Genomic DNA, 115,343 nt, shown 5'->3' with positions numbered 1-115,343 from the left:
CGCCGCCCCCATGTCGCCGCCCGACAGACCGACCCGCGTGAAGAGGAAGGAGAACCGCGCCGAGGGGTCCGCCACGCGGAAGTCCGAGGCGAGGGCGAGCACGGCGCCCGCGCCCGCGGCCACCCCGTGCACGGCGGTGATCACCGGGAAGGGGCACTCGCGGATGGCTCGCACGACCTGTCCCGTCATGCGGTTGAAGTCGAGCAGCTGAGCGGTGTCCATGCCGAGGGTCGCGCCGATGATCTCGTCGACGTCACCGCCCGAGCAGAAGCCGCGCCCCTCTCCGCCGAGCACCAGGGCGCGTACCGACTTGTCGCGGGACAGCTCGGCGAGGAGATCGCGGAGGTCGGCGTAGGCGCCGAAGGTGAGCGCGTTCAGTTTGTCGGGGCGGGCGAGGGTGACCGTGGCGACCCCGTCGTCCACCTCGAAGCGGAGGTGCTGCCAGTCGGGGGTGCGGGGGGCGGAGCCGGTGAAGGGACTCATGACGACGTGCGGCCTCCTCGGTGGGGCGGCGGCGGTCTGCCTCTTGCTACGTCTTGCTGCCTCGTGAAGTTCTCTCTGCCTTTCGAAGCTATCACTCATCCGTGACCGTCGTCACGAGCGCGCGATAGCACCGCTCCACAGACCCACTCCCCCAAGGGCCGGACGTCCCGGAAATGCCCGACCGTCGACCCTGTCGACATAGCGCTTAAGATTCGTACGGTTGAAAGCAGGATCGCCTGCTGCCCTGAACGGACCCGCCTTGCACGAACCTCCCGCTCCTGCCTCGTGGCGCATCGCGCTGCCGCACACCACAGCGGCTGTACCGATCGCCCGCGCACTGGTGCGTACAGCGCTCATGGATATCGAGTCGGCCGCCGACACCGATACCGCCGAGCTGCTCACGGCCGAGCTGGTGGCCAACGCGGTGGAGCACACCTCGGGGCAGGACCCGATAGAGCTCGTCATCGAGCTCCTGCCGACCGGCTGCCAGGTCGAGGTCCACGACTCGAACCCGATGCCGCCCGGCGATCTCACCGACCCGGCGCCGATGAGCGAGCCGGACCCCTGGCAGGAGCACGGGCGCGGCCTGCTCCTGATCCGCACCCTCAGCTCGTCCTGCGGTCACCGCCCCACCGACTCCGGCAAGGCGGTCTGGTTCACACTCCCTGCGGCGTAGGCGAATCGGCCTCGGCGGCCTTGCCGAGCCGGGAGTGACGGCGCCCGTACAGCGCGTACACCAGGGAACCCACGGCCAGGAACACCGCGAACTGCACCCACGTCGTCCAGCCCGTGCCCCAGATCAGGTAGAGGCAGAAGCCCACGCCCAGGATCGGGCTCACCGGGTACAGCGGCACCCGGAAGGTGCGCCTCAGCTCCGGCGCCGAGCGGCGCAGCGCGAGCACCGCGACATTCACCACGACCATGATCGCCAGCGTGCCGATCGTCGTCAGGTTGACCACCACGTCGAGCGACGAGAAGGCGGCGGGGACGGCGAAGACCGCGGCGACGATCCAGGTGTTGGCGACCGGCGTCGACGTCTTCGGCGAGATGCGCTCGAAGACGCGCGGAATGAGCCCGTCGCGGGACATCGACATCAGGATGCGGGTCTGCCCGTACATCACGGCGAGCACGACGGACGCGATGGCCACGACCGCGCCGAAGGCGATGATGCCGCCACCCACGGAGGAGTCGGTGACCTGGTTGACGACCAGCGAGAGCGCGGCGGGCTTGTCGGCGACCGCGTCCGCGCCCAGCGCGCCGATCGCTCCGAGGGCGACAGCGACGTACAGCAGCGTGGCGACGCCGATGCAGATCAGGATGGCGATGGGGATGTTGCGCCGGGGGTTCTTGACCTCTTCGCCCGCCGTGGTGATCGCGTCGAAGCCGATGAAGGAGAAGAAGGCGAGCGAGGCGCCCGCGGTGATGCCGGAGGCTCCGGCGCCCGCGAAGGGGCTGAGGTTGCCGGCCTTGAACGCGGTGAACGCGATCGCGAGGAAGAGCAGCAGGATGCCGATCTTGAGCATGGCCATGGCGGCCGTCGCCCGCGCGCTCTCGCGGATGCCGCGCACGAGCAGCACGGCGGCCATGAGGATCACGACGACGGCGGGCAGGTTCACGACACCGCCCTCGCCGGGCCCGGCGGAGAGCGCGTCGGGCAGGTGCCAGCCGGTGAGGCTTTCGAGCAGCTCGTTCAGGTACTGGCTCCAGCCGACCGCCACGGCGGAGACGGAGACGCCGTACTCCAGGAGCAGGCACCACCCGACGAGGAACGCGGTGCGCTCGCCGAGCGAGGCGTACGCGAAGGAGTACGAGCTGCCGGAGACCGGGATCGCACCACCGAGCTCGGCGAACGAGAACGCGGTGAAGATGCAGGTGACGGCGGCCAGGAAGTACGAGACGGCGACCGCGGGGCCCGCCTCGGCGACGCTGTCGGAGAGGCCGACGAAGATGCCGGTGCCGACGATCGCGCCGACGCCGAAGCACACGAGCTGGAACAGGCCCATGGTGCGCTTCAGGCCGTGGCCTTCGAGGTCGGCGCCCGATTCGGCGACGAGGAGTTCGGGGGACTTGATGCGGAGTCCTGCCGGACCGGTCGAGCGCATGCGGTGGTTCTCATTTCCGGTGGTGCTGTGCGAGCGGGGGGGTGGGCCGCAAAGAAGCGGGGCCGGGGGATGGTGTTCCCCGGCCCCGCCCGTGTGAGCTTCCAGGTTTCAGGCGAGCGTGGCGACGAGGATCGCCTTGATGGTGTGCAGGCGGTTCTCGGCCTCGTCGAAGACGACGGAGTGCGCCGACTCGAAGACCTCGTCGGTGACCTCGAGAGAGCTTAGACCGTGCCGGGCGTGGATCTCGCGGCCGACCTGCGTGCCCAGGTCGTGGAAGGCCGGGAGACAGTGCAGGAACTTCACGTCGGCGTTGCCCGTGGCGCGCAGGACGTCCATGGTCACGGCGTACGGCGCGAGCGCCTCTATGCGCTCGTCCCAGACCTCCTTGGGCTCACCCATGGAGACCCAGACGTCGGTCACGACGAAGTCGACGCCCGCGACGGCCTCGGTGATGTCCTCGCTGAGCGTGATCCGGGCGCCGCTGCTCTCGGCGAGCTCGCGCGCCCGGGCGACGATCTCGTCGGCGGGCCAGTAGGCCTTGGGCGCGACCATGCGTACGTCCATGCCGAGGAGCGCGGCGGTGATCAGGTACGAGTTGCCCATGTTGTAGCGGGCGTCACCGAGGTAGGCGAAGGCGATCTCGGTGAGGGGCTTCGCGCTGTGCTCCGTCATCGTGAGCACGTCGGCGAGCATCTGGGTGGGGTGCCAGTCGTCGGTCAGGCCGTTGTAGACGGGCACGCCCGCGTGGGCGGCGAGCTCCTCGATCCCGGGCTGACTGTCCCCGCGGTACTCGATGCCGTCGAACATCCGGCCGAGCACGCGCGCGGTGTCCTTCACCGACTCCTTGTGCCCTATCTGCGAACCCGAGGGGTCGAGATACGTGGTGGAGGCGCCCTGGTCGGCGGCGGCGACCTCGAAAGCGCAGCGCGTCCGGGTCGAGGTCTTCTCGAAGATCAGCGCGATGTTCTTGCCGCGCAGCCGCTGCGTCTCCGTCCCCGCCTTCTTCGCCGCCTTCAGCTCGGCGGCGAGATCGATCAGGCCGCGGAACTCCTCGGCGGTGAAGTCCAGCTCCTTGAGGAAGTGGCGGCCGGTGAGGTCGATGGCCATGATGGCGCTCCAGAGGCGAGTGCGGGGACACGTAATTCTGGAAGTCTATACGATGCCTCACATTTCTATTCAGTGATCGGATCCCGCTGCACCGGACAGCTCATGCACCGCGGACCGCCCCGGCCGCGCCCCAGCTCGCTGCCCCTGATCTCGATCACCTCGATGCCCTCCTTGCGCAGATGTGTGTTCGTGGTCGAGTTCCGTTCGTACGCCACCACGACGCCCGGCTCGACCGCGAGCACGTTGCAGCCGTCGTCCCACTGCTCGCGCTCGGCCGCGTGCACGTCCTGGGTGGCCGTGAGGACCCGGATCCCGGGCAGCCCGAGGGCCGCCGCGATCGCCCGGTGCATGTGCTCGGGCGGATGGTCGGTGACCTTCAACTCCCGTCCGTCGTCGCCGGGTTCGATGGTGTACGAGCGCAACATGCCCAGGCCCGCGTACTGCGTGAAGGTGTCGCTGTCGATCATCGTCATCACCGTGTCGAGATGCATGAACGCGCGTCTCTTCGGCATGTCAAGGGCCACGATCGTCTGCGCGGAGCCCGCGGCGAAGAGCTTGTGCGCGAGCATCTCGACGGCCTGCGGCGTGGTGCGCTCGCTCATGCCGATCAGGACCGCGCCCCGGCCGATCACCAGGACGTCGCCGCCCTCGATGGTGGAGGGGTAGTCCGACTGCCCCTGGGACCACATGTGGAATTCCTCGGCCCGGAAAAGGGGGTGGTGCTGGTAGATCGCCTCGAAGTGCACGGTCTCGCGCTGCCGCGCCGGCCAGCGCATCGCGTTGATGGAGACGCCGTCGTAGATCCACGCGGAGGTGTCGCGGGTGAAGAGGTGGTTGGGCAGCGGGCCGAGCAGGAAGTCGTCCAGGTCCATGCAGTGGAAGCGCACGGACGTCGGCTCGGGGTGGCGTTCCAGGTACTCCCGCTTGGTCATCCCGCCGATCAGCGCGTCGGCGAGCTCGGCCGACGGCATGGTCTCGAACGCGGCCCGCAGGTGGTCCGTCGCCAGCGGACCGTACTCCTTCTCGTCGAAGACCCGGTCGAGGACGAGAAGGCGCGCGCCGGGGACGTCCATGGCCTCGGTCAGCAGGTCGCCGAAGAGGTGGACGACCACCCCGCGGTCGCGCAGTACGTCGGCGAATCCGTCATGTTCCTGGCGCGCCCTGCGGACCCACAGGACGTCGTCGAAGAGCAACGCGTCCTTGTTGGACGGGGTGAGCCGCTTGAGCTCCAGATCGGGGCGGTGCAGTATCACGCGGCGCAGCCGCCCGGCCTCGGAGTCGACATGGAATCCCATGGAGTCCATCTTTCCCCTGCCGGACGGCCGACGCCCGCTGTTGCCCAAAGCCGTCGTTCTCGGCCTACAGCCTGGGGTCCACCGGCTCCGACTCCAGGGCCAGGACCGCGAAGACCGCCTCGTGCACCCGCCACAGCGGCTCGCCCGCCGCGAGACGGTCAAGGGCTTCGAGCCCGAGCGCGTACTCACGGATCGCGAGCGAGCGCTTGTGGCCGAGGAAGCGGCCGCGCAGCTTGTCGAGGTGGTCGGGGCGGGTGTACTCCGGGCCGTAGATGATCCGGAGGTACTCGCGTCCGCGGCACTTGATGCCGGGCTGCACGATCCGGCCCTTGCCGTCCCTGACCAGCGCCTCGACCGGCTTGACGACCATGCCCTCGCCGCCGCGGCTCGTCATCTCCAGCCACCAGTCGACGCCCGCCTGGACCGACGCCTCGTCGCCCGTGTCGACATAGAGCCGCCGGGTGGTCTGAAGCAGGCCGGTGCCGTCGTGCTCCACCATGCGGTCGATCAGGGCGAGCTGTCCGTCGTGCGGGAGCGCGGCGAGGCTGCGGCCCTGGACGACCAGGATCTGGAACGGCGCGAGACGCACGCCCTCCAGGCCATCGGTCGGCCAGCAGTAACGGCGGTAGGCGTCCGTGAACGCGGCGGCGTCCACGGCGCGTTCACGCTGCTTGGCCAGGAGCCCCCCGGTGTCCACACCGCGCGCCGTCGCCGCTTCCAGGGCGGCGATCGCGCCGGGGAAGACGGCACCGGACGCGGCGCCCACGGCCGCGTACTGCGAGCGGAGCAGGCCGGATGCCTTCAGCGACCAGGGCATCAACTCCGCGTCGAGCAGCAGCCAGTCCGTGTCGAGCTCCTGCCACAGGCCCGCCTCGGTGACGGCGGTGCGCACGCGGCCGAGTATCTCCTCGGTGACCTCCGGGTCATCGAAGAAGGGGCGGCCTGTACGGGTGCAGAGCGAGCCGGTCGGCCCGTCCACACCGAAGCGCTCGCGGGCCACGTCCGCGTCACGGCACACCAGGGCCACGGCGCGCGAGCCCATGTGCTTCTCCTCGCACACGACCCGGGCGACCCCGTCCTGGGCGTACGAGGCGAAGGCCTCGGCCGGGTGCTCCAAGTAGCCCTCGCGCTGCGATGTCGCGGTGGGCGCCATCGTCGGCGGGAGGTACGGAAGCAGCCGCGGGTCGACCGCGAAGCGGCTCATGACCTCAAGGGCCGCCGCCGCGTTCTCCTCGCGCACCGCGACGCGGCCGGCGTGGCCGGTCTCCACGGCCCGGCGGCCGTGCACGTCGTTCAGGTCGAGCGGGCGCCCGTCGTGACCGCCGGGTGCCTCCGTGCGCAGCGGCTTGGCCGGCTCGTACCAGACCTGCTCCGCCGGTACGTCGACCAGTTCGCGCTCCGGCCAGCGCAGCGCGGTGAGCCTGCCGCCGAACACGGCGCCGGTGTCCAGGCAGATGGTGTTGTTGAGCCAGGTCGCGGTCGGCACGGGGGTGTGGCCGTAGACCACGGCGGCGCTGCCGCGGTAGTCCTCCGCCCACGGGTAGCGCACGGGCAGGCCGAACTCGTCGGTCTCGCCGGTGGTGTCGCCGTACAGCGCGTGCGAGCGCACCCGGCCCGACGTCCGCCCGTGGTACTTCTCGGGCAGACCCGCGTGGCAGACGACGAGCTTGCCCTCGTCGAGGACGTAGTGCGAGACGAGGCCGTCCACGAACTCCCGCACGCTCGCGCGGAATTCCTCGCTCTCCGCATCCAACTGCTCGATCGTCTCGGCGAGTCCGTGGGTGTGCTGGACCTTGCGGCCCTTGAGGTAACGGCCGAGCTTGTTCTCGTGGTTGCCCGGTACGCAGAGGGCTGTGCCGTCACCGACCATCGACATCACGCGGCGCAGGACGCCCGGGGAGTCGGGGCCGCGGTCGACGAGGTCGCCCACGAACACGGCCGTACGCCCTTCGGGGTGCGTGCCGTCGACGTAACCGAGCTTGCCGAGCAGTGTCTCCAGCTCGGCGGCGCAGCCGTGGATGTCGCCGATGATGTCGAAGGGGCCCGTGAGGTGCGAGAGGTCGTTGTAGCGCTTCTCGGTGACGATGGTGGCGTTGTCGACCTCCTCCACTCCCTTGAGGACGTGGACCTTCCTGAAGCCCTCGCGCTCCAAGTGCTTGAGCGAGCGCCGCAGTTCACGCTGGTGGCGCTGGATGACGCGGCGCGGCATGCCGGCCCGGTCGGCGCGCTGGGCGTTGCGCGCGGCGCAGACTTCCTCGGGCACGTCCAGGACGATGGCGATGGGCAGCACGTCGTACTGTCTTGCAAGATCGATCAGCTGCTTGCGGCTCTCGCTCTGCACGTTGGTCGCGTCGACGACGGTGCGGCGCCCGGCGGCGAGGCGCTTGCCCGCGATGTAGTGCAGCACGTCGAAGGCGTCGCGGCTCGCGCCCTGGTCGTTCTCGTCATCGGCGACGAGGCCGCGGCAGAAGTCGCTGGAGAGCACTTCGGTGGGCTTGAAGTGCTTGCGGCCGAAGGTGGACTTGCCGGAGCCTGTGGCGCCGATGAGGACGACGAGGGAGAGGTCGGTGACGGGCAGCACGCGGCCCGCGCGTATGGCTTCGGTGCTGGTGCCGGTTTCCTGCGTCATGCTGCCTGCACCTCCTTCGTGGTCTTGAGGTTCTTCGTGGTCTTGAGGTTCGCGTCGTTCTTGTCGCTCTTGTCGTTCTTGTCGGCCTGCGTGAACACGGCCATCTGGGTCGGCGGCCCCACCTCGGGGTCGTCGTCCCCCACAGGCACGAACTCCACGCCGTACCCGTGCCGTTCGGCCACCTGCCGGGCCCAGCCGCGGAACTCCTCGCGCGTCCACTCGAACCGGTGGTCGCCGTGCCGGACGTGCCCGGCGGGGAGCGTCTCCCAGCGGACGTTGTACTCGACGTTCGGCGTCGTCACGAGCACGGTGCGCGGCCGCGCTGAGCCGAACACCGCGTACTCCAGGGCGGGCAGCCGCTCCACGTCGAGGTGCTCGATGACCTCGCTGAGCACCGCGGCGTCGTACCCCTTGAGCCGCTTGTCCGTGTACGCGAGCGAGCCCTGGAAGAGCTTGACGCGCTCGGCCTGCCGCTCGCCCATGCGGTCGAGCTTCAGCCGCCGCGATGCGATGGTCAGCGCCCGCATCGACACGTCGACACCGGCGATCTCGGTGAACCGCGTGTCCTTGAGCAGCGCCTGCACCAACTGGCCCTGCCCGCACCCGAGGTCGAGCACGCGCCCGGCGCCGGCGCCGGTCAGCGCCGCAAGGATCGCCTCTCGCCGTAGCACGGCGAGCGGCACGGGCTTTTCCTCTGTGTCGCTCTCCTCGTCGACCGCGTTGTCGAGGTCGTCGACGTCCGTGTCGTCCGCGTCGGCGAGCCGCACCAGCTCAAGGCGCTGCATGGCCTCCCTGGTCAGCGACCAGCGCCGCGCCAGATAGCGGCTGGTGATGACCTTCTGCTCCGGGTGGTCCGCGAGCCAGCCCTCACCGGCACGCAGCAGCTTGTCGACCTCGTCCGGCGAGACCCAGTAGTGCTTGGCGTCGTCGAGCACGGGGAGGAGGACATAGAGGTGCCGAAGCGCCTCGCCCAGCGTCAACTTCCCGTCCGGGACTTCGAGTACGAGGTGGACGTACCGCGATTCGCCCCACTCCGGGAACTGTTCGTCCAGCGGAATCCGCGTCACCGTGACCGTCCAGCCCAGCGGCTCGAACAGGTTACGCACCAGCTCCGCACCGCCACGCGCGGGCAGCGCCGGCACCTCGATACGCAGCGGCAGCGGCTGCCCCGCCCGCTCGGGCCGCGCGTTGCACACCCCGCGCATCGCGCTGGAGAACACCGCGCTCAGCGCCACGGCGAGCAGCGACGAAGCGGCGTAGGGCCGGTCGTTCACATACTGCGCGAGCGCCGCGTCGGGCGCCCCGCCCCGGCCCTTTCCCTTCCCCCGCCGCACCAGCGCCACGGGGTCCACCTCGAGCAGCAGCGCGGCGGTGCAACGCTCCACGGACGCCTCGGGGTAGAGGACGTGCGCGGTGCCGTAGGAAGTGGAGAACTCCTGCGCCTTGTCGGGGTGCTTGTGCAGCAGGAACCCGAGGTCGGTCGCGGGGCTGTCAGGGGTACCGGAGGTACTGATCGTCAGGAACACGGGTATGCCTCGAAACACCATCTGAACTGCGGAAACTTACGGTTGCGGCTCCAGCGCGCCTCTAGACCGTACAGCGAACACCACTGACTCACTCAGGGGTTTTTCGCTCCCCCCTGGGCCCCCTGGATCTCCCTCTGGGCCCCCCGGATCCGGCTCAGCCCTCAACCCAGCCGTGGCTCTTGCCGTGTTGCACCAGTTGTTCGCGGAGCTGCTTGATCTGCTCACCGGTCATCCACGGAGCCGCACCGAGCAGCAGCTCAGTCACCTCGAACGAGTACTCCGCGACGCTGAGCACGTCGCAGGTGGGCTCCTCACCGTCGTCGAACCCCGCGGCGGACGCCTGGATCGACGGAGGCACCTGGGCCCTGCCGGCCGCGAACGGCGGTGCCGTGGGCGCCTGCGCGCCCTTGGGAAGGCGGACGGACGACGCCTTGGGTCCGCGCTCGCCTTCCTCGATCTCGAACTCGACCCGCGCCCCCGTATACACCAGAGGCTCCGGAATCAGCAGGTCGTTGGCGTGCAGGAACACGTCTTCCCCACCATGCTCCGGGGCGATGAATCCGTACCCCCGCGCGCCGTCGAACCGGACAACCCTGCCAGCGACCATCTCGACCCCTACCCCTACACCATCTCCGGGCCCCTCGCCCGGACAGCCAGTGCCGAAGCCTAACCTCCGGACACCGGTACCGCACGGCCGAGCGGCCCCTCGCGTCCCGACCGCGAGCGGCGGCAACACGGCCTGCGCGGGACTGAAACTGGATCCGGCATCCGGGCAAGATAGCTGCATGGACCTTCGAATCTTCACCGAACCGCAGCAGGGTGCGACCTACGAGACGCTCCTCCGCGTCGCCAAGGCCACCGAGGACCTCGGCTACAGCGCCTTCTTCCGCTCCGACCACTATCTCGTGATGGGCTCCTCCGACGGTCTTCCCGGCCCCACGGACGCCTGGATCACCCTCGCCGGCCTCGCCCGTGAGACCCGGCGGATCCGGCTGGGCACCCTGATGACCGCGGGCACCTTCCGGCTGCCGGGCGTCCTCGCGATCCAGGTCGCGCAGGTCGACCAGATGTCGGGCGGCCGCATCGAGCTCGGCCTCGGCTCGGGGTGGTACGAGGCGGAGCACTCCGCGTACGGAATTCCCTTCCCGAAGGAGAAGTTCGGCCGCCTGGAGGAGCAACTCGCCATTGTCACCGGCCTGTGGGAGACCCCGGTCGGTGAACGCTTCACCTTTGACGGCACCTACTACCAACTCTCCGATTCCCCCGCCCTTCCCAAGCCCGCGCAGCCCAAGGTTCCCGTCCTCATCGGTGGGCACGGCGCCAAGCGGACGCCCGCCCTCGCGGCCCGCTACGCGAGCGAGTTCAACATTCCCTTTGCCTCTCTTTCCGATACCGAGCAGCAGTTCAAGCGCGTGCGCGCCGCCGCGGAGGAGGTCGGCCGCAAGGGCGACGGCCTCACCTACTCCAACGCCCTGGTGGCCTGCGTCGGCAAGACGGACGCGGAGGTGAAGCGCCGTGCCGACGCGATCGGGCGCGAGGTGGAGGACCTGAAGGCGAACGGGCTCGCCGGCTCCCCTGCGGAGGTCGTCGAGAGGATCGCCGCTTACCAGGCCGTCGGCTCGCAGCGCATGTACCTCCAGATCCTCGACCTGGACGACCTCGACCACCTGGAGCTGATCTCCTCGCAGGTCGTGTCGCAGCTGAGCTGACCGCAGTCGGGCTGACCGCAGTCGGGCTGACCGCGGCGGCCCCGGTCGCACTCCCGTCCACTCCGCCGGTGCGGCCGGTCCCGCGCGGCCCCGGCCGGGTGAAATTCCGTCAACCCGGCATCCGGTGCGTCTCCGCCCCAGTGACCCGCCGCCGCAGGTGATCGTTGGCTCGGGCGGAGCCGGACCGCCCGGCACCCGCGCCGGCGGCCGCTGCTGGTGCGTCGCTTGCATCAGCTGCCCTCCAGCACCGGGAGGGCGAGGGCCGAGGAGGCCGCCATGTCCCAGGAAGCCGTACCCGAGCAGGCGCGCGAACCGTCCGTGCCCGAGCAGCAGGGCCCACCCAAGGGCCTGCTCCAGCAGATGGAGGAGCTGATGGCCGCGCTCAACGCGGATCTGACTCAGCTCGACGCGGATCTGCAGCAGTCCACGACGGCCGACGACACCGCCACCCCCGCCCCTCGTCCCCCCGCCGGCGACGAGCCCACCCGCTTCTGACGGCGCCGGCACTCCCCCGGCGCCTGTGCCACCCGGCCGTCCACGGCCCCCGACACAGCGCCCGATCATGGTGACCCCGCCGCCGAGTCGGGCTCGGGCAGGCTCTGTTCGCGCACCGCGAGTCTGCGCAGCATCTCGAGCACCCGGTCCCTCGACTCGTCGGCGGCGTCGATCGCTTCCATGCACTGCCAGTACACCCCCTCGTCGTCCGCGCCCATGGCCACGGCCACCAGCGCGATGCCGACCTCGCCGAGCAGTTCGTCGAGCCCCCGCAGCACCTCGTACACCTGGCCGATGCCGGTCAGTCGCGAGGCCCGTATCCCCTCCGTCCCGAGGCCCGGGGCGGTCAGAGCCCCGCAGCCTCTGCCGCCGACTTCGCTCAGGCCGAGCGCCTCGCCCCGTAACTCCGGAGGGCCCGCGATCGCGAACCGGCTGCCGATCGCCTGCGCGAGGGCCTGGGACTGCCACACCTCGGCAACGATGTCCGACGGCTCCTGGCTCCGCGCCAGGGCGTGCCTGCTCGCCTCGATGAGCCGCATCGCCTCCATGCGCACCCCCATCCATCCCGCGCGCAACCGCCGCACGTTCGCCCGAACTCCCTTGCCCACTACCTAGAGTGAGCGCCAGCGGGACGAAAAGCCAGAGCAACTCGGAAATCTGTGGACAAGCTATCGACTGTGGACAACGTGTCCACTCCGGAGAGTGACGAGTCTACGAACAAGAGGCGGCCCGAAGTCACTTCGCCGGAAAGCGCTGTTCGTTCCGGTCGATCTTCGCGGCGAGCGCCGCCAGCGCGTCGATGCCGAGCACCTCGCAGAACTGCAGCAGGTAGGCGAGCACGTCGGCGACCTCGTCCGTCACCCGATGCGCCGAGTCCGGGTCGTCCATCACCCGTGCCGACTCGTCGGGCGTCAACCACTGGAAGATCTCCACCAGTTCGGACGCCTCCACGCTCAGCGCGGCGGCCAGGTTCTTCGGCGTGTGGTACTGCTCCCAGTCCCGCTTGGCCGCGAAGTCGGCCAGCCTGCGCTGCAGTCCCGCTACATCAAGTTCAGTCACGACCCCAGGTCTACCATCGCGGCCCCGCCCACCTGAGCGGCCCACGACGCGTCGCTCACCGTCCCGACCAGGCGGATGTGGCCGCGTTCGCAGGTGCGCGCCGCCAGCTCGGCGAGTGCGCGCTTCTGCCGCGGGTCGAGGAAGTGGTCGAGGCCGTCGGCGAGCACGGTGAGGTTCTGGTAGGCCGAAGGCACCTCGGCCACCGGGTCCACCTCCAGCACTCCGGGTCCGGTGAGCAGCACCAGGGCGAGCGCCAGATACCTCAACTCGCCGTCCCCGAGCCGCCCGACAGGCGACTTGATCCCGCCTCCCCGGTCGATGACCGCGTGGACCGACCCGTCCTCGGCCACCTCCGCGAGCACGTCGGCGACCGGCCCCGCACACCCCGCCCGCACCGCGGCCACCAGCCGCGCATGACGGTGGCCGCACTCCTCCCTCGTACGGAGAAGGACCTCGGCGACGTTGTCGCAGCCACTCAACAGGCGCCCCGCGCCGATCAGTCCAGGGGGCACGGGCAGCCGCATGAGTCCGGGCCGGGGAGCGCACGGGAACACCGAGCGCAGCGCGACCACCACCTGCTCGGCCGCGGCGAGCACCAGGCGCTGTCCCGCGGTCTTGCCCGCGACCCGCAGCGGGAGCAGCGCCGTGCCGAGCCGGTCGTCCGGCAGGGGGCCGCGCGTCACCGGCGTCATGCCCGCCGTGTGCCAGGCGGCCTGCACCGTGCGCCGCCCCGGGTCGCGCAACGCCGTCTCGAACAGGATGAGCCCGCCCCGGGTCAGCCGCTCACCCACGACGCGCAGTTCGGGCTCGGCCTGTACGGCGACGTCGAGCCGCACCGCTCCGACGGGGCCGTCGACCGTGCAGCCGATGCGGAACCCGCGCCGCCGCTGCTCGTCACCCCGGGCACGATCGGGTACGCAGGCCACGGGATCGGTGAAGACGTCGACGAGTTCCTCGCCCGCCCCGAGCCTCGCCAGCGCCTCGTACGCGGCGAGCGCGGTGGACTTGCCGCTCCCGCTCGGCCCCGCGACGAGGGTCAGCGGACCGAGCGGGAACACGGCGCCCCGGTGCGAGGCGAAAGCCGAGAGCCGCAGTTCGGTGACGCGGCTCCGGTCCGGACCCGGCGGTGGCTCGGCGCCCGCCTCCGGGAGGTGCACAGTCATGTCCGGACGGTAGGCGGCGACGGATCTGGTGAACCGTTCCGCCCAAGTGACCTTCCTACGAATGAGGGATTACGACTGTGCGGCCGCGACGAGCCCCTGCACCTCGGTGCCGGGAGGCGCGAGCAGGAAGACGTTCTTGTCGACGCGGTGCATTCCGCAGCCGAGGCCGAGGACCACACCGCTGCTGAAGTCCAGGACGCGCTTGGCGACTTCCGTCTCCGCCCCGGTCAGGTCGAGGAGGACCGGAATCTGCGCCATCACGGTCTCGGCGACCTCGCGGGCGTCCGCGAAGATGTTCACCCGCATCACCACAAAACGCCGCCGCGCCTCGGTCTCCGCGTCGGGCATCGCGCGGTGGCCGGGCCAGGACGGCCATTCGTTGCGGCTGCGCAGCGGTACGACCTGGGCGAGCCCTTCCCACTGTTCATCGGTGACGTCGTGGCTGTTCAACGCTCCACCCCGTCCTGGCTCGCACTCGATATCTGCACTGGCTCATTCTTACGCGACCTCACCCGTTCGGCCCAACAGCGACACGGGGCGGGCCGACCAGTGTGCCAGGGCCGGCGGGTCAGTGTCCCAGGAGTCCCACAAGCCCTTCAGTGAGGCAGGCGGGCCAACAGGCCCAGTCATGACCGCCGTTGTACTCGTTCAGGGTCACCGGGCAGCCGCGCGAGCGCAGGATCTCGTACAGATCGCGATGGTGGCCGAGAATCGCCTCCTCCCGCAGTCCGACATCGAGGCGCACGGTGACGGGCCGGTAGTCGCCGGCTTCAAGGTGCGAGACGGGGACGGACTGGGCCAGGACGTTGCCGAACCGTTCGGGCCGCAGGAGACCCGCGTACAGGGAGGTCAGTCCGGCGAGGCCCTGGCCCGCGACGAGCGTGCGCGCGGGGTCGGTGGTGAGGGGCCAGCGGCCGGCCGCCCACGGCAGCAGTTCGTCGGCGAGGAAGCGCACATGGCTGTCGTGCGCGCCCAGCTCCCGGCTGCGCGTGGCCCTGTCGACGGCGTCCGGGGCGAGGACCGCGAGCGGCGGCACGGCTCCGTCGGCGATGAGGGCGTCCAGCGTGTCCTGGAAGGCCAGCCGCCCGAACCACATGTCGCCGTCGTTCAGCACGAGCACCGGCAGCTCCGCCGCCCGGCCACCGGGCGGGAGGTACGCCCACACGTCCCGCTCGGCACCGAGCACCCCCGCGGGCAGCCGGTGCCGCTCGACCCGCCCCCGGGGCGCTCCCGCGCGCCGCTCACCCCATGGCCGCGCGGGCGCCTGCGGAAGTTCGATGACGGAGGTGTCGTGGTCCGGCCAACGGCCGCGCATCCGGAGGTGGTTGAGCGGGTCGGGCGCGGCGTGCGCGGACAGGGAGAGCAGCCGCCGCTGGAGGAGTTCGGCGGAGTCGGGCGGTTCGCCCGGCGAGATGTCGGCGGCCATGCGGTACGAGCCGCGGTGGTCGGCGCGCAGCCGGTAGGTGAGGTGCCAGATGTCCGTGCCGGGCAGCGGGCTCAGCCGGGATGCGGCGAGGTCGGCGCGGTCCGCGATGCCCTCGGCGAGCAGGAGGACCTGCCGGGTCGCGCGGTGGCCGCGCCATAGGAACGTCACGGCGCGGTGGTCCGGATCGCCGTCGAGCGCCTCGATCTGGGGGGTGCCGCGGCGGGCGGCATCCGCCCAGAACTCCTCCAGGATGACGGCACGTTCGGCTTCGGTGGCGTCGGCGGCGCGGGCGGCTACGCGCTCGACGCGGGGCACGGCGCCCGCGATCCTGCGGGGCGCCGCGTCGGCCGCGAGCACCCCCGTGGTGACACTCATCCGCACACGAAGAGGACCCGCATCGTTCCCCGCCTTCCTGGTCCAGCACACGACAACATCAACTTAGCTAAGCCTAACCTAACTCGATGCGATCGCGGAAAAGTCCAGGCCCCCGATGGGCGAGGCGCAAGAATCTGCCCATGGATTTCGACCAGACAGAGGACTACCTGCGCCGCATCGGCGCCGAGCGTCCCGCCGCTCCCACCACGCGGGCCCTGCACGACCTGCACCTCTCCCACCTGCGCGCCGTCCCCTTCGAGAACCTCTCCATCCACCTCGGCGAGAACATCGAACTCACCGAGGACTCCTTGGTCGCCAAGGTCGTCGGCGCCCGCCGCGGCGGCTTCTGCTACGAACTCAACGGCGCCTTCGCCGCACTGCTCACCGCGCTCGGCTTCGAGGTCACCCTGCTGCAGGCCCGTGTGTACGACGCCGTAGGGCATCCCGGGATCCCGTACGACCACCTGGCCTTGCACGTGCGCACCTCCGACGGCGATGACTGGCTCGCGGACGTCGGCTTCGGCACCCACAGCCACTTTCCGCTGGCCTTCGGCGAACGCGGCGACCAGCCGGACCCCGGCGGCACCTTCCGCATCGGCGAGACCCCCGAGGGCGATCTGGACGTCAGCAGGGACGGCAAGGCGCAGTACGTGGTCGACCGGCGCCCGCGCGCCCTCGGCGACTTCACGTCCGGCGCCTGGTGGCACCGCACCTCGCCCCGGTCCCACTTCACGCGGTCACTGGTCTGCTCGATGGTCACCGGGACCGGGCGGATCACCCTCAGCGGCCGCACCCTCACCACGACGACGGGCGGCGAGCGCCACACCACCGAACTGGCCACGGACGCCGAGGTGCTCGACGCGTACGCCACGCACTTCGGCATCTCCCTGGAGGAGGTGCCGCAGGTGAAGGAGACCGTGTTCTCCGGGGCAGATGCCACCTCTTGACCTTTCCTCCTGGAGGCTCTTGACCTTTCCTCCAAGAGGGGTGGCATCTGCCATGGAGAAAGACCCAGAAGTGTTGTAAATGCCAGGTGAAGCGGCTTATCGTTTCGCGCATGCAGTCCTACACCATCGGACAGGCGGCACGCCTGCTCGGCGTCAGCCCCGACACCGCTCGTCGCTGGGCGGACGCCGGACGGGTCGCCACCCACCGCGACGAAGGCGGCCGTCGGCTCATCGACGGCCGCGATCTCGCCGCGTTCTCCGTCGAGGTCGCACAAGGGCAGGCACAGGGGGGCAACAGCGAGGACGACGTCCCCTACACCTCCGCCCGCAACGCCTTTCCCGGCATCGTCACCGCCGTGAAGCTCGGCGACGTCGCGGCCCAGGTCGAGATCCAGGCAGGTCCGCACCGGCTCGTCTCGCTCCTGACCCGGGAGGCCGTGGAAGAGCTGGGCCTGGAGGTCGGCATGCAGGCAACCGCCCGCGTGAAGTCCACCAGCGTCCACATCGACCGCACCTGACCAAGGAGTTCCACGCTCATGTCCCTCCCTCTCGCCCCGGCCCGACGCCGCACCGCCGCCGCCGTGCTCACCGCCGCCCTACTCGTCCCGCTCGCCGCCTGCGGCAACGACGACAGCAAGGACGACAGCGGCAAGCAGCCCGCGGGCGCCGCCGCCCCGAAGGCCGACCTGACGGTGCTCGCCGCCTCTTCCCTGACCGACGTCTTCGAGACCGCGGGCGCCGCGTACGAGGAGGAGAACCCGGGGACGAAGGTCCACTTCTCCTTCGCCGGTTCTCAGGAGCTGGCCGCCCAGGTCAAGCAGGGCGCCCCGGCCGACGCCCTGGTCACCGCCGACACCAAGACCATGGACGGACTCAGGGCCGACACCGGGAAGCCGTCCGTCATCGCCAAGAACCGCCTGGTCATCGCCGTCGGCGAGGGCAACCCGAAGAAGGTCGCCGAGCTGAAGGACCTCTCCGGCAGCAAGCTGAAGGTCGTCCTCGCCGCTTCCGAGGTACCGGTCGGCCGCTACAGCAAGCAGATCCTGGACGACCAGAAGATCGACGTGAAGCCGGTCTCGCAGGAGCCCAACGTCCGCGCGGTCCTGAGCAAGGTCGAACTGGGCGAGGCGGACGCCGGGCTCGTCTACAAGACCGACGCCGCCACCGCCCCCAGGAAGGTCGACGCGGTCAAGATCCCCGACGGCCAGAACGCGATCGCCGAGTACCCCGCGGCCACCCTGAAGACGTCGAAGAACGCGGAGTCCGCGACCGCGTTCGTGAAGTGGCTGTCCACGCCCGCCGCGCAGAAGCTCCTCAAGGACGCGGGCTTCGAAAAGCCGTAGCCCGCGCGCACCCCCAGGGACCACGATGAAACGCCTGCGCGGCCGCACCGTCGGCCCCCGCACCCCGATCGCCCTCGCGATCCCCGCGCTGCTCGCCATCGCGTTCCTGACGCTGCCGCTGCTCGGGATCCTCGCCCGTACGGAATGGGGCGAGCTCGGGGCCCATCTGACCACCGAAGGAACGACCGAGGCGCTGAAGCTCTCCCTGGTCGTCTCCTTCTGGGCGCTTGGGCTCTCCCTGCTGCTCGGGGTGCCGCTGGCCTGGCTGCTCGCCCGCGTCGACTTTCCCGGCAAGGCGGTCGTACGTTCCCTCGTGCTGCTCCCGATGGTGCTTCCGCCCACCGTGGGCGGCGTCGCCCTGCTGCTCGCCTTCGGGCGGCGCGGGCTGCTCGGCCCGTGGCTGGAGGACACGTTCGGGATCACCCTGCCGTTCCAGACGTCCGGCGCCGTGATCGCCGCGACCTTCGTCGCGATGCCGTTCCTCGTCATCAGCCTCGAAGGCGCGCTCGGCGGTCTCCGCCCCCGTTACGAGGAGACCGCGGCGTCCCTGGGGGCCTCGCCGGTACGGGTGTTCTGTACCGTCACGCTGCCCATGGTCGCCCCCGGGCTCATCGCCGGAGCCGCCCTGACCTGGGCGCGGGCCCTGGGTGAGTTCGGCGCGACCATCACCTTCGCGGGCAACCTCCCAGGCACCACACAGACCCTGCCCCTCCAGGTGTACCTGCTGCTCCAGGACTCCCCCGAGGCCGCGACGTCCGTGTCGCTGCTGCTGCTCGCCATCGCCATGGCGGTGCTCGTCGCGCTGCGCGGCCGCTGGATGAGCGCTCCGGGCGGCGGGCGGGGCCAGGGGCGGCCGGTGCGGCCCGAGCGGCTGCCGGACGAGGTGGTTTCGCCCGCGCTCTCCGAGTCCGCCGCGGGTGGGTACGGCGCCGCCGAGCCCGCGCCGCCCTCGGAGCGCTGGTCCCTGCAAGCCGACGTCACCGGCTTCAACCGCCTCACGCTGGACGCGGAGCCGGGCACTACGATCGCCGTCGTCGGGCCCAACGGGGCGGGCAAGACCACGCTGCTGCGTGCGCTCCTCGGCCTCACCCCGCGCGCCCACGCCGAGCTCCGGCTCGGCGACACGGACGTCACCGGTCTGCCTCCGCACCGCCGCCACGTCGCCTGGGTCCCGCAGGACGGCGCCCTGTTCCCGCACATGAGTGCCCTCGCCAACACGGCGTACGGGCCGCGTGCGCTGGGTGTTCCGCGGGCCGAGGCCCGGCGGCGCGCGCAGGAGTGGCTCGACCGGCTCGGCGTCGGCCACCTCGCGCACCGCAGACCGGCCCAGCTCTCCGGCGGTCAGGCCCAACGGGTCGCGCTTGCACGGGCGTTGGCGGCCCGCCCCCGGCTGCTCCTGCTCGACGAACCGCTCGCCGCGCTCGACCAGACGACCCGGGCGCACGTGCGCCACACCCTGCGTACGCACCTGGACACCTTCGGCGGCGTCTGCCTGATCGTCACGCACGACCCCGTCGAGGCGGTCTCCCTGGCCGACCGGGTTCTCGTACTCGACCAGGGGCTCGCCCTCCAGGACGAGGCGCCGGCCGAGGTGACCCGGCACCCCCGCTCTCCGTGGGTGGCCAGGATGCTGGGCCGCAACGCCTGGCCCGGCACCGCGGGACCCGAGGGACTCGCGCTGCCCGGCGGCGGGACCCTCGTGATCGCGGACCCGCTCCCGCCGGGCACCGAGGCGCTGGCGATCATCGCCCCGGAGGCGGTCTCCGTGCACCGCGACAGGCCCACCGGAAGCCCCCGCAACGTCTGGCCGGGCACCATCCGCGAGATCACCACCAGCGGCAGCCGGCTCCGCCTCCTGATCACCTCGCCGCAGGCCCCCGACCTGGTGGCCGAGATCACCCCGCAGGCTGCCGCCGAACTCGGCCTCGCCGACGGGACGTCGGTGTGGACCAGTGTGAAGGCGACGGAGGCGACGGTCGTGCCCACCTGAGACGTGCGGGCCTGAGACGTGCGCACCGCGCGCGCGACGTCAGCCGAAGAGCTCGTGGTCGTCCAGGACATCGGCGATCAGCCGCTGGTCGACGGCCGCCCGCGCCGGATCGGAGTCGATGTAACCGCTCAGGGTCAGCAGGCACTTCCACAGCAGCCAGCCGCGGGCCCGCGCCCAGGCGCCCTCGTCCTGGCCGACCGCACGCCGGAACACCTCCCGGCTCTCACCCGAGAACATCCCCCACGCGATCACCAGATCGCAGGCCGGGTCCCCGACGCCCGACGTGCCGAAGTCGATGACGGCGGTCAACTTGCCGTCGGCGACAAGGAGGTTGCCCGACGCGATGTCGCCGTGGAACCACACGGGCGCCCCGTGCCACTCCGCGGCGAGGGCGGCATCCCAGACGGCCGCCGCCCTGGCCGTGTCGACACGGCCGTCGAGTGCGGCGAGGCACCGCCGGGTCTCCTCGTCGTAGTACGCCGGGGGCGCCCCTCGGTACCAGCTGTGTCGTCGATGTGTCCGCGAGCGGCCGTCTCACCGTCGAGCCAGCCGCGGACGGACCACGGGAAGGGGTAGCCCTCGCCCGGTGCGCCCACCATGGGAGGGGTCGGAACCATGCGGGGATCTTCGCCTCCTGCGATCGCGCCGTGCAACGAATTATCGAGTTGTCGAGCGATTGGAACGACTTCAGTCAACAGTGATCACCGAGGCCGCGGCGCCCCGCACGGACCCTAGGCTCTGCCCCATGGATGCCAGTTCTGTGACCAGGACGGTCTCCGTCACCCGTATGAATTCCGGGGACCACGCCTGCCTCGGATTCGACGACGACGAAACCCGTTGGGAACTCCGTGCCGCGTACGCCGACATCGGTCTGTCGCGCGGCGAGCAGGTGGTGTTCTTCACCGACCGGGCCACCACCGCGGCCCTCGCGGCCGAGCAGCTGAGCGCCGGCGGCTTCCCGCTGGGGCCCGCACTCATGGACGGACGTCTTGTCGTGGTCAACGAAGTCCCCGGATACGACCCGGCCACCGGCTTCGATCCTGCCGAACGGGCCAGCACCTGGGTGGAGTTGACCGACAAGGCGCGCTACGACGGCTTCTCCGGCATCCGGGTGGTCGGCGACATGGGCTGGGCCGCCGAACCGGGCGTCGACCAGGATCTCCTGGTCGAGTACGAGACCGGGCTCTCGCCGCTCTTCGCCGAGATCGGGTTCACCGCCATCTGCGAGTACGACCGGCGGAAGTTCGGCGACGACCTCATGGGCCGGGTCCACCGCGCCCACCCCAAGCAGGCCCTGCGGCGCATCGGCGCCCTGGACATCACCCGGGCCGGAACCGAACTCCGGGTCGCCGGAGACGTCGACCTCGCCACGCGCGAGGAGTTCGACTCGGCGCTGGCGCAGGCCTTGTCCGGCCCGGACCGTCCCCGCGTGCTCGATCTGTCCGAGCTGTGCTTCATGGACGTACACGCCGCATCGACGCTGGTGCGGCTCGCGTACGGGCTGCCCTGCGACCACCTTCTCGCGGTCCGCTCCCGGCCCGAGCAGGACAAAGTGATACGGCTCTGCGGAGCCGTCGAAGTGCCTCAACTCGTCCTGGGCGAAGGGTGATCCGCGAAGTGATCCTCAACCGCGGCATCGGCAACGACGACAACGGCGGTGACCCGGCCCCGCACCGGGAGCCCATCGACGCCGCCCTCGCCCCCACACCGGGCGGGGCGGCTCTCCTCGAACTCCCCTTCACCATGGCCGACTTGGCGCGGCTGCGCCTCCAGGTCACCCGCCGCGCCGAGGACGCGGGGCTCTGCGACCCCCGGCTCAGTGACTTCGTGCTCGCCGTGCACGAGGTCGCGAGCAACGCCGTCGTGCACGGTGGCGGCAAGGGCCGCATCCATCTCACGCACACGACCGAGGGGTTGCGCTGCGTGATCGCGGACAACGGCACAGGCCGCCCCCCGGCGCATCCGTGCACGTCGGCCGCCCTCCCCGAGACCGACGAGGCCGAGAACGGCCGGGGCCTGTGGCTGGCCCAGGCCCTCACTGACCACTTCGACGTCAGGGCCTGCGAGTCCGGGACGACGGTGACACTGGTGGCACTGCTGTCTTGAGGCAGGCCGTCGTCCTCAACATCGGTTACGCGGTTAGCACCAACTCCGCACTTGTGTGCGGACGGTGAAGGAAAGGTGCAGTAACGTTGTAACTGTGCGATAGGAGCGGCTGGTTGACGGCGGCCGCCGCGCACTGGGTGGCGACGGCCGCCCGGGGCGCGAGGAACGAGGCTCCCCCTCGTCGCTTCCTCGCGCAGTGCCCTTCATGGGTGAGATGCGGGAATTCCCACCACGAAGGGCTCCGGCGGGAGCCGTGTCGTCGGCGACACGGCTCCCGCGACCTGTCGGCGCCGTCCCCAGCCAGGAAGCGCCTGAAAGCTGCCCCCGAGGTGCCGGTGGTTGTGCCCTCGGCAATTCCCCGTCGTCATTACGCTCACACACACCGAATCAATTCTGCCGAATGAAATCACCGACGCGGAAAGAGTGTGACGTGGCGAGTCCGTTTGACGACGAAGAGGGAATCTTTCTTGTCGTGGTGAACGACGAGAACCAGCACTCGCTGTGGCCCGACTGGCGCGAGGTTCCCGCCGGTTGGCGAACCGTCTCAGGACCGGACAGCAGACAGAACTGCCTGGCGTACATCGAGCGGAACTGGACGGATCTGCGTCCCGCCAGCCTTGTGACGGCCGAGCAGCCCGCCGCAGGTGCCCTCTGAAGCGTCAGCGCTCGGACAGTTCCCCTATTTCCCCCAGAAGTTCATGGTGCCCGAATCCGCGGAGCTCTTCGCGCCTCGACTCAACATTCACGCGCACCCTGTCCATGAGGAGTTGACGTCGTGTCTCAGTCAATGAGTCAACCCACGCCGGAGCTGCTATTTCAGCGCGCACGGCTAACAGTGCGAGATCAAAGGGTATTTCTGGGCAAACTGGCCATCGTTCTCGCAATGGGTGCCGCTGGGGTGTTCCTGGTCGTGACCGGAAACACGATATGCGTGATCGCCGGAATTCTGCTCCTCGGGTTCCTGTACACGCACATGGTGGAGCTCCAGCACCAGTGCCTGCACCATTCGGCTTTCCTGAAGGTCGGCCTGCACCGCACGGTCGGGGTCGCCCTCGGACTGCCCATGATGGTTTCGTACAGCCATTACCGCATCCGGCACCTGCAGCATCACCGGTTCCTGGGCACCGACCAGGACAGCGAGTTCTTCGGTTTCGACAAGCGGCAGCCGCTGACTCTGCGGGTGCTGCTCGGCAGCCTCTTCGACTACAAGCGGCTGGCCTCCGTCGCTGTGGCGTCCTGCCGGAGCTGGCGCGGTACTTGGCGGTATGAGAACGGCCAGGTATCCGAACGCATCCGGCGCGACAGCATTGCCGAGTACCGGCTGATGTCCGTGGTCGTCGTGGCCGCGGCCGCGGTCTCGGCGGCAGGCTACGGCACGCTCGTCGTCCAGCTGTGGCTCCTGCCGTGGCTCCTGGTGGCGACCCCGCTGCACTTCCTCGTCGAGCTGCCGGAGCACCTCTACTGCGACGACGACACCACCGACGTGCTGCGCAACACCCGGTCGATCAGCGGCGGTTGGTTCAGCACCTGGTACACGAACGGCAACAACCTGCACGTCGAGCACCATGCCGCGATGACCGTCCCCATCAACCGTCTGCCCGAACGGCACGGAGTGGCAAAGCAGTTCGCCGCCTACACCGACGACAGCTACTGGTCCTTCTACCGGACGGTGCTCCGCGAGGTGGTGGCCAACCGTTCGAAGGGCCGCCGGTCCGCACCCACCCGACCGATCAAGCCGTAACGGCCCGCACCCTGCGCCGTCGCCGTGTTCGACGCGCCCTATGCAAGAGATGAGTTCAAGGTGAACAGCATGAATGACACATGGTCTCTTCCGTTCGCCACCGGAGTGGCCGTACAGCGGTACCTGACCGCCGAGGAGGGGCTTGAGGCGGCGCGGGACGAGCGCTGCAGCCACTGGTACGTCGATGCGAGCCTCATGGAGGACATGCCGCACAACTGGTCGAAGGGGCGCAGCCAGAAGCTGGTCGAGGCCGCGGCGGTGCATGGCATCTCGCCGATTCTGCACGGCAACTTCCGTGCCCCTCTGGCCTCGGAGATTCCGGAGGTCCGAGCGGCTTCGCTCGACTACGTGCGGTCCGAGATCGACCTCGCGGCTCGGATCGAAGCCAGTGCGCTGGTCATTCACGGAGGCGCGTTCGTCGAGCCCCGGCCGACGAAAGCGCACCGCGACGCCGCACTGGAGAGGTTCACGTCCCTCCTCACCGTGATCGAGCGTGAAGCCGCCGACAAGGGTGTCGAGGTGTGGCTGGAGAACCTCTCCTACTACCCCAAGTTCCGTCCGTTCTCGTACGTCTTCACGCGGGAGGCCGACTTCGAGACGGTTCTGGACGCGATCCCCCAGGTGAAGTTCGTGCTGGACGTGGGCCATGCCAACGTGAACCAGTCGCTCGCACTGCCGGCCTTCGAAGCGTTCGCTCCGTCGATCGCCGCCCTCTCCCTGAGCAACAACGAAGGCACCCAGGACGCGCACCTCGCTCTCGGCGACGGCACGCTGTCGGTGCGGGAACTCACCGACGCCATTCGAGCCCAGAACTGGTCCGGAGTCATCGCGTTCGAGACCCGGAACGCCAGTGTCGAGGCGGGCATCGACTACCTGCGGGCGATGTGGGAAGCCGACGCCGACGCCGACGCGGGCCTCGCCGCCGCGGTCGGCGCGTAGCGGTACCGCCGGCCCCCGGGCAGCTCCCCTCACCAGACAAAGGACATGGTCGTGCCCCAGAAAACGCTTCATGGCTGGTTCGCCGCCAGCGTCGAGACGTTCCCCGATGAGCCCGCGTTGGTCGTGGACGGCGCCTGCCTGACCTACGCCGAGCTCGACGCCGCTTCCCGGGAAGCGGCGCGGCACCTGCGGGGCCCAGGGGGTCGCCCGCCCAGGGTGGGTCTGCTGGCTTCGCGAAGTGTGGCCGCGTACGCCGCCTATCTCGGAACGCTGCGGATCGGCGGGACCGTGGTCCCGCTCAACGCCACCAACCCGGTGGAGCGCAACCGGCTCATCGCCGAGACCGCGGGGCTCGACGTGGTGGTGACCGACGGCCTTCAGGACACGCGCTTCGCCGAGGAGAGCGGAGTGCCGGTGGTGCCTCTGGGGCACCAGCAGCTGCGGGTACCGGCGGCATCGGCCGGCACGCCCGCGGAGGACCCGGCGGTCGGCCTGGACGACGTGGCGTACGTGCTCTTCACCTCGGGGTCCACCGGCCGGCCCAAGGGCGTACCGATCCGGCACCACAACGTCGACGCGTTCCTGCGGTACAACATCGCGCGCTACGACGTGGGTCCCGGTTGCCGGCTCTCGCAGACCTTCGACCTGACCTTCGACCCTTCCGTCTTCGACATGTTCGTGGCCTGGGGGGCGGGTGCCACGCTCGTCGTCCCGTCCCTGGAAGAGCTCCTCGAACCGGTGCGGTTCGTCACCGGGCAGCGCATCACCCACTGGTACTCGGTGCCCGCGATCGCGGCGGTGGCGGGTCGGACCGGGAGTCTCGCGGCGGGCAGCATGCCGGGGCTGCGCTGGAGCCTGTTCGCCGGAGAACAGCTCACCCTGACGCAGGCGGCGGACTGGGCGCGAGCCGCTCCAGAGAGCACGGTGGAGAACCTCTACGGGCCAACCGAGCTGACCGTGACGGTGTCGGCGTTCCGGCTGCCGCGTGAGCGCGCCGGCTGGCCCGCCACCAGCAACGGCACGGTGCCGATCGGGCAGATCCACCCCCATCTCGAACACCGGATCTCGTCCGGCGACGAATTGCAGGTGCGTGGCCCGCAGCGGTTCACCGGCTATCTGGACCCGGCTGACGACCGGGGCCGGTTCGTGCACCCCGGCCCGGCGCAGGAACCCCCGAGCGAGGACGCCTGGTACCGCACCGGCGACCGGGTCGGCCTGGAAGACGGCAGCCTCGTCCACCTGGGCCGCCTCGACAACCAGGTCAAGGTGCTCGGCAAGCGGGTGGAGCTGGAGGAGATCGAGTCGGCACTGCTGGCGCACACCGACTTCGCCGAGGTGGTCGTGGTCGCGGTGCCCGGCCCGTCGGGCGACCTGGAGCTGGCGGCCGTCTACGTCGGTCCGCCGACGGACGGCGTCGAACTGCACTCCCGGTTGAGCGGCCGGCTGCCGGCCCACATGATCCCCAAGTACTCCGTGCGCCAAGGGCGGTTGCCGCTCACAGTGACCGGCAAGGTGGACCGGCAGGCGTGCATGGAACTGGCCGTGCGGCACCGTGCCCCCCAGGAGACGGGCGAGGCAGTCGCGCAGAGCACTGCCGAGATCGCTCCGGACGCCGCGCTGCTGGCCATCGTCAGGCAGTGCCTCTCGGTCCCGGACTTCGGGATGGACAGCAACTTCTACGCGTACGGCGGGGACTCGCTCATCGCCGTACGCGTCGTGAACCAGGCCCGGGCGCTGGGCATCGCGATGACTCTGCGGGACCTGCTGATCCACCAGACGGTCCGGGGCGTGATCAGCTCGCCCACCGTGACCGTGACGCCGACCGGCCCCGACGCGGGCGACCCCGCCGAAGCGGTCGGCAGCACGCCGTTCGCCCTGCTCGACGCAGCGGACCGGGCTCTCCTGCCGGAAGACCTTCAGGACGCCCTGCCCGCCTCGGCCCTCCAGGTGGGCATGGTCTACCTCTGCGAGCTCAGCCAGGACGCATTGCTCTACCACGTCATGGACGGCTGGGAGGTCTGCGCACGTTACGACGAAGCCGCCTTCCGGGCCGCGCTCGTGGAGCTCGTGCACCGCCACCCGGCCCTGCGCACCTCCTTCGCGTTCGACGGATTCTCCACTCCGGTACAGCTGGTCCAGGAGCGGGCCGAACTGCCCCTGAGCATCGATCGGTGCGCGAGCGCCGAAGAAGCCGACGCACTCGTCAAGGACTGGTGCGACAACCGGATCGACATGCCGATCGACTGGCGGTCCGCCTCGCTGGCCCGTTGCCACGTGGTGGTGCGGCCGGAGTCGTTCCGTGTCGTGCTGGCGGCGCACCACGCCATTCTCGACGGCTGGAGCTTCAGTCGCCTGGCCGTGGAACTGATGACGCTCTACTCCATCGGGCTCGGCATGCCGGACGCCGAGCCGTCACCGGTGCCGTCGGCGGTGCAGCACGACTTCATCGTGGCGGAGCAGAAGGCACTGCGCTCCGAGACGGCGGAGCGGCACTGGCTGGGGCAGGCCGACGTGGCGCCGCTGCTCTTCGACGGGCCCGTGCCCGGGTCCGGGCACCTGTCCGGCGCGCAGGAGCGCCATGACTTCGACGTCGACACCGCACTCGTGGCAGGGCTGTCCGGCGTGGCCCGGATGCTCGGCGTCTCCGTCAAGTCGCTGGCCGTCGCCGCGCACGCGCAGGCGCTCGGGGCGTGGACCGGACGCGAGCGCGACATCGTCACCGGCGTGGTGTACAACACCCGGCCGGAGAGCGTCGGTTCCGACGTGGCGACCGGGCTCTTCCTCAACACGCTGCCCATGCGCTTCGCCCGTCTGGACACGACCTGGGCGGGGCTGGCCAGGATCGCGGCGGACGCCGAACGGGAAGGCGCGCAGCACCGCGCGTACCCGCAGGCGAAGATCGTGGAGCGCCTTGGAAGGCCCGCGTTCGACGTCACCTTCAACTTCATGAACTTCCACGCCTACCAGGAGCTCGGCCGCCTCGCAGCGGTGCCGACGCGTGACTGGTGGCGACGGGGCAAGCCAAGCTCCTCCTTCCACGTCAACTTGGAGATCCGCGGCGACAGCGGTCAGGTACGCATCGGCTTCGACCCCGAGGCCGTGCCCCGGGGCTCGGTCGAGTCCTATGCCGGAGCCCTGCAAGAGGCGCTGGCAGCCCTGGTGGCCAATCCGTCGAGTCCAGCAACCGTGGCCGTTCCGGCCGGCAGAGGAATCTGATCATGAACACACGAACCCGACCGTTGTTCGCCGTGCTGTACGACGCCGGGGCGGTTCCCGCGGGCGAGATCGGCACCGGTCTCGCCCCGCTGGGCGACATCGTCTTCCTGCTGCCGCAGGGCTCCCCGCACGTGGAGCAGATGCGGCCGGTCATCGAGCAGTTGGGCCGGACCTTCACGCTCACGGGCGACTCGTCGGACGACGTGGAGCTGATCCGCGCGATCGGTCCCGACGCGGTGCTCACCTTCAGCGAGAGGCTGATCCGCCCCGCCGCCGAGCTGGCAGCAGCCATGGGCCTGCCCGGCCAATCGGTCAGCACCGCCCGCATCTTCACCGACAAGGGGCTGCAGCGACGCGTTCTCCGGGAGGCGGGCATCGACCGAACGCGCACCAGCGTCGTCGAGGTCCTCGACGACTGGTCGGCCGCGCTGGCCGAGGTCGGCCTGCCGGCCATCGTCAAGCCCGTCACGGGCTGGAGCAGCCAGGACACCCACGCGATCTCCTCGCAGGAGGAAGCCGCGGAAGTCCTGGAGCGCCTCACGGAGATACACGCGGCGGGGTCCTGGAGGCCCTTCGTGATCGAGGAGTTCCTGCGGGGGCGGCCGAGCGGTCCGTTCGGGGACTACGTGTCGGTCGAGAGCATCTGCACCCCCGCGGGCATCACCCACTTCGTCCTCACCGGCAAGACACCCGTGGTCCCCCCGTTCCGGGGCACCGGCAGGGTCTGGCCCAGCCATCTGCCGCTCGCGGAGGAGCAGGAGATCCTCGATCTGGTCACCCGCTCCCTGGAGGCGGTCGGATCCGACTGCGGCTTCACCCACACCGAGGTGAAACTCACCCCCGACGGGCCGGGCATCATCGAGATCAACGGACGGATCTCCGCCCACATCAACATGATGGCGCGCGAGGCGTGCGGTGTGGATCTCGTCCGCGTCGGCGGGCTCATGGCCCTGGGCGAGCAGCCGTACCTCCCGCCCTTCGACTTCGGCGGCAAGGTCCGCTACCAGTACAACAACATCGCCCCCGTGCGGCCCGGCCGGCTCGAAGCCGTGCACGGAGCCGACACCGTCCGCGAGATGCCGGGGGTCACCACGTACCGGAACTTCGTCCGCCCGGGCGACGAGCTTCCCGGCGGGTCCACGACGCTGACCCTGGACACCATCTCTGGGGTCGCCGAGAGCCACGAGGCGATGGTGCGGACCATCGAGGAGGCCCGCGCGGCCCTCACCTTCGAGTTCCGGTTCCCGGACGGCGTACGACGCATCGGTGGCCTGGAACTACCCGCGTACTGAGCCCGTTTCCGGCACGGCACATGAAGACGGCGGGCAACCCCGCACGTACGAAGGCGAGGCGGGAGACCGCCTCGCCTTCGTACGTGCGGGGTTCTCGCATGTGCCTCATACGGTCTCGGGGACCGCCCGGCTCTCGGGAAGGTCACGCATCCTGCGCAGCGGCGAGAAGACGACCCACAGGGAGGCACTCCACGTACCCAGGACGCAGATCCACAGCGCGGTCCGCAGGCCGAGCGCGCTGGCGAGGGCTCCGCCGGTCAGGGAGCCCAGCGGGATGGCTCCGTAGCAGATCCACAGGAAGGTGGCGTTGACCCTGCCGAGCATGTGGGACGGGGTGACGCGTTGCCGGTACGAGGTGGCGGCGACGTTGTACAGCACCACGTTGGCGGAGAACGCGGCGAGGCCGACGCCGTACAGCAGGACGCCCCAGCCGGGCTGGGCCAGCGGCATGCACAGATACAGCGGGCCAGGCGCGGCCATGGCCACCCAGATGACGCGGGCGGTGCCCACCCGCTCCGAGATGCGCTTGGTCAGGGCGCCGACCAGCAGGCCACCGATGGCGCTGATACTGAAAACGAGCCCGATGAGCGACGAGGGCGCGTCCAACTCGCGTACCAGGAAGGTGACTTCGATGGATCCGGAGGCCATGACGAAGAAGTTGGAGGTCGTGCTGCACAACAGCACGCTGCGCAGGATCGGTTGCCGGCGGACGAAGACGATCCCCTCCGTCAGCTGGGTGCGCAGCGGCCTCCGCTCCTCGGCGGTCTCGGCGGCCTCGGTCTTCCGGTCGTCGGGCTCGTCCCGGATCAGCCACAGCGTGACGGCGCTGATCAGGTAGGCGAGGGCGTTGCTGAAGAAGGTCTTGGCGGCGCCGAGGACCCCGATGAGCACACCGCCGATCGAGGGGCCCACCAACTCCCCGAGGTCCTGACTCAGGGTGAGTTTGGCGTTGCCGTCGACGAGCTGGTGTTCCTCCAGGAGGCGCGGCAGCTTCGACCGGTAGGCCACGTTGAACAGGACGGTCAGTACGCCGGAGATCCCTACGACGGCGTACAGGAACCCCAGACTCAGCGCCCCGGCGATCGCGACGAGAGGCAGCGAAAGCATCAGGGCCATCCGGCCCAGGTCGCAGGCGATCATCAGCTTGCGCTGGTCGACCCGGTCGGCGATCAGCCCGGCCGGCAGCGAGATGAACAGATACGGCAGCCAGGCCACGGTGGTCAGGAGCGAGATCTGGAAGACGCTCGCGTCGAGTGTCTGGGCGGCGAGCAGTGGGACCGCGACGCTCGATATGCGTGAGCCCAGCTCGGCGACAGTCTGCCCGCCCCACAGCAACAGGAAGTTCCTGCTGTGCCACACCGTGGGGCGATCGGCCCGCTCGGGCCGATCGTCAGTCACCGCTTCTTGTCCCACTGTTCCACCCATCTGTTCGTACGAGTTGTGATGTTCACGCTGTGCGGCAGTCGTCGTACCGGGTCAGCCCGGTCAGCCCGGTCAGCCCGCCATCATCTTCTGGATTTCCTTCATGAGTGCGGTCAGCGCCACCCGCTCCGCGCGCGTGGTCTCGGGGTGCCACAGGTCCGCGAGCAGACAGGTACGGGTCCGCTCGTCGTTGCCGTTCCACGCCTCGTGCTCGAAGGAGTAGTCGAAAAGGAGGCACTTGCCCTCGTCCCAGGTACGCGCCTCGTCGGCCACGCGGAGGCCCGCACCCTCGGGGATGTCGATGGCCAGGTGCAGATTGATGCTGAAGTTCCACAGGTCGCAGTGCGGCTTGATGGAGGCGCCCGGCAGCAACGTCGAGAAGTGCGACTCGAGCAGGGGGCAGATCACGTCCGTGTCGACGGCGTGTTCCTTCAGCACTCGGTAGGCGGTGGGCGCGACGCGCTGTGACTCCTCGGCCAGGGCGCCGTCACGGTAGAGGTAGAGGGCCTGCCAGTTCCGCTGGCTCACGAGGTAGTGCTCGTAGTCCGAGAAGCTGTCCCGCTGCTCCACCCAGGCGCGCTCCTGATCAGCCTTGATCTGCGCGTGATGGGACTCCAGCTCGGTGACGAGCGGCAGGAGTTCGGGATAGGCGTACGGGTCGTGCCACGGCGTCTGGGATATTCCTGGCAGCACCCATTTGGCGTCCTGCTGGAGGGGGTGGCGCGTCTCGCTGCGTCGCCGCGGTTCGAGCATTTCCTCGACGCGGTCGAGCGCGTCGCTGCCGTGTTCCGCCTTGATGGCGGCGAAGAGGTCGTCGATCTCGGGTGTCACCGTTGTCCCCTGGGTTCGGTGTGGGTGTGGAGGTGGCGTACGAGGGTGTCGGGGGCCCCGACGACGGTGTCCAGGAGCCGGATCAGACCGTCTCTCAGCCTCTCGGCCGTCCGCTGGTCGAACAGGTCGGTGCTGTAGGTGAGGTGGGCCGTGAGGCTTCCGCCGCCGGCACCTCCCCCGGCCTGCCCCGGCACCTCGACGAAGTCCCAGGCGAGGTCGTAGCGCAGGGCGGTCGTCGCGATGGATTCGTGAGCGCAGCTCAGCCCGGTGAGCCGGATCGGCAGCTGCGTCTCGTCTCCGTTGTGGAGCTTGACCACCGTCTGGAACAGGGGGTGGCGGGCACGGGTGCGGTCCGGGGCGAGGTGCTCGGCCAGCCGCTCGAAAGGCAGGTCCTGATGGTCGTACGCGGACAGGCACACGTCCCGGACACGCTCGACGAGGTCACGGAACGTCGGGTCACCGGAGACGTCGACGCGCAGGACGAGGGTGTTGACGAAGAATCCGACCAGTTCGTCGAGTGCCTCGTCGGTGCGGCCCGACATGTCGGTGCCGAGCGGGATGTCACTGCCCGCGCCCTGTCCGTTCAGCAGCGCGGCCACCGCGGCCTGGAGCACCATCGACAGGGTCGCCCGGCAGCGCCGTGCCAGGTCCAGGAGTGCGGCGTGGCAGTCCGGGGCGATGCCGAAGGTGATCCCGCGGGCCGCGTACGTGGCGACGGCGGGCCGGGGGCGGTCGTACGCCAGCGTGAGCTCGTCGGGCAGTCCCTTCAACCGCTCGCGCCAGTACGTGAGTTGACGGCCGGCTACGCTCTTCGGATCGTTCTCGTCGCCCAGCAGCTCGCGCTGCCACAGCGTGTAGTCCGCGTACTGCACCGGCAGCGGCTCCCACTCGGGGACACCACCCGCCACCCGCGCGTTGTACGCCACTTCCAGATCCCGCAGCAGCGGCCCCATCGACCACCCGTCGTGCACTGCGTGGTGCATGACCAGGACGAGGACGTGCTCATCGGCCGCGAGCCGGATCATCCAGGCACGCAGCAGCATCTCGCCGTCGAGGTCGAAGGGCCGGCCGAGCGCCTCCGCGAGGGCTGGGTCGAGGGCTGCGCCGTCCTTCAGCAGGTCCTCGAAGCGGCTCGTGCCGCACGGCAGTGGTCTGAGCACGGGGCCGGTCGTGCCCTCGGGCAGAATCTCCTGCCGCGGGCCTTCGACCGTGTCCCGCAGGACCGTCCGCAGGACCTCGTGCCGGCCGAGGACGTCGGTGAGCGCACGCTCCAGGGCCGTGGCGTCCAGCGCCCCGGTCAGGCGCAGGAGGACGTCGACGTTGTACGCGGCATGCGGGCCCTCCTGCTGGTGGAAGGCCCACAGGCGTCGCTGGGAGTGGGACAGCGGAAGCATGTCCTCACCCCTGCCTGTCGCGGCGTACGAGGCGCGGACGGGCGGCCGTGACGGGCTCCTGACGCTCGACAGCCTCGACGAGGGCGGCCACCGTGGGGGTGTCGAAGAGCTGGCGGAGGCTGAGATCGGCGCCGAGGGTGGTGCGGATGCGGTTGACCAGACGCGTCGCCAGCAGCGAATGACCCCCCAGCTCGAAGAAGTTGTCGTCCAACGACACCGACTCCACCCGCAAGACCTCCGCGAACAGCGCCGCAACCCCCCGCTCCCGCTCCGAACGCGGCTCACGCCCCGCCGACAACGCCCCATAATCCGGAACCGGCAACGCCCGACGATCCAACTTCCCATTCCGCGTCAACGGCAACGCACCCAACACCACCACCGCCGACGGCACCATGTAATCCGGCAACACCCGACCCATCTCACCCCGCAACACACCCACATCCACCGACACACCCACCGCCGGCACCACATACGCCACCAACCGCTTGTCCCCCACCACATCCTCACGCACCACCACCGCGGCGCCGCGGACCAGACCGGTCGCCTGGAACGCGTGCTCGATCTCGCCGAGTTCGATGCGCTGGCCGCGGATCTTGACCTGGTGGTCGCGGCGCCCGAGGAACTCCAACTGGCCGTCCTCACGGCGGCGGACGAGGTCACCGGTGCGATACATCCGGCGTCCTGGCTCGGGGCAGAACGGGTCGGCGACGAAGGTGCTCGCCGTGCGCGGGGGATCGCCGAAGTAGCCGCGGCCCACCACGATGCCGCCGATGTACAGCTCGCCCACGACGCCGGGCGGTGTCAGGCCGAGCGCGTCGTCAAGGACGTACAGGCGGCTGCCCCGCACGGCACGCCCGATGGGCGTGCGGTAGTCGGCGGGCAGGCCGGCCGGGTCGATCACGGCGTGCGTGACGTCGTCCGAACACTCGGTGGGGCCATAGCAGTTGACGAGTGGGATGTGTGGATAGCGGGCGCCCCAGCGGTGGCACAGTGCCGCCGGGAGTGCCTCGCCGGTCACGGCGAGACGGTCGAGGCGCAGCGCGGGCGGCCGCGCGCCGTCGTCCCACTCGTCGACCGCGGCCTGCAGCAGACTGGGCACGACCTGGAGGACGTCGATGCCCTCGTCCGCGGCGAGCGCGAACAGGCCGCTCGGGTCGCGCACGATCTCGTCGGGCAAGGCCCGCACCGTGCCGCCGAAGACAAGGGGCACGAACATCTGCCAGACGGAGATGTCGAAGGTGAGGGGCGCGGTGGAGGCCACGGTGCGGGGCCCGTCGATACCGACGGCCTCGGCCTCGCACAGGAGGTTGTTCATCATGCCGCGCCGGTGGACCATCGCCCCCTTGGGGCGTCCTGTGGAGCCCGAGGTGAAGATGACGTAGGCGAGGTCGTCGGGCCCGCCCTTGACCGGTACGAGACTGTCGAGCGGGTCGGCAGGGGCGTCCACCGGCAGGACGCGCAGGGCCTGGCCGGTGCCGGTGCCTTCGGCTGCCAGGTGCCGCGCCGCTGCCAGGTGCGTCGTGTCCGCCAGGAGCAGTGAACAGCCGGCGTCGCGCAGCAGGCCGAGGGTACGGGCAGGTGGCGCCTTGGGGTCGAGGGGAAGGTACACGCCGCCCGCGGTGGTGATCCCGAGGATCGCGGTGACGGCCTGTGCCCCGCGGTGGGCGAGGACAGCGACAACGGTCCCGACCTGTACGCCCGTCGAGGTCAGTGTCCGCGCGAGGCCGCTGGAACGTCCGACGAGTTGGCCGTAGCCCACCGGGCCGTGGTCGTCGATCACGGCCGTGGCGTCGGGGCGTTCGGCCGCGTGCCGCCGTACGCGCTCCACGACGCCGGTCTCGATGCCCTCGTGGGCGGGCCGTGCCTCGTCGAGCAGTTCCCGTTCCTCGGCCGCGGCGAGCAGGCCGATGCCGCGTACGGATGTCGCGGGTCGTGCGGCGACCGCGGCGAGCAGCCGCAGTGTCCACTCTCCGAGCCGATCGGCCATCGACCGCTCGAAGAGATCGGTGGCGTAGGTGAGACGGCCGGTCAGGCCGGGCGTGCCGCCCGCGCCGGGGGCGGTCTCGACGAAGTCCCACGAGAGGTCGAACTTGGCGGTCGGGGTGCTGACCACCTCCAGGGAGGTGTCGAGCCCGGTGAGCCGGAGCTGTGGCGTGCCGGCCTCGTGCAGTTCGACGTTGACCTGGAAGAGGGGGTGGCGCGAACGGGTGCGGGTCGGGTTCAGGTCCTCGACCACTCGCTCGAAGGGCAGGTCCTGGTGGGCGTAGGCGGCGAAGGAGAAGTCCCGTACCCGCTCGACGAGTTCGAGGAACGTGGGGTCGCCGGTCAGGTCGGTCCGCAGGACGAGGGTGTTGACGAAGAATCCGACCAGGTCGTCAAGCTCCTCGTCGGTGCGGCCGGCGACGGAGGTGCCGAGCGGGATGTCGGTACCCGCCCCAAGGCGGGACAGCAGGGCCGCGACGGCGGCCTGCACCACCATGAACAACGTCGCCTGCGACTGCCGGGCGATCTCGACGAGCCCCGCGTGCACCTCGGGAGGGACGGGGAACTCGACGACGCCGCCGCGGTTGCTGGCCACGGGAGGCCTGGCGTGGTCGTAGGGCAGGGCCAGTTCCTCCGGGAGCCCCTCCAGTGCCTCACGCCAATAGGCGAGCTGCCGGCTGACCACGCTCTGCGCATCACCCTCGTCACCCAGCAACTCACGCTGCCACAGCGCGTAGTCCGCGTACTGCACCGGCAACGGCTCCCACTCGGGAACACCACCCGCCACCCGCGCGTTGTACGCCACCTCCAGATCCCGCAACAACGGCCCCAACGACCAGCCATCACACACCGCGTGATGCATCACCAGCACCAGCACATGCTCCACCGCCGACACCCGCACCAACGAAGCCCGCACCAACACATCCACATCAAGATCGAACGGCAGCTCCGCCAACTCACGCACCACCGCCCCGACATCACCCGAAACGGCATCCACCACCTTCACCACCACACCCGCCTCAGCCAACGGCAACACCACTTGCCCAGGCTCACCCCCCACCTCACGGAACACCGTCCGCAACACCTGATGCCGCTCCACCACATCCACCCACGCCGACTCCACCACCGACGCCTCCAACACCCCACCCACACGCACCACCAACGGCACGTTGTAGGCGGGTCCCGGCTCGTCGAAGCGGTTGAGGAACCACATTCGCTGCTGGGCGTAGGACAACGGGAACATGCTCATCGGACTCATCCCTCCGTCCTGCGGACGAGGCGGGGACGGGCGGCGGCGGACCGCGGCTTGTCCTCCAGGCTCGCCACGACACCGGCCACGGTCGGGTCGGCGAAGAGCCGCATCAGGTTGACCTCGGCGTCGAGGGTGGTGCGGATGCGGTTGACCAGACGCGTCGCCAGCAGCGAATGACCCCCCAGCTCGAAGAAGTTGTCGTCCAACGACACCGACTCCACCCGCAAGACCTCCGCGAACAGCGCCGCAACCCCCCGCTCCCGCTCCGAACGCGGCTCACGCCCCGCCGACAACGCCCCATAATCCGGAACCGGCAACGCCCGACGATCCAACTTCCCATTCCGCGTCAACGGCAACGCACCCAACACCACCACCGCCGACGGCACCATGTAATCCGGCAACACCCGACCCACCTCACCCCGCAACACACCCACATCCACCGACACACCCACCGCCGGCACCACATACGCCACCAACCGCTTGTCCCCCACCACATCCTCACGCACCACCACCGCGGCATCGGCGACGGTCGGCTGGTCGGCGATCACCTTGTGGATCTCGCCGGGCTCGATGCGCAGGCCGCGCAGCTTCACCTGGTCGTCGGAGCGGCCGGCGTAGAGCAGGTAGCCGTCCGTGGTCCAGCGGCCCAGGTCTCCGCTGCGGTACATGCGGGTGCCGGGGGCGCCGAACGGGTCGGCGACGAAGCGTTCGGCGGTGAGGGCCGAGCGGCCGAGATAGCCGCGGCCGAGGTTGGCACCCGCCAGGTGGATCTCGCCGAGGACGCCCGGCGGGACGGGGTTGAGGTGCTCGTCGAGCACGTACACGCGGGTGTTGTGCACGGGTCGGCCGATGGTCGCCCGGGGGCTCTCGGTCAATGCGCAGCCCGATGCCTCGACGCAGAACTCGCTGGGCCCGTAGTAGTTGAAGACGCGGGTGTTTTCGGCGGCGCGCAGTTCGCTCCACAGCGCCTCGGGGACCGCCTCGCCGCCGAGCATCAGGGTGTGCGGCGCGGTGCCGGGGGCGAGCAGGCCCTCCGTGAGCAGCTGCTGGGCGACGCTCGGGGTGACGTCGAGCTGGTCGATGCCGTGCTCGGCGATGTACCGCACCATGTGGGCGGGGTCGCGGCGCGTCTCCTCGTCGAGGAGGTGCAGCTCGTGCCCGGCGATCATGGCCAGGACGCCCTCCCACGAGGTGTCGAAGGCGAGCGAGGCCGACAGGACCACGCGTCGCCGCTCCTCGGGGCGTCGCGGCGGCGGGAACGTGACCCCGCTGTGGAAGGTCAGCAGGTTCGTGAGGGCTCTGTGCAGCACGGTCACGCCCTTGGGCGTGCCGGTCGAGCCGGAGGTGTAGATGATGTAGGCGGCGTGGTCCGGGCGCAAGGGTGAGCTGCGGTCCGCGTCGGTCGGGTCGTGGTCCGGGGCGTCCGCGACGGTGTGCTCGGTGATGAGCGGCGGCAGGGCGGATGCGTGGCCGACGCGCTCGACGAGGGCGTCGGTGGTGACCAGTACGGCGGGTTCCGCGTCCTTCAGGACGGTCCGGATGCGCTCGGCCGGGAGTTGTGGGTCGATCGGGGTGTAGACGCCGCCCGCCTTGCAGGTGGCGAGCCAGGCGACGACGGCTTCGACGGTGCGCGGCAGGGCGACCGCCACCAGGGCGTCGGGGCCGGCCCCGATGCCGATGAGGTGGTGCGCGAGGCGGTTGACCCAGGTGTTCAACTGGGCGTAGGTGAGGCGTGTTTCACCACTGACCAGCGCGATCGCGTGCGGGGTCTGCCGGGCGCGCTGTTCGAAGACGGTGGTGACCGGCGCGTCGGGCAGTTCGTGCTCGGTGTCGGTCCACCGTGCGAGGAGTTCCCGCTCGCCGGGCGTGCGGACGTCGATGGCTGTCACGTCGCGGTCGGGGTCGGCGACCAGGTCACCGAGGAATCGGACGAGTCGGTCCGCGAAGGCGGCGGCCGTGGTCTCGTCGAAGAGATCGGTCGCGTACTCCAGCGTGCCGGTGATCCCCTGCCGGGTTCCTTCGGGGGTGGTCCGCTCGTGGAGGACGACCGACAGATCGAACTTGGCGACCGCCATCTTGCGCTGTTCGACCTCGGTGGTGAGTCCGTCGAGGCCGAGGGTGAGCCCGCCGCCGAATAGCTCCACGGCGACCTGGAAGAGGGGGTGACGGCCGCGGACGCGGACCGGGTTGATCTCCTCGACCACGCGCTCGAAGGGAACGTCCTGGTGGGCGTAGGCGGACAGATCGGAGTTCCGTACGCGGTGGACGAGATCGCGGAAGGTGGGGCGGCCGGAGACGTCGGTGCGCAGGACGAGGGTGTTGATGAAGCAGCCGACGAGGTCGTTGAGCTCTTTGTCGGTGCGGCCGGCGATGGGGGTGCCGAGCGGGATGTCGGTACCCGCCCCGAGGCGGGACAGCAGGGCCGCGACGGCGGCCTGCACCACCATGAACAACGTCGCCTGCGACTGCCGGGCGATCTCGACGAGCCCCGCGTGCACCTCGGGAGTGATGTCGAAGGTGCTCCGGGCGCCGTGGTAAGTGGTGGCCGCGGAGCGGGGTCGGTCGTAGGGCAGGGCCAGTTCTTCCGGAAGCCCCTCCAGCGCCTGACGCCAATAGGCGAGCTGCCGACTGACCACGCTCTGCGTATCACCCTCGTCACCCAGCAACTCACGCTGCCACAGCGCATAGTCCGCGTACTGCACCGGCAACGGCTCCCACCCGGGAACACCACCCACTACCCGCGCGTTGTACGCCACCTCCAGATCCCGCAACAACGGCCCCAACGACCAGCCATCACACACCGCGTGATGCATCACCAGCACCAGCACATGCTCCACCGCCGACACCCGCACCAACGAAGCCCGCACCAACACATCCACATCAAGATCGAACGGCAACTCCGCCAACTCACGCACCACCGCCCCGACATCACCCGAAACGGCATCCACCACCTTCACCACCACACCCGCCTCACCCACCGGCAACACCACCTGCCCAGGCTCACCCCCCACCTCACGGAACACCGTCCGCAACACCTGATGCCGCTCCACCACATCCACCCACGCCGACTCCACCACCGACGCCTCCAACACCCCACCCACACGCACCACCAACGGCACGTTGTAGGTCGGGGACGGTCCTTCGAGACGGTCGAAGAACCACATCCGCTGCTGTACGTGGGACAACGGGAACATGCTCACCCTCCAGGGAAGTTTCAAAGCGACAGCGCGACGTCCGGGAGGGCCGTCAGGACCGGCGCACCAGCTTGGGCCGGGCGGCGGCCGGTTGTGCGGCGCCGTCCAGAGCCGCGGCGAGACCGGCCGGCGTGGGGGTCTCGAAGATCTGCCGCAGTGCGAACTCCACCCCGAGGACGGCGCGCAGTTCGCCCCAGAGCCGCATCGCGCGCAGCGAATTCCCGCCGTGCTCGAAGAAGTTGTCCTCGGCGGCCACGGAGTCGAGCTCCAGCACTTGAGCCATCACGGCGGCGACCTTGGCCTCGGTCTCGGACCGGGACGGGCGAGGGTCTGCGGCATTCATGGTTGCGGTTCCCGTTCGATGTGGGTGGACAGAAGAAGGCGGCCCGGGGCCTACCAGCGGCTGGTCTCGCCGAAGAAGTCGGGGATCGTCCGCAGTAGCCCTTCGGCGGCGGCCTGGCCGTGAACGTAGTGACCGACGGCCAGATCGAGGACGCCCAGGCCGAACGGCGAGAAGACGGTGGCCCGCCGCGGGTTGGTCCGCACCTGTCCCGTAAGCACCTGAGCGAGTGTCCCGGTGACGAAGTCCCGGTTGCCGGTGAGCTGTTCGGCCAGGTGGGGAGAGGTGTCCGCCTTCATGCAGTGGTCGACGTCGTCCAGCACGTTGTCCGCCGTGAGCAGCAGTTCCGGGGCCAGGTCACGCAGCGAGACATTGAGGATCAGCTGCCCGGGCCGCAGAACGCGGTCGGCGGAGATGTGGGGGCGTAGCGCGGTGGTGGCGAGCACCACCAGATCGCAGTCGAGGGCCTCGTCGGCGGACGCCGTGCGGGAGGCGGCCTCGTACTCGGTCGAGAGGTGATCGGCCAGGGTCCGCGCCGATGGCTCGTCGATGTCGTGGCAGCGGACGTCGGTGAGCGGTATGCCCGCGTGGTGCAGATACCGGCAGATGGTCCGGGCGATGACACCGCCGCCGAGCACTCCGATGCTGGCGGGCACGCCATGGCTCAGGGTCGTGGCGGCGAGCGCGGCGGACGCTGCCGTGCGCGCGGCACTGATGCCGGCCGCTTCCAGCAGGGCGAACGGGTAGCCGGTCGTGTAGTCGTTGAGGACAAGCACCGCCGAGGCCCGCGGGAGCCCCGACTCCACATTGCGCGGAAAGCTCGCTATCCACTTGATTCCGGCGACATCGGTGGTTCCACCGAGATGGGCGGGCAGGGCGATGATGCGGGAATCGGGCTTCTCCGGGAACCGGAGGAAATAGCTGTCCGGATTCACGCTGTCGCCCGCCTCATGGGTGAGGTAGGCGTCGCGTACGCAGGCGATGACGTCTTTTTCCCTGCCTGCCATTATTGCCATGACGTCGCTGCCGCTGAGCACGGAAAATTCAAACACGTTCGTTCCTCTGAGTCTGGGTGCTTGTCAGCCCGGCAGGTATTCGGCTTCTCTTCGCTCCGGGGCGGCGGCGAGAGTTTCTGACCCGAATCGTTCGACGACCCAGTCGTCGTTGTAGACGGTGTCGAGGTAGCCCTCCCCCATGTCCGGGGAGATGGCAAGTACCCGGCTCCCGGGGGCGATCCGGCCGCTGAACGCGGCGACAGCCGCCAGCGTGCTGCCGGAGGACCCGCCAAGCAGCAGCCCGTGTTCGCGGGCGACCCTGCGGCAGGTGCGTATGGCGTCCCGCTCGTCGACGAGGACTTTGTGGAACGAGCCGTCGTCGATGAAGATCTCGGGGACGCGGCTGGTGCCGATCCCGGGGATCCAGCGCCGTCCGGGTCCCCCGCCGAACGTCACCGAGCCCACGGCGTCGACCGCGACGACGTTCGTCGACGCCCCCGCCTCACGCAGTCCCCGCACGCAGCCCATCAGGGTTCCCGACGTCCCGGTGCCCACGAACAGCCAGTCGGGTGCGCCGAAGCCCGCGAGGATCTCACCCACCGTGTGCGTACTGTGGGCTGTGGTGTTGACCGGGTTGGCGTACTGGTTCAGCCACACGAGCCGGGAGTCGGCCGCGGTGCGTCGGCGGATGTACTCGATGCGGGTGGCGAGATAGCCGCCCGCCCGGTCCCGCTCGTCCACGATCACCACCTCGGCGCCGAGCGCCTTGATGAAGCGCAGGGTGCGCGCGTTCACGTTGGGGTCGGTGACCAGGGTGATGCGGTAGCCCCGGGCCGCGCAGATGGAGGCGAGGGCCACTCCCAGGTTTCCCGATGTGGATTCGATGAGTTCGCACTCAGGTGTGATGCGTCCCCGCGCCTCGGCGTCGAGGATCATTTCCCGGGCCGTTTTCATTTTGATGGATCCGGCCGGGTTGAGACCCTCGATCTTTACGTTGGTCACGAATTCTGCCGTAAATCCCGGGAGTTCCATGAACCGGTCTCCCGATGAGACGTCGTAGATTCGTTCTGGTATCAATGCCCCTCCGCACATCACGGGTCGGACGAGCAACCCATCTCCCGAACGATATCCGCGCGTCCCCCGCGCCTTTCGGCATTCCCACCGGCAGTGCGGGGGCAGTTGTCAGCCTGTTGCCGATACCCGGAGGGCGCCGGCGATCTCGTCCGCCACGTCCTTCTGATTGGCCTCGTCCAACAGGTAGAAGTGGCCCCCGGAAAAGACCCGATTGCGTAGGCCCGCACCGGCGCGCCGGCTCCAGCGGGTGAGTTCGGCGGTCTCGGTCAGCGCGTCGTCGCGGCCGCCGAGGACGATGAGCGGGACCGGCAGGGTCCGGTGGGCGTGCCCGGTGGCCAGGCGGTGCCCGAGGGTGAGATCGCAGCGCAGCACGTTGAGCAGGTGTGCCTGGAGGTACTCGTCCTGCAGGACTTCGGCGGGTGTGCCGCCGCCCCGTTCGAGGATGTCCATCAGGTCCTCCTCGCTCCATTTCCCCGCGAGCGCGGTACGCGAGCCGCCGTTGGGGTGAGCGCTGAGGACCAGGGCCCGGCACAGGTCCGGGTCGGCCAGAGCGAGCGCCACGGCGAAGGCGGCGCCCATGCTGTGCCCGAAGAGGACGGTCGGCAGGGGGGACAGGGTGCGCAGTTCTCCGGCCACGGCCGCCACCGCGCCCTCGGGATCCTCCAGGATCCGGCTGGGGTCCTCCCCGAATCTGCGCTCCCTGCCGGGCAAGGTGACGCCGACGGCCTCGACGTCGTGGGGGAGCCACCGCACCGTCGGGAGCAGGGCGTTGGGGCCGGCTCCCGAGTGCGCGAGGACGACGACCCGGGCGACCGCCGTGCCGCGTACGGGTCGTACGACGCTGGTCCAGACGTGCTGGGGCATTCCTGCTTCTCCTGCGGTCGGCTTCGTGGGTGGCGGGGTCAGTCGTGTTGCGTGGTGGCGTCGCGCAGCCAGTACGCGCCGTTGGCGCGATCCAGGATCTGGAGCTCGATCAGGTACCGGCGGACGGCGACGTGGTCGGTCCCGGAGCCCTCGCACCAGGCGCGCAGCAGGGCGTTGACGGCGGGTTCGTCGTAGGTGCGGCCGGCCTCGAAGGCGCCCCGGGCCAGGTGACGCAGCACCGTCCGTCGGCGTTCCAACTGCGCCGGCAGGCTCCGCAGGCGGCCGTCCACGACGAAGGTGCGCAGCAGTGACGTCTCGGGTCCGCCGCCCGCTGCCGGTGTGGAGGTGGCCGTGGGACGTGCCGCCGCCCTCAAGCGGTCGGTGTCGGCCCGGAATTGGCCTTCGCTTTCGGTCACAAGGCCGCCCGCGACGAGCTTGCGCACCGCGGCGGCGGTCTCCTTGGGTGCCGTACCGGCCGCCCGGGCCACATCAGGCAGCGTGCCCGCGCCGAGAACGATCGCGGAGAACACCCGCAGCCGTACCGAATCGGCGAGTATCCCGACGATGGTCTGCGCCGTCATGGGGAGCTTCCTCCTGTCGCTGTGAAGGTTGAGAGGGCATAGAGGGGTGAGAGGGGGTAGCAGGGTGGGGCAGTACGGAGGGGCATGCCGCCCGTACGAGGTTCAGGACGCTGAACGCGATCCGCCTGTCCGTGTGTTCTCGGCGGACGAGCCCTTGGTGCAGCATCGCCTGCACCGCCACCGCGGCGGAGGCACGGCTCAGGCCGAGCCGCAGCGCCACCTGCTCCACCGTCCAGTGACCGTCCAGGTCGGCCAGCTGGGCCAGCAACGTACGCTGATCCGGCGTCAGTTCGGCGACGGCCTGCGCGAGCGCCCGGTCGATCCAGCTGCCGGCGGCGGTGTCGCAGGGGGGTGCGGCCAGGAGCAGGGGTTCGGAGCGGGCCATCGACACGAGTTCGTCGGGTGGGCACAGCACGAGCCAGGAGGCAACCGATTCAAGGGCCCGGGGCAGCCCGTCGAGCAGGGAGCAGATCTCCCCCAGCGCGGCGGCGTCACCGGCGTCCGGCCGGTAGCCCGGGCGCAGTACGGCGATCCGGTCGAGGAGGACGGCGAGCGCGGGCGAGGGCGGCGCCGGGTGCGGTCCGTCGAGCGCGTCGACGTCATGGGCGTGGAGCGGACCCAGCTGGACGGTCCGGTCCTGCTCCCTGTCGCGCGCGGTACGCGCGGTCTCCACGACGCGCAGCCGTGGGCACTCCGCGAGGAGGGCGTCCATGGTCGCGCGGGAGACGCGGTCGCCGTCCGGTGTGGTGTCGTTGCCGTCGATCACCAGCAGGACGTCCCTGTCACCCACCAGTCGCGCGGCCTCGGTGCCGGCACCGCGGGTGCGCGCGAGCAGTCCTTCCATCCAGACGGCGGCCGGGGCGACCTGGAGCCCGTCGTGGATCCCTGTGTCGGGTCCGGCAGCGCGGGACACGCTCATCCACAAGGTGGGTACGCCGGTTTCGGTGTGCAGGATGTGGGCTGCCGCCAGGGCGAGGCGGGTCTTGCCGCAGCCGCCGAGACCGGCGACGGTGACGACCCTCCCGGTGGGCCGGCGCAACATCCCGACGGTGCGTTCCAGTTCGGCGCCCCGGCCGTGCGGGCGTGTCGCCGCCACGGCGGGCAGCACCGACAGGACTTCGAAACTGGCGTCGTCGGCCCGGAGTCCGGCCGCGACGAAGAGCGCCGCCCGGCGGCCGCCACCGAGCCTGAGCGCGTCGGCGAGCAGCCGGATCGTCTCCTTGCGCGGGTTTCGCGCGAGCCCGAGTTCGAGGTTGCGGATGGCACGGACACTCACGGCGGAGAGCCCGGCGAGTTCGGTCTGTGTCAGCCGGGCACGGCCGCGGTAGTGCTGGAGCAGGTCGCCGAGGCTCATGGCGTTGATGGTGGCCGTCAAGTGCGTTCCCTCCCATGGGAGTTCCGTCGTGATGGGTGGAGCAAAGTGGTCAGTGCGCGGGGTCGGCCAGGAGGAACTCGGTGAGTGCGCGCGTGAGCAGTCTCGGGTCGTGGGAACCGCACAGTTCGCGTACCGAATTGAGCGACAGACCGGGCACGCCCACGTCGATGACGGGGATGCCGAGACGGGAGGCGAGCAGGCGCGCCACGGGCGAGCCATCGGGCAGGTCGCCCCCGCGGTCACAGGACTGCCAGGGCACCCCGGCCCGCTGGCAGGCACGCACGAAGTCCGCGACACGAGGGCGGTCGGCGGTCGCGGTGCTGTCCGCCACGACCGGCCCGCCGTTGGGCAGCGGGCCGCACGGTTCCGGGGAATCCGGGTGCAGCGCGTCCGTCATTCCGGCGGCGACCGCCAGCGTTCCCGCGACGGCCCGTTGCCAGTCCTCCCGGCCACCGCCCCGAGCCTCCACGGAGCGGCGCAGCACCCGGGCCAGCCGGAGGCACTGCGACCCTCCCGCCTCCCCCGGGTGCACGGCCATGCGGTCGAAGGCCACGAACGCGGTGACCGCTCGGGGCCCGCGCTCCGCCGCGCTCAGCAGCGCGGCGAGCCCCGAGTGCACGGAGACGAGATTGTTCAGACGCGCCGATGCGACGAATTCCCCGGCATCACCCAGGAAGGCCGGCGGCTGCACGTCGTGGAGCATTAGGTCCCAGCCGAGCACATCGTCGGCGTGGACTTCCGCCTCGCTCGCCAGCCGGTACAGGAGGCGGCCCGGATCCTCCCCGCCAAGCCCCCAGACGGGCGCGAGCTCCCGGCTGCCACGGCCCAGGCCGCCATCGGGCGCGTCCGGCAACGGCTGCGGGGCCCGCAGGAGAGGCGAGTCCAGGCAGACGAGCCGGGTGGTCCCGTCGTACAGGGCGAGCCGGCCGGACACGCCCAGGTCCCGGTCGAGCCAGCTGCCGAGACGGACGGGGCCGTAGGTGTCCACGGCGATCCGCTGCCACCCCCGGGCCCCCGCATCCGGCGTCGGCCCGATCCGCAGGTTCGGCGCGTCGGTGTTCGCGGCCACGAGCCGGATCGGGGTCGGACCGGCGGCACCGGGCGGGGCGTACCAGGCGATGAGCGTGCCCCCGCCGGCCACGAAACAGCCGCCTGTCGCGTCCGCCCAGTGACCCTCCTCGCTCAACTCCCGGAACCCGGCCGCCCGGAGCCGGACCGTGGCCTCCTCCACCGCGTGGTACGGCGATGTCCCGGCCTCGATGTACGTGAGCAGGTCGTCGCCGTGCCGCATCGGGCGCGGTGCGGTCACTGCCGGTGGTCGACGGGCGCGGAGCGGCCCCAGGCCGAGTCTGCGCTGACGTGCGTGTCCGCTTCTCCTGCGCCCGGCTGGGCCTGGCCCCCGAGCGCGATGAGCCCCAGGACGAAGGATGCGATCGTGGCGCGGATCAGGTAACGCATGGGTGGGTCCCCCTCAGGATCAAGTGATCGGGCGGCGTGCGGGCCGCCTGTCGCCATGCTTGCCGACGAGGTGACCTTCTCCATAGGTCCACCAGGGCGCACAAATGTAACCTTCACACTTGTGACCCTTAAACAAACTCGGTCGAACTTGTGCGAATGCGACACCCCGCAGCCAAGTTCACCCTGTGCTCCCGCACTTGATCTGTACAGCGCCTCGCTCATGGCTGGACCCCTGCCCCGCGTGGACGTACCGGATTGCCTGTGGAAACTGTCCCTTGTACGCGAATGCCACGACTCGCCCGGTTCGGTCGAGATCGTTCCGCCTGAGGCCGCGGCTTTCGCGGCACTCGGGCCGCTGGAGGACGAACTGGCGCGCCGACGCAAGGAATTGCTGACCGCCCGGGCCACCTTCGCCGCCCTGTCGCAGGCGTACGCGGACGCGTGCGGGGACCGGCAGGTGACGGTCACGCTGCTCACCGGGGGCAGCCAGATCAGCTCCGCGCTGGAAGCAGCCGTGGCGGGATGCCGCGAGGAGCTGCTGACGGCGCAGCCCGGCGGTGGGCGCGCCCCGGACCTCCTCGAAGAGGCCAGGGAGCGAGACATGCGCCTGCTGTCGCGCGGTGTCCGGCAGCGCACCATCTACCAGCACACGGTCCGCTCGCACCAGGCGACGTTGTCGTACATCGAGGAGGTCACGGAGTCGGGTGCCCAAGTCCGTACCCTGACCGAGGTCTTCGAGCGCATGATCATCTGCGATCGGGAGGTCGCCTTCATACCGGTGTCCGAGGAGCGTTCCGTCGCCGCGCTGCGGGTCACGCATCCGGGACTCGTCCGCTTTCTGGCGCAGTTCTTCGAGAACGCCTGGGACAGGGCGGTCCCCGTGACTCCGCGGGCCGCCCCCTTGCGCTCGCCCGAGATCACCTCGGACATCCAGCAGACCATCCTGCGGGCGATCGTGTCCGGAGAGACGGACGACTCCATCGCCCGGCGCCTTGGCATGAGCCGGCGCAGTGTGGCCGAGCACGTCCGCAAAGTGTCCCAACAGCTTGCCAGCGGCAGCCGGGCCCAGCTGGGCTATCTGCTGGCGACCTCCTCGCTTCTGCGCCCGCAGGACGGCGGCGCCGTCGCCCCCTCCCTGAAGCTTCTCGACGACGCCGGCGTCATGTGCGACTGCTCTCGAGCACCCGCGCAAGCCGTGTCACTGTCGGATGGAGATACAGCTCCCGCAGTTGCAGAGGTGGCATCCCCTGCTCGTGCATGACCGCTGTCAGCCGCACCGCGAGCAGCGAATTCCCGCCCAGCAGGAAGAAGTTGTCGTCCGGTCCGACGGGCACGCCGAGCAGCGTCTCCCAGGCCGAGGCGAGGGACGCCGCGAGGTCGCCGGGGTCACCGTCCGGTGATGCGGCCGTGTCCACGGGTGCGGGCGGCGCGGGGGCGACGGCGTGTTCCGCCAGCTTGCGCGTATCCAGCTTGCCGTTCGCGGTCAGGGGCAGGTCCGGGACGGCGATCACCGACGTCGGCACCATGTACGAGGGCAGCACGCTCTGCGCGTGCAGGCGCACCGGCTCCGTTTCGCCCCCGGTGTCCCGCATCACCACGTACGCGGTGATGCGGGCCTGAGCCGCGTCGCCGGTCTCGCCTCCCTCGACGACCACCGCGGCCGCCGTGACGTCCGGGGCCTCCAGCAGGACGGTGCGGATCTCGTCCAGCTCGATCCGGAAGCCCCGCACCTTCACCTGCGAGTCGAGACGCCCCAGGTGCTCAAGCCTGCCGTCCGGCAGGAGCCGGCCGAGATCGCCGCTGCGGTACATGCGCCCGCCGTTGAAGGGGTCCGGCACGAACCGCTCCCGGGTCAGGTCGGGACGTCCCAGGTACTCCAGGGCGAGGCCCTCGCCACCGACGTATATCTCGCCGGGAACACCGCACGGAACCGGGCGCCGCCGCTCGTCGAGGACGTACAGACACCAGCCGGGCAGGGCGGCGCCCACCGATCGCGATCCGGACAGCGCCTGCCGGCGTGTGACGGTCTGGGCCGTGACATGGACGGTGGTCTCCGTGATGCCGAACATGTTCACCACACGGCAGCGGTCCTCCGGGTAGCGGTCGAACCACGTCCGCAGCGGTCGCGCGTCGAGGGCCTCACCGCCGAACACGACGAGCCGGACGGCCAGTTGCTCCCCGCTGCGGCGGTCGGCTTCCATCAGCTGCGCGAAGGCCGACGGCGTCTGGTTGAGCACGGTGACCCGCTCGGTCAGCATCAGGGTGTGGAACTCCGCGGGTGACCGGGAGACCCAGAACGGCACGACGACGAGCCGTGCTCCCGTAAGGAGCGCTCCCCATACCTCCCACACGGAGAAGTCGAAGGCGCAGGAGTGGAAGAGGGTCCAGGTGTCGTCCGGGCCGATGCCGAAGTCGTCCCGCGTAGCGGCGAGGAGGGCCACTACGTTGCGGTGCGGTACGACCACGCCCTTGGGGCGGCCGGTGGAGCCCGAGGTGTAGATGACGTATGCCGCATCCTCGGGTGCCCGCGTGGGCTTCACTTCTTCCGGTGCCGCACCCGGGGCGGCCTCCCCCGCCTCCAGCTCCTCCGGGCGCACGCACCACATACCGGCGGTCCCGTGAAAGATGCCGAGGGTGGTCACGACGGCCCGCAGCCCCGCGTCCTCGGCGGTGTACGCGAGCCGGTCGGCCGGGTAGTCCGGGTCCATCGGCACATACACGCAGTCCGCCTTCAGCACGGCGAGCATGGCGACCACGAGATCGAGCGACCGCTCCAGACAGATCCCCACGCGCTCACCGGCACCGACCCCGCCGGCCCGCAGGGCGGCGGCCCAGCGCGCGGCCCGCCCTTCCAGTTCGGCGTACGTCAGCGTTCGTCCCTCGCAGGTGACCGCCACGGCATCGGGCCGTTCGGCGGCCCTGGCGGCGAAGACCGCGTCGATCCGCTCCGGCTCCCAGGTCAACGACGTTGCGGGAAGGCCGAGTTCGGCCGTACGACGCGCCTCCTCCTCGCCGAGCAGCCCGAGGTCGCCCGGCGCGAGCCGCTCTGTCGTACTGCTCAGCTGCTCGTAGACGAAGGCGACATGCCGCGCGAATCGCGCCGCCGCCTCCTCGCCCACCTCGCGGAGACGATGCTGGACGATCAGCTGTGGCGCCCCTGCGCAGGTGCGTCCAGGAATGACGGTGAGCGGGAAGGGAGCGGTCTGGCACGCCGTGTAGAGGCGGCCGTCGGCGTACGAGGGCTCATCGTCCGCTCCGTCCAGGACGCCCACCGCGATCCCGCTGCCCCCGGCGCGCATGAGATCCGCGTACTGGTCCGCTCCGCACCGGCCGGTGCGTCCCGTGAGTGCTTCCCCCGCGTGCGCCAGCAGGGCTCCCGTGTCGACGGCGCCGGAGAGGTCCAGAGCGAGCAAGGTGCCGGTGTCGAACGCGCCCAGCGTCCGGGCGGGCCGGTCCCACCAGTTCCGCAGCACGCCCAGAAGCGGCCTGTCCTGGTCCTCGAACCGGGCGATGACGATGGCGGCCGCGACCGCGAGCCGGGCTCCCATGCCGGGCGCCCCGGCACGCAGCTCCACGGTGACATGTCCCGTACGCTCACCCGCGCCCCCTTCCCCGGCCGCCCAGTCCAGTCCCGCCGCGCGGTCCGCGGCCCGCCACTCCTGGAGCGTCTCTTCCGGCGCCTCCCCCGGGTCGTGCGGCTCGACCGGGCGCGTCTCCTCGTGCCGCGAGCGGCCCGTCAGGACGTCGGCGACGAGGCGCAGGGACTCCGCGTCCAGGCGGTCGCGATGGGCCACGAGGACGAGATCGGCCTGCCCGTCGGCGAACTCGAGCAGAACGGCGCGGAAGGCCTCTCGCCGAGGGTGGAGAGCACGGGTCGTCTCGGCGCGCACCCGGTCGCTCCCGGCGGCCCGGTCGGCAGGGACCCTCTCGTGCCACAGCCTGGGCAGCTTGCACCCGGAGTCCTCACCCCACCAGGCTCCGACCGCCTCGTCCAGCGTCCGGCCCATCAACTGCGCGTCCACGCCTTGCGGAAGGCGGACGTGGAGGGCGTGGCAGCGTGCGGACGCGGCTGCGGCCGCGGGGGTGAGGCAGGACGTTTCGGTTCGGGGCACGGCTTGAACTCCAGTGGCATGGTCGTGGGGAGGGCGCGGCGCCCGGCAGGAGCGTGTCGGGGCGTCAGCGGGTGGTGAAGCCACCATCGACTGTGACGACGCTGCCCGTGACCTGGCGCGATTCGTCCGAGGCCAGCCACAGGGCAGCCGACGCGATGTCCTCCGGTTCGACGAGCGCGTTCATCGGCTGCGACTGCACGAAGGTGTCTTCATGTTCGTTGACCGGGACGTCCAGGGCGCGGGCGATCTCGGACAGCATGCGCCCTTCGACGTGGTCCGCGTCCCGGACCGATCCCGGGCAGAGCGCGTTCACGCGCACCTTGCGCGGTGCGTAGTCCAGCGCCACGGCCTTCGTCAGGCCGACGAGTCCGTGCTTGGCGGCCACGTAGGCGGCGAAGTGGCGGTAGCCGACCAGTCCGGCGGTGGAGGCGATGTTGACGATGCTGCCCGAACCACGCTCGACCATGCGGCCGCCCACGGCCCGGATGAGACGCCAGGCCCCGGACAGGTCGACGTCGAGCATGAGGTTCCACTCGTCCTCGTCGATGTCGTGCGCGGCCTTGCCGGAAGGAGCCGCGATGCCCGCGTTGTTGACCAGGACGTCGATCGCGCCGAACCGTGCGACGGCCGCGTCCACCGCGGCGTCGACCGCGTCCGCGTCCCGTACGTCGACCGACGAAGCGAGGACGGAGGCGCCGAGGTCTCGGCAGAGTTCCGCCGTGTGCGCGAGTTGACTGGCGGACCCGAGCGGATAGGGCACCTGGTCGAGGTTCCGGGCGATGTCGATCAGGACGAGGTCCGCGCCTTCCTTCGCGAAGGCGGTGGCGCAGGCACGGCCAAGCCCTCGGGCGGCGCCGGTGATGAGGGCGGTCTTACCGGACAGACGCACGGTCGGCTCCCTGGAGTGCCTGCACCTGCGCGTCGATCACCCGGAGGAGAGCCGACCCGTCGTCATCGGCCAGGTACATGTGGCCGCCGTCCAGCTCGACGACATTCAGCGTACTTTCGGTGGCGTCCGCCCATCGGGCGATCGTGTCCTCGCTCACCAACTCGTCGTGACGGCCCCGCAGAGCCGTGATGGGCACCGGCAGGGGCTTGTCCGAGAAGGGGCGGTAGTTCTCGTGCATCGCGACGTCCGCGCGCAGCGGGGGCAGCAGCAACTCCCGCATGGCCGGGTTCTCCAGAGCCGGATGCGCATATCCCGCAAAGCTCCGCACCTGAGCCAGGAAGGCCTCGTCGTCCAGCTCGCTGGCCCGGGTCTCCCTGCCGTTCCAGGGGCCGGGTGAGCCACTGACGAACAGCCTCTCAACCGTGATTCCTTCCAACTCGCCCAGCATGCGGGCCAGTTCGAAGGCGAGCACGGCGCCGAGACTGTGACCGAGGACCGCCACGCGGCCCGCACCGCCGGTGAAGCGCACGACCTGCTCGTACGCATCCGCCACGGCCTGGGCCGCATCCGTGTGGGGCGGCTCGACGAAGCGCTCCTCCCTCCCCGGGAGTTGCACCGCCACCATCCGCAGGGTCTGCGGTACCTGCTTCTCCCAGGCTCTGAAGAACGAGGCGCCCGCCCCTGCGAAGGGTAGGCAGACAAGAGCTATCGGTTCCATCGGATGGGTTCCCTCTCGGCCAGGTGGAGCTCAGACTCAGCAGCGTATGTACGGCTGCGGAGTCACACCGGCATGCGAGAAGGTAGCTGAGCGGCAGTTACGACGCGGCGCCCGGGCTCTTTGCCGAGGAGCCCTTGGCCGCAGGCTCCAGGATCGCCACGCACTCCACATGATGCGTCATCGGAAACAGATCGAACGCCCTCAACGACCGCACCCGGTACCCCCCGTCCCGGAAGTACCCCAGGTCCCGCGCCAGCGCCGCCGGGTCGCAGGCCACGTAGGCGATTCGGCGGGCGCCCAGCTTCGTCAGGTGGCGGACCGTCTGCTTGCCCGCGCCCGCGCGGGGCGGGTCCAGGACGATCAGGTCGACCTCTGTGATGCCGGTGCGCGGCAGGGCCGCTTCGACCTTGCCCTGTTCGATGCGGACGCGGTCGAAGGCGGCGAGGTTGTGGCGGGCGTCCTCGACCGCTCGCTTGCCGGACTCGATACCGAGGACCGCGCCCTGGTCGCCGACCCGGTCGGCGATCGCGCCGGCGAACAGGCCCACCCCGCAGTAGAGGTCGAGCGCCGTCTCGCCCTTGCGCGGGGTCAGGCCCTGCATCACGGCGAGCATGAGCGTCTCGGCCGCCTTCGGGTGGACCTGCCAGAAGCCGCCGTTGCCGACGCGGTAGGTGCGGCCGTCCGCGCGCTCGCGGACGAAGGGGCGGCCGTGGACGCGGTGGACCCCGCCGTCCTGTTCGGCGATGCGAAGGACCGAGACCGGCTTGTCCAGTTCGACCAGGGGGAGGCGCGCGCCCGGCTTCGGCTCCAGGATGACCTGGCGGTCCTGGGATCCCGTCGCCGCGATCACCTCGACCGACTCCATGCCGGACCAGTCGTGCTTCTCGATGCCCAGCTCGGAGACCCCGGGCGCCGCGATCATGCAGTGCTCGATGGGCTCGACCTCGTGCGAGCGGTGGCGGCGCAGGCCCGCGTTGCCGTCGGGGTCGACCGCGTACTGGACGCGGGTGCGCCAGGCCGGGACCTCGCCCGAGGGCAGCTTGTCACCCTCGGCCGGGACGACCGTGCCGTCCCAGCCGGCCTCCTCGGGGGTGAGACCCGCGAGGCGCTGGAGCTGCTCGGTGATGACTTCGCCCTTGAGGCGGCGCTGTGCGCCCGGCTTCGCGTGCTGCCAGTCGCAGCCTCCGCAGCGACCGGGGCCCGCGTACGGGCAGGGGGCCTCGACGCGGTCCTTGGAGGGGTCGAGGACCGTCACCGCGTCCGCGCGCAGGAAGCGGCTGTCCTCGTCGCCCTCCGTCACGCGCGCGATGACCTTCTCGCCGGGGAGCGTGTGGCGGACGAAGAGGACGCGGCCCTCCGCCGTACGCGCTACGCAGTGGCCGCCGTGGGCGACCGGGCCGACCTCGACCTCGTACTCCTGCCCGACGAGGGAGGCCGCCTGCGCGTCCTTCGAGCGCGAGTCCTCCTTCGAGTTCCCCGCCTGCGATTTCTTCGGTTCTGCCTGCATGGCGGGGTGACTCCACTACGTAAGGGGGCATCGGCCGAAAGGAAACGGCCGGACAACAGCCCACCAGTCTACGTGGGTGTTGTCCGGCCGCTCGCCAACCGTCGGGGGCTAGCCCTTGTTGCTCGGTTCCTTCGGGCGCTTTTCCACCGGGCCCCGCCGCACCGCACCCGGCGCGTTCCACTCCGAGCGCTTGCGTGCCCGCTTCTTCGCGGCCTCGGAGGAGTCGAGCTGGTAGGGGACGGACGTCACCATGACGCCCGGGGTGAAGAGCAAACGGCCCTTGAGGCGCAGCGCACTCTGGTTGTGGAGCAGGTGCTCGTACCAGTGGCCCACCACGTACTCCGGGATGATCACGCTGACCACGTCGCGCGGGCTCTCCCGGCGCAGGTTCTTCACGTACTCGATGATCGGCCGGGTGATCTCGCGGTAGGGCGAGTCGAGGATCTTCAGCGGGACGGTGAGGCCGCGCCGCTCCCACTCGGCCCTGAGGGCCTTGGTCTCCGCCGGGTCGACGTTGATGCTCAGCGCTTCGAGCGTGTCCGAGCGCATGAGCTTGGCGTAGGCAAGGGCGCGCAGCGTCGGCCGGTGGATCTTGGAGACCAGGACGATGGAGTGCACGCGCGAGGGGCGCACGCTGTCGTCGGAGGGGGTCTCCGGGGCGGCGATCTCCTCGGCCACGCGGTCGTAGTGACGGCGGATCGCCGACATCGTCGCGTAGAAGATCACCATGCCGAGCAGCGCGACCCACGCGCCGTGCGTGAACTTCGTGACGAGTACGACGATCAGGACCATGCCCGTGAAGAAGGCACCGAAGGCGTTGATCGCCCGCGAGCGGATCATGTGGCGGCGCTTGGCCTGGTCCTTCTCGGTGCGCAGATGGCGGTTCCAGTGCCGGACCATGCCGATCTGGCTGAGCGTGAAGGAGACGAAGACGCCGACGATGTAGAGCTGGATCAGCTTCGTCGAGTCCGCGCCGTAGATCCAGACGAGCAGGATCGCGGCGCCCGCGAGCAGCACGATGCCGTTGGAGAAGGCGAGCCGGTCGCCGCGGGTGTGCAGCTGGCGCGGCAGGTAGCGGTCCTGCGCGAGGATCGAGCCGAGCAGCGGGAAGCCGTTGTAGGCGGTGTTGGCCGCGAGGAAGAGGACCAGCGCGGTGGCGGCGGCCAGGACGATGAAGAGGAAGCTGCCGTTGCCGAAGACGGCCTCGGCGACCTGGGAGATCACCGGGTTCTGGACGTAGTCGCCGCCGACCGGGACACCGTTGTGGAACAGGTCCTTGGCCGGGTTCTCCGCCATGCGGACCTTGGTCATCATGGCCAGCGCGATGATGCCGCAGAACATGGTGACGGCGAGTGCGCCCATCAGGGCCAGGGTGCTCGCCGCGTTCTTGCTCTTGGGCTTGCGGAAGGCCGGGACGCCGTTGCTGATCGCCTCGACGCCGGTGAGCGCGGCACAGCCGGAGGAGAAGGCCCGCAGGAGCAGGAAGACCAACGCGAAGCCCGCGAGGCCCTGGTGCTCGGGCTTGATCTCGTAGTCCGCCGTGGGCGCCTTCATCGTCTCGTCCAGGACGATGCCCTGGAAGGCACCCCAGGCGATCATGATGAAGACGCCGACGACGAAGACGTACGTCGGGATGGCGAAGAGCTTCCCGGACTCCTTCACGCCACGCAGGTTCATCAGCGTCAGGAGCACGATGACGGCGACCGCACAGAGCACCTTGTGCTCGACGACGAACGGGATCGCCGAGCCGAGGTTCTCGATGCCCGAGGAGATCGACACCGCCACGGTCAGGACGTAGTCGACGAGCAGCGCGCTCGCGACGGTGAGCCCGGCCTTGGGGCCGAGGTTGGTGTTGGCGACCTCGTAGTCGCCACCGCCACTCGGGTAGGCGTGCACGTTCTGCCGGTACGACGCGACGACGGTGAACATCAGCACGACGACCGCGACGGCGATCCAGGGGCTGAAGTGGTACGCCGACACACCCGCGATCGAGAGGACTAGGAGCACTTCCCCCGGCGCATAGGCCACGGAGGAGAGCGGGTCGGACGCGAACACGGGTAGAGCGATGCGCTTCGGCAGGAGGGTTTCTCCGAGCCGGTCGCTGCGCAGTGCGCGCCCGATGAGGATCCGTTTGGGCACGTCGGTCAGTTTGGACACGCAGAGGATCGTAAGCGTTCGAATGGGTGCCCGCCCACCCACCACCCCCCTAACCGCGCCGGTTAGCCACGACGCGCCGCCCCGGGCTCCGCCCAATGCCCGGAAAGCGGACGCCCGTCGTCGGCCACCGGTGCTTCCGGTACCTCCCGGGTCCCGTACGTCCCATGCCGTTCGGCCACCCGCTGCTCGGCACGGCGGATCGCGCGGGACGGCCACCAGGTGGCGCGCCCGAGCAGCAGCAGCGCGGCCGGAAGGATCATGATGCGGATCACGAACGCGTCGAGCAGGACGGCCGCGGCGAGGACGAAGCCCATCTGCTTCATCTCCAGGATGTGCAGCATCACGAAGCTCGCGAAGACGGTGACCATGACGATCGCGGCGCTGGTGACGACCTTGGCCGACGAGCTGATGCCCTCGATGACGGCCTGCCGGGTGGGTACGCCGTTCAGCGCGGCCTCCCGGATCCTGCTGACCACGAACACCTGGTAGTCCATCGAGAGCCCGAAGAGGATCACGAAGAGGAAGAGCGGCACCCGCGACGAGATCCCGCCGAGCGAGATGAACGAGAGCAGTTCCTCGGCCCACTCCCCCTGGAAGACCAGGACGAGCAGTCCGAGCGCGGACGCGGCCGAGAGCAGGTTGAGCACGATGCCGAGCAGTCCGAGGACGATCGAACGGAACGCGAAGACCGTCATGGCGAAGGTCATCAGGAGCAGGAAGCCGAGGACGAGCGGCAGCTTCTGGTTCTGGTGCTCCACGTAGTCGGTGCCGCGCGGCACCTCGCCGGTGACGGCCGTCTCGACGCCGGGCACCTTGCCGACGGTCGCGGGGAGATGGTCGTGGCGGAGGTGGTCGAGCGAGGCTTCAGCCTTCTCGGAGTACGTCGGGTGCGGGGTGTTGAGCTCCAGGGTGGTGGTCCTGCGGTCCTCTGAGGAGCGGAGGACCGGCGCACCTGAGGGGTGCGAGAAGAGCGGGTCGGTCTGCGCCTCGCGGTCCAGCTCCCGCAGGGCATCGCGCACTTCGGCGGCCTGCGAGGCCTCGGCCCGTACGACGACCAGGTGCCGGACGCGCTGCTCCGGGAAGGCTTCGAGCAGCCTGTCGTACCCCTTCATCGCCTCGATCTCGCGCGAGAAGCTGTCACGCGCCGGGTTCTTGAGGTTCATGTCCAGTGCGGGCAGCGCGAGTCCCAGCATGACGAGGACCGAGAGGCACAGGGTGAGCGCGGGGCGCTTGCGGGCGGGCGCGAGCAGGGCGTTCCAGGCGCGGCCCGGCTCCTTCTCGCCGTACGTCCTGCGGACCGCCTTGCCCTGCGCGAGGCGCTTGGCGGCGCGGCGCTCACCGCGGCGGCCGAGCTTGACGAGGAGCGCGGGCAGTACGGTCACGGAGCTGACCACGGCCACGGCGACCACCAGGATGGTGCCGGTGGCGAGGGAGTCGAAGATCACGTCACGCGCCAGGAAGAGCGCGGTGGTGGAGACGATCACGGCGAGGCCGGAGACCACGATGGCGCGGCCGGCCGTCGCGGCGGCGGCCTCGACCAGGGCCTCGGAGGTGAGGCGGCCGCCCGCGCGGGCCCGCTCCTCACGTTCGCGCTTGAGGTAGAAAAGCGTGTAGTCGACGCCGACGGCCATGCCGATGAGCAGGATCATGCTCATCCCGACGCCGGTGTCGGGCAGCAGGTGCGAGGCCAGCATCGCGAGGCCCATCGTCGCCATGATCGAGGTGACCGCGAGCAGCAGCGGTACGCCGACCATGATCACCGAGCCGAAGACGACGGCGAGCGTGATCAGCGTGATGGGCAGCGTGATCGCCTCGGAGAACTGCAGGTCCTTGTTGCGCTGGTCGTCGACGCCCTTGCTCACGGAGGCGTCGCCGGTCTCCTCGATCACCAGGCCGGGGTGAGCCTTCGCGGCCTCCTCGGTCTGGGCCTGGAGCGGGGGAACCGTCTCCTGGTCCTCCTGCTCGGAGCCGTTGAGCTCCACCTGGACCCGCAGGACCCGCCCGTCGGCCGACGGCACCGGCGCCGCCACCGATGCGACCTCCGGCAGCGACTTCATCCGGGCGGTGATGTCCTTGACAGCGGCATCGGCGGCCTTCGCGTCGAGCGGCCCCGACTCGGCGCGGATCAGCACCTGTTCGGTGGGCCGCAGCTGGACACCGCCCTCGGTCGCCAGTGCCTCGGCGCGGCCCGCTTCACCGACGCGGAAGTCCTCCGACGTCGCGCTGTTCATGCCGGCGGCGATGCCGCCCCCCAGGCAGAGCACCACGAACACCAGCCAGCCGACGACCGCGCGCCCTGGATGCAGCGCGCTCCACCGGGCCACGCGCACCGTGACCGATCGCTTCCTCATGACCATCCCCGCCCCTTCACTGCTCTCCAGTCCTTCATGTGTAAGTGGAGACTGACAGGTGAAGGAATGAGCCGTCAACTGTCATTCGAGGCTGCAAGGAAGCGGATTGACAGTGGATCCCGTCATGCGTAAGTCTTGGCTGACAGGTTTCGGGACCAGTGAAGACCAGTGAAGAAGACCAGCGAGAAGGCGGGCCATGGACAGCGAAGAGCTGCTCGCCTTTCTCTCCGCCGTCGGCCACGCCCAGCGGATCCGGATCATCACCGAGCTCGCCCCGGGACAGCTGTACGTCAGCGAACTCGCGCGGCGGCTCGGCGTCTCCCGGCCCCTGCTCTACATGCACCTCGACCGTCTGGAGAAGGCCGGTCTCGTCGTCGGCCGCCTGGAACTCTCCGACGACGGCAAGGCACTCAAGTACTTCGAACTGACGCCGTTCGACGTGCGATTGAACGTGGACACGATCCTCGCGGCCGTCCGGCAGGACGCGTCCGACGAAGGCGGACAGCACTCACCAGAGGGGTCTTAATGGACGACGTGATCATCCCGGTCGCCTTCTTCCTGATACTCGCGGGCGCGGTCGTCGCCGTCGCCTACTTCCAGTCGCAGCGCAACCGCGAGCGCGACCGCCAGTGGGCCGAGGCGATGGAGCAGTACCGCGAGGTCGTCGAGCGCGCCAGGTCCGAGCAGGAGGCGGCGCGGCTGCAGCTAGTCGAGATCGACTACCGGCTCAAGTCCGTCGAGAGCCTGCTGCGCAGCGTGGACTGAGCCCGTGACGAGTCCGAGCACCGGTAGGTGCACGGGGGTGCCCTCCGCGGACCGTGCGTGTGTAGCTTGGGCGTCGGTCTGAGACGCTTTTACCGTTCAGCCTGAGCAAAAAGTATTGACACAGCCGGAAGGACGGGCGTGCACATCGTCATCATGGGCTGCGGGAGAGTCGGATCCGCTCTCGCGCAAACCCTGGAACAACAGGGGCACACGGTCGCCGTGATCGACCAGGACCCCACCGCCTTCCGCCGTCTGGGCTCCGGCTTCGGCGGCCGTCGCGTCACCGGCATCGGCTTCGACCAGGACACCCTGCGCGAGGCCGGCATCGAGGAAGCGGGCGCCTTCGCCGCGGTCAGCAGCGGCGACAACTCGAACATCATCGCCGCCCGGGTGGCCCGCGAGATGTTCGGCATCGAGAACGTCGCGGCCCGCATCTACGACCCGCGCCGCGCCGAGGTCTACCAGCGCCTCGGCATCCCCACCGTCGCCACGGTCCGCTGGACCGCCGACCAGATGCTGCGCAGGCTGCTGCCCTCCGGGGCCGAGCCGCTGTGGCGCGACCCCACCGGCGGCGTACAGCTCGCCGAGGTGCACGCGTCCGCGTCCTGGATCGGCCACAAGATCAGTGAGCTCCAGGAGGAGACCGGCGTGCGCGTGGCCTTCCTCACCCGGCTGGGCGAGGCGGTCCTGCCGACCTCCCAGACGGTGCTCCAGGAGGGCGACCTGGTGCACGTGATGATGCGCACCGACGAGGTCGAGAAGGTCGAAGCGGCGTTCGCCGAAGGCCCCGAGGAAGGCGGTCACTGATGAGGGTCGCCATTGCCGGAGCAGGCGCGGTGGGACGTTCCATCGCCGGTGAGCTCCTGGAGAACGGGCACGAGATTCTGCTCATCGACAAGGCGCCGACCGCCATCTCGGTCGAGCGCGTGCCGCAGGCCGAGTGGCTGCTCGCCGACGCCTGCGAGATCACTTCGCTCGACGAGGCGGCGCTCCAGCGCTGCAACGTGGTGATCGCGGCGACCGGTGACGACAAGGTCAACCTCGTCGTCTCGCTGCTCGCGAAGACCGAGTACGGCGTCCCGCGGGTCGTCGCCCGCGTGAACAACCCCAAGAACGAATGGCTCTTCAACGAGTCCTGGGGCGTCGACGTCGCGGTCTCCACCCCGCGTCTGATGTCCGCGCTCGTCGAGGAGGCCGTCAGCGTCGGCGATCTCGTACGTCTGCTGCGCTTCAGCCACGGCGACGCGAACCTCGTCGAGCTGACCCTGCCGCCCGAGTCGGCCCTCGCGGGCACGCAGGTCGGCGACGTCGAGTGGCCCGAGGACACCTCACTGGTGACGATCATCCGCGGCACGCGCGTCCTCGCGCCGACCGCGGATGATTCCCTGGAAGCGGGGGACGAGTTGCTGTTCGTGGCCGCGCAGGCTCGCGAGGAGCAGCTGGAGGACCTGCTGTCGGTGCGCCGGGAAGACGCGGCGAGCTAGCGCTGCTTGTACGCAGATGAGGGGGCGCCCGGAAGGTTCCGGGCGCCCCCTCATCTGCGGGTTCGTCGTGGCTGGTGGCGCAGTTCCCCGCGCCCCTATCGGGGCGCGGCCTTGCGCTCCTCTTCCGCCTTCTCGGCGGCCTCCATCTCGGCGAACACGTCGATGGGCGGCGGAGCCTTCGCGAGGAAGACCCAGGTCAGCCAGACGGCGAGCAGGAACGGCGGGATCTTCAGGGCGATCAGGACCCAGCCGAACTGGGTCGTGTCCGCCCACCAGTAGAGCGGGAAGAGGATCGCGCACTTGGCGAGCAGGATCAGGCCCCAGGCCCAACTGGCCTTTGTGTACGCCTTCTTGCGGCCCGGGTTGCGGGTCCGCCAGGAGAGGTTCTCCTTGAAGACCGGGCCGAGGATCAGGCCGATCAGCGGGACACCCGCGACGGCCGTGATGATGTAGGCGAGGGCGAGGCCCAGGGTGTAGAGCATGCCCGGCAGATAGAAGTCCTTGGCGTTGCCGGTCATCATCGCGAAGACCACACCGAAGGCGACACCGAAGACGCCGCTGAAGGCGTGCTTGACGGTGTCCTTCATGACCAGGCGGACCGCCACGAGCACCAGGGACACCGCGAGGGCCGCGATGGCCGACATGTGCAGGTCCTTGTTGATCGTGAAGATGGTCACGAAGAGGAGGCCGGGCAGAACGGTCTCCACCAGACCCCGCACGCCGCCGAAGGCCTCGAAGAGCGCGGCCTCGGTCACGGCCCTGGAATCGGGGTCCTGATCCGTGGTTCCTTCGTCCGTCGGCTTGTCGAGGGACGTCACCGGCTACTCCCGTCCGAGGGGTCTGAGTTCGTATTTCGGGTTGAAGAGCACCCGGCGGCCCCGGCTCATCGAGATCCGGCCGGACGCGATCAGTCTGCGCCCCGGCTCTATCCCCACGATGGAGCGCCGGCCGAGCCACACCACGTCCAGTGCCGCGGAGCCGTCGAACAGCTCCGCCTCCAGGGCGGGGACGCCGGCGCGTGGTCGCAGGGTGACCGTGCGCAAGGTACCAGTAACCGTGACTATCTGGCGGTCGTGGCAGTCTCCGATGCGGGTGCACCCTGCCGTCTCGGCGTCCTCGCGCAGCTCCTCCGACTCCAGATCCTCCTGGGAGGAGGACAGCCGGTCGAGCATGCGCCGGAAACGGCCTGCCGGCTTCTCGGAACCAGGAACAGCACTCATACAGGAAGCGTACCGGGGGTCGCCGACAGCGCCGCAATGGGTGCGCTCATCTGTGCTTATGCCCGCTCAGCCCGTCCCCGACCCTTGACTCATCGCTCGAACCTGTAACCCATTCCCGGCTCGGTGATGAAGTGCCGCGGATGCGCGGGGTCCGCCTCCAGCTTGCGGCGCAGCTGTGCCATGTAGACGCGCAGGTAGTTCGTCTCCGTACCGTACGAAGGGCCCCACACCTCCTGGAGCAGCTGCTTCTGGCTGACCAGACGCCCGGTGTTGCGCACCAGGACTTCGAGGAGATGCCACTCGGTGGGCGTCAGGCGTACGTCGCGCCCGTCGCGGTTGACCTTCTTGGCGGCCAGGTCGACCGTGAAGTGCTCCGTGTCCACCATCACGTCGTCCTCGCCCGCTCCGGTGGGCTCGGCCCTGCGGATGGAGGCCCGGAGCCGGGCCAGGAGCTCATCCATGCCGAAGGGCTTGGTGACGTAGTCGTCGGCGCCCGCGTCGAGCGCCTCGACCTTCTCGTCCGAGCTGTGCCGCGCGGAGAGCACCAGGATCGGGACGCGCGTCCAGCCGCGCAGGCCCCTGATGACCTCGACTCCGTCCATGTCGGGCAGGCCGAGGTCGAGCACGATCACGTCGGGGTGGCGAGCGGCGGCGAGCTGGAGCGCGGTGGCCCCGTCCGGGGCCGCGTCCACGTCGTACTTGCGCGCCTTCAGGTTGATCACGAGGGCGCGTACGATCTGCGGCTCGTCGTCGACCACGAGCACCCGGGTCATGCGTACCTGCCTTTCGGGCTTGTCAGTTGTAGCCGTCTCGGCGGTCATGAGGCGGCCTGGGCGGAGAGGTCCGGCAGGGCCTGCGGTCCGCCCGCCGCCGCCCGCAGGGTCAGGACCATGGTGAGGCCGCCGCCGGGGGTGTCCTCGGCCTCCAGCGTGCCGCCCATGGACTCGACGAAGCCGCGTGCGACCGCGAGGCCGAGGCCCACGCCCGCGCCGCGCGGAGCGTCACCGTAGCGCTGAAACGGTTCGAAGATGCGGTCCTTGGCTCCGTCGGGGACGCCGGGGCCGCGGTCCACGACGCGCAGTTCGACGCGGTCGCCGAGCGTGCTCGCGGAGACCAGGACCGGTTCGGCGTCGCGGCTGTACTTGACCGCGTTCTCGACGATGTTGGCGACCGCGCGCTCCAGGAGGCCCTTGTCGACGGAGACCATGGGCAGCGTCTCGGGGATGTCGAGGTCCGCGCTGCCGTCGGGGACGCCGCCGAGCGCCATCGGGACGACCTCGTCGAGGTCGATCGCGCGGATCAGCGGGGTGACGGTGCCGGTCTGCAGGCGGGACATGTCCAGGAGGTTGCCGACCAGGTGGTCAAGGCGGTCGGCGCCGTCCTCGATGCCTTCGAGGAGCTCGGCCTGGTCCTCGGCGGACCAGGCCACGTCGTCGGAGCGCAGGGACGAGACGGCGGCCTTGATGCCCGCGAGTGGCGTACGCAGGTCATGGCTGACGGCGGCGAGCAGCGCGGTACGGATGCGGTTGCCCTCGGCGAGGGTGCGGGCCTGGTCGGCCTCGGACTTCAGGCGCTGACGGTCCAGGACCACGGCGGCCTGCGCGGCGAACGCGGCGAGCACCCGGCGGTCCTCGGCGGGCAGCACCCGGCCGGACAGGGCGAGCGCCATGTGGTCGCCGACCGGCATGTCCACGTCCGCGTCCTCCGGGCGGTCGAGCATGCGGCCCTCGCCGACCCTGCCCGCGCAGGTCCAGGGGGCGACGTCGCTCGCCCGCTCCAGGAGGGCCACCGAGTCCATGCTGAAGGTCTCGCGCACCCGTTCCAGGAGCGCGTCGAGCGAGGTCTCGCCGCGCAGCACGCTGCCGGCGAGGAAGGAGAGTATCTCCGACTCCGCGCGCAGCCTGGCGGCCTGGTGGGTGCGGCGGGCGGCGAGGTCCACGACGGAGGCGACGGAGATGGCGACGCCCACGAAGACGATGATCGCGACGATGTTCTTGGAGTCGGAGATCGTCCACAGGTGCAGTGGCGGCGTGAAGTAGTAGTTCAGGAGCAGCGAGCCGAACGCGGCCGACGCCAGGGCCGGAAGGAGACCGCCGAGCAGAGCGGCGGCGACGGTGAGCGTCAGGAACAGCAGCATGTCGTTGGCGAGCCCCAGGTCCGCGTCCACATGGGTCAGGAGGAGCGTCAGGAGCGCCGGGCCGCCCACGCCCACCAGCCAGCCCCAGATGCTCCGGGACCGCCCGAGGCGGGCCCCGCGCGCCACGGGCAGGCCGCGGCCCTTGGCGACCTCGTCGTGCGTGACGATGTGGACGTCCAGGTCGGGGCCCGATTCGCGGGCCACCGTCGCGCCGACGCCGGGCCCGAAGATGTACTGCCAAGTCTTGCGGCGCGAGGAGCCGAGGACGATCTGGGTGGCGTTCACGCCGCGGGCGAAGTCGAGCAGCGCGGCGGGTATGTCGTCGCCGATGACGTGGTGGAAGGTGCCGCCCAGGTCCTCCACCAGGGTGCGCTGGACCGCGAGTTCCTTGGGCGAGGCGGCGGTCAGGCCGTCGCTGCGGGCGATGTAGACGGCGAGGATCTCGCTGCCGGAGCCCTTGGCGGCCATCCGCGAGGCGCGACGGATCAGCGTGCGGCCCTCGGGTCCGCCGGTGAGGCCGACGGCGATGCGCTCACGGGCCTGCCAGGTGGAGCGGATGTCGTGCTCGCCGCGGTACTGCTGGAGGTACTCGTCGACCCGGTCGGCGACCCAGAGCAGCGCGAGCTCGCGCAGGGCGGTGAGGTTGCCGGGCCGGAAGTAGTTGGAAAGGGCCGCGTCGACCCGGTCGGGCTTGTAGATGTTGCCGTGCGCCATGCGGCGGCGCAGCGCCTGTGGCGACATGTCGACGAGCTCGATCTGGTCCGCGCGCCGCACCACTTCGTCCGGCACCGTCTCGCGCTGGCGTACGCCGGTGATCGACTCGACGACGTCGCCGAGAGACTCCAGGTGCTGGATGTTCACGGTCGAGACGACGTCGATGCCCGCGGCGAGGAGCTCCTCGACGTCCTGCCAGCGTTTGGCGTTGCGGGAGCCGGGGACGTTCGTGTGCGCCAGTTCGTCCACGAGGGCGACAGCGGGGGCGCGCTCCAGGGCGGCGTCGACGTCCATCTCGGTGAAGAGGGTGCCGCGGTAGTCGAGCTCCTTGCGGGGCACCTGCTCCAGGCCGTGCAGCATCACCTCGGTGCGCGGCCTGTCGTGGTGCTCCACGAAGGCGACCACGCAGTCGGTGCCGCGCTCGATGCGGCGGTGCGCCTCGGACAGCATCGCGTACGTCTTGCCGACGCCCGGTGCCGAACCGAGGTATATCCGAAGCTTGCCGCGTGCCATGGCCCCATTGTCTTCCCGAAACTGCTGTGTACGCAGCGTCGACCTTACGGCCAACATTTCCCGCATATCGGGCGAGGGTGCGCCGGGGGGCGCTCTTTGACGCAACCCTGATGGGGCGGGCCGCGGTGCTCAGCGTTCGACGATCTCGCCGTCGCTCAGCTCCAGGACCCGGTCGGCGAGGTCCAGCAGCGCCGCGTCGTGCGTGGCGACCAGTGCGGTGACGCCCTCGCCGCGGACGACGGCACGCAGCAGCTCCATCACGGCGAGCCCGGTCTCGGCGTCCAGCTGTCCGGTGGGCTCGTCCGCGATGAGCAGGGAGGGCTTGTTGGCGAGCGCGCGGGCGATCGCCACGCGCTGCTGCTGTCCTCCGGAGAGCTCGCCCGGCCGCTGCTCGGCGTGGTCGGCGAGGCCGACGAGCGCGAGCAGCAGCGCGACGCGCTCCTCACGCGCGCGGGGATCGGTCTTCCGGAGCCGAAGGGGTACGCCGACGTTCTCGGCGGCGGTGAGGATCGGGATGAGTCCGAAGGACTGGAAGATGAAGCCGACGTGGTCGCGGCGCAGCTCCAGGAGGCCGTCCTCGCCGAGTCCCGCGAGTTCGAGCCCTTCGACGGTGATCTTCCCCGCGTCGGGGGTGTCGAGCCCGCCGACGAGGTTGAGCAGCGTGGTCTTGCCGGACCCCGAGCGCCCCTTCAGGGCGACCAGCTCACCGCGCGGGACGGTGAAGGAGACACCGCGCAAGGCGTGCACAGCGGACGCGCCACTGCCGTAGGTGCGGTGCAGATCCTCGACGACGACCGCGCTCTCGGTCATGCCCACTCCCCCGTACGGTCCTGCCCGGCCGGGCGCCAGTATGGTCACCGCACGCCCGGCCGAACAAGGTCCGTTTCAGCTGGGGTTGTCGGCGTGGGTCAGGGTCTCCCAGGCGACGAACAGGTTGTTGGAACCCGCCGGGCGCTTCTGCTCGGTGAGCTTCTGGGTGTTGGTCATGGCGTGGCCGAGGCGGTTGTGGAGCGCGTTGTAGCCGACCTCGGTGACCGGCCCGAGGGCCCGGTGGACCGAGCCGCCGCAGAGCGAGCTCGGGGGCGCCTCGCCCAGTTCGTACTTGGCCTGAAAACCGAGGCCCTGGCGCAGCCGCTCGCCCACGTCCGTCTTGTAGAGGTCCTCGCCCTGGATGCGGCTGGTCTCGGCGACATGGGAGATCGCGGAGAGTCCGTATCCGGTGTGGGTGAAGTCGCGGCACGTCTCCTGGGTGAGCCCGGTGGTGAAGGTGCCCTGTCCCTGCCAGTACTTGACGATCTTCGCGCGGGTGTCCAGGTTCTGGCTCGGCACGGTCTTCGGCAGCTCGCCGTCGGATGCGAGATAGACGTACGCGGCGGTACGCGTGCGGAACTTCGCCATCGCCTTGTCGTACGCCCCCTTGTCCTCGATGAAGACGGAGATGCCGATGGCGGCCTCCATCATCGACAGCTCCCAGTTGCCGTTGGAATTGGAGCCGTTGATGATCTCGGGCAGGTAGACGTTGCGCAGCATCGTCGCGAAGCGGCCCGAGTTGCCCCAACCGCCGGTGTACGTGTGCTTGATGATCTCGGCGGCCTTGGGCCAGGACGAGCCCGCCCAGCCGGCCTGCAGGGGGGCGTTGCTGTTGGTGTGGTCCTTGATGGTGCCGGACCAGGCGTCCATCAGCTGGATGGACTTCTTGGCGTAGCGGTCGTCGCGGGTGATGTACCAGGCGAGTGCCGTGGTGTACGCGGCTATCGCGTCCTCGCGCTCGTCGGTGCAGCCGTGGTTGGGGTCCGAGTAGGAGCCGCACTCGACGACCGCGCGGGGCTTGGGCGTGCGCGAGAGGGAGGCGTACTTGCTGCCCATCATCTGGTTGTAGGCGCCCTTCCAGGGCTGGGCGCCGGCGTTGACCTTCTCCCTGGTGAAGTCCAACTGGCCGCGGGAGACGGTGACTCCGGGGTGGCTGAAGGTGCTGGGCGCGGCGTCGGCGCGTTCGGCGCCGGGCCAGGCGAGGAGGGCGGCGACCAGGGCGGTCACCACGGAGGCGAGCGTGGCGAGGACTGCCGTGCGGGGTCTGCGGTGGTGGCGCACGGGTGTGGGGGTGTCAGCCATGCGAAGAGCCATCCATTCTCGTATGTGAACGTCAAGTACCTTTCTGAACACGCGTGTTGGGCCGTGACCATAGGTACGGACCTGACTTCCGTCAAGGTGTGAAGTCGTCCGGCCCCGCGCCCCAGACGCCGATGTGGTCCGGCTCCTCCGTGAGCCGTACGCGGTCGCGCAGCCCGTAGCGCTCCACGTAGTCGCGCGGCAGCTGCAACCGCCCCGCCCGGTCCAGAACCGTGAACTCCTCGCCCGCACCGCCCTGTTCACGCAGCGTCTCCGTGGCCGTACGGCCGTCCCGGATGCGCACCGTGCGGCGGACCTGACCGGAGACGAGCGGATCATGCGTGACCACCAGGACGGTCGCCCCGAGCTCCTCATTGGCACGGCGAAGGGCGGCGAACACCTCCTCGCCACTGGCCGTGTCCAGCTCCCCGGTGGGCTCGTCGGCGAGCAGCACCTTCGGGGCGTTGGCGGTGGCGACCGCCACGGCGACGCGCTGCTGCTCACCGCCGGACAGCTCGGCGGGCCGCCGGTCGCCGCAGTACGCGACACCGAGCACGCCGAGCAGTTCGGCGGCCCGCGCCGTGCGCTCGCGACGGGGCACGCGCGCGTACTTCATCGGCAGCGCCACGTTCTCGACAGCCGTGAGGTACGGGAGCAGATTGCGCCCCGTCTGCTGCCATACGAACCCGACGGTGTTCCTGCGGTAGCCCAGACGTTCGCGGCGCCCCATGGAGAGCAGGTCGTGCCCGGCGACCCGGGCCCGTCCCGCGGTCGGCAGATCGAGCCCCGAGAGGATCGACAGAAGGGTGGACTTGCCGGAGCCGGACGCGCCCACGAGGGCCACGCACTCCCCTTCCCCGACCACCAGGTCGAGCCCCTGGAGTGCCTGCACCTCCACCTTGTCGGTGCGATAGACGCGTACGAGGTTGTCGCAGACGACAAGGCCCTCGTCCCCCGCGGGACGGCGCGCGGCGTTCGCGCGGGCCTCCAGATCGGCGAGCTCAGTCATCGTTCCTCCCCAGTCGCAGCACAGCTCCAAGACCACGCCGCCGCCCCAGCCAGGTCTCCACACCCACCGCGACGGCCATCAGGGCGACGGTTCCGGTCGCCAGAACCACGGTGAACAGCGCGTCGGCCCGCAGGGCGGGCTCGGTGGGCCCGCCGGTGAACTCCCGCAGGTCGAGGGCGGGTCCGAGCAGACCGGGCAGCGTCAGACCGAGCGCGACGCCGCCGGCCACGGCCGCGAGCACCAGGGGCAGCAGCTGGAGCAGATGCAGCCCGGCGGTGGCGCGGCCTCCGAGTCCCAGCGTGCGCAGCCTGGCCGCGGTGCTGCCGCGTGCCGGGGCGGACAGCAGGAGTTCGAGCACGAGGGCGAGCAGCGCGAGGAACACGGCCAGGGCGGTGCAGGCGGTGTGCGCGGCGGTCAGGGCCGCGATCAGACCGTCCTCGTCGGCCTCGGCCTGCTCCTCGGCACGGGTCCGCAGCTCTCCGGCGGCGCCCCCGGGCGCGGCGCGCGGGACCACCGAGCGCAGCTCAGCGACGTCCAGGCGCGGGCCGTAGAGGAGCAGGGCCGACTCCTCGAACTCGCTCGCGCCGAAGCCCTTGAGGTCCCCGTTGTCGGCGAGCAGGAGGTGGTCCCTGGCCTCGGTGGCGGCGCCTACGGGGCCGAGTGCGGGGTCGCGTCGCACCGCTTCGGGGAGGGTGCCCACGACGCGCAGGCGCCGCTCCTTGCCGTGGACGGTGATGGTCAGCAGGTCCCCCGCGTCGGCGGCGTCGGCGAGTACGCGGATGTCACGGCCGCTGCCGCCACCGCCCTTGCTGCCACTGAGACCGGCGTCCCGCAGCGCGCGGGCGGCGGCCGAACTCCCCGCCGCCGAGCGCAGTTTCGCGCCGTCGACGCCCACCAGGCTCGCGATCCCGTACCGCCCGCCGTCCTTCGTGCTCACCGGATCGACCCGCAGCTGCCGCACCGCCACCTTCTCCCGCACTCCACGCGCGCGTGCCACGCGCTTCGCGGTGTCCGGGTCGCGCCCCGCTCCCAGGAAGGACGCGTCGGCGCCCACCCGCCAGGCGGCGGCATCCCGCCGCCCCTCCGTCAGCGTCCCCGCGACCAGACCGCCGAACACGGCACCGGCCAGCGTCACCACCAGGACGAGCAGCGCGAGCGCCCGAGCCGGAGCCTCCTTGGCGGCGCGGGAGAGCGCGATGAGGGTCACGGCTCCGCGTCCACGGGCGGCCCAGCGCGCGACGAGGCGTACCGGCCACGGGTAGAGGCGCACCAGCACCACGACCGTGGCGAGCCCGAGCAGCACGGGCACGGCGGCGAGCAGCGGATCGCTTCCCGCCCCGCCCGCGGTCCCACGGGCCCGCAGTGCGAGGACGCCCGCCGCTGCGACGACCACGACACTCACCTCGGCGACGACGCGGCGCCCACCGCCTCCCGCCTTGTCCCGAAGCAGGGCACGGTCCCGGACGGCCCACCAGGTCAGCAGGGGCAGCAACAGCCACGCGCCCACGGCGACGAGCAGCCCTCGCCCGTACGCGGGCGACGCCCCCGGCAGCGCCGAGGCGACCACGCACCCGCCCACGAAACCCAGCAGCACGGCCGGTGCGGTTGCCACGGCACGTCCCAGCGCGATCCCCAGGGCCGATGCCCCACGCGCGCGTTGCAGCCGATGGGCGTCGAGGCGACGGCGTACGGACAGGAGCGCGCCCACCACCACGGCGGCGAGCCCGACCGCCGTCACCGAGGCGAGCGCGAAGGAGATCACGACACTGGCCTGCCGCCACTGCCGCTGGAACTCCTCCAAGGCGTCCGGCAGTTCGGTGGCGGTCTCCGACTCGGTGGCCGGATGCGAACCGAAGGCGCAGGGCATGCCGCCGCTGATCATGCCGAGGTCGCACGTGACGCCCCGCACGGAGTCCGGGTAGCGGAGCATGAGGCGCTCGAAGTCGCGCTGCCCCTGATCGCCGACGAAGCGCGCGGCATCGTCGCCGAGGTCGAGGCGCATGCCCCAGATCACGGTGAGGTCGGCCTCCGCCTGACTCTGCAGCAGTTCGACGCCGCGCGGCGCGAGGAGGGCGCCTGCGTACCGCACCGCACCGCCCTGCGCGTCCCGCCCCGTGCGCGCGAGCAGGGGCTGCTCGCGCCAGAGCCGCCGCTCGCCATCCGCGGCGTAGAACCCGACCACCCGGGCCGGTGCGTCCACGATCTCCAACGCGCCCCGTCCGAGCCGGAGTTCCTGCCCGAGGCGCAGCTTCAGGGCGTCACGGGTGTGGGTGGACACGGCGATCTCCACGACGCGGCCCCGCGCGGCGGGGGGCCGTCCAGCGGCGTACGCGGAGCGGGGCGGGGCGTCGGAGGCGTACACCAGGGAGAGTGTGGTGCCGTCAGGGGCCCGTACGCCGGGCAGGGCGACCCGGGTGGAGTCGCGCAGCAGCTTGCCTCGGAGGGGGGCGGGGGCGGCGTTCTCGACGGCGGTGGAGACCCGCCGCAGGTCGGCGCCCAGCGAGCTCTTCGCCCCGCCCTGCTCGTCCTCCGCGCCGAACCGCACCCGGTGGGTGATGCCGGGCGCGTCCCGCTGCACCTGCTCGAGCCGGTCCCCCAAGGCACGCCCGGCGGCGCGGTCCAGCACCCCAGGCCCTGCGATGGCCACGGCGCTGAGCACAACAAAAAGCACGGCAAGGCACCCCCAGACCCCCAACTCCCCCCGCCTCATAAGCCCCCCTCGCCCCAACGCCACCCCCACGACTTCAAGACCCCCCTCCCACCCACCCGATCACCCCGCATCTCCCCCTGCACGAACAAGCTCTCCCACCCACCCACCCGATTGCCCCGCGGTGCCGAGGGTGGGTGGGGGGTCCGCCGAGATGAGGGGAGGGTGGGAAGTTGCACGGTGGGGTGGGTAGGGAACGTACAGCCGGAGGTGGGAAGTTGCACGGTGCGGAACGTACTGCCGGGGGTGATCCGTACACGTCGGGTGGCCAGTGATCGCCAACAGGAAAGCGCCACACCCGCAGCCGGCAGCGCTCGCGAGGGCACACGCCGGCGTCCGCCCGCAGCAACACACGACACCCCGCAGCCGGGAGCGCACGCAAGGGGACGTGCCGGTATGTCTGCCCGGAGCACGGCTCCCGAAGACCCCGGAACCGAAGCAACCCCACGGCCACCGGACGATAGCGAGGACGGACATACCGGCACGGCCCCGCACCCACACACGCGCCGACCCCGCAGCACGCACGCACCCCCAGACGGCAACGCACGCAAGGGGACGTGCCGGTATGTCTGCCCGGAGCACGGCTCCCAAAGACTCCGGAGCCAAAGCAACCCCACGGCCACCGGACGATAGCGAGGACGGACATACCGGCACGGCCCCGCACCCACACACGCGCCAGCCCCGCAGCACGCACGCACCCCCAGACGGCAACGCACGCAAGGGGACGTGCCGGTATGTCTGCCCGGAGCACGGCTCCCAAAGACTCCGGAGCCAAAGCAACCCCACGGCCACCGGACGATAGCGAGGACGGACATACCGGCACGGCCCCGCACCCACACACGCGCCGACCCCGCACCCCGCACCCCGCACGCACCCCCAGACGGCAGCACAACCCGAGGCCACACGCCGGTGTCCGCCCACAGCAACGCACAACGACCCGCAGCCGCAGCGGCCCCCCGCCCAAGTAGCCCGCCATGGGGACCGAGGCCGCCAGGCCTCGGCAGACCCCCGCCCAAGCCCCGCAGGGTCCCCTCACACGTCCTCCCCCGCCCGCAGAACCCGCCCCAGGTCCACCCGCCCCAGAACCCGCGCCACCCCGCTCACCACCCCGCAGATCACCACCGTCACTCCACCCGCCACCAGCCAGACCCGCACCCACGGCACCTCCGTCAGCAGGCCGGGGAAGACCGGGGCGCCCGTCGCGTCCACCGTCACCACCGGCATGATCACGGCCGCGAGGCCCGCTCCGAGACCCGTGCCCAGGAGCGCCGCCACCCCTGCCAGCGCCAACTGTTCCGTCCACAGGTACGCGGCGAGTTGGCCCCGCCGTACCCCCAACGCCCGCAGCAGCGCGAACTCCCGCCCCCTCGCCCGCACCGCCAGCACCGTATGCAGCGTGAAGGCGATGACGGCGAACGCCGGTGCGAGGGCGAGGCAGAGCCAGAGGCCGCCACGGGCCCCGCGCCGCAGCGGATCCTCGGCGAGCTCCACGCGCGCGTGCGGCACGTCCACGGCGGTTCCGAGCCGCGGGCTGTCCCGTACCGCCTTCCACGCGGCGCTCGCGTCTCCCCGCGCCGCCCCCGCCCACCACGCGCTCTCCGACCCCGGCAACGCCCCGCTCAGCACCAACTGGGCCGCCACCGCCCGCGAGTCGGCGAGCAGCCGGGGCCGGTCCCGCGCTTCGCCCGGCACCGCCGCGATCCGCCCGACCACCTTCAGCCGGACGCTGCCGCCCGTACTCCGCCGCACCGTCACGACGTCCCCCACCCGTACCGCCCCGGAGTCCAGCAGCGCACGATCGGCGAGAGCGGGTGCCGCGGGGCGCCCCCTCGCGTTGTCCGTACCGAGACGGACGCTCCACGTCGGGTACTTGAGCCGCGTGTCGGGCCCCCGAAGCACCGCGTCGAGCAGCACCCCGGCTCCGGGCCGGTCACGGCAGAGCACCGGTCCGGGTGCCTCCCCCACCGCACCCCGCGGCGGCTCGGCCCCGGGGCACCCCGCCCCGTAGCGGTCCGGCGCGTCCTCGCGCAGGTCGCGCCAGCGGGCCTCCTGGGTGAGCCCCGGCACCCGGTCGATCCGGAGACGGTACGTACGCCGCACCGTCTCGCCCGCCATGCTCAGGTCGATCTGGAGGATCCGTAGGCCACCGCTCCGTACCGGCACCCTCAGCGGCACCGCCCGCAGACCACCTTCTTTAAGAAGGGCGGCACTTGAGTGGACCAGGCCGTCCTCGTCCTCGAAGAAGACCGTCAGCCGCACCGGCACAGCACGCCCGGGGCCATCGGCCGACAGCCCCACCCGGAGCGGGAGTTCACCACCGGCACGAACGTCGCCGACAGCCAGCCCGTGCGCCGGCACCCCCTCCCCCAGCGGCGCGACCATCTCCCGCACGGGCCGCTCCGCGAGGTCGCCCCGCAGCGAAGGCACCGGGCCCCGCCCGGTGTTGATGCCGGTGACGGCCACCGCGTCCTGCCCGATGTAGCCCTCCGTGATCACCACGGGAGTGACCGACTCGACCCCCGGCAGCGCACCGTACGTCGCACGCCGCTCCCCGGCGGGCACGCTCTCCCCCGGTTCGATCCGCAGGTCCGCACCCACCTGGAAAGCGGCCTGGTCGCGGTCCCCCCGGTCGAGAATGGCGAGGGCGGTGCTGCTCAGGGCCGCGACGGCCAGGGCGAGCGTCACCACCAGGGCGGGCCCCGCGTGCCGTGCCGCGCGCCGGGCGATCTGCCACCCGCCGAGCGGCAGCACGAGCCCCCTGCCCCGCCGGGCGAGCGGCTCGACGGCCCGCGTAAGGAAGGGCAGCAGGCGCAGCACGAGCAGGGCGGCCGCGGTGGTCATCACCACCGGCGCGAACACCAGCACCGGGTCGACACCGTCACCGGTCACCGTCGACCGGTACTGCCGCAACTGCAGCCACCCGAGGACGGCCACCGCCCCGAGGACCACATCGGCCCCGACCCGCTGCGCCCCCGCGAACCGTCCCACCCGCAGGCGCAGTCGGCTCACCGCCTGCCGGTCCCGCACCACCCGCACCGTCGGCACCAGCACCGCGCACCCGTGCACCACGACGGCGAAGGCGGCGGCCACCCAGGCGGCACCGATCGCGGCCGCGTCCGGCACCCCGCCGTGCAGCACCCCCGCCCCTTCAAGGAGGCCCAGCAGCGGCCCCGCGAGGAAGGGCGCGGCGCCCCCCACCGGAAGGGCCACCAGCGCCCACTGCACCCCGGTCGACAGCACGAGCCGCCGCGTTCCCGCACCCCGGGCTGCCAGCAACGCCAGCTCCGGGCGCCGGTGTTCGGCGAGCTGACGCCCAGTCAGCACCAGGGCCGCGACCGCGAGGGCGGCCAGCAGCGTGGCGGGGACGTAGAGCCCGGCGCGGGCCACGGCGATGGGCGTGGTGAGCCGGTCGAGCGCCCTGCGCAGCCCCGCCGACACGGTCAGCTCCGCCTCGGGGTTCTTCCCCCGCAGCACCGAGAGCGAGGCGTCGCTGCCTCCGAACCGCCGGGCACGCTCGGCCAGCGGACCGATGTCACCGAGCCGCAGCCCCCGCGCCTCGGGCACGCCGAGCCACAGGGCGCCCGCGTCCTTCGCGAGCCCCGGCCGCGCCGTGAACGCGCCCCGGGGCACGAGCGCGATGGAGTCGGCCGTCCCGAATGTGCTGCTCAGGCCCGCCCAGACCGCGGGTTCGCGCCCCTCGGTCGCGTAGAGCCCGACGACCCGCATCCGCACAAGCCGCTCACCGGCGCCGCGCACGACCACATCGTCACCGGTACGCACCGCGAGCTCGGCGGCGTATGCCCTGGTCAGCACCGTCTCCGTAACCCCACCGGATGAGCCGCCGGAACCGCCGCGCGGCCACCGGCCCGCCACCAGGCCGGCATGGGACCGGGCCCCTTCGAAGGCGACCACGGACGCCGTGGCGTCCTCACGCCGCTGCCCGCCGGCCTCGGTCACGGCGAGCTCGTCGTTGCGTGCCGCGGGCGCCCGCAGCGCGAGCCGCGTCCGGTGGGGCACGTCGCCATAGGTGCGGTCGACGGCGGCCCGTACGTCCGCGTCGAGCCGCCGCACGCTGTCGGCGCCGTAACGCCCTGCCACCTCGACGACGGCATCCCGGTCCGCGGCGAGCCGCTGCCGCACCCCGCCTTCGACGGCCTTCTCGGTCAGCGCGGCAAGGGCGGCGAGCACCGTGGCCGCAAGCAGGACGGCGAGCCCGGCTGCCCCGAGCACCATCCCGTGATACCGGCCGCTCCGCACCACGGCGGGCACGCGCCGTCCGCTCACCACCGGTCTCCCCCCGCGTGACCGGCACAGTATGGACGTACGCGAATGTGGCCCGCAATGCTCCGGTCGGTAGAGCCGAACCAGCTTGGGCCACAAGGGAGTTGACTGGAGATCAGCTCCCGTCGGCGACAAGGCCCTTCAGCGCGACGTTGAGCTGGAGGACGTTGACCCGGGGCTCGCCCACGAAGCCGAGGATCCGGCCTTCGGTGTGCTCGTCGACCAGCTTCTCGACCTCCTTCACGGCGAGGCCGTTCTTCTCGGCCACCCGGTGGACCTGCAACTCCGCGTACTCCGGGGAGATGTGCGGGTCCAGACCCGATCCGGACGAGGTGACTGCCTCGGCCGGCACGTCCGACGGCTTGACCTTGAAGCCCGCCGTGGAGTTGTCCTTGACCACGGCCGCCTTGGCCGCCTTGACGTTCGCGATCAGGTCCTTGTTGTCACCGGACAGGTTCGTCGCACCCGACAGGATCAGGTCGTACTGGGTGTTCACCCCCGAGTCCTGGTTGGAGCCGAGCCCGTTGGACGGCCGGGGCTGGAACCACTTCAGATCGGGCGCCGCGGTCTCCTGGCCCTTCTTCAGCGGCAGGTCGTAGCGCTGCCCGATGAGTTCGGAGCCGACGACCTTGCCCTCGCTCCTGATCTCGGAGCCGTTGGCCTTGTCGTGGAACAGGCCCTGGGCGACCCCGGTGACGGCGAGCGGATAGATGACACCGCAGATCACGGTCAGCACGAGCAGGGCACGCAGGCCCGCGCCCAGCAACCGTGCCGTACTTCCGACGGAGTTGTTCATGACGATCAGCACGCTTTCAGGAACTACAGCCCGGGGATGAGGGAGATGATCATGTCGATGATCTTGATGCCGATGAACGGGGCGACGAGACCGCCGAGTCCGTAGACGCCGAGGTTGCGCCGCAGCATCCTGTCGGCGCTCATCGGCCGGTAGCGCACGCCCTTCAGGGCCAGCGGCACCAGGGCGACGATGATCAGCGCGTTGAAGACGACGGCCGACAGAATGGCCGACTCCGGGGACGACAGGTTCATGATGTTGAGCTTGTCGAGGCCCGGATAGACCACGGCGAACATCGCGGGGATGATCGCGAAGTACTTCGCGACGTCGTTGGCGATCGAGAAGGTCGTCAACGCACCTCGGGTGATCAGGAGTTGCTTGCCGATCTCGACGATCTCGATGAGCTTGGTGGGGTTGGAGTCCAGGTCCACCATGTTCCCGGCCTCCTTGGCGGCGGAGGTCCCGGTGTTCATGGCCACACCCACGTCCGCCTGGGCGAGCGCGGGCGCGTCGTTCGTGCCGTCACCGGTCATCGCGACGAGCTTGCCGCCGGCCTGCTCCCGCTTGATCAGCGCCATCTTGTCCTCGGGCGTGGCCTCGGCGAGGAAGTCGTCCACGCCCGCCTCGTCCGCGATCGCCTTGGCGGTCAGCGGATTGTCGCCCGTGATCATGACCGTCTTGATGCCCATGCGCCGCAGCTCGTCGAACCGCTCCCGCATGCCTTCCTTGACGACGTCCTTCAGGTGGATGACGCCGAGTACCCGCGCGCCCTTCTCGTCCTCCGCCGCGACAAGCAGCGGTGTGCCACCGGCCTGCGAGATCGTGTCGGTCAGGGCCTGGGCGTCGTCGGAGACGGTGCCGCCGTTCTCGGTGACCCAGGCGACGACCGAACCGGTCGCACCCTTGCGGACCTTGCGCCCGGCACCGCCCTCGACGAGGTCTACGCCGGACATCCGCGTCTGCGCGGTGAAGGCGACCCACTCGGCCCCCTCCAACTCCCCCTGGTGGCGCTCGCGAAGCCCGTACTTCTCCTTCGCGAGTACGACGACGGAGCGGCCCTCGGGCGTCTCGTCGGCCAGCGAGGAGAGCTGGGCGGCGTCCGCGAGCTCGGCCTCGGTCGTCCCGCGCACGGGCACGAACTCGGCGGCCTGACGGTTGCCGAGCGTGATGGTGCCCGTCTTGTCGAGCAGCAGCGTCGAGACGTCGCCGGCGGCCTCGACCGCCCGCCCGGACATGGCAAGGACGTTGCGCTGGACCAGGCGGTCCATGCCCGCGATGCCGATCGCGGAGAGCAGGGCGCCGATGGTCGTCGGGATCAGGCACACCAGGAGCGCGGCAAGGACGATCATGGACTGCTCGGCACCGGCGTACACGGCGAACGGCTGGAGCGTGACGACCGCGAGCAGGAAGACGATGGTGAGGGACGCGAGAAGGATGTTGAGCGCGACCTCGTTGGGCGTCTTCTGCCGGGCAGCGCCCTCGACCAAGTTGATCATGCGGTCGATGAACGTCTCGCCGGGCTTCGTCGTGATCTTGATGACGATGCGGTCGGAGAGGACCTTCGTGCCGCCGGTGACGGCGGACCTGTCACCGCCCGACTCCCGGATGACGGGGGCCGATTCACCGGTGATCGCCGACTCGTCGACGCTCGCGACACCGTCGACGACGTCACCGTCGCCGGGGATCACGTCGCCCGCCTCGCAGACGACGAGGTCGCCGATGCGCAGCTCGGTGCCGGGCACCTGCTCCTCGGTCGTGCCGTTCAGCCTGCGCGCGACCGTGGAGGTCTTGGCCTTGCGCAGGGTGTCCGCCTGCGCCTTGCCGCGGCCCTCGGCCACCGCCTCCGCCAGGTTGGCGAAGATCGTGGTCAGCCAGAGCCAGACCGCGATGGCCCAGCCGAACCAGTCCCCCGGGTCCTTGACCGCGAGGACGGTGGTGATCACCGAGCCGACGAGCACCACGAACATGACGGGCGACTTGACCATCACCCGCGGATCGAGCTTCCGCACGGCGTCCGGGAAGGACTTCAGGAGCTGCTTGGGGTCGAACAGACCCCCGCCGACACGGCCGCCGTCGTCCTGGTGCCCGCCGGGCACGTCCTGGTGCGGCGCACGGGTGGGAGTAGCGGTGGACATGGAGCCGGGCTCCTCAGGCTTCTTCGTCTCGGTGGTCATGACGCCAACCCCTCGGCCAGCGGCCCGAGGGCGAGCGCCGGGAAGTAGGTCAGACCGGTGATGATCATGATGGTGCCGACCAGCAACCCGGTGAACAGGGGCTTCTCCGTGCGCAGGGTGCCCGCCGTCGCCGGGATCGGCTTCTGCTCGGCCAGCGAACCCGCGAGCGCGAGGACGAACACCATCGGCAGGAACCGGCCGAGCAGCATCGCGAGACCGATCGTGGTGTTGAACCAGTTCGTGTCCGCGCTCAGCCCGGCGAACGCCGAACCGTTGTTGTTGGCGCCCGATGTGTAGGCGTAGAGGATCTCGGAGAAGCCGTGCGCCCCGGAGTTGAGCATCGAGTCCTTGGGCGTGGGCAGCGCCATCGACACCGCCGTGAAGCCGAGCACGAGGGCGGGGGTGATGAGGATGTAGCAGGCCGCCAGCTTGATCTCGCGGGTGCCGATCTTCTTGCCCAGGTACTCGGGCGTACGGCCCACCATGAGACCGGCGATGAACACCGCGATGATCGCCATGATCAGCATGCCGTACAGACCCGACCCCGTGCCGCCCGGCGCGATCTCGCCCAGCTGCATGCCGAGGAGGTCGAGCCCGCCGCCGAAGCCGGTGTTGGAGGAGTGGAAGGAGTTGACCGCGCCCGTCGATGTCAGCGTCGTGGCGACCGAGAAGATCGCCGACCCCGCGATCCCGAACCGCGTCTCCTTGCCCTCCATCGCGCCGCCCGCGATGTCGAAGGCGGGGGCGCCGTGGTGGAACTCCGTCCACATCATCAGCGCGGTGAACCCGACCCAGATGGTCACCATCGTGGCGAGAATCGCGTACCCCTGCCTGAGGGAACCGACCATCCGCCCGAAGGTCCGCGTGAGCGCGAAGGGGATGACGAGGATCAGGAAGACCTCGAAGAGGTTGGAGAATCCGTTCGGATTCTCGAAGGGGTGGGCGGAGTTGGCGTTGAAGTAGCCGCCTCCGTTGGTGCCCAGCTCCTTGATGACCTCCTGCGAGGCGACCGCACCGCCGTTCCACTGCTGGCTGCCGCCCAGGAACTGGCCGACCCCGTGGATGCCGGAGAAGTTCTGTATCGCACCGCAGGCGACGAGGACGACCGCGCCGATCACCGAGATCGGGATCAGGATGCGTACGACACCGCGCACCAGGTCGGACCAGAAGTTCCCCAACTCCCCGGTCCGCGACCGGGCGAAGCCCCGCACCAGGGCCACCGCGACGGCGATGCCCACGGCGGCGGAGACGAAGTTCTGCACCGCGAGGCCGCCGGTCTGCACGACGTGGCCCATGGCCTGCTCGCCGGAGTACGACTGCCAGTTGGTGTTCGCCACGAACGACGCGGCGGTGTTGAAAGCCTGGTCCGGATCGATGGCCTTGAAGCCGAGCGACCCGGGCAGCGAGCCCTGGAGGCGCTGCAGCAGATACAGGAACAGCACGCTCACGGCGGAGAAGGCGAGTACTCCGCGCAGATAGGCGGTCCAGCGCATCTCGGCGTTCGGGTTGGCGCCGATGGCCTTGTAGATCCACTTCTCCACGCGCAGATGCTTCTCGGAGGAGTAGACCTTGGCCATGTGGTCGCCGAGCGGACGGTATGCCAGGGCGAGCGCCACGATCAGCGCCAGGAACTGGAGCACACCAGCAAGAACGGGGCTCATATCCGTACTCAGAACCTCTCCGGGAACACGAGAGCGAGGACGAGATAGCCCAGCAGGGCGACGGCCACGACGAGACCGACGATGTTCTCGGCAGTCACAGCTTCGCCACCCCCTTGGCGATGAACGCCACCAGCGCGAAGACCGCGATCGTGGTGACGACGAAGGCCGCGTCGGCCATCGTGTGCTCCTAGATGAGAGGCGTTTGATCTGACGTCTTGAGCAAACCCCCTGTATGGCTGGAAACGACCACCGTTGACGGCTCCCTTACGGCCGTTGGCGCTCCATTGACGACTCTCTTACGTCTACTTGCGCTCTCCGGCCCAGACCCGGCTCCCACCTGCGAAAACGCCGATGGGCCGCACTCCCGTCAGGGAATGCGGCCCATCGGCCTGTACGTCAGGGGGCGCTAGCGCACCTCGGTGATCTCAGGGCCCCGCTGGAGCTGGCCCATGCCGCCGGAGAAGCGCGAGCCCTCCTGCTGCTCCTGCTGGACACCGCCCTCGGCGACCATCTGGGCGTCGTCCGGCAGCTTCAGGACGATCGGGTCGCGAGGCGCCATCGGTCCTTCGCCGCGCACGATGACGGTGTCCCGGAAGATCTGCTCCAGGAGACCCGCGGCCTGCGGCTGCACCGCGCCCTGGCCGGAGATGACCCCGCGCAGGAACCACCGCGGACCGTCCACGCCGATGAAGCGCACGACCTGCACCCCGCCCGTGCCGTCCGGCAGCTGCACCGGCACCTGCGCGCGCAGCTCCCAGCCGAGGGGGCCCTCGACCTCGTCGATGACACCGCCCTGCTGGGTGATGCCGGATGCGATCTCCTCGCGGACCTCGCCCCAGATGCCCTGCTTCTTCGGGGCGGCGAAGCCCTGCAGCTGGATGGCGCTGTCCTGGAGCACGACGGTCGCGGCGACGATCGCGTCACCGGCGACCTCCACGCGCAGCTCCATGCCCTCGACACCCGGTACGAAGAGGCCGCCCAGGTCCACGCGGCCCTCGCCGGGCTCCCGGACCTCCGAGACGTCCCAGGGACCGTCGGGGCGGGGCTCGGGCTCGAGCCTCACGCGCGACGACGCCGCGGCCGTGTCATCACTGTCAGCACGGTCAGCGTCCTCGACGACCTGCTCGGCCTCGCCCGCCGCGTCCTCGGCGGCACTGTCCTTCTTGCGACGTCCGAACACGTCACTGTCCTTCCCGGTCAGATACGACCGATGCGTATCGATTCCCACCCGTTTTTTCACCCGAGCCGGCGCCCACGGCGGCATGACCGCCGGTGGACCCGAAGCCCCCCTCGGCCCGCGCCGAGTCGGGAAGCTCCGCCACCTCCCGGAAGCGCACCTTCTCGACCTGCTGGACGACCAGTTGGGCAATCCGGTCGAAGCGCTCGAACCGCACGCGTTCGCGCGGGTCGAGATTCACCACGATCACCTTGATCTCTCCACGGTACCCGGCATCCACCGTCCCTGGGGCATTCACCAGGGCGACACCGCAGCGGGCGGCGAGCCCGGAACGCGGGTGCACGAAGGCCGCGTACCCCTCCGGCAGCGCGATAGACACCCCGGTGGGCAGTACCGCCCGCTCGCCAGGGGCGAGTTCGCACGCTTCGGTGGTCCGCAGATCCGCTCCGGCGTCACCGGGCTGCGCGTACGACGGCAGCGGCACGTCGGAGTCGACGCGACGGATCAGTACGTCGAGCTCCGGTCGGGATACAGGGGTCACGGGTTCACCTCGAAGGCACGTGCGCGGCGGAGCTGGTCCGGGTCGTCCATGGCGGCCCGGATCTCCTCCGGGCGGCCGTTCTCGACGAAGTGGTCGACCTTGACCTCGATGAAGAGGGCCTTGGCGCGGACGGCGACGGGCCCGTCGGGGCCGCCGATCCGCCCGGTGGCCCGGGAGTAGATCTTCCGCCCTGCGACGGCGGTCACCTCGGCCTCGAGGAAGAGCACGGTGCCCAGCGGCACGGGCAGCGCGAAGTCGGTCTCGAGCCGTCCGGTCACGGCGATCACCCGCAGCAGCCAGTTCAGCGAGCCGAGCGTCTCGTCGAGCGCCGTGGCGAGCACCCCGCCGTGGGCGAGGCCCGGAGCGCCCTGATGGGCCTCCCGGACGGTGAACTCGGCGGTGACGCCCACGCCTTCGCCGGCGTACGCCGCGAGGTGCAGCCCGTGGGCCTGCCCTTCGCCGCAGCCGAAACAGTGCTCGTAATGGGCTCCGATGAGCTCGCCGGGGGCGGGCGCGTCGGGGTGGCGGACGGGCGCTATCGCGTCGGCCGGGGGCGTCAGAGCTGCTGAAGTACCACTCACAGCCGCAGACCTTACCCGCGAGTCCACCGACTCAGCTCATCGTGCCAAGCTTGCATACATGCAGCCTTACGAAGAACGCCTGACGGCGCCCCGTTCCTGGTGGCTTGTCTCGCTCCTGGTCGGTGTCGCGATGGCGCTGATCATGCTCCCCTTCGGCACCCTGCCGCTGCTCGGCGGCCTGGTCGCCGGGACGGCGGTCGCCGCGGTCGTCACCAGTTCGTACGGCTCCCCCCGGATCCGCGTGGTGGCGGGCTCGCTCGTCGCGGGTGACGCGAAGATCCCGGTCTCCGCCCTGGGCGAGCCGGTGGTACTCGACGCGGAAGAGGCGCGCGCCTGGCGCGGCCCGAAGGCCGACCCGCGCGCCTTCATGCTGCTGCGCGCCTACATCCCGACGGCGCTGCGCGTCGAGATCACGGACCCGCAGGACCCGACTCCGTACGTGTACGTGTCGACGCGGCACCCCGAGGCGCTCGCGGCGGCACTGACGGCGGTACGGGCTTCTTAGGGGGTCAGCGCCCCAGCTCCTTGGGCGGCGTGCCGGGACGCAGGGGGTCCAGAGGCTTCACGGGCTGCTCAAGGGGCGGCAGCTCGGGCAGGGCGTCCCAGGGCACCTGCGCCCTCCGCAGGTCCGCACGGACCCGCTCAGCGAGCTTCTTGGTGTCACGGCGGTTCATGACCGCCCCGACCGCGGCGCCCACCATGAAGGGCATCAGGTTCGGGAGGTTCCGCACCATGCGCTTCATGATCTGCTGGCGCAGTTCGCGCTTCATCTGTCCGCCGAGCGCGGCGTTGATCGACGCGGGCTTCACCACGTCGATACCGCGCTCCTCGGTCCACGCGGTGAGGTAGGCGGAGCTGCGCTCCTTGAGGTTGCCCGGCGGGCGCAGGCCGTAGACCTCGTGGAGTTCGGCGATCAGCTTCAGCTCGATCGCCGCGACTCCGGTGATCTCGGCGGCCATCTCCGCGGGCATCGCGGGCGGCACGGGCATCATCGCCGCGGCGCCGACTCCGGCACCGACCGTCGAGGTCGCGTTGGCCGCGCCGGAGATGAGTTTGTCCGCGAGCCGCTCGGCGTCGAGGCCCGGGAACTGTTTGCGGAGAGTACCCAGGTCGCGGACCGGGATCCGCGGGGCGTTCTCGATGATCCGGTCGGCGAGATAGCCGATGCCGGCCTTGGCGCTGCGTCCGCTCTTGCGTACGCCCGCCTTGACTCCGTCCGTGACGGCGGCAACGCGGCCCTTGGACCCATGGGCCCTGGACGCCTTGTCGGCCGCCGTCTCGTCGTGTGCTGCCACCTCTGGGGCGTTCGCCGGTCCGAGCGAGGCTGTTCCTGTGGGGGAAGAGCCCCGCTCGTCGTCACGCACGCCGTCTGGGATGGCGCTTTCTTGGTCCGCTCCGCGCTTGCGGAAGCGGCGCTTCCTCGGCGGGGTCGAGCCTGTCACGGCCGACCCTGCCCTAGTCGCAGTCGCGGCAGATCGGCTGGCCGTTCTTCTCCCTGGCCAGCTGGCTGCGGTGGTGCACCAGGAAGCAGCTCATGCAGGTGAACTCGTCCTGCTGCTTCGGGAGCACCCGAACGGCGAGCTCCTCGTTCGACAGATCCGCGCCGGGCAGTTCGAGGCCCTCTGCGGCCTCGAACTCGTCGACGTCCACTGCCGACGTCGACTTGTCGTTCCGCCGCGCCTTGAGTTCCTCGATGCTGTCCTCGTTGACGTCATCGTCGGTCTTGCGTGGGGTGTCGTAGTCCGTTGCCATGTCGCTCTCCCCCTCTGGGTGTCTGCGGTGTCTCAGCGCACGTAACGCGTGAGAGGCCGGACTTGTGCCCGACCTGAGGCGGAGATTTTGCCTCACATCAAGGTCTGTTACTCAATCGACACCCAACCGCACCCCTGAAGAGGTGATCGGTTTGGATGGCGATCGGGACCGTACACGGTCCGAATGTCGCACTTCACAGGCGCCACCCCGTGTACTTCCCGTGATCAAGACCCCTGAAAACCCGGATTTTCCCGGCTTTCCGACGACTTTCACGATCACGGAGAGTAGATGGCCGAAAATTCGCCCCTGTGATCGATCGCACACGAAATCTCCAGGAACAGGTCCAGAAAATTCCGCGCAAAGCGAACATCGCGGCGAGTCCGCGGCAGCATCTCAGAGAGGAAGGGTGACTCGCATCACGAGCCCTCCCCCCTCGCGCGGCTCCGCGATGATACGGCCCCCGTGGGCCCGCGCCACCGACCGGGCGATCGACAGGCCGAGTCCCACGCCCTTGTCGCTGCCCGTGCGCTCGGTCCTGAGCCGCCGGAACGGCTCGAAGAGGTTGTCGATCTCGTACGCGGGCACCACGGGACCCGTGTTCGACACCACGAGGACCGCCTGGCCGTGCTGGGCCTCCGTGGTGACCTCGACCCAGCCCTCGTCCGGCACGTTGTACCTGACGGCGTTCTGGACGAGGTTCAGGGCGATCCGCTCCAGGAGTACGCCGTTGCCCTGGACGACGGCCGGGCCCCGCTCCCCGCGGATCTCCACGCCCTTGGCCTCGGCCTCGGTCCGCACCTGGTCGACGGCACGGTCGGCGACCTCGGCGAGGTCGACCGGCTTGCGCTCCACGATCTGGTTGTCGCTGCGGGCGAGCAGCAGCAGGCCCTCCACGAGCTGCTCACTGCGCTCGTTCGTGGCGAGGAGCGTCTTGCCGAGCTGGTGGAGCTCGGGGGGCGCGCCGGGGTCGGAGAGGTGCACCTCGAGGAGCGTGCGGTTGATCGCGAGGGGCGTGCGCAGTTCGTGCGAGGCGTTGCCGACGAACCGCTGCTGGGCGGTGAAGGCCCGCTCCAGGCGGTCGAGCATCTCGTCGAAGGTGTCCGAGAGCTCCTTCAACTCGTCGTCGGGACCGTCCAGTTCGATACGCCGTGACAGGTCCGTGCCGGCCACCCTGCGCGCGGTGCGCGTGATGCGGCCCAGCGGCGAAAGGACGCGGCCCGCCATCGCGTAACCGAACGCGAAGGCGATCACCGCGAGCCCGAGCAGGGCCAGCAGTGAGCGGCTCAGGAGGTTGTCCAGGGCGTGCTGGCGCTGTTCGTTGACGCAGGCGTTCATGGCGTTGTTGAGCTCGCCCGCCGACGGCTGGCTCGGGAAGTTGCAGGTGTCGCTGGCCACCTGGCCGGAGACGATCTTGAACGGCAGGTCGCTGCCGACGTTCAGAGCCTGCGCGGCGAGCAGATAGATGATCGAGAGCAGCAGGATGCCCGCAATCAGGAACATGCCGCCGTACAGCAACGTGAGCCGTATGCGGATCGTGGGGCGCAGCCACGGGAAGGGCGGTTCTGCCTTCCTGGGGTCCCAGGTGGGTTTCGGGGGCGCGGCGGGTGGCGCCGGGGTCGCGGCCACCGGGGATCAGATCCGGTAGCCGGAGCCGGGCACCGTCACGATGACGGCGGGCTCGCCGAGCTTTCGCCGCAGGGTCATGACGGTCACCCGGACCACGTTCGTGAACGGGTCGGTGTTCTCGTCCCAGGCCTTCTCAAGCAGCTGCTCGGCGGAGACGACGGCGCCCTCGCTGCGCAGCAGCACTTCGAGGACCGCGAACTCCTTGGGCGCGAGCTGGATCTCCTTGCCGTCGCGGAAGATCTCGCGGCGGTTCGGGTCGAGCTTGATCCCGGCGCGCTCCAGGACGGGCGGGAGCGGGACGCTCGTACGCCGGCCGAGGGCACGCACGCGTGCCGTGAGCTCGCTGAACGCGAAGGGCTTGGGGAGATAGTCGTCGGCGCCGATCTCCAGGCCCTCGACGCGGTCGCTGACGTCGCCCGACGCGGTGAGCATCAGGACGCGGGTCGGCATGCCGAGCTCGACGATCTTGCGGCAGACGTCGTCGCCGTGCACGAGCGGGAGGTCCCGGTCGAGCACCACGACGTCGTAGTCATTGACCCCGATGCGTTCCAGGGCGGCCGCTCCGTCGTACACGACGTCGACGGCCATGGCCTCCCGGCGCAGTCCGGTGGCCACCGCATCGGCGAGCAGCTGCTCGTCCTCGACGACGAGTACGCGCACGGCGCTGTCCTTCCTCTGTGCCCCTGCGGGCAGGTCTGTTCGTGGGGTGTGGGCTCCATCCTGCCCCTTTCGGCCATAAACCGGCTGTAAGGCGGTCCCCTGGGGCCTCCCGGGCCGGGGAATGCGGGATTTTCTCCGAGGGTTGAGGTTTCCGTAGAAGGGAGCCAGGGGAGGACGACCTCACACCCGCGATCACGCTTTGTATGTGGCGCGCCACAACCCGCTCTCCGCCGCAGGGCGGGCGGCTTGAGACGTGATCGCCCCTTCTTGAGGGCACACCCCCGTGCCATCGACCCACGACCCAGCCGAGGGGGCGCAACCATGGACGCTTTTACCGCAGGACTGCTGCAGCGCATAAAGGCCACGGAATCCGACCTCACGATGGCCCGTGAGACGGGCGACGACTTCCTTGCCGAGGTCGAGCAGGCCGAACTCGAAGATCTCCACCGGCTGGCCGCCGAGCACGGGGTGGAGGTCGGCGCGCTGCACGCCTGATCCATCGCTCCTGATCCATCGCGAGCAGAGGGGCCCCGGCATCCGTGGACGAGATGCCGGGGCCCTTCCGCGTGTGCCGTGCGCTGCCCGCGCCGCCTCAGTCGTGCCAGGCGCCGAGCTCCTCCAGGCGGCCCTGCAGGTCCTCGAAGAGGCCGGGCGGGGCCGCGATGGTCAGCTCCCCGGTGGGAGCCTCTCCAGGGCGTCCACCGGTCAGCGCGCCCGCCTCCCGCGCGACGAGGTCGCCGGCCGCGAAGTCCCACGGGTTGAGGCCGCGCTCGTAGTACGCGTCCAGGCGGCCGAGCGCGACGTCGCACAGGTCGATCGCCGCCGAGCCGCCGCGCCGGATGTCCCTGACCAGCGGGATCAGCTGCCGGGCCACCTCGGCCTGGCGGACGCGGCGCTCGGTGACGTACCCGAAACCGGTGCCGACGAGGGCTTGTTCGAAGGGGGGCGCGGGGCGGGTGTGCGCCTGCTTGTCGTTGACGAAAGCGCCCTCTCCGAGGACGGCTCGGTAGGTCTCGCCGCGCATCGGGGCGTGCACCACGCCGACCAGCGTCTCGCCGTCCTTGCGGGCCGCGATGGACACGGACCAGTCCGGGCGGCCGTACAGGTAGTTGACGGTGCCGTCGATCGGGTCGATCACCCACTGGACGCCGCTGCTGCCCTCGGCGCTCGCGCCCTCCTCGCCGAGCACGCCGTCGTCCGGCCTGCGCTCGGCGAGGAAGTCGGTGATCAGCTTCTCGGAGGCGATGTCCATCTCGGTGACGACGTCGACCGCACTGGTCTTGGTGGCGGCCACGCCCAGGTCGTCCGGGCGCCCGTCGCGCAGGAAGGCTCCGGCGCGGTGCGCGGCCTCCAAGGCGACGGTGAGGAGTTCTGCCTTGAGGTCGGTCACGTCGGTCACGTCAGTCACGTCGGAGTCCTTACGCGTACGGGCTGTCGGCGCCCGCGGCCGCGGGCTTCGGGGCGCGCGCCGGGCAGCAGCCCACCGGGCACAGGTCGTGGCTCGCGCCGAGCGCGCCCAGGGCGCAGGGCGCGACGCTCTGCCCGCTCTCCGTGGCGGCGCGCTCCAGGACGAGCTCCCGCACCGCGGCGGCGAACCGCGGGTCGGCGCCGACCGTGGCCGAGCGGCGGACCGGGAGGCCCAGCTCCGCGGCCTTGGCCTCGGCCTCGGTGTCGAGGTCGTACAGCACTTCCATGTGGTCCGACACGAAACCGATGGGGGCCATCACCACCGCGGGTGCGCCCGCGGCGTGCCGCTCCTGAAGGTGATCGCAGATGTCCGGCTCCAGCCACGGGATGTGCGGGGCGCCGCTGCGCGACTGGTAGACGAGCTCCCAGGGGTGCTCGACGCCGGTCTCCTCGCGCACGGCTTCGGCGATGAGCCGGGCCACGTCCAGGTGCTCCGCGACGTACGCGCCGCCGTCCCCGTGGTCCTCCACGCGCCCCGACGTGTCGGCGGCGGCGGTCGGGATGGAGTGCGTCGTGAAGGCCAGGTGCGCCCCGTCGCGTACGTCACCGGGGAGGTCGGCCAGGGACTTCAGGACCCCGTCGATCATGGGGCGGACGAAGCCCGGGTGGTTGAAGTAGTGCCGGAGCTTGTCGACGCGCGGCACTTCGAGGCCCTCGGAGGCGAGCACGGCGAGGGAGTCGGCGAGGTTTTCCCTGTACTGGCGGCAGCCCGAGTACGAGGCGTACGCGCTGGTCGCCAGGACGAGCACGCGGCGGTGGCCGTCCTGGACGAGCTCGCGCAGGGTGTCGGTCAGATAGGGCGCCCAGTTGCGATTGCCCCAGTAGACCGGCAGGTCAAGGCCGTGCTCGGCGAAGTCCTTGCGCAGGGCGTCCAGGAGGGCGCGGTTCTGGTCGTTGATCGGGCTGACCCCGCCGAACAGGAAGTAGTGCTGCCCCACCTCCTTGAGCCGCTCCTTGGGGATGCCACGGCCCCGCGTCACGTTCTCCAGGAACGGGACCACGTCGTCGGGGCCTTCGGGGCCGCCGAACGAGAGCAGCAGCAGGGCGTCATAGGGAGAGGCATCGAGCGCATCGGACATGTATCCGATCCTGCCACCCGCCACTGACAGCCGGAAAATCACGGTGCGTCCGGCCCCGTCGGGACCGTAAGCTGTATCGGCCATCTTTACGCCTTACCGGAGTCCCACGTGCCTAGCCCCTACCGCGCCATCTTCGCCGCCCCCGGCACCAAGGGGTTCTCGACGGCCGGCTTCCTCGGCCGGATGCCGCTGTCGATGATGGGCATCGGCATCGTGACGATGGTGTCCCAGCTCACCGGGCGGTACGGACTCGCGGGCGCGCTCTCCGCGACCGTCGCGCTCTCCGCCGCCGCGATCGGCCCGCAGATCTCCCGGCTCGTCGACCGGTACGGCCAGCGCCGCGTGCTGCGGCCCGCGACCCTGGCGTCCCTGGCCGCGGTCGCCGGGCTCCTGCTCTGCGCCAAGTACGAACTCCCGGACTGGACGCTCTTCGCCTTCGCCGCCCTCGTCGGCTGCGTGCCGAGCGTGGGCTCGATGATCAGGGCGCGCTGGGCGGTGCTCTACCGGGACACTCCGCAGCTGCACACCGCGTACTCCTTCGAGTCCGTGGTGGACGAGATCTGCTTCATCTTCGGGCCGATCATCTCGATCGGGCTCTCCACGGTGTGGTTCCCGGAGGCAGGGCCGCTCCTGGCCGGGGTCTTCCTCGCCGTGGGTGTCTTCTGGCTGACGGCGCAGCGGGCCACCGAGCCCGTGCCGCACGGCCGTGAGCACCACACCAAGGGCTCGGCGCTGCGCTCCGGAGGGCTGCAGGTCCTGGTCGCGACCTTCGTGGCGACGGGTGCGATCTTCGGGTCCATCGACGTGGTGACCGTCGCGTACGCCGAGGACCACGGTCACAAGTCGGTGGCCAGCCTCGTGCTCGCCGTCTACGCGCTCGGCTCCTGCCTGGCGGGAGCCGCCTTCGGGCTCATGCACTTCAAGGGCGCTCCCGCACCGAGATGGCTGCTGGGTGTGTGTGCGATGGCCGTGAGTATGATCCCGCTTCAACTAGCCGGGAACCTTCCGTTTCTGGCCGTGGCGTTGTTCATCGCGGGCCTTTCCATAGCGCCGACCATGATCACGACGATGGCCCTCATCGAACAGCACGTACCACGCGCGAAGCTGACCGAGGGCATGACCTGGGTGAGCACCGGACTCGCGGTCGGCGTCGCGCTCGGCTCCTCAGCGGCCGGCTGGGTCATCGACGCGGCCGGATCGGACGCCGGGTACGCGGTCCCCGGTCTTTCCGGGGCCGTCGCGGTGGCGGTCGGGTTCCTGGGGTATCGCCGGCTGAAGAAGCCGGTTCCGCAACGGGGAGGGACCCATGAGCACGGCAACGGGCACGGGCAGCGGGAAGAGCACAGCGGCGTGGCGTAACTGGGCGGGCAACGTCACCGCGCGCCCGGCCAGGGAGGTCACCCCCGCGTCGGTCGACGAGCTCTCCGCCGCGCTGCGTCAGGCCAAGGACGAAGGCCTCAGGGCGAAACCGGTCGGCACCGGCCACTCCTTCACGGCGGCCGCGGCGACCGACGGCCTCCTGATACGCCCCGAACTCCTCACCGGTATCCGGAAGATCGACCGCGAGGCCGGCACCGTCACGGTGGAAGCGGGCACGCCGCTGAAGCGCCTGAACGCGGCGCTCGCCCGCGAAGGCCTGTCGCTCACGAACATGGGCGACATCATGGAGCAGACGGTCTCCGGCGCGACCAGCACCGGGACGCACGGCACCGGCCGCGACTCGGCCTCGATATCCGCACAGATCACGGCACTTGAGCTGGTCACCGCGGACGGCACGGTCCTCACCTGCTCCGAGAAGGAGAATCCCGAGGTCTTCGCGGCGGCCCGGATCGGCCTCGGCGCACTCGGCGTGATCAGCGCGATCACTTTCGCCGTGGAGCCCGTCTTCTTCCTCACCGCCCGTGAGGAGCCGATGACCTTCGACAAGGTCACGAGCGAGTTCGACGCGCTCTACGCGGAGAACGAGCACTTCGAGTTCTACTGGTTCCCGCACACCGGCAACTGCACCACCAAGCGCAACAACCGCAGCGCGGGCCCCGCCGCCCCGCCCGGCAAGGTCAGCGCCTTCGTAGAGGACGAAATTCTCTCCAACGGCCTCTTCCAGGTGGTCAACACGATCGGCAGGGCCGTCCCCGCGACCATCCCCGGCATCGCCAAGATCTCCAGCAAGGCGCTCTCCGCCCGCACCTACACGGACATCCCCTACAAGGTCTTCACAAGCCCGCGCCGCGTGCGCTTCATGGAGATGGAGTACGCCGTCCCGCGGGCCGCCCTCGTCGAGACGCTGCGCGAGCTGAAGACGATGGTGGAGCGCTCGAACCTGCGGATCAGCTTCCCCGTGGAGGTCCGCACGGCCCCCGCGGACGACATCACGCTCTCCACGGCCTCGGGCCGGGAGAGCGCGTACGTCGCCGTCCACATGTACCGGGGCACGCCCTACCAGGCGTACTTCACCGCCGCCGAGCGGATCTTCACCGCGCACGAGGGCCGGCCCCACTGGGGCAAGATCCACACCCGCGACGCCGACTACTTCGCGCGGGCCTATCCGCGCTTCGCCGAGTTCACGGCCCTGCGCGACCGCCTGGACCCGGACCGCATGTTCGGCAACGACTACCTGCGCCGCGTCCTGGGCGCCTGAGGACCGGCGCCGCCTACGGGGTGGCGGTCTCTCCCTCCTGTGCGTCGTTCCCGTTGCCGGTGTCGCCGCCGCTCGACGGGGTCGGCGTCGGAGTCGGGGTGGGGGTCGGCGTCGGGGTCGGGTCCGTCTTCGAACCGTCGTCGTCCCCGGAGTCCGTGCCGGAGCCGGAGCCCGTGTCGGGGTCGTCCTTCGAACCGGAGTCCGAGTCGCTGCCGTTGTCCGGAGTCTGCGAGTTCGTACCGTCCGGCTCCCGCGACGCGCCGCCGTCCTGCTGCGAACCGTCGTCCGTGCCCGTGGAAGGAGCGTCGGACGGCTGCCCGGAGGGGTCGGTCGAGGGCGTGGGCCGGTCGTCCGACGAGCTGTTCCTGCCCGAGAATCCGTTGCTGATCGTGGTGCCGTGGCCCCCGCTGAAGTCCTCGCCGGAGACGATCTCGTACGTCGTGATGCCGGCCATGGCGACGCCGAAGACCACCGCGGCCGCGATCAACGGCCGCTTCCAGCTCCGGATCTGTGTGCGATGCGTGGTGCCGTGGGTGAACTCGTCCGAGGGCAGCGGTGGCACCGCCGGCTCCTCCGGCACGACCGGGGCCGCCTGCCGCAGCACGCGCGTCGCGTCGTCCCGGGGCAACAGCTGCGTGGCATCGACGGATCCGAGCATCTGCGTCTTCTCGGCGTCGGCACCGGCATCGGCGGCTGCGCCCGCCACAGGCAGCAAGGTCGTGCGGTCCGCATCGGCGTCCGCGTCTGCGTCTGCGTCTGCGTCTGCGTCTGCGCCCACGACCGGCAGTACGTTCGTGCGATCCGCGTCAACGGCGGGCGGCAGCGCCGAGGTGGCGTCCGGTTCGACCGTTCTCCCCCATGTCGTCGTCACGGGCCCGGTCCCGGTGTGCGCCACCGCACCCGTGTACGACGGCGCTCTGAACGTCTCCGCCACGGGCGCACCCGAGCCGTCGGTCAGCGGGACCTGACGCGCCCTCGGCTTGGCCTGCACCGTGACGTCACGTATCTGCTCGCCCGTGCGACGGAAGAAGTGCTGGAAGAGCGTGCCGCCGCAGGTCGCGACGGCACTCACCACGCCGGCGCCGAGGATCGTGCCGTAGACACCGAAGCTCGATGCGAGCTTCGCCGCCACGACAGCGGCCACCGCGCTCCCCGCCACCTGCGGCACACTCAGGTCGAGGCGCCCCTTCTCCTTCGGCTCCGTCGAGTCATCCGGCTCCGCCTGGCCCTTCGACTCCTTGTCGGAATCCGGCTTTTCACGCATCTCCGACCCTTGCCTGCCTTTCTCGACTGACTGCACGAGAAGGGACGTATGGGTGAAGTGGATAGTTCCGTTTCTGGAGATTCCGTGAAGTGCGCCACTCGTGTACCACCCTGCCCGGGTATCCCGGGGCGCCAACTCCCGTCCCCTGCGAGAAGTTCGGCGGCGCGGCGGACCACCCGCGTGGCCCGAATGGAGTACTGTTGCGAGCCCTGGGTCCGGTCTCCCACCTGGGTGCCCGGGGCCTTCCAGGACCGCCGGGAGGGGGCTCGCTGCACAGGGTGACCAAAGTGGTCACTGAGAGTTGCGAAAAGGTAACCGTGCCATAACGGCGACCTTGGGCCCATGCCCGACACGCCGGGCAACTCGGCAAGGTTGTGGCAGGCTGCACCCGGGCAGGCCACACTCGACTAGCGGAAGCAGCGACGCACGTGACGTCGGCAGGCACCACCCGGGAGGTCCCCATGCCCGAACTGCGTGTCGTGGCCGTCAGCAACGACGGCACACGGCTGGTGCTCAAAGCTGCGGACAGCACGGAGTACACGCTTCCGATCGACGAGCGGCTGCGCGCCGCGGTGCGCGGCGACCGCCCGCGCCTCGGCCAGATCGAGATCGAGGTGGAGAGCCACCTCCGCCCCCGCGACATCCAGGCGCGTATACGTGCCGGTGCCAGCGCGGAGGAAGTCGCCTCTCTCGCCGGAATCCCCGTCGATCGCGTCCGCCGCTTCGAAGGACCCGTGCTCGCCGAGCGCGCCTTCATGGCCGAGCGGGCCCGGAAGACCCCCGTGCGCCGTCCCGGCGAGAACACCGGACCCCAGCTCGGCGAGGCCGTCTCGGAGCGACTGCTCCTGCGTGGCGCCGACAAGGAAACCGTCCAGTGGGACTCCTGGCGCCGCGACGACGGCACCTGGGAGGTCCTGCTCGTCTACCGCGTCGCGACCGAACCGCACTCCGCGAGCTGGACTTACGACCCGCCGCGGCGGCTCGTGCAGGCCGTGGACGACGAGGCCCGCTCGCTGATCGGCGAGACGGACGACATCGCCGCGCCCGAGCCCAGCTTCCCGTTCGTGCCGCGCATCGCCCGGCTGCCCCGGGACAGGCCCTCGCTCGACCGTCCCCTCGACCGCGCCCTGGACCGGCAGTTGGAGCGCCCGAGCGTGCCGCTGTCCCCGGAGCCTTCGGAGGAGACCGCGGCCACCGGCGCGACGGCCGCCGTCTCCGAGTCGGAGCGGGACTCGCTCACGAGCCTCCTGGAGGCGGTGCCGAGCTTCCGCGGCGACATGATCGTGCCGGAGCGCCCCGTGCCGCAGCCCACGGACCTTCCGCCGGTGCCGGTTCCGGTGGAGGAGCCCGAGCAGGACCCCGAGGCGGAGGAGCCCCCCGCGGCATCGGCCGGCGCGGGTTCCGCGTACGCGGACGTCCTGATGCCGCGCTCGGTGGCCAGCCACCGCGACCGCCTCGTCGGCACCACCGACCGCCAGGCGGAGGCCGACGGCGTCCGCCCCGGACGGCGCGCGGCGGTGCCCAGCTGGGACGAGATCGTCTTCGGCACACGCCGCAAGAAGCAGGAGTAGCACGTCGTCCGAACGGCCGGGGCCCCGCATTCGCACAGTGCGGGGCCCCGGCCATGTGCCGTGGGCTACTGCGGATCCGGGCCCTTGGCCACCGGACGGGACTCGTCCGACGACCACTCCGACCACGAGCCGACGTACAGCGACGCCGGGATGCCCGCCACCGCGAGGGCGAGCACCTCGTGCGCGCCGGACACACCTGAGCCGCAGTAGACGCCGACCTCGGAAGTCTCGGATGCGCCCAGGGAGTTGAAACGTTCCGCGAGGTCGGCGGCCGGCCTGAAGGTGCCGTCCGCCGTGACGTTCTCCGTGGTCGGGGCGGAGACCGCACCCGGGATGTGGCCGCCCACGCGGTCGATCGGCTCGACGTCACCGCGGTAGCGCTCGGCCGCGCGAGCGTCCAGAAGCAGCCCGGAGCGGGCCAGGGCCGCCGCGGCGTCGGCGTCCAGGAGATCCGTGGTGTTCGTCTCGGGGGCGAACGAGCCCTCGGCCGCCGGGCGCTCGTCGCCCGACTCCAGCGGGCCGCCCCACGCCGCCAGCCCGCCGTCGAGCACCCGGACCGAAGGGTGCCCCGTCCAGCGCAGCAGCCACCAGGCGCGTGCGGCGGCCCAGCCCTGCCCGCCGTCGTACACGACCACGTCCCGGCCCGCGGAGACCCCGGCCGCCCGCATCACCGCTGCGAAGTGCTCCACGTCCGGCAGGGGATGCCGGCCGGCCGGGCCCGCCGGGCCCGCGAGATCCGCGTCCAGGTCGACGAAGACGGCGCCCGGGATGTGCCCCTTCTCGTACTCGGCCCGCCCGTCGAAGGCGGGGGCGCCGGCAGCCTTCGCGGTGCTCAGCTGCCAGCGGATGTCCAGGAGCACTGGCGGGTTCTCGCCCGTCAGGTCGCTGGCGAGTTCGGTTGCGGAGATGATGGCGTTCATGGGCCCCATCCTTGCGTACGGGGTGGCCGCGTCGGCCAGGTCCGGCTACCCTGCCGCCGGACGACCGCCGAACACGCGGCGTACGGAACCGGGCACGCCGTGTACTGCCGAGCGACACCACTGAGCAATCGCGCGTCAACGGATGAGAAACGGCAAACCGGGCATCCTCTGGGCGGAGCCGGGGCAAGCGGCGCGGCCGGGGCGCGCGGCGCCACAGGCGGTGCGAGCATCTGCACGGGCGGGCAAACGCGCGGCGTAGGCACGCGCGTTCGAAAGCGGAGCCTAGCGGCCACCATGACGGGCCGAGGAGAGAGTGACGATGACGGAGGCACGGGGGTCGACGGGTCAGCGTGATGGCTCGGGGGCCGTCCGCCGCGCGCCCGGCACACCCACCTGGGTGAGCCTGATGGTGCATGGCCTGGCCACGACCCAGGAGTTCTACGGAGCGTTGTTCGGCTGGGAGTTCCGGCCTGGCCCGGAGCAGCTCGGGCCCTACGTACGGGCGCTGCTCGACGGCCACGAGGTCGCCGGGATCGGGCAACTGCCGCCCGACCACCATCTGCCGATCGCCTGGACGCCGTACCTGGCGTCGGACGACGTGGACGCGACGGCCGAGGCCGTGCGGCACTGCTGCGGCACGATCGGCGTCGGCCCGCTGGACGCGGGCCCGGCCGGGCGGATGGCCATCGCGGTGGACCCCGCGGGCGCGGTGTTCGGCATCTGGCAGGCGGCGGAGCACCTGGGCTCCGCCCTCGTCGGTGAGCCCGGAGCCCCGGCCTGGAACGAACTGGTCACCCAGGAGACCGCGGGCGTCGTCAAGTTCTACCAAGCGGTCTTCGGATACACGGAAGAGGCGGTCGTCTCGGCCGACTTCGACTACGTGACACTCCAGGTCGACGGACGGCCGGTGGCCTCGGTGCACGGCATGGGCCAGGCGCTGCCGCGGGACCGGGGGGCGCACTGGATGACGTACTTCGAAGTCGCCGACGTGGACGAATCGGTACGGCGGGTCATCGAACTCGGCGGCCACGTCGTCAAGTCCGCGCAGGCGGGCGCCCATGGGCGGGTGGCCACGGTCGCCGACCCGGAGGGCGCGGTCTTCACGCTCGTGCGCTCGGAGGGCTGACCCCGCGAGACCTGCCGTACGTACGGTCACCTCCCGCCGGGAGCACTGCCGGGGAACCTGGACCAGAAGTGGTCGACGATGTCTTCGAGGTAACGCCGCCCCGTCTCGCCCGACGCGGCGGCGTTGCCGACCCGGCCGAGGGTGGCCGTCAGGAGGGACTGGTACTCCTGGTGCATGGCCTTCAGGGGCTCCTCCAGAGCGCGGCGCTCCATGGAGAGCAGTTTGGCGATGGGGCGGATGTGCGCCTGCCACCGTGTGTTGACGGCTTCCCCGAGGAGCCGGGCGAGTTCGTCCTCCAGGCCGGTGACGGCCACGAAATCCCGTGGCCCCAGCTTCAGCACGGCCCCGAGGTGGGCCGACTGGCGCCGGTTTCCCGTCCAGGTGTTGGTCTCTTCCATGTGCTGGTAGGCACGCACGTCGAGGCCGGTCGCCCGGGAGACGTCCTCGATGGCGAGCCCGCTCGCGAGACGGTGGTCCCGCAGAGTCCGCGGGGCGCCGATGAGTTCATGGGGCGCGCACCACAAGGCACCGGCAAGCGCGGCGAGCTCGTTCGACGTGGGTACCGCCCTGCCCTGCTCCCATGCGGTGACATGTTCCGGCGATACGTACTCCAGGCCGTACGAGACACGCATGCCGTAGGCGACGTGGCCGGGGGCCATTCCTAGCTTGTCGCGGAGCATCCGGGCAGCCCGGGCGTTGAACGGTGGTGGTGGGTGCACGGGGCCAGACACTATGGAGTTACGGCCGTTAACTCCACGTCACCTGTCGCCTTTGTTTCGGTTTTCGCGTAAGCGTCGCAGTCAAGTTCGTAGGAACCGACAAGAGCTCTCTTGCCCTTTACTGCCCAGTAATGAGGCCGAAGTTGAGGGTGTGACGACCCCCCGTATGATCCGCTCGCGAGGCGCCGCATGTGCGTTCCCCCAAATACCGCTCGCATGCTCTCGGTGCCCCTCCGTCACACGTCCCCATTTGTCGGTCCAGGAGAAACGTTCATGACGACCAGCGCGACAGGCCCGTCCGGGCCGTTCGGCCAGCCAGGCACCGCCGACGCGCCGCCGGTGTATCCCCGCGGCCCGCTCGACCGGTTCTTCCGCATCACCGAACGGGGTTCGACGTACGGCCGGGAGATACGCGGCGGATTCGCCACGTTCTTCACCATGGCGTACATCCTTGTGCTCAACCCGATCATCCTCGGCAGCGCCGAGGACAAGTTCGGCAACCAGCTGGACGCGGCCCAACTGGTCACCGCCACGGCTCTCGTGGCCGCGGTGATGACCCTGATCATGGGCGTCGGCGGCAATCTGCCGCTCGCACTCGCCGCGGGCCTGGGGATCAATGCCGTCGTGGCGTTCCAGATCGCGCCGCTGATGAGCTGGGACGACGCGATGGGTCTCATCGTGCTCGAAGGCCTGCTGATCTGCGTCCTGGTGATGACCGGCTTGCGCGAGGCGATCATGCACGCCATCCCACAGCCGCTCAAGCAGGCCATCAGCGTGGGGATCGGCCTGTTCATCGCGTTCATCGGCTTCGTCGACGCGGGGTTCGTCACGCGTGTCCCGGACGCCGCGAACAGCACCATTCCCGTCCAGCTCGGCACCGGCTCACTGACCGGCTGGCCCATGCTCGTGTTCTGCCTCGGTGTGCTCCTGACGGTCGTACTGCTCGCCCGCAAGGTGAAGGGCGCCATCCTCATCAGCATCGTGGTGACGACGGTCCTTGCCGTGATCGTCAACGGGCTCGCCGACGTCAAGTCGTGGGGCCTGACCGCGCCGTCGATGCCCGACAAGCCCGTCGCCGCCCCCGACTTCGCCCTCCTCGGCGACTTCGACCTGTTCGGCTCCTTCGGGCAGGTGAGCGTCCTCACGGTGGTTCTGCTCGTCTTCACCCTCATCCTGTCGGACTTCTTCGACACGATGGGCACCATCGTCGGCGTCACGGCCGAGGCCGGCCTCCTCGACGAGCGCGGCCAGGTCCCCGGCCTGGGCCGGGTGCTGCTCATCGACGGTGCGGCGGCCGTCGTGGGCGGCGCGTCCTCGTCGTCCTCCGCCACCACGTACATCGAGTCGGCGGCCGGAGTCGGGGAAGGCGCCCGCACCGGCTTCGCGAACCTGGTCACCGGCGGCCTCTTCGGCCTCGCCCTGTTCCTGACCCCGGTCCTGACCATGGTGCCCATGCAGGCCGCGTCGCCCGCTCTCGTCGCGGTCGGATTCCTGATGATGACCCAGGTCAAGCACATCGACTGGGACCGCTACGAACTGGCGGTACCGGCGTTCCTGACCATCGCGGTCATGCCGTTCACGTACTCCATCACCAACGGCATCGGCGCCGGTTTCATCGCGTACGTCGCCATCAAGGCCTGCCTGGGCAAGGCCCGCGAGGTCCACTGGCTGCTGTGGGGCACGGCGGCGCTCTTCCTCGTCTACTTCGCCATCGATCCGCTGGAGCAGCTGCTCGGGGTGAAGTGACCCGGGACTGCGGTGGCCGGGCGGCCTCGGCGGTGACGCATCCGGGCGTCACCGCCGAAGCGCTGATCAGGCAGAGGCGACAGGCAGCACATCGGGCGACAGGGCCGCCGCGTGCGCCGTGGCGCTCGTCATCCGGCGCCTGTGGTGACGGCGGCACAGCACCTCGTAACCCACCTCGTCCGCCGCCTGGTTGACGTCACCGACGACGACCTGAGCACCTTCGACGACCATCACACCGCCTATGGTGCGCGCGTTGTGCGTGGCACGGGCGCCGCACCAGCACAGCGCCTCGACCTGCAACACCTCGACGCGGTCGGCGAGTTCGACCAGACGCTGCGAACCGGGGAAGAGCTTGGAGCGGAAGTCCGTGGTGATGCCGAAGGCGAAGACGTCGAGGCCCAGGTCGTCGACGACACGGGCCAGCTGGTCGATCTGGCCGGGGGCGAGGAACTGCGCCTCGTCCACGATCACGTAGTCCGCGCGGCCGCCCTGCGAGAGGTGGTCGACGAGATGGGCGTAGAAGTCGAAGTCGTCGGCGGCCTCGATCGCGTCCGTGACGAGACCGAGCCGCGAGGAGAGCTTGCCCTCGCCCGCGCGGTCGTCACGGGTGAAGATCATGCCCTTCAGACCGCGGGCCGAGCGGTTGTGCTCGATCTGCAGAGCCAGGGTGCTCTTTCCGCAGTCCATCGTTCCGGAGAAGAACACCAGCTCGGGCATGGGGAGTTGAAGCCTTTCGGGACGTGCGGGGGCAGTACGGGTCAGGTACGGGTCAGGTACGGGTCAGCGGTCTGCTCAGGAGCGTACTTCGAGGAGCGGTACGAGCTGCTCGACGGCGGTCATCGAACCGTGCATGCCGACCAGTGCCGACTCCTTCGGCTCCCTCTCGGTGGCGATGATCGCCACGTCGTCGTGGGCCGCCGCGACGACGTCGCCGATGCGTCCGTACACCCGCTCCTCGACGGCACCGGGCGGGCCGAACCAGCCCGCCGCGATCGCCTCGTCCCGGCTCGCCACCCAGAACTGCTCGCCGAGCACCTCGCGCCAGACGGTCAGGACGTCGTTCTCCGCGCCCGGCACCGCGTACACATGGCGGGCGCGGCCCTCGCCACCGAGGAGGGTGACGCCGGCGCGCAGCTCCCAGTCCTCGTCGAAGTCGATGCGGGACTGCTCGTCGAAGGGGATGTCGAGCATGCCGTGGTCGGCGGTGACGTACAGGGCGCTGCGCGGCGGGAGCTGCTCGGCCAGACGCTGGGCAAGCCGGTCGACGTACATGAGCTGGCCGCGCCAGGCGTCGGAGTCGACGCCGAAGCGGTGGCCCTTGCCGTCGACCTCCGCGTAGTACGTGTAGACCAGCGAACGCTCGCCCGCGCCCAGTTGCTCGGCCGCGAGGTCCATGCGCTCCTCGCCGGAGAGCCGGCCGCGGAAGCTGCCGCCGCTCAGCGCGATCTTGGTGAGCGGGGTGTTCTCGAACGTCGGGGAGGACACCTGGGCGGTGTGCACGCCCGCCGCGTGGGCCTGCTGGAAGACGGTGGGGTACGGCTGCCACTTGCGCGGGTCGGTCCACGGGTTCCAGCGGAGCTGGTTCATCAGCTCGCCGGTGGCGGGGTTGCGCACGGTGTAGCCCGGCAGGCCGTGCGAGGCGGGCGGCAGGCCCGTGCCGACCGAGGCGAGGGAGGTCGCGGTGGTGGCGGGGAAGCCCGCCGTGATCGGACGTCCCGTACCGCCACGTGAGGAACTGATGAGCGAGGTCAGGAAGGGCGCCTCGTCCGGGTGGGCGCGGAGCTGCTCCCAGCCGAGGCCGTCGATCAGGAAGACGCAGTTCCGGTCGGCCGGGGCGAGTTCCGGGATGACGGGCGCGAAGCCGTCGACGCCCTGGTGGGAGACGAGCGTGGGCAGCAGGTCGGCGAGCGAGCCCGCACCGTACTCGGGCAGGGGTGCGGATTCGAGGGCGAGCGGCTGTACGTCGTCCCAGGCGGGCAGGGACATCAGCGCGCGGTGTCCGCGGTCGCCTCGGACAGCGCCTGCGCGAAGGCCAGGGTCTGGCGCACGGCGTCGGGGCCGTCGCCCGCCTCGCTGACCCGGAGGCTGAGGTCGTCGGCGGTGGAGCTGCCGGTGTAGCCGTGGTCCGCTTCGCAGTTGGGGTCGCCGCAGGCGGCGGGCTCCAGGTCGATGCGCGACACGGCGCCCCAGCCGATGGTCAGGACGACCTCGCGGGGCAGCGAGCCCGGGACGTACTTCTCGGGGTTGGCGACGACGCGGCTGACGACGACGGATGAGATCCGGCCGATCTTCACGGACTCCGTGGAGGTCGTCGCGTACGGCGTCGGGGATGTGCTGTCCGCCGCCTGCTCGTCGGTGTGGCTGACGATGAAGCGGGTCCCGGTCAGGACGAGCACCGTCACGTGCCGGCGCACTTCGTTCGCGTCGAACGTGGTCTCCTGGTGGACCAGGTACGACCCGATGGCCTCGCCGCCGATCGCGGCCTCCACCGCCTCGGCCACGAGGGCCGGGTAGTAGCCACTGCGCTCGATCGCCGCGCGCAGCCCCTGGGTCGTCGTACCGGTCTTTGCCATGCCGCCCATCCTACGACCCGGCGGAGGGCGCACGGTGCCCCACTGGCCGCCTCAGTACCCGGGCAGGGCGCGCGGACCGAGGTCGTTGCGGACGGGCGGGGGCGCGAGCCGCACGGAGGCGCCGAGCACGGAGAGGCCCCGCTGGGCGACGACCACGGGCTCCAGGGACACGGCGACCACCTCGGGGTGATCGTCCACGAGGCGCGAGACCCGCTGGAGCAGCTCCTCCAGGGCCGGGGTGTCGACCGGCGCCGAGCCGCGCCAGCCGAAGAGGAGCGGGGCGGTCCGGATGGACCTGACCAGGGAACCCGCGTCACGCTCGGTCACCGGGATGAGCCGGTGCCCGGTGTCGCCGAGCAGCTCGGACGCGGCGCCGGCGAGCCCGAACGAGAGCACCGCTCCGGCCGCCGGGTCGATGACCGCGCGGACGACGGTGTCGACGCCGCGGGGCGCCATCGCCTGCACGACGGGCCGCAGCTCGGCAGGCTTGCCGAAGGCGTCGGTCAATTCGGCGTAGGCGCGGCGCAGTTGTTCCTCGTCCGCCAGGTCGAGCCGCACGCCGCCCAGGTCGGCACGGTGGCGCAGGTGCGGGGCCGTGGTCTTGAGGGCCACGGGGTAGCCGAGCGCGCGGGCTGCCGCCACGGCCACGTCCGGGTCGGGCGCGGGCAGGGCGTCCCGTACGTCGATGCCGTACCGCCCGAGCAGCTCGCGGGCGTCGTCCTGGGCGAGCGTGGCGCCGCGGGGGTCGTCCTGCGCGGCGAGCAGCTCGTCGATCCGCCGGGCGGCACCGCTCTCGTCGATGTCCTCGTACTCGTGGACCTTGCCGGGTTCCTTGGCCTCACGCCGCCATTGCGCGTACTTCACGGCTTCGGCGAGGGCCCGGACGGCGCGCTCGGCGGCGGGGTAGGCGGGGATACGGTGCGGCTGCGCCGGGCTGGGGCGGCCTTGGGGCTCCGCGGTCCCTGCCGTCGTTGCTGCCGCCGCCGCGGGCGCCCCCGCTGCGGGCCCACCCTCCGTGGCCGCCGCCGCTGTGGGCAGGCGTCCCGCAGGGCGATTGGGGTCTCCCCTGCTCGAACGGAGTTGAGAGCTTGGGGAAGGGTGGGCACAGCCCTCACCGCCGGGCACAGTTACAGCAGCGTCAGGGCGAGTGCGCGTCGCGGCAGCCAACGCTTCGGCGAGCCCGCCGAGTTCCACGTGCACCACAGCCACCGGCTTCGCGGGGCACCCGGCAGCCGCAGCCCGCAACGCAGTGGCCAGCTCCTCACCCTCAGGAGACCCCGTGGCCCCGTCCTCCCCCACCCAGGGGATCGCGGTGACGATCACGGCATCGCAGGCGTCGTCCGACAACGCATCGGCGAGCGCGACCCGGAAGTCGTCCGGGGTGGCCCCGGTGGTCAGATCCACCGGCGGCATCGGCCGAAGCCCATCGGCGACGCACGCGTCGTACGTGAGAAGCCCGAGCGACTCGGAGTTGCCGAGAATGGCCACCCGCGGCCCCGCCGGCAACGGCTGCCCCGCGAGCAGCAGCCCCGCGTCCACCATCTCCGTGACGGTGTCGACCCGGATGACCCCCGCCTGGCGCAGCAGCGCCGACACCGTGGCATGCGGAAGCCGCGTGGCCTGCACCGCGTGCCCCGTGGGCGCGATCCCGCTGTGCCGCGCCCCCTGCACCACGACCAGCGGCTTCGCCGTCGCCGCGCGCCGGGCGAGCCGGGTGAACTTGCGCGGGTTGCCGATGGATTCGAGGTACATCAGGGCGACGTCGGTGTCCGGGTCCTCGTACCAGTACTGGAGGACGTCGTTGCCGGACACATCCGCGCGGTTGCCCGCGCTCACGAAGGTCGAGAGGCCCGCACCACGCCGGTGCAGACCGGAAAGGAGCGCGATGCCGATCGCACCGGACTGGGTGAAGAGGCCGATCCTGCCGCGCTCGGGAGGATGCGGGGCGAGCGACGCGTTGAGCCGCACCTCGGGCGACGTGTTGATGACGCCGAAGGCGTTCGGGCCGAGGATGCGCGTGCCGTACGACCGCGCCTGGCGCACCAGTTCGCGCTGCCTCTCCCGCCCTTCGGGACCGCTCTCCGCGTACCCGGCGGAGATCACGACGAGCCCGAGCACCCCGCGCTCACCGCACTCGGCGACGGCCTGCGGCACCCGCTCGGCGGGCACGGTGACGACGGCGAGCTCGACGGTCTCGTCGATGTCCCGCACGGAGCGGTACGCGGGCACACCGTCGACCTCGGCCTCCTCCCCCTCCTCGAAGTCGAAGGCGCTGTTCACCGCGTACAGCCGCCCCGTGAAGCCCGCCTCGCGCAGGTTGCGGAGCACGCTGCGCCCCACGCCGCCCGGCGTGCGCCCGACGCCGATCACGGCGACCGACTTCGGCGTGAGCAGCCGCTGCACCGACCGCGCCTCGGCCCGCTGCTCACGGGCGCGCTGCACGGCAAGGGAGCGGTCCGTCGGCTCCAGATCGAATTCGAGACGTACGACGCCGTCCTCGAAGCTGCGCTTCTGCTGGTAGCCCGCGTCCGTGAAGACCTTGATCATCTTGGTGTTGGCGGGCAGCACCTCGGCGGCGAAGCGGCGGATGCCGCGCTCCCTGGCGACGGCGGCGATGTGTTCGAGGAGCGTGGAGGCGACACCCCTGCCCTGGTGGGCGTCCTGCACGAGGAAGGCGACCTCGGCCTCGTCGGCGGGCGCGCTGGCGGACATGCCGCGCTCGTCGATGCGGTCGAAGCGCACGGTGGCGATGAACTCGCCGCCCACGGTGGCCGCGAGACCCACCCGGTCCACCTGGTCGTGGTGCGTGAAGCGGTGCACGTCCTTGGCGGACAGGCGGGGGTAGGGCGCGAAGAAGCGGTAGTACTTCGACTCGTCGGAGACCTGTTCGTAGAAGCTGACCAGGCGCTCCGCGTCCTCGGCCGTGATCGGCCTGATCCGGGCGGTGCCTCCGTCACGCAGGACGACATCGGCTTCCCAGTGGGAGGGGTATGCGTGCCGGTCCGACGGGGTCTGCATGGGCCCAGGGTACGGGTCGCGGGGGCGCCTTGGCCGGGGCACGCTAGGAGTCGTCGGCAGAGCACCCGTGACGGCATGAGACACTGGTCTAGACAAGTGTGAGACACCTGGAAGGGCAGCAACACATGGCTGAGCGCCGCGTCAACGTCGGCTGGGCCGAGGGCCTTCACGCCCGACCCGCCTCCATCTTCGTCCGCGCGGCCACCGCCGCGGGCGTCCCCGTGACGATCGCCAAGGCTGACGGCAACCCCGTGAACGCCGCCTCCATGCTCGCGGTGCTCGGTCTGGGCGCGCAGGGCGGCGAGGAGATCACCCTCGCCTCCGACGCCGAGGGCGCGGACGCCGCTCTCGACCGTCTGGCGAAGCTGGTCGCGGACGGCCTCGAGGAACTCCCCGAGACCGTCTAGTAAAGACTGGTACTCATACGCTGAAGGGCCCGCCCGAAATAGGGGCGGGCCCTTCAGCGTTTTTACTGCTTCTGCCGCCGCCCCGTTTACCGAGCATCCCGCATTGAATTCGGGCAGCAGAAATAATGCCCCGCCGAATAGCACTTCTTTGTATACGGCGCCTCTGTTAAAGGCGCAGACCCGCAGTGTTTACGGAATGTTGCGAACCCCTCACACCCGGGAGATTGCGCCCGAGGCGCAGCCGGTGCGCGGCCGTCGTCCGCTCCGTGTGCGCGGCGGTGAGCGACCTGGCCCGCTCCGCGTCCCCGCGGGCGACCGCGTCGACGATCGCGGCGTGCTCGGCCCAGGCCTCGGCGGGGGCGGCCGACGTCTCGACCACGTACATCCAGGCGATCTTGTGCCGGAGCTGGGTGAGCAGTGCCGTGAGGCCCTGGCTGCCGGATGCCTGGGCGAGCGTCTCGTGGAACCAGCCGCCCAGGGAGCGCAGATCCTCACTCCGACCGCGCCTCGACCGCTCCTGGCCGAGCCTGACGAGGCCGCGCAGGACCTTCAGGTGCGCCTCCGTGCGACGCTGTGCGGCGCGGGCCGCGCCCAGCGGCTCCAGGAGCGCGCGTATCTCCAGGAGGTCGGCCGCCTCCTGCTCGGTGGGCTCCGCGACGCACGCGCCCGCGTGCCTGCGCGTGACGACGAACCCCTCGGCCTCCAGGGTGCGCAGGGCCTCGCGCACGGGGACGCGGGAGACCCCATAGCGGCGCGCCAGTAGTTCCTCGGTGAGCCGGCCACCCCGTTCGTAGACACCGGAGACGATGTCGTCCCGGATGGCCGTGCATACCGAGTGCGCGGGAATGCGCATGCCTGACCTCCGCCTTAATCCCCGCGAAACGCGGTCGATCGACGCCTGTTCAGCGACTCTATTGCAGAACGGCTGAATTTCCGACGGTCGGCCGAAATCCAGGGATACTTTTGGCCAAAGGAGATACGAGAACGGCGAAAGCCCCGGCTCTCGACGAGCCGGGGCTTTCGTTGAATCAGGTGCGCTTCGCGCGACCGCCTGGATCGGCGTGGATCAGACGTTGACGCCGTGCGAGCGGAGGTAGGCGACCGGGTCGATGTCCGTGCCGTAGTCCGCGCCGGTGCGGGCCTCGAAGTGGAGGTGCGGGCCGCTGGAGTTGCCGGTGGAGCCGGAGAGGCCTATCTGCTGGCCCGGGGTGACCGCCTGGCCGACCGTGACACCGAGGGACGACATGTGGCCGTACTGGGTGTACGTGCCGTCGTTCATCTTGATGACCACGTTGTTGCCGTAGGCGCCGCCCCAGCCGGCCTCGACGACGGTGCCGGAGCCGACCGCGTGGACCGAGGTGCCGGACGCGGCGTGGAAGTCGACGCCGGTGTGGCTGCCGGAGGACCACATGGCGCCGCCGGTCTGGTAGCCCGTGGAGATGGACGAGCCGGTGATCGGCGATACGTAGCTGTTGAGGCGCTTGCGCTCGGCCTCGCGAGCGGCACGCTCCTTGGCCTCGCGCTCCTTCTTGGCCTTGGCCTTCGCCTCGGCCTCGGCCTTGCGCTTCGCCTCTGCGGCCTTCTTCTTGGCGGCCTCTTCGGCCTTCTTGGCGGCTGCGGCGTCGTCGGCGGCCTGCTGCTGGGCAGCGGCCTGCGCGTCGATGCTCTGGGCGAGCGAGTCGCCCACGGAGATGGCCTGGGTGAGGCCGGTGTGCTCAAGAGCCGCGTCGTCGGCGGCGAGCGCCGGAGCGGCCAGGCCTCCGATGACACCAGTGGTGGTGAGGGCGGCGACGCCCGCCACGTTCGCGGTCGTACGCGTGAGGCGGCTCGGGCGACGGTGCTTCCCGGTGGCACGGGTGAACGCCATGAAGCGGCTGATCCTTTCCTTCCTTCTCGCCTACCGGGTTAGCTGACGGGTTCGGAGCAGGAAGGTCTCCTACGGGTCCCTCACCTCACGGCGAGGTTCCCGATTCACCCCAAGGGGACATGTGGGTCCCCGGCTCCCCTGGCTCGCGCCGTACGGGGACTCGGCGATGACTGTCCGGTGCCGCGGGTGCGGCGTACTGCATGACGAACAGCCGGACCAGACGCTAAGCGGGGCGTCTTTCAAACGACAAACGGATCAGAGCTTTTGTAGCGCACGCCACAGGTCAGACACGTAACCTCCATACCAATTCGGACATATGAGGGCCCCAGTGGCGTTTTCTCGCCACTGGGGTCCCGATATGTCCTGACTGCCCCTCAGCCCGCAGTCACCCCGCGCTCACCCCGTGACCACACTCACTTCACCGATGCCGAGCGCCCTGACGGGCTCCTCGATCTGCGCGGCGTCACCGACGAGCACCGTCACGAGACGGTCCCCGGGGAAGGCGCTCACCACGGCGGCTGTGGCCTCCACGGTGCCGGTGGCGGCCAACTGGCGGTACAGCTGGGCCTGGAAGTCGTCCGGTAGGTGCTGCTCGACCTGGTCGGCGAGAGTGGCCGCGACGGACGCCGCCATCTCGTACTTGAGCGGGGCCACACCCACCAGGTTCTGGACAGCCACGTCGCGTTCGGCGTCCGTCAGGCCGTCGGCCGCGAGGGTGCGCAGGACCTTCCACAGGTCGTCGAGGGCCAGACCCGTGGACTCGGTGTCCACGGAGCCGCTGATGGCGAGCATCGCGGCGCCGCTGCCGTCCGGAGCGGACCGCAGGACCTGGGCGAACGCCCGTACGCCGTAGGTGTATCCCTTCTCCTCGCGCAGGACGCGGTCCAGGCGTGAGGTGAGGGTGCCGCCCAGGCAGTACGTGCCGAGCACCTGCGCGGGCCAGACGCGGTCGTGCCGGTCCGGTCCCACGCGGCCGATGAGCAACTGCGTCTGGACGGCGCCAGGGCGGTCCACGATGACGACACGGCCTGTGTCGTCCGCCGTCACCGGGGGCACCGGACGCGGCTCGGCGGTGCCGCCCGTCCAGGCGCCGATGGTGTCGGCGAGGACGACGTCCAGGTCGATGCCGGTCAGGTCGCCCACGACGACCGCGGTCGCCGTGGCGGGACGCACGTGCTTCTCGTAGAAGGTGCGCACCGCTGCCGAGTCGATGGCCGTGACCGTCTCCTCGGTGCCCTGGCGGGGGCGCGACATGCGTGAGGTCGCCGGGAAGAGCTGCCGGGAGAGCTCCTTGGCGGCGCGGCGTGCCGGGTTCGCGGCCTCGTGCGGGATCTCGTCCAGGCGGTTGCGTACGAGGCGTTCGATCTCGCTGTCCGCGAAGGCGGGGGCGCGCAGGGCGTCGGAGAGCAGGCCGAGCGCCTTCGGGAGGCGGGAGACCGGGACTTCGAGGGAGACGCGGACGCCGGGGTGGTCGGCGTGCGCGTCCATGGTGGCGCCGCAGCGGTCGAGTTCGGCGGCGAAGTCCTCGGCGGAATGCTTGTCGGTGCCTTCGTTGAAGGCCCGCGCCATGATCGTGGCGACGCCGTCCAGGCCCTCGGGTTCGGCGTCCAGCGGCGCCTCCAGGTGGACCTCGACGGCGACGACCTGCTGGCCGGGGCGGTGGCAGCGCAGCACGGTGAGGCCGTTGTCCAGAGTGGCGCGCTCGGGCGCGGGGAAGGCCCACGGCCGTGCGGTGCCCGCCTGGGGCTGCGGGTGGAACTGCATCGTTGCGGCCTCGGTCACTTCGCGGCCTCCTCTTCGTCCTCGTCGGTGGCTTCGGCGGCCTCAGGGGCGATGGGCTCGTACACGAGCACCGCGCGGTTGTCGGGGCGCAGGCGGGCCGCAGCGGCCGCCTTGACCTCTTCCGCGGTGACGTCCAGGACGCGCCCGACGGCGGTGAGGGCGAGCTGCGGGTCACCGAACAGGACGGCGTACCGGCACAGTTCGTCCGCGCGGCCCGCCACCGTGGAGAGCCGGTCGAGCCACTCGCGCTCCAGCTGTGCCTGGGCGCGCTCCATCTCCTCCTCGGTGGGGCCCTCTTCCGCGAAGCGGGCGAGCTCCTCGTCGACGGCGGCCTCGATGACGGGGACCTCGACGTCACCGGACGTCTTCACGTCGAGCCAGCCGAGCGAGGGGGCTCCGGCGAGCCGCAGCAGGCCGAATCCGGCCGCCACGGCGGTGCGGTCGCGGCGCACGAGGCGGTTGTAGAGCCGGGACGACTCGCCGCTGCCGAGGACCGTGAGCGCCAGGTCGGCCGCGTCGCACGCGCGCGTGCCGTCCTCCGGGAGGCGGTAGGCGGCCATCAGGGCGCGGGCCGGGACCTCTTCCTCGACGACCTCGCGCAGCTCCTTGCCGATGGTGTCGGGCAGCGAGCCGTCGCGCGGCGGCTGCTTGCCGTTGTGCGAGGGGATCGACCCGAAGTACTTCTCGACCCAGGCGAGGGTCTGCTCCGGGTCGATGTCGCCGACGACCGACAGGACGGCGTTGTTGGGCGCGTAGTACGTACGGAAGAAGTGCCGCGCGTCCTCCAGCGTCGCCGCGTCCAGGTCGGCCATGGAGCCGATCGGGGTGTGGTGGTAGGGGTGGCCCTCGGGGTACGAGAGGGCGGTCAGCTTCTCGAAGGCCGTGCCGTACGGAACGTTGTCGTAGCGCTGGCGGCGCTCGTTCTTGACGACGTCCCGCTGGTTCTCCATGGATTCTTCGTCGAGCGCGGAGAGCAGCGAGCCCATGCGGTCGGCTTCCAGCCACAGGGCCAGCTCGAGCTGGTGTGTGGGCATGGTCTCGAAGTAGTTGGTCCGCTCGAAGCTCGTGGTGCCGTTGAGCGAACCGCCGGCGCCCTGCACCAGCTCGAAGTGGCCGTTGCCCTGCACCTGCTTCGAGCCCTGGAACATGAGGTGCTCGAAGAGGTGCGCGAGGCCCGTACGCCCCTTGACCTCGTGGCGCGAGCCGACGTCGTACCAGAGGCAGACCGCGGCGACCGGGGTCAGGTGGTCCTCGGAAAGCACCACGCGCAGGCCGTTGGCCAGCCGGTGCTCGGTCGCTGTCAGGCCGCCGGAGCCGGCCTCGGCTGTGGCCGTGTGACCCATGGGCATGTACGTCCCTTCGATCGCGAAAAGCTGGAAATTCTGCCAGTCCTGCCACTGTATGCAAGCGTGCCGACAACCTGTGAAGTTCCCGCTCCGCGCTCGGCGTAGTCGGCCCCGAAGTCCGGGTCGTGGTCGGCGTTGTCAGTGGGACAGTCCACAATGGTCGGCGTCAGATCCCGTTGATGGTCGGCGTCAGATCTTGTTGATGCCCTGGCAGACACCGTGAAGGAGCCGCAGCAGCGATGGCCCGCCGCAGCACGAAGACCCCGCAGCCCGACGAGTCGTTCGAGGAGAAGATCCTCGACATCGACGTCGTCGACGAGATGCAGGGCTCCTTCCTCGAGTACGCGTATTCGGTCATCTACTCGCGCGCCCTGCCGGACGCCCGCGACGGCATGAAGCCGGTGCACCGCCGCATCGTGTATCAGATGAACGAGATGGGCCTGCGCCCCGACCGCGGCTATGTGAAGTGCGCCCGCGTCGTCGGCGAGGTCATGGGTAAGTTGCACCCGCACGGCGACGCGTCGATCTACGACGCCCTGGTGCGCATGGCGCAGCCCTTCTCCATGCGTCTGCCCCTGGTGGACGGCCACGGCAACTTCGGATCGCTCGGCAACGACGACCCGCCGGCCGCCATGCGGTACACCGAGTGCAAGATGGCCGACGCGACGTCCCTGATGACGGAGTCGATCGAAGAGAACACGGTCGACTTCGAGTCGAACTACGACGGTCAGGAGCAGGAGCCGGTCACCCTGCCGGCGGCCTATCCGAACCTCCTGGTCAACGGCGCGTCGGGCATCGCCGTAGGCATGGCGACGAACATGCCGCCGCACAACCTCGGCGAGGTCATCGCCGCCGCCCGCCACCTGATCAAGCACCCCGGGGCCGACCTGGAGACGCTGATGCGTTTCGTGCCGGGCCCCGACCTGCCCACGGGTGGCCGCATCGTCGGCCTGTCCGGGGTCAAGGACGCGTACGAATCAGGACGCGGCAGCTTCAAGATCCGCGCGACGGTGGCCGTGGAGAACGTGACCGCACGCCGCAAGGGCCTGGTCGTGACCGAACTGCCCTTCTCCGTAGGCCCCGAGAAGGTCATCTCGAAGATCAAGGACCTGGTCGGCTCGAAGAAGCTGCAGGGTATCGCCGACGTCAAGGACCTCACGGACCGCTCGCACGGCCTGCGCCTCGTCATCGAGATCAAGAACGGCTTCGTCCCGGAGGCCGTCCTGGAGCAGCTGTACAAACTGACGCCGATGGAGGAGTCCTTCGGCATCAACAACGTGGCCCTGGTGGACGGCCAGCCCCTCACGCTCGGCCTCAAGGAGCTTCTCGAGGTCTATCTCGACCACCGCTTCAATGTCGTGCGCCGCCGCAGCGAGTTCCGCCGCGCCAAGAAGCAGGCGAGGCTGCACCTGGTCGAGGGTCTCCTTGTCGCCCTCCTGGACATCGACGAGGTCATCCGCCTCATCCGCTCCAGCGACAACTCCGCGCAGGCCAAGGAGCGCCTGATGGAGCGCTTCTCGCTGAGCGAGATCCAGACGCAGTACATCCTCGACACGCCACTGCGCCGTCTCACCAAGTTCGACCGCATCGAGCTGGAGTCCGAGCGCGACAAGCTCAACGCCGAGATCGAGGAGCTGACCCGGATCCTGGAGTCCGACGCGGAGCTGCGCAAGCTGGTCTCCGCCGAACTGGCCGCCGTGGCCAAGAAGTTCGGCACCGACCGGCGCACGGTCCTCCTGGAGTCGGCGAGCACCCCGGCACCCACGGTGTCGCTCCAGGTGGCGGACGACCCGTGCCGCGTGCTCCTCTCCTCGACGGGCCTCCTCGCCCGTACGGCCAATGGCGAGCCGTTCGCCGAGAGCGACACCAAGCGCGTCAAGCACGACGTGATCGTCTCCGCCGTCCCCGCGACCGCGCGGGGCGAGGTGGGCGCGGTGACGTCCGAAGGCCGCCTTCTGCGCCTCTCCGTGGTGGATCTCCCGCAGCTCCCGGAGACGCACGCGGCTCCCAACCTCTCCGGAGGAGCACCGATTTCGGAACTGCTCTCCCTGGAGGCGGACGAGAAGCTGATCTGCCTGATGACCCTGGACGAGTCCTCTCCGGGCCTCGCCCTCGGCACCGAACAGGGCGTGGTCAAGCGAGTGGTGCCGGACTATCCGTCCAACAAGGAAGAGCTTGAGGTCGTCACCCTCAAGGACGGTGACCGGATCGTCGGCGCGGCCGAGCTGCGCACGGGCGAGGAGGACCTGGTCTTCATCACGGACGACGCCCAGCTGCTCCGGTATCAGGCCTCGCAGGTGCGCCCGCAGGGCCGTCCCGCGGGCGGCATGACGGGCATCAAGCTCGCGGACGGCGTCAAGGTCATCTCCTTCGTGGCGGTGGACCCGGCCGTGGACGCCGTGGTCTTCACGGTGGCGGGCTCGCGCGGCACGCTCGACGACTCGGTGCAGACGACGGCCAAGGTGACGCCGTTCGACCAGTACCCCCGCAAGGGCCGGGCCACGGGTGGCGTCCGGGTCCAGCGCTTCCTGAAGGGCGAGGACTGCCTGAGCTTCGCGTGGGCGGGCCCGACGCCGCCGCTCGCGGCCCAGCGCAGTGGTCTGCCCGCGGAGCTGCCGGAGATCGACCCGCGCCGCGACGGCTCGGGCGTCTCGCTGGCGAAGCCGGTGGCCGCGGTGGCGGGCCCGGCGTAGTCGGCTACTCCACCGGCCCGGGTTCCTGTACGTACCGAAGTACGCCCCACATGCTGTGCTCATCGGCACTGCCCTGTGGGGCGTACTCACGAGACGCCTCAAGCTCCTTCTCCAGAGCCGGTACGTCGATGCCGGAGCCGATGAGGACGAGCTGGGTGAGCCGGGGCTCGCCCGGGGCCCACGCCTCGGGGTAGAAGCGCAGGAACCGCCCTACGGCGTGCACGGCGTACTTGTTGCGCGGGTCGGCGGCGCCGAAATCGACGTACCCCTTGATGCGGTAGAGCCCTTCGGGCCGACTGTCGAGGAGGGCCATGAACGGGCGGGGGCTCATGGGCACTTCGGAGGAGAAGGAGAGGCTTTCGTAGGCGCAGTGCAGATGGCCGTCGTGCTCGTCGTGTCCCTCGTGCTCGTGCTGGTGCAGGTCGTCGAAGGACAGCTGCCCGACCCGCTCCCCCGCGGGCTTCCGGTCGAGGAGCAGCTCGACGTCGACGCGCCCGTAGGAGGCGGGAACGACAGCCGCGCGATCGGTGAACCTCCGAACCACGTCGAGGATCCGCTCCCGCTCGTCCTCAGGGACGCGGTCGACCTTGTTGACGACGACAAGATCGGCGATTCCCAGATGCCGGTCGACTTCGGGGTGCCGCTCGCGCGTGGCGTCGAACTCGGCGGCGTCGACGACCTCGACGAGCCCCCCGTACACGATGTGCGGATTCTCGCTGGCGAGCACCATCTTCACGAGCTCCTGGGGCTCGGCGAGCCCGCTGGCCTCGACGACGATGACGTCGATCCGGGCGGACGGCCGGGCAAGCCGCTCCAGATACTCGTCGAGTTCGCTGGCGTCCACGGCGCAGCAAAGGCACCCGTTGCCGAGCGAGACGGTGGAGTCACCGAGCTGCCCGGCAACGGCCATGGCATCGATCTCGATGGATCCGAAGTCATTGACGATCGCCCCGATCCGGCTGCCGCCGCTGCGGTGCAACAGATGATTGAGCAGGGTCGTCTTGCCTGATCCCAGAAACCCGGCGAGGACGACGACCGGGATCTGCGGCTTGCTCACGTGCGACCCCTCCGGATCCCTTACGACGAATGAAGACCGCCCCAGGATATGTGCGCGTAGAAGGCCCGCGAAGTGAACGATTGTTAGCGGCGCAGGCGGGGCACACATTGGGCACGGCGCCGGGACATGCGACCACAGATGCCTTCCGTGCGCCTCCTCTCCGCCTCCCCGCCGATCAGAGCCGCTCGGCACCCTGGGAGACGGCAAGCGCACCGCCCATCGCTCGCCGGTCCGCTCCCTGTCGACCCGCACACGACGACCGGCGGACGGTCGCCTGATTCGGGGGTTGACATGGCCACACAGAACTGTTGGATACGAAGGCTGAGCTCGGCCGCAGTGGCTGGGCTCGCCTTCGCGACGGGGACATTTGCATTCAGCGCCAGGGAACGCAAGCACGCGGCGCTCACGGAGCACCACCGACTCCACTTCGACCTCCTGTGCAAGGCCATGGGTGATTCCACCCTGTCCGCTGTCCTGGATACGTACGCGGAGGACGTACCTCCAGAGCGGCAGCGCCAGTATCTGTTCGCCAACGCGCTCTACATCAATGCGCTGCACGCCCATCGCATCGGCGCCATGAGCCGCAAAGAACTGCGTGGACACCTTCGGGTGATGTGCCAGAACCCGATCTTCTGCGAGTACTGGGAAGCGACCCGCCACCATCGCGCCAGCCTGCCCGCCTCATCGGAGGAGGCGGAACTGGGCCGGATGATGGACCACCTGGCCCGCGAATTGCGGGAAGCAGGCACGGACGAATGGTGGGTGGTGGGCGAACCGCCCACCCAATAGGTCCAGTTGGATGACACGCACCCGCTCAGGCAGCATCAAGGGGCTAACCTGTCCTCGCCCTTAATCCTCCATCGCCCAAGGACCGGGATCCTCTTGAAGATCGTGCGCCGCATCGGCGCGCCTCCCCGCGAGCGGGACAGCGCAACCGGCCAGACGTGCCCCGACATCTTTGAACTCAGCGACGGCAACTTCGCCGTCATCGGGACGGACAGGACCGATGCGCTCGACGGCGAACTGCCGACCGATGCTGCACGTGCCGACTATGAGCGCATTGTCGTTATCAGTCGGGACACCCTCATCCGGGCCAAGGTCGACATCCCCGAGACCTGAGTCGCCCGAAACTCGCTGTCATGCCCAACCGGGCATTCCACACCGAGCCATCGTCACAGGCCGTGAGCGATCACTGGCTTTAGGTCACATCCGTTTGTCATTCCCCTCCCCCAAGGAGCTTCCGAATGGCTGTTCATCTCGGACGCACACTGTCGATAACACGCCGCATAGGTGACCCTCCGCACCAGCGGGGAAGCCTTACGGGCGCCACGTGTCCCGACATCTTTGAGCTCAGCGACGGCAACTTCGCCGTGATCGGGACCGAAATGGCCGAGGCAGTCAGGCAGCAGCTGCTTCCTGACTGCAGGTGTACGCGGCATCGGTGCATCGTGATCATCACCCGCCTGACGCTCATCCGCGCCAAGCGCGACATTCCCAACCAGTAGCGTCCGGCAGCGGCAACCGCGTAGCGGGCTCGACCCCCGCCAGGGGTCGAGCCCGTTTCCCAAGTGCGGCCCGGGGAAGAATTCCGCGGACCCTGGGGAGGGACTGATGGCGCGTCAGCACGTATGGCGATCAGCGCTCTCGATCACCGGATGGGCGGCGGCCGGGACAGCGGGCATCGCTCTGGTGGGCGCCGCGTCCATCGCCGTCAGCGGGTGGCTCATACGAGGCGTCGAGGCGACCAACAGCAGCAGGCAGACCGCGGAGGAACGCAGCGCCCTCGGAAACTACTTCGGTGGCGTGAGTGCCGTCTTCTCGGGGCTGGCCCTGCTTCTGCTCGTGATCACGCTGTTGTTCCAGCAGCGCGAACTGCAGTTGCAGCGTCGAGAGCTCACCCTTCAACGCGAGGAACTGGCCGCGTCACGGGACGAGCTGCACCGGAACGCGGAAGCAGACATGCGGTCTCTCCATGTGCAGCTGACCCAGATGGCCATGGACGACCCGTCTCTCGCCGAGGTCTGGAACGACTTCCAGGGAGAGTCCGACACCACGCTCCGTCAGAACCTCTTCGCCAACCTCCTCTTCAACCACTTCGTGCTGGCGCACAGTTGGGGCAGTTACTCCGAGAGCGACCTCATCGTCCACGCCAGGAACATGCTCGCCAGCCCCGCGTTCCGTCACTACTGGAACGCCACCCGGGCGCACAAAGGCGAGCTGCCTCCGGAGAGCGCCGAGGGGCGTGTGTTTCATGTCTTCGAGCAGGCCTTCGCCGATCGGCAAAGACCTACGCCCCCGTCGCCGACGTGAGCTGGGATCAGACCGAGGGCACGGGAACCGGCGGAACAGGCCCCACATAGCGCGCCGCCGGCCGGATGATCTTCGAGTCCTCCGCCTGCTCCAGGATGTTGGCTGCCCAGCCCACCACCCTCGCCGCCGCGAACGTAGGCGTGAACATCTCGCGAGGCAGGCCGCACAGTTCCATGACGACGCCCGCATAGAACTCGACGTTGGTGTGCAGCTCACGTCCCGGCTTCAGCTCGGCGAGGATCGCTTCGACCTGGCGCTCGACCTCGACCGCGAACTCCACCATCTGCCCGCCGAATTGCTGCGCGATGCCCCGCAGCATGCGCGAGCGCGGGTCCTCCGTGCGGTAGACGGGGTGGCCGAAGCCCATGATCCGGTCCCCCGCGAGCACCCGCTCGCGGATCCAGCCGTCGATGCGG

The 115,343-nt window shown here is 70.4% G+C and carries 98 protein-coding genes, 1 pseudogene and 1 riboswitch (2 of these 100 only partly in view); of the genes and pseudogenes, 32 read left to right on the top strand and 67 right to left on the bottom strand.

Annotation, left to right across the window (positions count from 1 at the left end; translation table 11 throughout):
• Window positions 1-483: the 5' portion of an enoyl-CoA hydratase family protein gene (locus E5671_RS34190; protein WP_160507718.1), read on the bottom strand. It extends 345 nt beyond the left edge of the window; the window shows 483 of its 828 coding nt (coding positions 1-483); its start codon is at window positions 481-483; the stop codon falls past the left edge of the window.
• A gap of 244 nt (window positions 484-727) precedes the next feature.
• Between E5671_RS34190 and E5671_RS34185 the strand changes: the two genes are divergently transcribed.
• A complete protein-coding gene (locus E5671_RS34185) occupies window positions 728-1,159 on the top strand; it encodes an ATP-binding protein (protein ID WP_160510577.1) in 432 nt (143 codons plus the stop codon).
• Here E5671_RS34185 and E5671_RS34180 read toward each other — a convergent pair.
• The 6 genes from E5671_RS34180 to E5671_RS34155 all read right to left on the bottom strand — a co-directional run bounded on the left by E5671_RS34180 (window position 1,140) and on the right by E5671_RS34155 (window position 9,749).
• The gene (locus tag E5671_RS34180) at window positions 1,140-2,585 is read right to left on the bottom strand and encodes an amino acid permease (RefSeq protein WP_160507717.1); all 1,446 of its coding nucleotides are present in this window, start codon (window positions 2,583-2,585) and stop codon (window positions 1,140-1,142) included. The genes E5671_RS34185 and E5671_RS34180 overlap by 20 nt on opposite strands.
• Window positions 2,586-2,693: 108 nt before the next feature.
• The gene (argF, locus tag E5671_RS34175) at window positions 2,694-3,692 is read right to left on the bottom strand and encodes an ornithine carbamoyltransferase (protein ID WP_160507716.1); all 999 of its coding nucleotides are present in this window, start codon (window positions 3,690-3,692) and stop codon (window positions 2,694-2,696) included.
• Window positions 3,693-3,757: 65 nt separating this feature from the next.
• On the bottom strand, window positions 3,758-4,987 hold the full coding sequence (locus tag E5671_RS34170) for an arginine deiminase (protein ID WP_160507715.1): 1,230 nt from the start codon (window positions 4,985-4,987) through the stop codon (window positions 3,758-3,760).
• A 64-nt stretch (window positions 4,988-5,051) separates the two neighbouring features.
• Entirely contained in the window at window positions 5,052-7,616 is a 2,565-nt protein-coding gene (locus tag E5671_RS34165) for a polynucleotide kinase-phosphatase (RefSeq protein WP_160507714.1), read from the bottom strand.
• Window positions 7,613-9,142: a 3' terminal RNA ribose 2'-O-methyltransferase Hen1 gene (locus tag E5671_RS34160; RefSeq protein WP_160507713.1), complete on the bottom strand. Its 1,530-nt coding sequence runs from the start codon at window positions 9,140-9,142 to the stop codon at window positions 7,613-7,615. Before E5671_RS34160 ends, E5671_RS34165 begins: the two co-directional genes overlap by 4 nt.
• A 154-nt stretch (window positions 9,143-9,296) precedes the next feature.
• The gene (locus E5671_RS34155; RefSeq protein WP_160507712.1) at window positions 9,297-9,749 is read right to left on the bottom strand and encodes a cold-shock protein; all 453 of its coding nucleotides are present in this window, start codon (window positions 9,747-9,749) and stop codon (window positions 9,297-9,299) included.
• Between the two features lie 178 nt (window positions 9,750-9,927).
• Between E5671_RS34155 and E5671_RS34150 the strand changes: the two genes are divergently transcribed.
• Together E5671_RS34150 and E5671_RS34145 are read left to right on the top strand one after the other, a co-directional pair.
• Window positions 9,928-10,851 (top strand): LLM class F420-dependent oxidoreductase, encoded by a 924-nt coding sequence (locus E5671_RS34150; protein ID WP_160507711.1) that lies wholly within the window; start codon window positions 9,928-9,930, stop codon window positions 10,849-10,851.
• Between the two features lie 276 nt (window positions 10,852-11,127).
• Window positions 11,128-11,346, top strand: coding sequence for a hypothetical protein (locus E5671_RS34145; protein WP_160507710.1), 219 nt, complete (start codon window positions 11,128-11,130; stop codon window positions 11,344-11,346).
• Between the two features lie 65 nt (window positions 11,347-11,411).
• Here the strand turns inward: E5671_RS34145 and E5671_RS34140 are convergent, their stop codons facing one another.
• The 5 genes from E5671_RS34140 to fes form a co-directional block, all read right to left on the bottom strand.
• The gene (locus tag E5671_RS34140) at window positions 11,412-11,894 is read right to left on the bottom strand and encodes a DUF6099 family protein (protein ID WP_160510576.1); all 483 of its coding nucleotides are present in this window, start codon (window positions 11,892-11,894) and stop codon (window positions 11,412-11,414) included.
• A gap of 187 nt (window positions 11,895-12,081) precedes the next feature.
• Window positions 12,082-12,405: a MazG-like family protein gene (locus E5671_RS34135; protein WP_160507709.1), complete on the bottom strand. Its 324-nt coding sequence runs from the start codon at window positions 12,403-12,405 to the stop codon at window positions 12,082-12,084.
• On the bottom strand, window positions 12,402-13,568 hold the full coding sequence (locus E5671_RS34130) for an AAA family ATPase (protein WP_160507708.1): 1,167 nt from the start codon (window positions 13,566-13,568) through the stop codon (window positions 12,402-12,404). Before E5671_RS34130 ends, E5671_RS34135 begins: the two co-directional genes overlap by 4 nt.
• Window positions 13,569-13,637: 69 nt before the next feature.
• Window positions 13,638-14,018: a cell division protein SepF gene (locus E5671_RS34125; protein ID WP_160507707.1), complete on the bottom strand. Its 381-nt coding sequence runs from the start codon at window positions 14,016-14,018 to the stop codon at window positions 13,638-13,640.
• Between the two features lie 118 nt (window positions 14,019-14,136).
• Window positions 14,137-15,369 (bottom strand): enterochelin esterase, encoded by a 1,233-nt coding sequence (gene fes, locus E5671_RS34120; protein WP_160507706.1) that lies wholly within the window; start codon window positions 15,367-15,369, stop codon window positions 14,137-14,139.
• A gap of 140 nt (window positions 15,370-15,509) precedes the next feature.
• On the opposite strand from fes, the gene E5671_RS34115 reads away from it, so the two are divergent.
• The 4 genes from E5671_RS34115 to E5671_RS34100 all read left to right on the top strand — a co-directional run bounded on the left by E5671_RS34115 (window position 15,510) and on the right by E5671_RS34100 (window position 19,649).
• Window positions 15,510-16,316, top strand: coding sequence for an arylamine N-acetyltransferase family protein (locus E5671_RS34115; protein ID WP_160507705.1), 807 nt, complete (start codon window positions 15,510-15,512; stop codon window positions 16,314-16,316).
• Window positions 16,317-16,426: 110 nt separating this feature from the next.
• Window positions 16,427-16,834 carry a TOBE domain-containing protein gene (locus E5671_RS34110; protein ID WP_160507704.1) on the top strand — a complete coding sequence of 136 codons (408 nt, stop codon included), beginning with the start codon at window positions 16,427-16,429 and terminating at the stop codon, window positions 16,832-16,834.
• Window positions 16,835-16,852: 18 nt separating this feature from the next.
• The gene (gene modA, locus E5671_RS34105; RefSeq protein ID WP_160507703.1) at window positions 16,853-17,659 is read left to right on the top strand and encodes a molybdate ABC transporter substrate-binding protein; all 807 of its coding nucleotides are present in this window, start codon (window positions 16,853-16,855) and stop codon (window positions 17,657-17,659) included.
• A 25-nt stretch (window positions 17,660-17,684) separates the two neighbouring features.
• Window positions 17,685-19,649, top strand: a complete 1,965-nt coding sequence (locus tag E5671_RS34100; RefSeq protein ID WP_160507702.1) for an ABC transporter permease — start codon at window positions 17,685-17,687, stop codon at window positions 19,647-19,649.
• Between the two features lie 39 nt (window positions 19,650-19,688).
• Here the strand turns inward: E5671_RS34100 and E5671_RS46555 are convergent.
• Window positions 19,689-20,072 (bottom strand): annotated as a pseudogene (locus E5671_RS46555) (phosphotransferase); the annotation flags it as partial.
• Window positions 20,073-20,394: 322 nt separating this feature from the next.
• On the opposite strand from E5671_RS46555, the gene E5671_RS34090 reads away from it, so the two are divergent.
• From E5671_RS34090 to E5671_RS34060, 7 genes are all read left to right on the top strand, one after another.
• Window positions 20,395-21,258 (top strand): MEDS domain-containing protein, encoded by an 864-nt coding sequence (locus E5671_RS34090; RefSeq protein ID WP_160507701.1) that lies wholly within the window; start codon window positions 20,395-20,397, stop codon window positions 21,256-21,258.
• A gap of 8 nt (window positions 21,259-21,266) precedes the next feature.
• Window positions 21,267-21,755: an ATP-binding protein gene (locus E5671_RS34085; RefSeq protein WP_160507700.1), complete on the top strand. Its 489-nt coding sequence runs from the start codon at window positions 21,267-21,269 to the stop codon at window positions 21,753-21,755.
• A gap of 430 nt (window positions 21,756-22,185) precedes the next feature.
• The gene (locus E5671_RS34080; protein WP_336605920.1) at window positions 22,186-22,410 is read left to right on the top strand and encodes an MbtH family protein; all 225 of its coding nucleotides are present in this window, start codon (window positions 22,186-22,188) and stop codon (window positions 22,408-22,410) included.
• Window positions 22,411-22,665: 255 nt separating this feature from the next.
• Window positions 22,666-23,496, top strand: coding sequence for a fatty acid desaturase (locus E5671_RS34075; protein ID WP_336605919.1), 831 nt, complete (start codon window positions 22,666-22,668; stop codon window positions 23,494-23,496).
• A gap of 69 nt (window positions 23,497-23,565) precedes the next feature.
• On the top strand, window positions 23,566-24,435 hold the full coding sequence (locus E5671_RS34070; RefSeq protein ID WP_160507698.1) for a sugar phosphate isomerase/epimerase family protein: 870 nt from the start codon (window positions 23,566-23,568) through the stop codon (window positions 24,433-24,435).
• A gap of 51 nt (window positions 24,436-24,486) precedes the next feature.
• Complete coding sequence (locus E5671_RS34065) at window positions 24,487-27,651, top strand: AMP-binding protein (RefSeq protein ID WP_336605918.1); 3,165 nt, start codon at window positions 24,487-24,489, stop codon at window positions 27,649-27,651.
• 2 nt (window positions 27,652-27,653) lie between these two features.
• The gene (locus E5671_RS34060) at window positions 27,654-28,943 is read left to right on the top strand and encodes an ATP-grasp domain-containing protein (protein WP_160507696.1); all 1,290 of its coding nucleotides are present in this window, start codon (window positions 27,654-27,656) and stop codon (window positions 28,941-28,943) included.
• 105 nt (window positions 28,944-29,048) lie between these two features.
• On the opposite strand, the gene E5671_RS34055 is transcribed toward E5671_RS34060, so the two are convergent.
• The 13 genes from E5671_RS34055 to E5671_RS33995 form a co-directional block, all read right to left on the bottom strand.
• Window positions 29,049-30,341 carry an MFS transporter gene (locus E5671_RS34055; protein ID WP_160507695.1) on the bottom strand — a complete coding sequence of 431 codons (1,293 nt, stop codon included), beginning with the start codon at window positions 30,339-30,341 and terminating at the stop codon, window positions 29,049-29,051.
• 96 nt (window positions 30,342-30,437) lie between these two features.
• On the bottom strand, window positions 30,438-31,196 hold the full coding sequence (locus E5671_RS34050; RefSeq protein WP_160507694.1) for an aspartyl/asparaginyl beta-hydroxylase domain-containing protein: 759 nt from the start codon (window positions 31,194-31,196) through the stop codon (window positions 30,438-30,440).
• Window positions 31,193-32,590, bottom strand: a complete 1,398-nt coding sequence (locus tag E5671_RS34045) for a condensation domain-containing protein (RefSeq protein WP_160507693.1) — start codon at window positions 32,588-32,590, stop codon at window positions 31,193-31,195. The genes E5671_RS34050 and E5671_RS34045 overlap by 4 nt, the downstream gene beginning before the upstream one ends.
• A 4-nt stretch (window positions 32,591-32,594) precedes the next feature.
• Window positions 32,595-35,822 (bottom strand): non-ribosomal peptide synthetase, encoded by a 3,228-nt coding sequence (locus E5671_RS34040; protein ID WP_160507692.1) that lies wholly within the window; start codon window positions 35,820-35,822, stop codon window positions 32,595-32,597.
• Window positions 35,823-35,827: 5 nt separating this feature from the next.
• On the bottom strand, window positions 35,828-39,019 hold the full coding sequence (locus tag E5671_RS34035; protein WP_160507691.1) for a non-ribosomal peptide synthetase: 3,192 nt from the start codon (window positions 39,017-39,019) through the stop codon (window positions 35,828-35,830).
• 52 nt (window positions 39,020-39,071) lie between these two features.
• Window positions 39,072-39,362 (bottom strand): phosphopantetheine-binding protein, encoded by a 291-nt coding sequence (locus tag E5671_RS34030; protein ID WP_160507690.1) that lies wholly within the window; start codon window positions 39,360-39,362, stop codon window positions 39,072-39,074.
• A gap of 50 nt (window positions 39,363-39,412) precedes the next feature.
• Window positions 39,413-40,411: a 2,3-diaminopropionate biosynthesis protein SbnB gene (sbnB, locus tag E5671_RS34025; protein ID WP_336605917.1), complete on the bottom strand. Its 999-nt coding sequence runs from the start codon at window positions 40,409-40,411 to the stop codon at window positions 39,413-39,415.
• Between the two features lie 27 nt (window positions 40,412-40,438).
• Window positions 40,439-41,386 carry a 2,3-diaminopropionate biosynthesis protein SbnA gene (gene sbnA / locus E5671_RS34020; protein ID WP_237330287.1) on the bottom strand — a complete coding sequence of 316 codons (948 nt, stop codon included), beginning with the start codon at window positions 41,384-41,386 and terminating at the stop codon, window positions 40,439-40,441.
• 150 nt (window positions 41,387-41,536) lie between these two features.
• Window positions 41,537-42,292, bottom strand: coding sequence for a thioesterase II family protein (locus E5671_RS34015; RefSeq protein ID WP_160507688.1), 756 nt, complete (start codon window positions 42,290-42,292; stop codon window positions 41,537-41,539).
• A 38-nt stretch (window positions 42,293-42,330) separates the two neighbouring features.
• Entirely contained in the window at window positions 42,331-42,873 is a 543-nt protein-coding gene (locus tag E5671_RS34010; RefSeq protein WP_160507687.1) for a DUF2087 domain-containing protein, read from the bottom strand.
• Window positions 42,782-44,248, bottom strand: coding sequence for a helix-turn-helix domain-containing protein (locus tag E5671_RS34005; protein ID WP_160507686.1), 1,467 nt, complete (start codon window positions 44,246-44,248; stop codon window positions 42,782-42,784). Before E5671_RS34005 ends, E5671_RS34010 begins: the two co-directional genes overlap by 92 nt.
• Before the next feature lie 49 nt (window positions 44,249-44,297).
• Window positions 44,298-45,557 carry a M18 family aminopeptidase gene (locus E5671_RS34000; protein WP_336605916.1) on the bottom strand — a complete coding sequence of 420 codons (1,260 nt, stop codon included), beginning with the start codon at window positions 45,555-45,557 and terminating at the stop codon, window positions 44,298-44,300.
• Window positions 45,554-45,706, bottom strand: a complete 153-nt coding sequence (locus E5671_RS33995) for a hypothetical protein (protein ID WP_160507685.1) — start codon at window positions 45,704-45,706, stop codon at window positions 45,554-45,556. Before E5671_RS33995 ends, E5671_RS34000 begins: the two co-directional genes overlap by 4 nt.
• 220 nt (window positions 45,707-45,926) lie before the next feature.
• Between E5671_RS33995 and E5671_RS33990 the strand changes: the two genes are divergently transcribed.
• Window positions 45,927-46,967, top strand: coding sequence for a LuxR C-terminal-related transcriptional regulator (locus tag E5671_RS33990; protein WP_160507684.1), 1,041 nt, complete (start codon window positions 45,927-45,929; stop codon window positions 46,965-46,967).
• On the opposite strand, the gene E5671_RS33985 is transcribed toward E5671_RS33990, so the two are convergent.
• From E5671_RS33985 to E5671_RS33960, 6 genes are all read right to left on the bottom strand, one after another.
• A complete protein-coding gene (locus E5671_RS33985; RefSeq protein WP_443032736.1) occupies window positions 46,867-49,818 on the bottom strand; it encodes an amino acid adenylation domain-containing protein in 2,952 nt (983 codons plus the stop codon). The two genes, E5671_RS33990 and E5671_RS33985, sit on opposite strands and share 101 nt — an antisense overlap.
• A 64-nt stretch (window positions 49,819-49,882) precedes the next feature.
• Window positions 49,883-50,707, bottom strand: coding sequence for an SDR family oxidoreductase (locus E5671_RS33980; RefSeq protein WP_160507683.1), 825 nt, complete (start codon window positions 50,705-50,707; stop codon window positions 49,883-49,885).
• Window positions 50,691-51,425, bottom strand: a complete 735-nt coding sequence (locus E5671_RS33975) for a thioesterase II family protein (RefSeq protein WP_160507682.1) — start codon at window positions 51,423-51,425, stop codon at window positions 50,691-50,693. Before E5671_RS33975 ends, E5671_RS33980 begins: the two co-directional genes overlap by 17 nt.
• A 97-nt stretch (window positions 51,426-51,522) precedes the next feature.
• The gene (locus E5671_RS33970) at window positions 51,523-52,932 is read right to left on the bottom strand and encodes a class I SAM-dependent RNA methyltransferase (RefSeq protein ID WP_160507681.1); all 1,410 of its coding nucleotides are present in this window, start codon (window positions 52,930-52,932) and stop codon (window positions 51,523-51,525) included.
• Window positions 52,933-53,040: 108 nt separating this feature from the next.
• Entirely contained in the window at window positions 53,041-55,089 is a 2,049-nt protein-coding gene (locus tag E5671_RS33965; protein ID WP_160507680.1) for an amino acid permease, read from the bottom strand.
• A gap of 62 nt (window positions 55,090-55,151) precedes the next feature.
• Entirely contained in the window at window positions 55,152-57,440 is a 2,289-nt protein-coding gene (locus E5671_RS33960) for an MMPL family transporter (RefSeq protein ID WP_160507679.1), read from the bottom strand.
• A gap of 196 nt (window positions 57,441-57,636) precedes the next feature.
• Between E5671_RS33960 and E5671_RS33955 the strand changes: the two genes are divergently transcribed.
• From E5671_RS33955 to E5671_RS33940, 4 genes are all read left to right on the top strand, one after another.
• A complete protein-coding gene (locus E5671_RS33955; RefSeq protein ID WP_160507678.1) occupies window positions 57,637-57,966 on the top strand; it encodes an ArsR/SmtB family transcription factor in 330 nt (109 codons plus the stop codon).
• Window positions 57,966-58,205: a hypothetical protein gene (locus tag E5671_RS33950; protein ID WP_160507677.1), complete on the top strand. Its 240-nt coding sequence runs from the start codon at window positions 57,966-57,968 to the stop codon at window positions 58,203-58,205. Before E5671_RS33955 ends, E5671_RS33950 begins: the two co-directional genes overlap by 1 nt.
• 138 nt (window positions 58,206-58,343) lie before the next feature.
• On the top strand, window positions 58,344-59,012 hold the full coding sequence (locus E5671_RS33945; protein WP_160507676.1) for a potassium channel family protein: 669 nt from the start codon (window positions 58,344-58,346) through the stop codon (window positions 59,010-59,012).
• Window positions 59,012-59,689, top strand: a complete 678-nt coding sequence (locus E5671_RS33940) for a potassium channel family protein (RefSeq protein ID WP_160507675.1) — start codon at window positions 59,012-59,014, stop codon at window positions 59,687-59,689. The genes E5671_RS33945 and E5671_RS33940 overlap by 1 nt, the downstream gene beginning before the upstream one ends.
• A 95-nt stretch (window positions 59,690-59,784) precedes the next feature.
• Here E5671_RS33940 and E5671_RS33935 read toward each other — a convergent pair whose 3' ends face one another.
• The 16 genes from E5671_RS33935 to E5671_RS33860 all read right to left on the bottom strand — a co-directional run bounded on the left by E5671_RS33935 (window position 59,785) and on the right by E5671_RS33860 (window position 81,306).
• Window positions 59,785-60,507 carry a DUF3159 domain-containing protein gene (locus E5671_RS33935; RefSeq protein WP_160507674.1) on the bottom strand — a complete coding sequence of 241 codons (723 nt, stop codon included), beginning with the start codon at window positions 60,505-60,507 and terminating at the stop codon, window positions 59,785-59,787.
• Window positions 60,508-60,510: 3 nt separating this feature from the next.
• Window positions 60,511-60,909: an OB-fold nucleic acid binding domain-containing protein gene (locus E5671_RS33930; protein WP_160507673.1), complete on the bottom strand. Its 399-nt coding sequence runs from the start codon at window positions 60,907-60,909 to the stop codon at window positions 60,511-60,513.
• Between the two features lie 89 nt (window positions 60,910-60,998).
• Complete coding sequence (locus E5671_RS33925; RefSeq protein ID WP_160507672.1) at window positions 60,999-61,682, bottom strand: response regulator; 684 nt, start codon at window positions 61,680-61,682, stop codon at window positions 60,999-61,001.
• Between the two features lie 44 nt (window positions 61,683-61,726).
• Window positions 61,727-64,273: a sensor histidine kinase gene (locus tag E5671_RS33920; RefSeq protein ID WP_160507671.1), complete on the bottom strand. Its 2,547-nt coding sequence runs from the start codon at window positions 64,271-64,273 to the stop codon at window positions 61,727-61,729.
• A 129-nt stretch (window positions 64,274-64,402) separates the two neighbouring features.
• Window positions 64,403-65,083: an ABC transporter ATP-binding protein gene (locus tag E5671_RS33915; protein ID WP_160507670.1), complete on the bottom strand. Its 681-nt coding sequence runs from the start codon at window positions 65,081-65,083 to the stop codon at window positions 64,403-64,405.
• A gap of 75 nt (window positions 65,084-65,158) precedes the next feature.
• Window positions 65,159-66,385: an alginate lyase family protein gene (locus E5671_RS33910; protein ID WP_160507669.1), complete on the bottom strand. Its 1,227-nt coding sequence runs from the start codon at window positions 66,383-66,385 to the stop codon at window positions 65,159-65,161.
• Between the two features lie 91 nt (window positions 66,386-66,476).
• On the bottom strand, window positions 66,477-67,391 hold the full coding sequence (locus E5671_RS33905) for an ABC transporter ATP-binding protein (RefSeq protein WP_160507668.1): 915 nt from the start codon (window positions 67,389-67,391) through the stop codon (window positions 66,477-66,479).
• Window positions 67,384-70,062: a hypothetical protein gene (locus E5671_RS33900; RefSeq protein ID WP_160507667.1), complete on the bottom strand. Its 2,679-nt coding sequence runs from the start codon at window positions 70,060-70,062 to the stop codon at window positions 67,384-67,386. The genes E5671_RS33905 and E5671_RS33900 overlap by 8 nt, the downstream gene beginning before the upstream one ends.
• Before the next feature lie 1,068 nt (window positions 70,063-71,130).
• Window positions 71,131-74,382: an FtsX-like permease family protein gene (locus E5671_RS47475; protein ID WP_160507666.1), complete on the bottom strand. Its 3,252-nt coding sequence runs from the start codon at window positions 74,380-74,382 to the stop codon at window positions 71,131-71,133.
• A 112-nt stretch (window positions 74,383-74,494) separates the two neighbouring features.
• Window positions 74,495-75,175: a potassium-transporting ATPase subunit C gene (locus tag E5671_RS33890; RefSeq protein WP_202122535.1), complete on the bottom strand. Its 681-nt coding sequence runs from the start codon at window positions 75,173-75,175 to the stop codon at window positions 74,495-74,497.
• A 23-nt stretch (window positions 75,176-75,198) separates the two neighbouring features.
• Entirely contained in the window at window positions 75,199-77,346 is a 2,148-nt protein-coding gene (kdpB, locus tag E5671_RS33885; protein WP_160507664.1) for a potassium-transporting ATPase subunit KdpB, read from the bottom strand.
• On the bottom strand, window positions 77,343-79,007 hold the full coding sequence (gene kdpA, locus E5671_RS33880) for a potassium-transporting ATPase subunit KdpA (RefSeq protein ID WP_160507663.1): 1,665 nt from the start codon (window positions 79,005-79,007) through the stop codon (window positions 77,343-77,345). Before kdpA ends, kdpB begins: the two co-directional genes overlap by 4 nt.
• Window positions 79,008-79,015: 8 nt before the next feature.
• Entirely contained in the window at window positions 79,016-79,105 is a 90-nt protein-coding gene (gene kdpF, locus E5671_RS33875) for a K(+)-transporting ATPase subunit F (protein WP_033264828.1), read from the bottom strand.
• A gap of 308 nt (window positions 79,106-79,413) precedes the next feature.
• Window positions 79,414-80,187 (bottom strand): DUF3710 domain-containing protein, encoded by a 774-nt coding sequence (locus tag E5671_RS33870; protein WP_160507662.1) that lies wholly within the window; start codon window positions 80,185-80,187, stop codon window positions 79,414-79,416.
• A gap of 1 nt (window position 80,188) precedes the next feature.
• Window positions 80,189-80,725 carry a dUTP diphosphatase gene (gene dut / locus E5671_RS33865; RefSeq protein WP_160507661.1) on the bottom strand — a complete coding sequence of 179 codons (537 nt, stop codon included), beginning with the start codon at window positions 80,723-80,725 and terminating at the stop codon, window positions 80,189-80,191.
• Window positions 80,722-81,306, bottom strand: a complete 585-nt coding sequence (locus E5671_RS33860; protein ID WP_160507660.1) for a hotdog domain-containing protein — start codon at window positions 81,304-81,306, stop codon at window positions 80,722-80,724. The genes dut and E5671_RS33860 overlap by 4 nt, the downstream gene beginning before the upstream one ends.
• A gap of 58 nt (window positions 81,307-81,364) precedes the next feature.
• Between E5671_RS33860 and E5671_RS33855 the strand changes: the two genes are divergently transcribed.
• A complete protein-coding gene (locus E5671_RS33855; protein ID WP_160507659.1) occupies window positions 81,365-81,811 on the top strand; it encodes a DUF3093 domain-containing protein in 447 nt (148 codons plus the stop codon).
• A 4-nt stretch (window positions 81,812-81,815) separates the two neighbouring features.
• On the opposite strand, the gene E5671_RS33850 is transcribed toward E5671_RS33855, so the two are convergent.
• The 4 genes from E5671_RS33850 to E5671_RS33835 form a co-directional block, all read right to left on the bottom strand.
• Window positions 81,816-82,748, bottom strand: coding sequence for a hypothetical protein (locus tag E5671_RS33850; protein WP_336605915.1), 933 nt, complete (start codon window positions 82,746-82,748; stop codon window positions 81,816-81,818).
• A 13-nt stretch (window positions 82,749-82,761) separates the two neighbouring features.
• A complete protein-coding gene (locus E5671_RS33845; RefSeq protein ID WP_055544889.1) occupies window positions 82,762-83,058 on the bottom strand; it encodes a DUF4193 domain-containing protein in 297 nt (98 codons plus the stop codon).
• A 393-nt stretch (window positions 83,059-83,451) separates the two neighbouring features.
• Window positions 83,452-84,684, bottom strand: coding sequence for an ATP-binding protein (locus E5671_RS33840; protein WP_160507658.1), 1,233 nt, complete (start codon window positions 84,682-84,684; stop codon window positions 83,452-83,454).
• 6 nt (window positions 84,685-84,690) lie between these two features.
• Window positions 84,691-85,344 carry a response regulator transcription factor gene (locus tag E5671_RS33835; RefSeq protein WP_135331070.1) on the bottom strand — a complete coding sequence of 218 codons (654 nt, stop codon included), beginning with the start codon at window positions 85,342-85,344 and terminating at the stop codon, window positions 84,691-84,693.
• 321 nt (window positions 85,345-85,665) lie between these two features.
• On the opposite strand from E5671_RS33835, the gene E5671_RS45555 reads away from it, so the two are divergent.
• Window positions 85,666-85,839: a hypothetical protein gene (locus E5671_RS45555; RefSeq protein ID WP_202121369.1), complete on the top strand. Its 174-nt coding sequence runs from the start codon at window positions 85,666-85,668 to the stop codon at window positions 85,837-85,839.
• 97 nt (window positions 85,840-85,936) lie between these two features.
• Here E5671_RS45555 and E5671_RS33830 read toward each other — a convergent pair whose 3' ends face one another.
• Together E5671_RS33830 and E5671_RS33825 are read right to left on the bottom strand one after the other, a co-directional pair.
• Entirely contained in the window at window positions 85,937-86,734 is a 798-nt protein-coding gene (locus E5671_RS33830; RefSeq protein WP_443032807.1) for an inositol monophosphatase family protein, read from the bottom strand.
• A 28-nt stretch (window positions 86,735-86,762) separates the two neighbouring features.
• A complete protein-coding gene (locus tag E5671_RS33825) occupies window positions 86,763-87,890 on the bottom strand; it encodes a ferrochelatase (protein WP_160507656.1) in 1,128 nt (375 codons plus the stop codon).
• Between the two features lie 108 nt (window positions 87,891-87,998).
• Between E5671_RS33825 and E5671_RS33820 the strand changes: the two genes are divergently transcribed.
• Both E5671_RS33820 and E5671_RS33815 read left to right on the top strand, forming a co-directional pair.
• The gene (locus E5671_RS33820) at window positions 87,999-89,249 is read left to right on the top strand and encodes an MFS transporter (RefSeq protein ID WP_160507655.1); all 1,251 of its coding nucleotides are present in this window, start codon (window positions 87,999-88,001) and stop codon (window positions 89,247-89,249) included.
• Entirely contained in the window at window positions 89,197-90,528 is a 1,332-nt protein-coding gene (locus E5671_RS33815; RefSeq protein WP_160507654.1) for a D-arabinono-1,4-lactone oxidase, read from the top strand. The genes E5671_RS33820 and E5671_RS33815 overlap by 53 nt, the downstream gene beginning before the upstream one ends.
• Before the next feature lie 13 nt (window positions 90,529-90,541).
• Here E5671_RS33815 and E5671_RS33810 read toward each other — a convergent pair whose 3' ends face one another.
• Window positions 90,542-91,792: a hypothetical protein gene (locus E5671_RS33810; RefSeq protein ID WP_160507653.1), complete on the bottom strand. Its 1,251-nt coding sequence runs from the start codon at window positions 91,790-91,792 to the stop codon at window positions 90,542-90,544.
• Window positions 91,793-92,253: 461 nt separating this feature from the next.
• Between E5671_RS33810 and sepH the strand changes: the two genes are divergently transcribed.
• The gene (gene sepH, locus E5671_RS33805; RefSeq protein WP_160507652.1) at window positions 92,254-93,363 is read left to right on the top strand and encodes a septation protein SepH; all 1,110 of its coding nucleotides are present in this window, start codon (window positions 92,254-92,256) and stop codon (window positions 93,361-93,363) included.
• Window positions 93,364-93,428: 65 nt separating this feature from the next.
• On the opposite strand, the gene E5671_RS33800 is transcribed toward sepH, so the two are convergent.
• On the bottom strand, window positions 93,429-94,283 hold the full coding sequence (locus E5671_RS33800; RefSeq protein WP_202121368.1) for a sulfurtransferase: 855 nt from the start codon (window positions 94,281-94,283) through the stop codon (window positions 93,429-93,431).
• 319 nt (window positions 94,284-94,602) lie between these two features.
• On the opposite strand from E5671_RS33800, the gene E5671_RS33795 reads away from it, so the two are divergent.
• A complete protein-coding gene (locus E5671_RS33795; protein ID WP_160507650.1) occupies window positions 94,603-95,409 on the top strand; it encodes a VOC family protein in 807 nt (268 codons plus the stop codon).
• Between the two features lie 26 nt (window positions 95,410-95,435).
• Here the strand turns inward: E5671_RS33795 and E5671_RS33790 are convergent, their stop codons facing one another.
• Window positions 95,436-96,068, bottom strand: coding sequence for an XRE family transcriptional regulator (locus tag E5671_RS33790; RefSeq protein WP_202121367.1), 633 nt, complete (start codon window positions 96,066-96,068; stop codon window positions 95,436-95,438).
• 333 nt (window positions 96,069-96,401) lie between these two features.
• On the opposite strand from E5671_RS33790, the gene E5671_RS33785 reads away from it, so the two are divergent.
• Window positions 96,402-97,874, top strand: coding sequence for an NCS2 family permease (locus E5671_RS33785; RefSeq protein WP_237330285.1), 1,473 nt, complete (start codon window positions 96,402-96,404; stop codon window positions 97,872-97,874).
• Between the two features lie 66 nt (window positions 97,875-97,940).
• Here E5671_RS33785 and E5671_RS33780 read toward each other — a convergent pair whose 3' ends face one another.
• From E5671_RS33780 to E5671_RS33765, 4 genes are all read right to left on the bottom strand, one after another.
• Window positions 97,941-98,591 carry a thymidine kinase gene (locus tag E5671_RS33780; RefSeq protein WP_160507648.1) on the bottom strand — a complete coding sequence of 217 codons (651 nt, stop codon included), beginning with the start codon at window positions 98,589-98,591 and terminating at the stop codon, window positions 97,941-97,943.
• A gap of 75 nt (window positions 98,592-98,666) precedes the next feature.
• Window positions 98,667-99,860, bottom strand: a complete 1,194-nt coding sequence (locus tag E5671_RS33775) for an alkaline phosphatase family protein (protein ID WP_202121366.1) — start codon at window positions 99,858-99,860, stop codon at window positions 98,667-98,669.
• Window positions 99,860-100,447, bottom strand: coding sequence for a DUF5998 family protein (locus tag E5671_RS33770; protein WP_160507647.1), 588 nt, complete (start codon window positions 100,445-100,447; stop codon window positions 99,860-99,862). The genes E5671_RS33775 and E5671_RS33770 overlap by 1 nt, the downstream gene beginning before the upstream one ends.
• Before the next feature lie 51 nt (window positions 100,448-100,498).
• Window positions 100,499-103,465 (bottom strand): bifunctional acetate--CoA ligase family protein/GNAT family N-acetyltransferase, encoded by a 2,967-nt coding sequence (locus E5671_RS33765; protein WP_160507646.1) that lies wholly within the window; start codon window positions 103,463-103,465, stop codon window positions 100,499-100,501.
• 125 nt (window positions 103,466-103,590) lie between these two features.
• Here E5671_RS33765 and E5671_RS33760 point away from each other — a divergent pair, with 125 nt between their 5' ends.
• Window positions 103,591-103,872 (top strand): HPr family phosphocarrier protein, encoded by a 282-nt coding sequence (locus tag E5671_RS33760; protein ID WP_160507645.1) that lies wholly within the window; start codon window positions 103,591-103,593, stop codon window positions 103,870-103,872.
• A 166-nt stretch (window positions 103,873-104,038) separates the two neighbouring features.
• On the opposite strand, the gene E5671_RS33755 is transcribed toward E5671_RS33760, so the two are convergent.
• The 4 genes from E5671_RS33755 to E5671_RS33740 all read right to left on the bottom strand — a co-directional run bounded on the left by E5671_RS33755 (window position 104,039) and on the right by E5671_RS33740 (window position 108,864).
• Complete coding sequence (locus tag E5671_RS33755) at window positions 104,039-104,725, bottom strand: GntR family transcriptional regulator (protein ID WP_160507644.1); 687 nt, start codon at window positions 104,723-104,725, stop codon at window positions 104,039-104,041.
• Between the two features lie 213 nt (window positions 104,726-104,938).
• Window positions 104,939-105,739, bottom strand: a complete 801-nt coding sequence (locus tag E5671_RS33750; protein ID WP_160507643.1) for a M23 family metallopeptidase — start codon at window positions 105,737-105,739, stop codon at window positions 104,939-104,941.
• Between the two features lie 12 nt (window positions 105,740-105,751).
• A riboswitch (cyclic di-AMP (ydaO/yuaA leader) is annotated at window positions 105,752-105,915 on the bottom strand.
• Window positions 105,916-106,135: 220 nt separating this feature from the next.
• Complete coding sequence (locus E5671_RS33745) at window positions 106,136-107,521, bottom strand: insulinase family protein (protein ID WP_160507642.1); 1,386 nt, start codon at window positions 107,519-107,521, stop codon at window positions 106,136-106,138.
• Window positions 107,518-108,864: a M16 family metallopeptidase gene (locus tag E5671_RS33740; RefSeq protein ID WP_160510568.1), complete on the bottom strand. Its 1,347-nt coding sequence runs from the start codon at window positions 108,862-108,864 to the stop codon at window positions 107,518-107,520. Before E5671_RS33740 ends, E5671_RS33745 begins: the two co-directional genes overlap by 4 nt.
• Window positions 108,865-109,106: 242 nt before the next feature.
• Between E5671_RS33740 and E5671_RS33735 the strand changes: the two genes are divergently transcribed.
• Window positions 109,107-111,560 carry a DNA gyrase/topoisomerase IV subunit A gene (locus tag E5671_RS33735; protein ID WP_160507641.1) on the top strand — a complete coding sequence of 818 codons (2,454 nt, stop codon included), beginning with the start codon at window positions 109,107-109,109 and terminating at the stop codon, window positions 111,558-111,560.
• A 4-nt stretch (window positions 111,561-111,564) separates the two neighbouring features.
• Here E5671_RS33735 and E5671_RS33730 read toward each other — a convergent pair whose 3' ends face one another.
• Complete coding sequence (locus E5671_RS33730) at window positions 111,565-112,617, bottom strand: CobW family GTP-binding protein (RefSeq protein ID WP_336605914.1); 1,053 nt, start codon at window positions 112,615-112,617, stop codon at window positions 111,565-111,567.
• Between the two features lie 336 nt (window positions 112,618-112,953).
• Between E5671_RS33730 and E5671_RS33725 the strand changes: the two genes are divergently transcribed.
• The 4 genes from E5671_RS33725 to E5671_RS33715 all read left to right on the top strand — a co-directional run bounded on the left by E5671_RS33725 (window position 112,954) and on the right by E5671_RS33715 (window position 114,927).
• A complete protein-coding gene (locus E5671_RS33725; RefSeq protein ID WP_443032734.1) occupies window positions 112,954-113,406 on the top strand; it encodes a DUF6082 family protein in 453 nt (150 codons plus the stop codon).
• A 93-nt stretch (window positions 113,407-113,499) separates the two neighbouring features.
• Window positions 113,500-113,736, top strand: a complete 237-nt coding sequence (locus E5671_RS33720; RefSeq protein ID WP_160507638.1) for a hypothetical protein — start codon at window positions 113,500-113,502, stop codon at window positions 113,734-113,736.
• A 149-nt stretch (window positions 113,737-113,885) separates the two neighbouring features.
• The gene (locus E5671_RS46545) at window positions 113,886-114,122 is read left to right on the top strand and encodes a hypothetical protein (protein WP_237330818.1); all 237 of its coding nucleotides are present in this window, start codon (window positions 113,886-113,888) and stop codon (window positions 114,120-114,122) included.
• Between the two features lie 106 nt (window positions 114,123-114,228).
• Complete coding sequence (locus E5671_RS33715) at window positions 114,229-114,927, top strand: DUF6082 family protein (protein WP_237330284.1); 699 nt, start codon at window positions 114,229-114,231, stop codon at window positions 114,925-114,927.
• A gap of 7 nt (window positions 114,928-114,934) precedes the next feature.
• On the opposite strand, the gene E5671_RS33710 is transcribed toward E5671_RS33715, so the two are convergent.
• Window positions 114,935-115,343, bottom strand: the final stretch of a protein-coding gene (locus tag E5671_RS33710; protein WP_160507637.1) for a citrate synthase/methylcitrate synthase. It continues 764 nt past the right edge of the window; 409 of the gene's 1,173 nt are visible here — the last part of the coding sequence; its start codon lies beyond the right edge, outside the window; its stop codon occupies window positions 114,935-114,937.

It is taken from the genome of Streptomyces sp. BA2 (assembly GCF_009769735.1).
Classification (GTDB): domain Bacteria; phylum Actinomycetota; class Actinomycetes; order Streptomycetales; family Streptomycetaceae; genus Streptomyces.
This window is presented reverse-complemented; position numbering and strand designations above follow the sequence as displayed.

Bases quoted from the DNA above. Each gene is read 5' to 3' on its own strand.
- E5671_RS33960 (WP_160507679.1), bottom strand. From the start codon at position 57,440: ATGAGGAAGCGATCGGTCACGGTGCGCGTGGCCCGGTGGAGCGCGCTG.
- E5671_RS34010 (WP_160507687.1), bottom strand. From the start codon at position 42,873: ATGACGGCGCAGACCATCGTCGGGATACTCGCCGATTCGGTACGGCTG.
- E5671_RS34170 (WP_160507715.1), bottom strand. From the start codon at position 4,987: ATGGGATTCCATGTCGACTCCGAGGCCGGGCGGCTGCGCCGCGTGATA.
- E5671_RS34110 (WP_160507704.1), top strand. From the start codon at position 16,427: ATGCAGTCCTACACCATCGGACAGGCGGCACGCCTGCTCGGCGTCAGC.
- kdpA (WP_160507663.1), bottom strand. From the start codon at position 79,007: ATGAGCCCCGTTCTTGCTGGTGTGCTCCAGTTCCTGGCGCTGATCGTG.
- modA (WP_160507703.1), top strand. From the start codon at position 16,853: ATGTCCCTCCCTCTCGCCCCGGCCCGACGCCGCACCGCCGCCGCCGTG.
- E5671_RS33915 (WP_160507670.1), bottom strand. From the start codon at position 65,083: ATGACCGAGAGCGCGGTCGTCGTCGAGGATCTGCACCGCACCTACGGC.
- E5671_RS33890 (WP_202122535.1), bottom strand. From the start codon at position 75,175: ATGAACAACTCCGTCGGAAGTACGGCACGGTTGCTGGGCGCGGGCCTG.
- E5671_RS33770 (WP_160507647.1), bottom strand. From the start codon at position 100,447: ATGGCAAAGACCGGTACGACGACCCAGGGGCTGCGCGCGGCGATCGAG.
- E5671_RS34090 (WP_160507701.1), top strand. From the start codon at position 20,395: ATGGATGCCAGTTCTGTGACCAGGACGGTCTCCGTCACCCGTATGAAT.
- E5671_RS34060 (WP_160507696.1), top strand. From the start codon at position 27,654: ATGAACACACGAACCCGACCGTTGTTCGCCGTGCTGTACGACGCCGGG.
- E5671_RS33940 (WP_160507675.1), top strand. From the start codon at position 59,012: ATGAGGGTCGCCATTGCCGGAGCAGGCGCGGTGGGACGTTCCATCGCC.
- sepH (WP_160507652.1), top strand. From the start codon at position 92,254: ATGCCCGAACTGCGTGTCGTGGCCGTCAGCAACGACGGCACACGGCTG.
- E5671_RS33825 (WP_160507656.1), bottom strand. From the start codon at position 87,890: ATGTCCGATGCGCTCGATGCCTCTCCCTATGACGCCCTGCTGCTGCTC.
- E5671_RS33990 (WP_160507684.1), top strand. From the start codon at position 45,927: ATGGCTGGACCCCTGCCCCGCGTGGACGTACCGGATTGCCTGTGGAAA.
- E5671_RS33995 (WP_160507685.1), bottom strand. From the start codon at position 45,706: ATGCGTTACCTGATCCGCGCCACGATCGCATCCTTCGTCCTGGGGCTC.
- sbnA (WP_237330287.1), bottom strand. From the start codon at position 41,386: ATGGAACTCCCGGGATTTACGGCAGAATTCGTGACCAACGTAAAGATC.
- E5671_RS34030 (WP_160507690.1), bottom strand. From the start codon at position 39,362: ATGAATGCCGCAGACCCTCGCCCGTCCCGGTCCGAGACCGAGGCCAAG.
- E5671_RS33930 (WP_160507673.1), bottom strand. From the start codon at position 60,909: ATGAGTGCTGTTCCTGGTTCCGAGAAGCCGGCAGGCCGTTTCCGGCGC.
- E5671_RS34165 (WP_160507714.1), bottom strand. From the start codon at position 7,616: ATGACGCAGGAAACCGGCACCAGCACCGAAGCCATACGCGCGGGCCGC.
- E5671_RS33755 (WP_160507644.1), bottom strand. From the start codon at position 104,725: ATGCGCATTCCCGCGCACTCGGTATGCACGGCCATCCGGGACGACATC.
- E5671_RS33775 (WP_202121366.1), bottom strand. From the start codon at position 99,860: ATGTCCCTGCCCGCCTGGGACGACGTACAGCCGCTCGCCCTCGAATCC.
- E5671_RS33955 (WP_160507678.1), top strand. From the start codon at position 57,637: ATGGACAGCGAAGAGCTGCTCGCCTTTCTCTCCGCCGTCGGCCACGCC.
- E5671_RS34040 (WP_160507692.1), bottom strand. From the start codon at position 35,822: ATGAGCATGTTCCCGTTGTCCTACGCCCAGCAGCGAATGTGGTTCCTC.
- E5671_RS33780 (WP_160507648.1), bottom strand. From the start codon at position 98,591: ATGCCCGAGCTGGTGTTCTTCTCCGGAACGATGGACTGCGGAAAGAGC.
- E5671_RS34155 (WP_160507712.1), bottom strand. From the start codon at position 9,749: ATGGTCGCTGGCAGGGTTGTCCGGTTCGACGGCGCGCGGGGGTACGGA.
- E5671_RS33845 (WP_055544889.1), bottom strand. From the start codon at position 83,058: ATGGCAACGGACTACGACACCCCACGCAAGACCGACGATGACGTCAAC.
- E5671_RS34015 (WP_160507688.1), bottom strand. From the start codon at position 42,292: ATGCCCCAGCACGTCTGGACCAGCGTCGTACGACCCGTACGCGGCACG.
- E5671_RS45555 (WP_202121369.1), top strand. From the start codon at position 85,666: ATGGACGCTTTTACCGCAGGACTGCTGCAGCGCATAAAGGCCACGGAA.
- E5671_RS34180 (WP_160507717.1), bottom strand. From the start codon at position 2,585: ATGCGCTCGACCGGTCCGGCAGGACTCCGCATCAAGTCCCCCGAACTC.
- E5671_RS33715 (WP_237330284.1), top strand. From the start codon at position 114,229: ATGGCGCGTCAGCACGTATGGCGATCAGCGCTCTCGATCACCGGATGG.
- E5671_RS33810 (WP_160507653.1), bottom strand. From the start codon at position 91,792: ATGCGTGAAAAGCCGGATTCCGACAAGGAGTCGAAGGGCCAGGCGGAG.
- E5671_RS34035 (WP_160507691.1), bottom strand. From the start codon at position 39,019: ATGTTCCCGTTGTCCCACGTACAGCAGCGGATGTGGTTCTTCGACCGT.
- E5671_RS33800 (WP_202121368.1), bottom strand. From the start codon at position 94,283: ATGAACGCCATCATCTCCGCAACCGAACTCGCCAGCGACCTGACGGGC.
- E5671_RS33950 (WP_160507677.1), top strand. From the start codon at position 57,966: ATGGACGACGTGATCATCCCGGTCGCCTTCTTCCTGATACTCGCGGGC.
- E5671_RS34140 (WP_160510576.1), bottom strand. From the start codon at position 11,894: ATGGAGGCGATGCGGCTCATCGAGGCGAGCAGGCACGCCCTGGCGCGG.
- E5671_RS33970 (WP_160507681.1), bottom strand. From the start codon at position 52,932: ATGCAGGCAGAACCGAAGAAATCGCAGGCGGGGAACTCGAAGGAGGAC.
- argF (WP_160507716.1), bottom strand. From the start codon at position 3,692: ATGGCCATCGACCTCACCGGCCGCCACTTCCTCAAGGAGCTGGACTTC.
- E5671_RS33790 (WP_202121367.1), bottom strand. From the start codon at position 96,068: ATGGCCCCCGGCCACGTCGCCTACGGCATGCGTGTCTCGTACGGCCTG.
- E5671_RS33740 (WP_160510568.1), bottom strand. From the start codon at position 108,864: ATGGGTCACACGGCCACAGCCGAGGCCGGCTCCGGCGGCCTGACAGCG.
- E5671_RS34115 (WP_160507705.1), top strand. From the start codon at position 15,510: ATGGATTTCGACCAGACAGAGGACTACCTGCGCCGCATCGGCGCCGAG.
- E5671_RS34070 (WP_160507698.1), top strand. From the start codon at position 23,566: ATGAATGACACATGGTCTCTTCCGTTCGCCACCGGAGTGGCCGTACAG.
- E5671_RS33855 (WP_160507659.1), top strand. From the start codon at position 81,365: ATGCAGCCTTACGAAGAACGCCTGACGGCGCCCCGTTCCTGGTGGCTT.
- E5671_RS33785 (WP_237330285.1), top strand. From the start codon at position 96,402: ATGACGACCAGCGCGACAGGCCCGTCCGGGCCGTTCGGCCAGCCAGGC.
- E5671_RS33905 (WP_160507668.1), bottom strand. From the start codon at position 67,391: ATGACTGAGCTCGCCGATCTGGAGGCCCGCGCGAACGCCGCGCGCCGT.
- E5671_RS34145 (WP_160507710.1), top strand. From the start codon at position 11,128: ATGTCCCAGGAAGCCGTACCCGAGCAGGCGCGCGAACCGTCCGTGCCC.
- E5671_RS34150 (WP_160507711.1), top strand. From the start codon at position 9,928: ATGGACCTTCGAATCTTCACCGAACCGCAGCAGGGTGCGACCTACGAG.
- E5671_RS33750 (WP_160507643.1), bottom strand. From the start codon at position 105,739: ATGGCGTTCACCCGTGCCACCGGGAAGCACCGTCGCCCGAGCCGCCTC.
- E5671_RS33735 (WP_160507641.1), top strand. From the start codon at position 109,107: ATGGCCCGCCGCAGCACGAAGACCCCGCAGCCCGACGAGTCGTTCGAG.
- E5671_RS33760 (WP_160507645.1), top strand. From the start codon at position 103,591: ATGGCTGAGCGCCGCGTCAACGTCGGCTGGGCCGAGGGCCTTCACGCC.
- E5671_RS33765 (WP_160507646.1), bottom strand. From the start codon at position 103,465: ATGCAGACCCCGTCGGACCGGCACGCATACCCCTCCCACTGGGAAGCC.
- E5671_RS34045 (WP_160507693.1), bottom strand. From the start codon at position 32,590: ATGCTTCCGCTGTCCCACTCCCAGCGACGCCTGTGGGCCTTCCACCAG.
- E5671_RS33925 (WP_160507672.1), bottom strand. From the start codon at position 61,682: ATGACCCGGGTGCTCGTGGTCGACGACGAGCCGCAGATCGTACGCGCC.
- E5671_RS34130 (WP_160507708.1), bottom strand. From the start codon at position 13,568: ATGACTGTGCACCTCCCGGAGGCGGGCGCCGAGCCACCGCCGGGTCCG.
- E5671_RS33795 (WP_160507650.1), top strand. From the start codon at position 94,603: ATGACGGAGGCACGGGGGTCGACGGGTCAGCGTGATGGCTCGGGGGCC.
- E5671_RS34100 (WP_160507702.1), top strand. From the start codon at position 17,685: ATGAAACGCCTGCGCGGCCGCACCGTCGGCCCCCGCACCCCGATCGCC.
- E5671_RS33910 (WP_160507669.1), bottom strand. From the start codon at position 66,385: ATGGCTGACACCCCCACACCCGTGCGCCACCACCGCAGACCCCGCACG.
- E5671_RS33815 (WP_160507654.1), top strand. From the start codon at position 89,197: ATGAGCACGGCAACGGGCACGGGCAGCGGGAAGAGCACAGCGGCGTGG.
- fes (WP_160507706.1), bottom strand. From the start codon at position 15,369: ATGAGTGTCACCACGGGGGTGCTCGCGGCCGACGCGGCGCCCCGCAGG.
- kdpB (WP_160507664.1), bottom strand. From the start codon at position 77,346: ATGACCACCGAGACGAAGAAGCCTGAGGAGCCCGGCTCCATGTCCACC.
- E5671_RS33920 (WP_160507671.1), bottom strand. From the start codon at position 64,273: ATGGCACGCGGCAAGCTTCGGATATACCTCGGTTCGGCACCGGGCGTC.
- E5671_RS33975 (WP_160507682.1), bottom strand. From the start codon at position 51,425: ATGGAACCGATAGCTCTTGTCTGCCTACCCTTCGCAGGGGCGGGCGCC.